Source organism: Spirosoma pomorum, assembly GCF_054776615.1.
In genome coordinates, this window is the sequence record NZ_BAAHBP010000024.1 from 173014 (window position 1) to 285816 (window position 112803).

General features: G+C 51.1%; 91 protein-coding genes and 1 pseudogene (1 of these 92 only partly in view). 56 read left to right on the forward strand and 36 right to left on the reverse strand.

Annotated elements, in window-relative coordinates; all coding sequences use genetic code 11:
* On the forward strand, positions 1-846 hold the 3' portion of the coding sequence (locus ACYVAD_RS14240) for a PVC-type heme-binding CxxCH protein (protein WP_461140171.1). Its footprint begins 2289 nt before the window's first position; the window shows 846 of its 3135 coding nt (coding positions 2290-3135); its start codon lies beyond the left edge, outside the window; it ends in the stop codon at positions 844-846.
* Positions 847-892: 46 nt separating this feature from the next.
* On the forward strand, positions 893-1828 hold the full coding sequence (locus ACYVAD_RS14245; RefSeq protein WP_461140172.1) for a hydroxypyruvate isomerase family protein: 936 nt from the start codon (positions 893-895) through the stop codon (positions 1826-1828).
* A gap of 68 nt (positions 1829-1896) precedes the next feature.
* Here the strand turns inward: ACYVAD_RS14245 and ACYVAD_RS14250 are convergent, their stop codons facing one another.
* The 3 genes from ACYVAD_RS14250 to pnuC form a co-directional block, all read right to left on the reverse strand.
* A complete protein-coding gene (locus tag ACYVAD_RS14250; RefSeq protein ID WP_461140173.1) occupies positions 1897-2205 on the reverse strand; it encodes an isoamylase early set domain-containing protein in 309 nt (102 codons plus the stop codon).
* A gap of 158 nt (positions 2206-2363) precedes the next feature.
* A complete protein-coding gene (locus tag ACYVAD_RS14255) occupies positions 2364-2903 on the reverse strand; it encodes an AAA family ATPase (RefSeq protein WP_461140174.1) in 540 nt (179 codons plus the stop codon).
* Positions 2900-3568, reverse strand: coding sequence for a nicotinamide riboside transporter PnuC (gene pnuC, locus ACYVAD_RS14260; RefSeq protein WP_461140175.1), 669 nt, complete (start codon positions 3566-3568; stop codon positions 2900-2902). Before pnuC ends, ACYVAD_RS14255 begins: the two co-directional genes overlap by 4 nt.
* A 103-nt stretch (positions 3569-3671) precedes the next feature.
* On the opposite strand from pnuC, the gene ACYVAD_RS14265 reads away from it, so the two are divergent.
* Positions 3672-4181 (forward strand): GNAT family N-acetyltransferase, encoded by a 510-nt coding sequence (locus ACYVAD_RS14265; protein WP_461140176.1) that lies wholly within the window; start codon positions 3672-3674, stop codon positions 4179-4181.
* A gap of 145 nt (positions 4182-4326) precedes the next feature.
* Here the strand turns inward: ACYVAD_RS14265 and ACYVAD_RS14270 are convergent, their stop codons facing one another.
* The gene (locus tag ACYVAD_RS14270; RefSeq protein WP_176564794.1) at positions 4327-4653 is read right to left on the reverse strand and encodes a HesB/IscA family protein; all 327 of its coding nucleotides are present in this window, start codon (positions 4651-4653) and stop codon (positions 4327-4329) included.
* A 156-nt stretch (positions 4654-4809) separates the two neighbouring features.
* On the opposite strand from ACYVAD_RS14270, the gene ACYVAD_RS14275 reads away from it, so the two are divergent.
* A complete protein-coding gene (locus ACYVAD_RS14275) occupies positions 4810-6459 on the forward strand; it encodes a M1 family metallopeptidase (protein WP_461140177.1) in 1650 nt (549 codons plus the stop codon).
* 29 nt (positions 6460-6488) lie between these two features.
* Here the strand turns inward: ACYVAD_RS14275 and ACYVAD_RS14280 are convergent, their stop codons facing one another.
* The 3 genes from ACYVAD_RS14280 to ACYVAD_RS14290 are packed head-to-tail and all read right to left on the reverse strand — an operon-like array spanning position 6489 to position 8860.
* Complete coding sequence (locus ACYVAD_RS14280) at positions 6489-7580, reverse strand: hypothetical protein (RefSeq protein ID WP_461140178.1); 1092 nt, start codon at positions 7578-7580, stop codon at positions 6489-6491.
* Positions 7581-7596: 16 nt separating this feature from the next.
* Entirely contained in the window at positions 7597-8331 is a 735-nt protein-coding gene (locus tag ACYVAD_RS14285; RefSeq protein WP_461140179.1) for a hypothetical protein, read from the reverse strand.
* Positions 8303-8860 (reverse strand): RNA polymerase sigma factor, encoded by a 558-nt coding sequence (locus ACYVAD_RS14290; protein ID WP_461140180.1) that lies wholly within the window; start codon positions 8858-8860, stop codon positions 8303-8305. The genes ACYVAD_RS14285 and ACYVAD_RS14290 overlap by 29 nt, the downstream gene beginning before the upstream one ends.
* 374 nt (positions 8861-9234) lie before the next feature.
* Here ACYVAD_RS14290 and ACYVAD_RS14295 point away from each other — a divergent pair, with 374 nt between their 5' ends.
* Complete coding sequence (locus ACYVAD_RS14295) at positions 9235-10611, forward strand: cystathionine beta-synthase (RefSeq protein WP_461140181.1); 1377 nt, start codon at positions 9235-9237, stop codon at positions 10609-10611.
* Positions 10612-10622: 11 nt separating this feature from the next.
* On the opposite strand, the gene rsgA is transcribed toward ACYVAD_RS14295, so the two are convergent.
* Together rsgA and ACYVAD_RS14305 are read right to left on the reverse strand one after the other, a co-directional pair.
* Positions 10623-11552 carry a ribosome small subunit-dependent GTPase A gene (gene rsgA, locus ACYVAD_RS14300; protein ID WP_461140182.1) on the reverse strand — a complete coding sequence of 310 codons (930 nt, stop codon included), beginning with the start codon at positions 11550-11552 and terminating at the stop codon, positions 10623-10625.
* Positions 11553-11615: 63 nt separating this feature from the next.
* Positions 11616-12884: a 3-deoxy-D-manno-octulosonic acid transferase gene (locus tag ACYVAD_RS14305; protein WP_461140183.1), complete on the reverse strand. Its 1269-nt coding sequence runs from the start codon at positions 12882-12884 to the stop codon at positions 11616-11618.
* Positions 12885-12942: 58 nt separating this feature from the next.
* Here ACYVAD_RS14305 and ACYVAD_RS14310 point away from each other — a divergent pair, with 58 nt between their 5' ends.
* Positions 12943-13251: a phosphoribosylpyrophosphate synthetase gene (locus tag ACYVAD_RS14310; RefSeq protein ID WP_461140184.1), complete on the forward strand. Its 309-nt coding sequence runs from the start codon at positions 12943-12945 to the stop codon at positions 13249-13251.
* Between the two features lie 55 nt (positions 13252-13306).
* Positions 13307-13636 carry a bacillithiol system redox-active protein YtxJ gene (gene ytxJ, locus ACYVAD_RS14315; protein ID WP_461140185.1) on the forward strand — a complete coding sequence of 110 codons (330 nt, stop codon included), beginning with the start codon at positions 13307-13309 and terminating at the stop codon, positions 13634-13636.
* Positions 13637-13743: 107 nt separating this feature from the next.
* Here the strand turns inward: ytxJ and folB are convergent, their stop codons facing one another.
* From folB to ACYVAD_RS14330, 3 genes are all read right to left on the reverse strand, one after another.
* Positions 13744-14094, reverse strand: coding sequence for a dihydroneopterin aldolase (gene folB, locus ACYVAD_RS14320; protein ID WP_461140186.1), 351 nt, complete (start codon positions 14092-14094; stop codon positions 13744-13746).
* 12 nt (positions 14095-14106) lie between these two features.
* Positions 14107-15009 carry a DivIVA domain-containing protein gene (locus ACYVAD_RS14325; protein WP_461140187.1) on the reverse strand — a complete coding sequence of 301 codons (903 nt, stop codon included), beginning with the start codon at positions 15007-15009 and terminating at the stop codon, positions 14107-14109.
* A gap of 118 nt (positions 15010-15127) precedes the next feature.
* Positions 15128-16027: a WD40 repeat domain-containing protein gene (locus tag ACYVAD_RS14330; RefSeq protein WP_461140188.1), complete on the reverse strand. Its 900-nt coding sequence runs from the start codon at positions 16025-16027 to the stop codon at positions 15128-15130.
* A gap of 95 nt (positions 16028-16122) precedes the next feature.
* Here ACYVAD_RS14330 and ACYVAD_RS14335 point away from each other — a divergent pair, with 95 nt between their 5' ends.
* Positions 16123-16776 carry a 4'-phosphopantetheinyl transferase family protein gene (locus ACYVAD_RS14335; protein ID WP_461140189.1) on the forward strand — a complete coding sequence of 218 codons (654 nt, stop codon included), beginning with the start codon at positions 16123-16125 and terminating at the stop codon, positions 16774-16776.
* Positions 16777-16811: 35 nt separating this feature from the next.
* On the opposite strand, the gene ACYVAD_RS14340 is transcribed toward ACYVAD_RS14335, so the two are convergent.
* Positions 16812-17687 carry a transglutaminase-like domain-containing protein gene (locus ACYVAD_RS14340; protein ID WP_461140190.1) on the reverse strand — a complete coding sequence of 292 codons (876 nt, stop codon included), beginning with the start codon at positions 17685-17687 and terminating at the stop codon, positions 16812-16814.
* 129 nt (positions 17688-17816) lie between these two features.
* On the opposite strand from ACYVAD_RS14340, the gene galE reads away from it, so the two are divergent.
* From galE to ACYVAD_RS14375, 7 genes are all read left to right on the forward strand, one after another.
* Entirely contained in the window at positions 17817-18863 is a 1047-nt protein-coding gene (gene galE / locus ACYVAD_RS14345; protein ID WP_461140191.1) for a UDP-glucose 4-epimerase GalE, read from the forward strand.
* 25 nt (positions 18864-18888) lie between these two features.
* A complete protein-coding gene (gene rfbB / locus ACYVAD_RS14350) occupies positions 18889-19965 on the forward strand; it encodes a dTDP-glucose 4,6-dehydratase (protein WP_461140192.1) in 1077 nt (358 codons plus the stop codon).
* A 124-nt stretch (positions 19966-20089) separates the two neighbouring features.
* A complete protein-coding gene (gene rfbA, locus ACYVAD_RS14355) occupies positions 20090-20950 on the forward strand; it encodes a glucose-1-phosphate thymidylyltransferase RfbA (RefSeq protein ID WP_461140193.1) in 861 nt (286 codons plus the stop codon).
* A 303-nt stretch (positions 20951-21253) separates the two neighbouring features.
* Entirely contained in the window at positions 21254-21664 is a 411-nt protein-coding gene (locus ACYVAD_RS14360; RefSeq protein ID WP_461140194.1) for a hypothetical protein, read from the forward strand.
* A 9-nt stretch (positions 21665-21673) separates the two neighbouring features.
* Positions 21674-22384 (forward strand): hypothetical protein, encoded by a 711-nt coding sequence (locus ACYVAD_RS14365; protein ID WP_461140195.1) that lies wholly within the window; start codon positions 21674-21676, stop codon positions 22382-22384.
* Between the two features lie 124 nt (positions 22385-22508).
* Positions 22509-23318, forward strand: a complete 810-nt coding sequence (locus ACYVAD_RS14370) for a sensor histidine kinase (RefSeq protein WP_461140196.1) — start codon at positions 22509-22511, stop codon at positions 23316-23318.
* A gap of 24 nt (positions 23319-23342) precedes the next feature.
* Positions 23343-24005, forward strand: a complete 663-nt coding sequence (locus ACYVAD_RS14375; protein WP_461140197.1) for a response regulator transcription factor — start codon at positions 23343-23345, stop codon at positions 24003-24005.
* A 3-nt stretch (positions 24006-24008) separates the two neighbouring features.
* On the opposite strand, the gene ACYVAD_RS14380 is transcribed toward ACYVAD_RS14375, so the two are convergent.
* On the reverse strand, positions 24009-24797 hold the full coding sequence (locus ACYVAD_RS14380) for an SDR family oxidoreductase (protein ID WP_461140198.1): 789 nt from the start codon (positions 24795-24797) through the stop codon (positions 24009-24011).
* 147 nt (positions 24798-24944) lie between these two features.
* On the opposite strand from ACYVAD_RS14380, the gene ACYVAD_RS14385 reads away from it, so the two are divergent.
* The 4 genes from ACYVAD_RS14385 to ACYVAD_RS14400 all read left to right on the forward strand — a co-directional run bounded on the left by ACYVAD_RS14385 (position 24945) and on the right by ACYVAD_RS14400 (position 28363).
* Complete coding sequence (locus tag ACYVAD_RS14385) at positions 24945-26396, forward strand: DASH family cryptochrome (protein ID WP_461140199.1); 1452 nt, start codon at positions 24945-24947, stop codon at positions 26394-26396.
* Positions 26397-26466: 70 nt separating this feature from the next.
* Positions 26467-27048 (forward strand): LemA family protein, encoded by a 582-nt coding sequence (locus tag ACYVAD_RS14390; protein ID WP_461140200.1) that lies wholly within the window; start codon positions 26467-26469, stop codon positions 27046-27048.
* A 60-nt stretch (positions 27049-27108) separates the two neighbouring features.
* Positions 27109-27543 carry a TPM domain-containing protein gene (locus ACYVAD_RS14395; RefSeq protein ID WP_461140201.1) on the forward strand — a complete coding sequence of 145 codons (435 nt, stop codon included), beginning with the start codon at positions 27109-27111 and terminating at the stop codon, positions 27541-27543.
* A 7-nt stretch (positions 27544-27550) separates the two neighbouring features.
* A complete protein-coding gene (locus ACYVAD_RS14400) occupies positions 27551-28363 on the forward strand; it encodes a TPM domain-containing protein (protein ID WP_461140202.1) in 813 nt (270 codons plus the stop codon).
* Positions 28364-28431: 68 nt separating this feature from the next.
* Here the strand turns inward: ACYVAD_RS14400 and lpcA are convergent, their stop codons facing one another.
* Both lpcA and ACYVAD_RS14410 read right to left on the reverse strand, forming a co-directional pair.
* Positions 28432-29007 carry a D-sedoheptulose 7-phosphate isomerase gene (gene lpcA / locus ACYVAD_RS14405; protein WP_461140203.1) on the reverse strand — a complete coding sequence of 192 codons (576 nt, stop codon included), beginning with the start codon at positions 29005-29007 and terminating at the stop codon, positions 28432-28434.
* Positions 29008-29115: 108 nt separating this feature from the next.
* Positions 29116-30135, reverse strand: a complete 1020-nt coding sequence (locus ACYVAD_RS14410) for an LLM class flavin-dependent oxidoreductase (RefSeq protein WP_461140204.1) — start codon at positions 30133-30135, stop codon at positions 29116-29118.
* A 249-nt stretch (positions 30136-30384) separates the two neighbouring features.
* Between ACYVAD_RS14410 and ACYVAD_RS14415 the strand changes: the two genes are divergently transcribed.
* The 6 genes from ACYVAD_RS14415 (at position 30385) to ACYVAD_RS14440 (ending at position 39721) form a co-directional block, all read left to right on the forward strand.
* Positions 30385-30942: an RNA polymerase sigma factor gene (locus tag ACYVAD_RS14415; RefSeq protein WP_461140205.1), complete on the forward strand. Its 558-nt coding sequence runs from the start codon at positions 30385-30387 to the stop codon at positions 30940-30942.
* 48 nt (positions 30943-30990) lie between these two features.
* The gene (locus ACYVAD_RS14420) at positions 30991-31998 is read left to right on the forward strand and encodes a FecR family protein (RefSeq protein WP_461140206.1); all 1008 of its coding nucleotides are present in this window, start codon (positions 30991-30993) and stop codon (positions 31996-31998) included.
* A 138-nt stretch (positions 31999-32136) separates the two neighbouring features.
* Positions 32137-35577 carry a SusC/RagA family TonB-linked outer membrane protein gene (locus tag ACYVAD_RS14425; protein ID WP_461140207.1) on the forward strand — a complete coding sequence of 1147 codons (3441 nt, stop codon included), beginning with the start codon at positions 32137-32139 and terminating at the stop codon, positions 35575-35577.
* Positions 35578-35599: 22 nt separating this feature from the next.
* On the forward strand, positions 35600-37141 hold the full coding sequence (locus ACYVAD_RS14430; protein WP_461140208.1) for a SusD/RagB family nutrient-binding outer membrane lipoprotein: 1542 nt from the start codon (positions 35600-35602) through the stop codon (positions 37139-37141).
* 144 nt (positions 37142-37285) lie between these two features.
* A complete protein-coding gene (locus tag ACYVAD_RS14435; protein WP_461140258.1) occupies positions 37286-38206 on the forward strand; it encodes an RraA family protein in 921 nt (306 codons plus the stop codon).
* Between the two features lie 30 nt (positions 38207-38236).
* The gene (locus tag ACYVAD_RS14440) at positions 38237-39721 is read left to right on the forward strand and encodes a mandelate racemase/muconate lactonizing enzyme family protein (RefSeq protein ID WP_461140209.1); all 1485 of its coding nucleotides are present in this window, start codon (positions 38237-38239) and stop codon (positions 39719-39721) included.
* A 62-nt stretch (positions 39722-39783) separates the two neighbouring features.
* Here the strand turns inward: ACYVAD_RS14440 and ACYVAD_RS14445 are convergent, their stop codons facing one another.
* Complete coding sequence (locus tag ACYVAD_RS14445; RefSeq protein ID WP_461140210.1) at positions 39784-41925, reverse strand: alpha-amylase family protein; 2142 nt, start codon at positions 41923-41925, stop codon at positions 39784-39786.
* A gap of 215 nt (positions 41926-42140) precedes the next feature.
* Here ACYVAD_RS14445 and ACYVAD_RS14450 point away from each other — a divergent pair, with 215 nt between their 5' ends.
* The 4 genes from ACYVAD_RS14450 to ACYVAD_RS14465 all read left to right on the forward strand — a co-directional run bounded on the left by ACYVAD_RS14450 (position 42141) and on the right by ACYVAD_RS14465 (position 49767).
* Entirely contained in the window at positions 42141-43205 is a 1065-nt protein-coding gene (locus tag ACYVAD_RS14450; protein WP_461140211.1) for a 6-bladed beta-propeller, read from the forward strand.
* 11 nt (positions 43206-43216) lie between these two features.
* A complete protein-coding gene (locus tag ACYVAD_RS14455) occupies positions 43217-44734 on the forward strand; it encodes a c-type cytochrome domain-containing protein (RefSeq protein WP_461140259.1) in 1518 nt (505 codons plus the stop codon).
* Positions 44735-44834: 100 nt separating this feature from the next.
* Positions 44835-48275: a DUF1553 domain-containing protein gene (locus ACYVAD_RS14460; RefSeq protein WP_461140212.1), complete on the forward strand. Its 3441-nt coding sequence runs from the start codon at positions 44835-44837 to the stop codon at positions 48273-48275.
* A gap of 40 nt (positions 48276-48315) precedes the next feature.
* A complete protein-coding gene (locus ACYVAD_RS14465; RefSeq protein WP_461140213.1) occupies positions 48316-49767 on the forward strand; it encodes a DUF1501 domain-containing protein in 1452 nt (483 codons plus the stop codon).
* A 75-nt stretch (positions 49768-49842) separates the two neighbouring features.
* Here the strand turns inward: ACYVAD_RS14465 and ACYVAD_RS14470 are convergent, their stop codons facing one another.
* A complete protein-coding gene (locus ACYVAD_RS14470; protein WP_461140214.1) occupies positions 49843-51006 on the reverse strand; it encodes a glycoside hydrolase family 18 protein in 1164 nt (387 codons plus the stop codon).
* A 199-nt stretch (positions 51007-51205) separates the two neighbouring features.
* Here ACYVAD_RS14470 and ACYVAD_RS14475 point away from each other — a divergent pair, with 199 nt between their 5' ends.
* From ACYVAD_RS14475 to ACYVAD_RS14530, 12 genes are all read left to right on the forward strand, one after another.
* Positions 51206-52864 carry a beta-N-acetylhexosaminidase gene (locus tag ACYVAD_RS14475; protein WP_461140215.1) on the forward strand — a complete coding sequence of 553 codons (1659 nt, stop codon included), beginning with the start codon at positions 51206-51208 and terminating at the stop codon, positions 52862-52864.
* A 23-nt stretch (positions 52865-52887) separates the two neighbouring features.
* The gene (locus ACYVAD_RS14480) at positions 52888-55341 is read left to right on the forward strand and encodes a carboxylesterase family protein (protein ID WP_461140216.1); all 2454 of its coding nucleotides are present in this window, start codon (positions 52888-52890) and stop codon (positions 55339-55341) included.
* A gap of 98 nt (positions 55342-55439) precedes the next feature.
* Positions 55440-56963 carry an FG-GAP repeat domain-containing protein gene (locus ACYVAD_RS14485; protein WP_461140217.1) on the forward strand — a complete coding sequence of 508 codons (1524 nt, stop codon included), beginning with the start codon at positions 55440-55442 and terminating at the stop codon, positions 56961-56963.
* Between the two features lie 641 nt (positions 56964-57604).
* The gene (locus ACYVAD_RS14490) at positions 57605-60625 is read left to right on the forward strand and encodes a SusC/RagA family TonB-linked outer membrane protein (RefSeq protein WP_461140218.1); all 3021 of its coding nucleotides are present in this window, start codon (positions 57605-57607) and stop codon (positions 60623-60625) included.
* Positions 60626-60649: 24 nt separating this feature from the next.
* Positions 60650-62236 (forward strand): SusD/RagB family nutrient-binding outer membrane lipoprotein, encoded by a 1587-nt coding sequence (locus ACYVAD_RS14495; protein WP_461140219.1) that lies wholly within the window; start codon positions 60650-60652, stop codon positions 62234-62236.
* Between the two features lie 79 nt (positions 62237-62315).
* Positions 62316-65663, forward strand: coding sequence for a VCBS repeat-containing protein (locus ACYVAD_RS14500; RefSeq protein WP_461140220.1), 3348 nt, complete (start codon positions 62316-62318; stop codon positions 65661-65663).
* An 8-nt stretch (positions 65664-65671) separates the two neighbouring features.
* Positions 65672-67027: a vanadium-dependent haloperoxidase gene (locus ACYVAD_RS14505; RefSeq protein WP_461140221.1), complete on the forward strand. Its 1356-nt coding sequence runs from the start codon at positions 65672-65674 to the stop codon at positions 67025-67027.
* 193 nt (positions 67028-67220) lie between these two features.
* Complete coding sequence (locus ACYVAD_RS14510) at positions 67221-68432, forward strand: ROK family protein (protein WP_461140222.1); 1212 nt, start codon at positions 67221-67223, stop codon at positions 68430-68432.
* A 36-nt stretch (positions 68433-68468) separates the two neighbouring features.
* Complete coding sequence (locus ACYVAD_RS14515) at positions 68469-70748, forward strand: GH92 family glycosyl hydrolase (RefSeq protein ID WP_461140260.1); 2280 nt, start codon at positions 68469-68471, stop codon at positions 70746-70748.
* A gap of 102 nt (positions 70749-70850) precedes the next feature.
* Entirely contained in the window at positions 70851-72281 is a 1431-nt protein-coding gene (locus tag ACYVAD_RS14520; protein ID WP_461140223.1) for an alpha-L-fucosidase, read from the forward strand.
* Positions 72282-72406: 125 nt separating this feature from the next.
* A complete protein-coding gene (locus ACYVAD_RS14525; RefSeq protein ID WP_461140224.1) occupies positions 72407-74686 on the forward strand; it encodes a GH92 family glycosyl hydrolase in 2280 nt (759 codons plus the stop codon).
* A gap of 120 nt (positions 74687-74806) precedes the next feature.
* Positions 74807-77440 (forward strand): glycoside hydrolase family 2 protein, encoded by a 2634-nt coding sequence (locus ACYVAD_RS14530; protein ID WP_461140225.1) that lies wholly within the window; start codon positions 74807-74809, stop codon positions 77438-77440.
* Positions 77441-77512: 72 nt separating this feature from the next.
* Here the strand turns inward: ACYVAD_RS14530 and ACYVAD_RS14535 are convergent, their stop codons facing one another.
* From ACYVAD_RS14535 to ACYVAD_RS14550, 4 genes are all read right to left on the reverse strand, one after another.
* Entirely contained in the window at positions 77513-77917 is a 405-nt protein-coding gene (locus ACYVAD_RS14535) for a GyrI-like domain-containing protein (RefSeq protein WP_461140226.1), read from the reverse strand.
* Between the two features lie 10 nt (positions 77918-77927).
* Positions 77928-78146, reverse strand: a complete 219-nt coding sequence (locus ACYVAD_RS14540; RefSeq protein ID WP_461140227.1) for a hypothetical protein — start codon at positions 78144-78146, stop codon at positions 77928-77930.
* 69 nt (positions 78147-78215) lie between these two features.
* Entirely contained in the window at positions 78216-79436 is a 1221-nt protein-coding gene (locus ACYVAD_RS14545; protein WP_461140228.1) for an MFS transporter, read from the reverse strand.
* Between the two features lie 168 nt (positions 79437-79604).
* The gene (locus ACYVAD_RS14550; protein ID WP_461140229.1) at positions 79605-79880 is read right to left on the reverse strand and encodes a hypothetical protein; all 276 of its coding nucleotides are present in this window, start codon (positions 79878-79880) and stop codon (positions 79605-79607) included.
* Positions 79881-80206: 326 nt separating this feature from the next.
* Between ACYVAD_RS14550 and ACYVAD_RS14555 the strand changes: the two genes are divergently transcribed.
* Positions 80207-80809 carry a hypothetical protein gene (locus tag ACYVAD_RS14555; RefSeq protein WP_461140230.1) on the forward strand — a complete coding sequence of 201 codons (603 nt, stop codon included), beginning with the start codon at positions 80207-80209 and terminating at the stop codon, positions 80807-80809.
* Positions 80810-81173: 364 nt separating this feature from the next.
* On the forward strand, positions 81174-81476 hold the full coding sequence (locus ACYVAD_RS14560; RefSeq protein WP_461140231.1) for a hypothetical protein: 303 nt from the start codon (positions 81174-81176) through the stop codon (positions 81474-81476).
* Positions 81477-82219: 743 nt separating this feature from the next.
* Here ACYVAD_RS14560 and ACYVAD_RS14565 read toward each other — a convergent pair.
* From ACYVAD_RS14565 to ACYVAD_RS14580, 4 genes and pseudogenes are all read right to left on the reverse strand, one after another.
* Positions 82220-82324, reverse strand: a pseudogene (locus ACYVAD_RS14565) (integrase core domain-containing protein); the annotation flags it as partial.
* Between the two features lie 288 nt (positions 82325-82612).
* Positions 82613-84457, reverse strand: coding sequence for a family 43 glycosylhydrolase (locus ACYVAD_RS14570; RefSeq protein ID WP_461140232.1), 1845 nt, complete (start codon positions 84455-84457; stop codon positions 82613-82615).
* A gap of 47 nt (positions 84458-84504) precedes the next feature.
* A complete protein-coding gene (locus ACYVAD_RS14575; RefSeq protein WP_461140233.1) occupies positions 84505-85086 on the reverse strand; it encodes an O-methyltransferase in 582 nt (193 codons plus the stop codon).
* 47 nt (positions 85087-85133) lie between these two features.
* Positions 85134-86069: an NAD(P)/FAD-dependent oxidoreductase gene (locus ACYVAD_RS14580; protein WP_461140234.1), complete on the reverse strand. Its 936-nt coding sequence runs from the start codon at positions 86067-86069 to the stop codon at positions 85134-85136.
* Positions 86070-86282: 213 nt separating this feature from the next.
* On the opposite strand from ACYVAD_RS14580, the gene ACYVAD_RS14585 reads away from it, so the two are divergent.
* On the forward strand, positions 86283-87059 hold the full coding sequence (locus ACYVAD_RS14585) for an SDR family oxidoreductase (RefSeq protein ID WP_461140235.1): 777 nt from the start codon (positions 86283-86285) through the stop codon (positions 87057-87059).
* A 115-nt stretch (positions 87060-87174) separates the two neighbouring features.
* On the opposite strand, the gene ACYVAD_RS14590 is transcribed toward ACYVAD_RS14585, so the two are convergent.
* The 5 genes from ACYVAD_RS14590 to ACYVAD_RS14610 all read right to left on the reverse strand — a co-directional run bounded on the left by ACYVAD_RS14590 (position 87175) and on the right by ACYVAD_RS14610 (position 91315).
* Positions 87175-88365, reverse strand: a complete 1191-nt coding sequence (locus ACYVAD_RS14590) for a DUF748 domain-containing protein (RefSeq protein WP_461140236.1) — start codon at positions 88363-88365, stop codon at positions 87175-87177.
* A gap of 129 nt (positions 88366-88494) precedes the next feature.
* Complete coding sequence (locus ACYVAD_RS14595; RefSeq protein WP_461140237.1) at positions 88495-89274, reverse strand: pentapeptide repeat-containing protein; 780 nt, start codon at positions 89272-89274, stop codon at positions 88495-88497.
* A gap of 153 nt (positions 89275-89427) precedes the next feature.
* Positions 89428-89775: a hypothetical protein gene (locus ACYVAD_RS14600; RefSeq protein WP_461140238.1), complete on the reverse strand. Its 348-nt coding sequence runs from the start codon at positions 89773-89775 to the stop codon at positions 89428-89430.
* A gap of 21 nt (positions 89776-89796) precedes the next feature.
* Positions 89797-90561 (reverse strand): PD-(D/E)XK nuclease-like domain-containing protein, encoded by a 765-nt coding sequence (locus ACYVAD_RS14605; protein ID WP_461140239.1) that lies wholly within the window; start codon positions 90559-90561, stop codon positions 89797-89799.
* A gap of 100 nt (positions 90562-90661) precedes the next feature.
* Positions 90662-91315: a hypothetical protein gene (locus ACYVAD_RS14610; RefSeq protein WP_461140240.1), complete on the reverse strand. Its 654-nt coding sequence runs from the start codon at positions 91313-91315 to the stop codon at positions 90662-90664.
* Positions 91316-91653: 338 nt separating this feature from the next.
* On the opposite strand from ACYVAD_RS14610, the gene ACYVAD_RS14615 reads away from it, so the two are divergent.
* The 4 genes from ACYVAD_RS14615 (at position 91654) to galU (ending at position 94695) form a co-directional block, all read left to right on the forward strand.
* On the forward strand, positions 91654-92034 hold the full coding sequence (locus ACYVAD_RS14615) for an XRE family transcriptional regulator (RefSeq protein ID WP_461140241.1): 381 nt from the start codon (positions 91654-91656) through the stop codon (positions 92032-92034).
* A gap of 58 nt (positions 92035-92092) precedes the next feature.
* Positions 92093-92566 (forward strand): hypothetical protein, encoded by a 474-nt coding sequence (locus tag ACYVAD_RS14620; RefSeq protein ID WP_461140242.1) that lies wholly within the window; start codon positions 92093-92095, stop codon positions 92564-92566.
* Positions 92567-92731: 165 nt separating this feature from the next.
* Entirely contained in the window at positions 92732-93727 is a 996-nt protein-coding gene (locus ACYVAD_RS14625) for a mevalonate kinase family protein (protein WP_461140261.1), read from the forward strand.
* Between the two features lie 101 nt (positions 93728-93828).
* Entirely contained in the window at positions 93829-94695 is an 867-nt protein-coding gene (galU, locus tag ACYVAD_RS14630; protein WP_461140243.1) for a UTP--glucose-1-phosphate uridylyltransferase GalU, read from the forward strand.
* A 30-nt stretch (positions 94696-94725) separates the two neighbouring features.
* Here galU and ACYVAD_RS14635 read toward each other — a convergent pair whose 3' ends face one another.
* From ACYVAD_RS14635 to ACYVAD_RS14650, 4 genes are all read right to left on the reverse strand, one after another.
* The gene (locus ACYVAD_RS14635) at positions 94726-97719 is read right to left on the reverse strand and encodes a sialate O-acetylesterase (RefSeq protein WP_461140244.1); all 2994 of its coding nucleotides are present in this window, start codon (positions 97717-97719) and stop codon (positions 94726-94728) included.
* Between the two features lie 306 nt (positions 97720-98025).
* Positions 98026-99783, reverse strand: coding sequence for an aspartate--tRNA ligase (gene aspS / locus ACYVAD_RS14640; protein ID WP_461140245.1), 1758 nt, complete (start codon positions 99781-99783; stop codon positions 98026-98028).
* A 166-nt stretch (positions 99784-99949) separates the two neighbouring features.
* Positions 99950-101452 (reverse strand): amidohydrolase, encoded by a 1503-nt coding sequence (locus tag ACYVAD_RS14645; protein ID WP_461140246.1) that lies wholly within the window; start codon positions 101450-101452, stop codon positions 99950-99952.
* A gap of 163 nt (positions 101453-101615) precedes the next feature.
* A complete protein-coding gene (locus ACYVAD_RS14650) occupies positions 101616-102617 on the reverse strand; it encodes a glycoside hydrolase family 43 protein (RefSeq protein WP_461140247.1) in 1002 nt (333 codons plus the stop codon).
* 463 nt (positions 102618-103080) lie between these two features.
* Here ACYVAD_RS14650 and dndC point away from each other — a divergent pair, with 463 nt between their 5' ends.
* The 8 genes from dndC to ACYVAD_RS14690 all read left to right on the forward strand — a co-directional run bounded on the left by dndC (position 103081) and on the right by ACYVAD_RS14690 (position 112298).
* On the forward strand, positions 103081-104421 hold the full coding sequence (dndC, locus tag ACYVAD_RS14655) for a DNA phosphorothioation system sulfurtransferase DndC (protein ID WP_461140248.1): 1341 nt from the start codon (positions 103081-103083) through the stop codon (positions 104419-104421).
* Positions 104363-105427, forward strand: coding sequence for an HNH endonuclease (locus tag ACYVAD_RS14660; protein WP_461140249.1), 1065 nt, complete (start codon positions 104363-104365; stop codon positions 105425-105427). Before dndC ends, ACYVAD_RS14660 begins: the two co-directional genes overlap by 59 nt.
* A gap of 74 nt (positions 105428-105501) precedes the next feature.
* Positions 105502-106656 carry an AAA family ATPase gene (locus ACYVAD_RS14665; protein ID WP_461140250.1) on the forward strand — a complete coding sequence of 385 codons (1155 nt, stop codon included), beginning with the start codon at positions 105502-105504 and terminating at the stop codon, positions 106654-106656.
* Complete coding sequence (locus ACYVAD_RS14670; protein ID WP_461140251.1) at positions 106646-108235, forward strand: DndE family protein; 1590 nt, start codon at positions 106646-106648, stop codon at positions 108233-108235. The genes ACYVAD_RS14665 and ACYVAD_RS14670 overlap by 11 nt, the downstream gene beginning before the upstream one ends.
* A 544-nt stretch (positions 108236-108779) precedes the next feature.
* On the forward strand, positions 108780-110048 hold the full coding sequence (locus tag ACYVAD_RS14675; protein WP_461140252.1) for a DNA sulfur modification protein DndB: 1269 nt from the start codon (positions 108780-108782) through the stop codon (positions 110046-110048).
* Positions 110049-110328: 280 nt separating this feature from the next.
* Complete coding sequence (locus tag ACYVAD_RS14680) at positions 110329-110562, forward strand: hypothetical protein (protein WP_461140253.1); 234 nt, start codon at positions 110329-110331, stop codon at positions 110560-110562.
* Complete coding sequence (locus ACYVAD_RS14685; RefSeq protein ID WP_461140254.1) at positions 110559-110948, forward strand: PIN domain-containing protein; 390 nt, start codon at positions 110559-110561, stop codon at positions 110946-110948. The genes ACYVAD_RS14680 and ACYVAD_RS14685 overlap by 4 nt, the downstream gene beginning before the upstream one ends.
* Before the next feature lie 255 nt (positions 110949-111203).
* Positions 111204-112298, forward strand: coding sequence for a Fic family protein (locus ACYVAD_RS14690; protein ID WP_461140255.1), 1095 nt, complete (start codon positions 111204-111206; stop codon positions 112296-112298).
* A 13-nt stretch (positions 112299-112311) separates the two neighbouring features.
* On the opposite strand, the gene ACYVAD_RS14695 is transcribed toward ACYVAD_RS14690, so the two are convergent.
* On the reverse strand, positions 112312-112803 hold a 492-nt coding region (locus ACYVAD_RS14695; RefSeq protein ID WP_461140256.1), incomplete at its 5' end, for an aminotransferase class V-fold PLP-dependent enzyme.

Consider the following 112803-nt stretch of genomic DNA (forward strand, 5'->3'; position numbering starts at 1 on the left):
ACCAAACCGCTGGAAGGAGTTGGTCGGGATGCCACGCGGCAACTCCTGAAACAAAAGGGTGCTTCGCTTGTCTGGGACGCTCTTAACAGCAGTGACACAAAACAGGCACAAACAATGATAACGGCGTTACGCCGGGTTGGTACGAAAGAATCCATCGAAATTCTGAAAACGGTGGCGCTGGATGAAAAACGACCCACTGACCTGCGCCGGGACGCAACCCGTGCGCTAGGTGGTAGCTACGACGGTGAAGATGTCGTGCTGGCACTACTCCGCTCGGGTGAGATCAAAGGGCAATACAAGACGGCAGCCGTTCAGGGGGTTAGTGGGGCGTGGCGGAAAATGATTCACCAGGAAGCAGCAACCTACCTCGACGCACCATCGACAACGAGTAAGAAACTACCGTCTACGCAGGACCTGATGGCCATGAACGGCGATGCCACCCGTGGTCTGACTGTATTTAAAACCAATTGCTCGATCTGCCACCAGGTCAATGGCGAGGGCATGGATTTTGGGCCGAAACTCTCCGAGATTGGCTCTAAGCTACCTAAAGAAGGACAGTACCTAGCTATTCTACACCCCGATGCAGGGATTAGCTTCGGTTACGAAGGCTACGAAATCAAATTCAAGGATGGCAGTACGGTAGCCGGGATCATTTCGAGCAAGACCGAAACGGACTTGCAGGTCAAGTTTCCAGGCGGTGTAGTTTCCAACTACAAAACTGCTGATGTGGTATCGATGAAGCAACTGGATTCGTCCATGATGCCTTCGGGATTACAGGAAGCGATGAGCACGCAGGAACTGGTCGATCTGGTCGACTATCTGGCCACCCTAAAAAAGAAACAATAATTGTCCAACAGTATGCCGCTTTGGCGGTAACCCTTCCATTTTACTTATGCAACGACGTAGTTTCGTAAAATCATCGCTAGGCGTAGCCGGGACGGCCATGTCAACGGGTTTGGTTAGTAGTGCAATGGCCGCTCCAAGCGCATCGGTGGCTAAACATACCTTTAAACTCAAATACGCCCCCCACTTTGGCATGTTTGAGAACAATGCCGGGAAAGACCTGATCGATCAACTAAAATACATGGCCGATCTGGGCTTCACAGCGCTGGAAGACAATGGAATGATGGGCCGTGATCCAGCCACGCAGGAGAAAATTGGCAAGGAAATGCAGCGTCTGGGAATGACGATGGGTGTGTTTGTGCTTGATAAAGGCGGCAACTCCCAGAACACACTAGCTGCTAATAAACCTGAACACGTCGAAATATTCCTGAACGGATGCCGGAAGGCGGTAGAAACCGCAAAGCGCTGTAATGCAAAATTCACAACTGTGGTACCCGGCGACTTTGACCGGAGTCTCCCGATTGGCGTGCAGACTGGGAACGTAATCGATGCGTTACGTCGGGGTACCGAAATTCTGGAACCAGCAGGGCTGACCATGGTACTGGAGCCGCTTAGCGACACGCCTAACCTGTTCCTGCGTACGTCCGATCAGACGTACGAAATCTGCCGGGCGGTGAATAGTCCATCGTGTAAGATTCTGTTCGACGTCTATCACATGCAGAAGAACGAAGGGCATATCATTCCGCACATCGACTGGACCTGGAAAGAGATTGGCTACTTCCAGATGGGAGACAACCCCGGTCGAAATGAACCAACAACCGGCGAAATCAACTACAAAAACATCTTCAAACACATCTACCAGAAAGCCAAAGCCGAAAACAAGGAGTTCATTTTCGGGATGGAGCACGGCAAATCAAAGCCCGGTAAAGAAGGCGAAGAAGCGCTGGTAAAAGCGTATGTGGAGGCAGACAGCTTTACGGTATAGAGGAGAGGGAGGACGGAGAAAAGGAGCGTAGTAGAACTCCTTTTCTCCGTCCTCCCTCTCCTCCTTTTTTACAGTACTACCACCGAGTTTTCTTCTCCCGAAACTCCGCTGGCTACGTATTTATCAGCTTCCCAGTCATTTTCCCAGGTGCTGCCGTCGAGGACATAACGGTATTGGTATTCATTCCCTACGGGCAGTTCGACGATAGCCTTGAACGAGCCATCCTTTTGCTTTTTCAATTCCTGGGCTGCTGTATCCCAGTTATTGAATTCACCGGCTACAAAGATTTTTTTTGCCCCATTAACCGCTTCTGCTGGTACTACAAACGTTACTTTACAAACAGGCTTACTTTTGAGGAATTGTTTGGCGACTGCCATATTGGTTGACATTTGGTTTGTTACTGCAAAATTATAGCACTAAATAAATAAAGTCATAACTATCAGGCTGTTGAGTGTAAATATTCTTAAAATAGTACTAAAGGCTATGTCTTGTATTATAGTTACAGGAAATATGACCCTATAATTATCCCGGAAATTTAGTGTTCTGACAGAAGTTCATCTGCAATTTTTCTGACCTGTTCGATTCGTTCTGAAAATGAACCGCTTACCAGCTCATAGGAGATTGAGCGTTGGTCGAGTTCATTCCGGAAGCGGTTCATCATCTCCTGCCGTCGGCCGCCGAGGTCACGTAGTCCGTCGGCTATCCAGGGAACATCGATGTTTAACAGTACGTACTGATCGTACTGAATTTGTTGCTCCAGCTCGAACAAAACTGGCGGTACTTCGTCCAGGTAGACGGACGAGTAAATCTGTGTTGTGATCAGATCCGTATCGCAGAATAGAATCTGATTTGCTTCCTGTTCGGCTGCTTGAACGGCCGCAGTCTGGGCGTAGCCGATCCGGATAATATCATCCCGCGAAAAGTCGTTCGTAAAAACCATATCCCGCGATACCTCGGGCACAAATATCGTTTGGTATTCTTCTGCCAACTGACGCGCCATGGTGGTCTTGCCAACGCTTTCGGGGCCGTACAGACAGATCTTGACGATACGGGATGACGTTCGTATGGGGCTCATGCGGTTTGGTTTGAGTAGGATCGGTATTCGCGGGTCCAGTACCAGGCCCCCTGGAAGGCAACCAGACAAAAAACGGCATATTCCAGACTGATGAACTTGACCCCCTTGATGTAGTAAATGTAGGTGCTGATGAGGTCGACCAGCAGCCAGACCCACCAGCATTCCAGCTTCTTTTGGATCATCATAAACGTACCGATAATGCTCATTACGGTCGTAAACGAGTCAAGGTAGGGGAATGCGCTCGGCTGGCTGAACGCGACCGGAAACCAGATGTGCAGGTTCTGCGCGAAGGTGCCCAGCGCCAGCGTAGCAACCAGCCCACCCAGTAGCGACAGGTACAACGGTCTACCCAGCAAACGGGTAATGCGTAATTCGTTCTGCGCGTCGGCTTCACCGGCTTTTGGGTGCGTCCAGCGCCACCAGCCCTGTAGGTTGGTAACCAGAAAAAACACCTGCAAGAACATATCCGGGTAGAGCTGAATCTGGTAGAAGAGGAAAAAGAACAACGTAACGCTGGCGGCTCCCACAGGCCAGCTCCAGACGTTGGCGCGGGCCGCGAGTAGGGTAGCCAGCGCTCCCAGCGTAGCTCCGGTGAACTCCAGGTAACTCATGGAGTAGCCCCAGATGGTAAAAAAAATGGTATTGATATCGAAAAAGTCGGTCATTCCGGAGCAGATCAGGCGGGCTTCATTTACCTTTAGCCTTGCAAGTATACAGCGCAATTCGCTTTCGAAAGACCCTTACATACAGTTCTACTGCGAACTCGTTATGACCGTTGATACCCCTCGACTGACGCTGATGACGCTCACACTTGAGCAATTGGCTTTGCACATTGCTAATGATCAACGACTGGAGCAGTCGCTGGGATTACGGAAGGGGCACCGGGCCGTGGTGGAACCCGTGCTTAGCGTCATCACGCACTTTACCATTCCCCGCCTGCGCGATCCTAAAAACGATCCGTTGTTCCACACCATGTGGATCGCCATCGATAAGCAAACTGAACAGATCGTAGCCGAAGCTAAATTTAAGGGAGAACCCGATGAAACAGGGACGGTTGAAATTGGTTACGGCACGTATCCGGCCTACCAGCGAAAAGGGTACATGACCGAAATGGTGAGCGCAATGGTTGAATGGGCTGGGCAACAGCCCGATGTATGGCGTGTCGTGGCCGATACTGAGGTCGAAAACGTAGCGTCGCAGAAAGTACTCGAAAAGAACAACTTTCAGCTATTCGACCGGATTGAAGAGATGCTCTGGTGGCAACGCCTGTTTGACTGATTCTTCAGTAGAAAGCTTAGAGAAAAGTTGATTCTGTCTTAGTAGCGGACTGGTTCTAGGAGCGGGGTTATTAAAACGTAAAAAAAAGGTCGATCAACAGATAATTGTCTGTTGATCGACCTTCGTATATCGAAAAGATAGCTGTTTAAACCGCGAAGCTTTCGCCACAGCCGCAGGTACGGGTAGCGTTCGGGTTCTTAAACTGGAATCCTTTACCGTTCAATCCGTCTGAGAAATCAAGTTCGGTACCAGCCAGGTACAGCAGACTTTTGCGATCTACCAGGATTTTAATCCCTTTATCCTCAACCAGGTGATCGGTTGGCTGCTGCGTGGCATCAAATTGCAGGTCGTACATCAGGCCCGAGCAACCACCACCTTCTACGGCTACGCGAATTGCAGTATCGTCAGCAAGACCGTCTTTATGACGCAGTTCAATTATCTTATTTTTGGCAATTTCTGAAACAGTGACCATGGGTAAACGGGGGTCTATATTGACGCGAATCAATGCTAATCCCTTAACTTTCCGCCAAAGGGAAAAGTTCTTTAACTACTCACGTCTGTCATCGGCAATCAATACGGACAGGGTAATCCGCTCGTTTACAGAATAGAGCGATCATGAATAGTACGAATGAGTAATCAAACAAGGGGGATTTTAGTAAGCCTATTGATGTGTCTGACGGTGGTAACCTACGGTCAGTTAGTTGTAGGATCAGCCCGATACACGCAACCTGGTGTTGACGTACTGAATTATAATTTCTCGCTCACGCTGAGCGATTCGACAAATCGGATTTTGGGTGAAACAACTATCCGATTTACTCGCGCCGATGATCGGCAAACGGTCTGGTTTGACCTGGTTGGGGGAAAAGACGAGTCGGCAACGGGCATGAAAGTACGTCAGGTCGTTACCACTGACAAAAAAACGATTCCCTTCACCCAGCGAAACGACAAGGTGTTCATCAACCTGCCCCCGGCCGCTAATCTGCCGACGGAGGTAACGATTACGTACGACGGGGTTCCGGTTCAGGGGCTTATCATCAGTAAAAACAAGTTTGGGGAACGGACGTTCTTCGGCGACAACTGGCCCAATAACGCCCGGCATTACCTCCCGGTAGTCGATCACCCATCTGATAAGGCAACCTGCTCGTTTAGTGTCAATGCTCCGGCTACGTACCGTGTTGTCTCAAACGGCAAATACATGGGCGAAAATGCGTTGCCCGGAAACCGGAAGCTGACGCGCTGGCAGGAAAGCACGCCCATTCCCACGAAAGTTATGGTGATCGGTGCGGCCCGCTTTGCTGTCGACGAGGTTGGTTCAGTAAATGGCATTCCAGTGCAAAGCTGGCTGTATCCACGCGACAGTCAGAAGGGCTTTATTGATTACCGGCCAGCCAAAGAGATTCTGCAATATTTCATCAGTAAGATTGGGCCGTATGCCTTCGAGAAACTGGCTAATGTCGAATCCACGACGGTGTTTGGCGGCATGGAAAACGCCAGTTGCATTTTCTACAACGAGAAAGCGATTGTCGGTAGCAAGGATTCGGATATGGAAGCATTGCTGGCTCATGAGATTGCGCACCAGTGGTTTGGCAACTCGGCTACCGAAACCGACTGGTCGCAACTCTGGATGAGCGAGGGCTTTGCCACGTATTTCTCGGCGCTTTACCTCGAACATGCCTATGGTCGTGATACGCTCAACGCCGTCCTGAACCAGAACAAAAATCAGATTTTCCGGTACACGGCGCTCAAACCCAAAGCTACCATCGTCGATTCGGCAACGACAAATTTGAACGAGCTGCTCAATCCGCTGAATTACCAGAAAGGTGGCTGGGTGCTGCACATGCTCCGGAACGAAGTGGGCGACGATACGTTCTGGAAGGGAATTCGGTCATATTGTGAGCAGTTTCGCCTACGTAACGCGCAGACCAGCGATCTACAGGTCGTGATGGAAAAAGCGTCGGGCAAAAAGCTGGGACGCTTTTTCGAGCAATGGCTTTACGAACCCGGCTACCCGGAAATCGTATGGGGTTCCAACTATGATGCCGACAAACAGGCGCTGGTTGTCGACGCTCGACAAGCACAGCGTACCGGAACTGTCTTCACCATTCCGCTGACGTTTAGCTTTCGCGACGCCAGCGGCCGAGAAATTCAGCGCTCCCCGCGCCTGACGATGGATCAGCAGAATCAGACGTTCACAATACCGTTGTCGGCCAAACCAACCTCGGTTGTGATCGACCCCGACAATACGGTGCTGATGCGCGCCACGCAGATGGGCAAATAGAGGTACTGGTTGTTAGCTGCGTTACGTCATCAAAACCCAACCACTAGACGAAGTCCTGGATTTACCTGTTTGAAAAACCCGTTCATGTACACATCGGCCTGTACTTTCAGCAACCCGTTCTGGTAGACGATAGCCCCAACATTAACGGTGTTAGGGGCGAAAAACGAACCCGACCGATGCACAGGTAACCCAACGTAAAACGAGGCAATATGCTTCGTAAAGTTCGTTGTACGACTGTCCCTGTCTTTCCGGTAAAACGATACCCCCGCACGAACGAAGTCGTTCCTGAAGGTCTGAAATGAGTTGTCGGCATTGGTTCGGAAAAAGAAGTTGGACGTGTATCCAACAAAATAACCCACCTGCTTAAAGCGAGTCGGTACGATTTCCAGGTCGAAGTTGAACGACGGTACCCACTGGTTACGAATCAGGCCAACGCCAATACCCGGACGAAAGCTTAGAAACGGATCGCCGATGAGGCCGGGTGTCTGAAACGTGGGTTTGCCGGTAAGCGGCTGGATCAGGTTGAAGGCGTAGCGCGGATTGGTCAGGTTATGGTGTTTGAAAACACGCACCGATTCGAGCGCTTGTTCCACTTTTGCGTTGACCCCACCCGCTTTGAGTATTCCCTCAAGGTCCCGAAGATTATTGACGAAAAAATAGACCGCAAAGTCAGTTGGTAGCTCCCGTGCCGAGGTCGACATCCAGACTGCTAACAGGGTATCCTGCTTCGTCTTCACTTCAACGGGGCTTTCGCCATCCCGAAACCGGAAATCTGTTGTCGATTGAGGGGCAGAGCGTACCGCCATATCGCGATTATCGGGGCGGAGTTTAAACAGGGTATGGACTGATCGCGTCGGGCTTTGGGCTGTATCGGCCACATTCCGGTAATCATCCAAAAACAGCCGGAGTACCGAGTCAACGTTTTTGTGCGCCTGTACCTGTTCGTACCGATCGAATCCAATCAGTAACGTATTACGCTGTCCCAGATCAATTTCGATGTGATTTAGGCCAATAAAATTCCGTTTGGCCCGCGGGTCGGCTAAGTGATTGCCAGCTGATTGGCACAATGATTCTCCAACTGTGCTCAGCAGGAGCACAGCAACAAAGCAGAATAAACGCATGATTTTGTTGGTTTGATTAGTTGTTTAAAGGCATGGTCAGAGCCGGTGGCCGATTCTCCGATCCAGTAGTGGTACGTTGTCCGTTCGTAGACGATTCATCATCACTACGACGACCAGCCCCTAACCGGACAAAATGGTTGATTCGGTAAATTTGAGGAGCTGATTCGTCTTCGGCCCGCAATTCGTTCTCGTGCATTACCCGAAACCGGCGCTTTGGTGTAACAACGGCTACGTTCGCTTTGCGGGATACGGGTACAGCTACCACCACGGACGTAGCCGTGGGCTCTGCTGCCTGAAAAACGGGCTCTGGTTCTGACGATATGGACGCAGTGGTTACGTCGTCAGGACTGAATTGGGGTTTATTAAGCGTGTTACGTTGCCGTTTTGATTGATGCGCTTCTGCAATTGCGGGGGCAGAGTCAGAGTGAGGAATAATTTCTGCCTGCTTTGGACTGGGTTTAGCGTTAGACTCAGTCTTTGGACGGTAGGTCGCCACCGACGTAGCCGAGCCTGTTTTCGGCTCTGTGCTCGAAAAAGGCCACACCAGCCAGCTAATCACCAGTCCGGCTACACAAGCGGCCGATAGCCACCACCCTGTTTGCCAACGAGCGGGTTTGGCCTGGAGTTCAGGACGTAGCTGCCCCCATAGGCGCTCCGAATCGAACGACGAACCGGGCGGTGGGGCGTCGGGAAGGCGGCTCAGCGTTTGCCGCACCCATTCGTCAGGTAGTTCGTCGTTTTTCTGTTTCATAGCCGTTCTGAAGTAACCAGGTTTGTAAAAGCGCCCGCGCCTTGCTCAACTGTGATTTGGATGTGTTTTCGGTGATGCGTAGCTGTTCGGCAATTTCTCGATGGGTGAAGCCTTCGATGGCGTATAAGTTGAACACCGTTCGATAGCCGGGCGGTAACTCACGGATAAGTGCATAAATTCGTTCGGCATCCAGTCCAGTATCGGGTAAGGGGACACTGTCGGCCACAATCTCGGCCTCATCCTCAGCCTGGAAAAGAGGCAGGTGCCGATTTGCTCGCAGATGCTGTAACGATTCATTCACTACAATACGTCGCAACCACGCTTCCAGCCCGTTGTCGTCGCGGTACGTAAAAGCGTCGATCCCCCGAAACGCTTTCAGAAAAGCCGTCATCAGCACCTCTTCGGCTTCCGGCTCACTGCGAACGTAACGTAAGCTGACGCGGAATAACCGGTTCGCATACTGATCGAACAGCCGTTTCTGGGCAAAGGCATTCCCGCGCTGGCACTGTTCAACCACTTGCTTCGACATGATATCAACCGATTACATTGACAGAAATGCCGCTTTCGCCAAAAGGGTTGCCTGGGTTGTTGAATAAATATTGCAGGCTAGTAGCAACGGCGGCAACCGTGGCGCGGACTGCCTAAAAGGTATTATTGTTGGAATTTTGCTCTGACCTCCCCCGCCCCCTCATAGAAAAATAGGAGGGGATAAAAGATGATTTCTGCGTGTTCCCCTCCTGTTTTAGGAGGGGTTAGGGGTGGTCAGTGCAAAACTCCAACAAGAACCTCTTCCAGGGATGAGTTGGGTTGAATGTAAATGTTCATAAGCTTAGTTTACGGTTTTAAACACTTCCACCAGCAGGTCGTTGACTTTCTAGGAAAGTACAACAAAGACGGACGATCATGAATTATTACAATTCAATCATTGATACCATTGGCAACACGCCCTTAATCAAGCTCAATAAAGTTACGAAAGGCATCCGGGGAACAGTGCTAGTAAAGGTGGAGTATTTCAATCCCGGCAACTCGGTGAAAGACCGAATTGCTGTACGTATGATCGAGGACGCTGAGGAACGGGGCGTCCTGAAACCGGGCGGGACGATTATCGAAGGCACCAGCGGTAATACCGGTATGGGCTTGGCGCTGGCAGCTATCGGGAAAGGCTACAAATGCATCTTCACGATGGCCGATAAGCAGTCGAAGGAGAAAATCGACATCCTGCGGGCGGTGGGAGCCGAGGTAGTTGTCTGCCCAACGAACGTATCGCCCGAAGACCCACGGTCCTATTATTCGGTCGCTCAGAAGCTGAACCGCGATATTCCCAACTCGTTTTACCCGAACCAGTACGATAACCCGTCCAATGCGGCTGCGCATTATGAAACGACTGGGCCCGAAATCTGGCGCGATACGGATGGGCGTGTAACACACTTCGCGGCTGGGGTTGGTACGGGCGGTACCATCAGCGGAACGTCCCGGTTCCTGAAGGAGCAAAATCCGAACCTGATCTCGATTGGGTTGGATACCTACGGCTCCGTGTTCAAGAAGTATAAAGAAACTGGCCAATTCGACGAGGGTGAAATTTACCCCTATATGACCGAGGGCATCGGCGAGGATATTCTGCCAAAAAACGTTGACTTCGACGCCATCGATTTGTTCGTCAAAGTAACCGATCGTGATGCAGCTATCATGACCCGGCGACTAGCCCGGGAAGAAGGATTATTTGTGGGTTGGTCGTGTGGAACGGCGGTGCATGGCGCGCTTGAGTGGGCAAAAGACCACCTGAAAGACGATGATATACTGGTTATTCTGCTGCCAGACCATGGTACGCGTTACCTAGCCAAAGTGTACAACGATACCTGGATGAAAGACCACGGATTTCTGGAAGACCGTGCGTTTAAAACCGCCCGGGACATTATTCGCCACAAGAACGGTTCCTCTCAGCTAACCACTATTGGATCGGGTGTCTCGGTTAACCAGGCCATTCACGTCCTGAACCGCTATGGTATTTCGCAGATTCCTATCACCGACGATGATGGCCATATTGTGGGTAGCCTGACTGACTCAACGGTACTGAATCGCCTGATTGAAGACCCTGCCGTGAAAGATCATCCCGTCAGCGAAGTCATGGACAAACCGTTCAAGTTTGTGGGACTGGATAATACGATTGATGCCTTGTCGTCATTAATTGACCGGGATAACAAAGCTCTGCTCGTCCGCGACGAGAAAGAACAAATTCATATTATTACCCAGGCTGATCTGCTGGCTGCTATGACGAACTGAGACGGGGAGGTCTACCGACGGTTATCCCCGCCTTCTACCATGCTGAGGTAGCTCATGTAGCGACTTTCGGCAATTTCGTCTTCGGCGACGGCATCCTTAATGGCACAGCCCGGTTCGTTGAGGTGCAGGCAGTTGTGAAAACGGCACTGATTCAGCCGGTCGCGCATCTCGGGGAAATAATGGCTGATTTCCTCTTTTGCTGTGTCCATCAGCCCTAGCTCCTTAATGCCGGGCGTATCGATAATGAACGTATTGGGAGCCAGCTCAAACATTTCGGCGAAGGTGGTCGTATGAACGCCTTTGTTCGCAAATGAAGATACTTCGTTCGTTCGTAGGTTCAGATCTGGAGCCACCGCGTTAACCAGTGATGACTTACCAACGCCCGAATGGCCTGACAACAACGTTACCTTTTGGTCAAGTAACTGCCGGAAATCTTCGACGCCTTCGCCCTCTGTGGCCGACGTGACCAGGCACTGGTAGCCAATCCGTTGGTAGATAGCAATAATTTCCTGCTGGTACGCCAGTCCATCCTCGCTGAGAATGTCGCTTTTGTTAAAAACGATGGTGGTAGGAATACGAAACGACTCGGCCGAGACCAGAAACCGGTCAATAAAGCCCAGTGACGTACGGGGCATAGCTAACGTAGCCAGCAAAACCGCTTGGTCGAGATTGGCTGCCAGAATGTGGCCGTGCGCCGTTTTGTGGACCGACTGCCGGATGATGTAGTTTTCGCGGGGGGCAATATCAGTTATGATAACGGTGTTCTCAATTTCGTCTTCGACCTCAAACGTTACGTGGTCGCCGACGGCAATCGGATTCGTCACCTTCAGGCCTTTGATTTTAAACTTGCCCTTGAGTCGTCCCTGAAAAATATGCCCGTCCGTATTACGAACGTCATACCAGGAGCCAGTCGAGCGGAGAATTAAACCAGTGTTTGACAAAAGATCAAAAGAATGAAAGAGTGAAAGAGCAGTATAACGTATGAAACAATAAAAGAGCGATTATCAATGTCTTTCGCTCTTTCGTCGTTTCATACGTTCACTCAACAGCAATGCCGCTACCTGCATAACCTTTGCCGTCGCACCAATGTTCCGCAGGACGTAATCGCGGCTGATGCGGGCTGCTTCGGTTTGGTCGCCATACTGTTTTTCAAAGGCTTGGGTAAATGTTTCGGTGTCTTTTACCGGAAAGGCAGCCCCCTCGGCGACCAGATCTACCGCTTCCTGAAATTTGGTGTAGTTAGGCCCAAAAAACAGCGGCATTCCGAACGTAGCGGCTTCCAGAATGTTATGCAGTCCCTTACCGAAGGCCCCCCCAATGTAAGCAAACTCACCGTACTGGTACAACGATGAAAGCATGCCCACGTTGTCGATGAACAGGACATGGGCAGCATCAACGCCTGATTCGTTAACCTGCGAAAAACGAACGGACGATTTTGTTAACTGACCACGCCAGCGCCCAATTTCGTCATCGTGAATATCATGTGGCGCAATGATTACCTTGAGTGGTTGATCAAACTGATTCAGGAACGGAATCAGTACGTCCATATCTGCCTGCCAGGCGCTACCAACAACTAATAAAGGTTGTTCTTGCTTGAACGCCTGAGCTGATGGAATCACTTTCTTGGCAGCCGCTACCTGTGCGACGCGGTCAAAGCGGGTGTCTCCTGCTAACGTTACGTTGTTGATCCCAATGCTGGCCAGCAAGTCGACTGATTCCTGGTTCTGCACTAATAAGTGATCAAAATAACCCAGCAAATTTCGGTAGAACGCGCCGTATGGCTTGAAAAAGAGTTGGTCCTGCCGGAAGATGGCCGAGAACGAAATTATCGGTGTTTGGGTCGCTTTTAATTCGCGCAGGTAGTTGTACCAAAACTCGTACTTAATGAAAAACGCAATCGTCGGTTTAACAAGTTGGATAAACTTACGGGCGTTAGCTGGGGTATCGGCAGGAAGGTACAGGATGAAATCGGCTCCGGCGTAGTTCTTTCTGACTTCATACCCGGAAGGCGAGAAGAACGTCAGCAGAATTTTGTAGTTCGGGTACTGCTGGCGAAAAGCTTCAATGACCGGGCGCCCCTGTTCGAATTCCCCCAGCGAGGCCGCATGAAACCAGGCAATCGGGGCGGTGTTCCCGGCTAGTTTCTGGGTCAACGTATCGACCCAATGCTGTCGCCCTGCCACCCATTGCCGGGCTTTGGGATTAAAGGGAGCAACCAGCCGGAGCAGGGTCTGGTACGCAAAGATGCCGGTGTTGTAGAAGCCCGAAAACAAGGCGATATGCGGTTGGTTATAGACAAAGCTACAAACTCACGGCTAAACCGCCCGCACTATGCAAAGCTATGATACGCTCACTGAAGCACTCGACGGCCTCCGCCAACAGGGCTTCCCCCACGATTACAACCTGAAAGAAGATCACTTAAAATGCCAGCAGAACGCCCTCGAACTGCACCCGGACGACTTTGACATTGTTGACGTATATCGCTTCGAAGGGATGACCGATCCGGAAGACGAAACGGTTTTATACGCCATAAAAGCGAAAGACGGGCAGTCCGGAACACTTGTTGATGCTTATGGCACGTACGCAGAAGCTGTTTCACCAGAAATGGCTGAAAAGCTATCCATGCGATCGAATCGGTAGCGAACTTTTTATCACCTGAAATGATTTAGTTAGTTGCAGATTGCGTGTATATACGATGAACTGGAATAAATTAAACAGCGATAGCCAACTCGCTGAAATCAAAGAAGAATCTGAGAACCAGCCCATCCTGATTTTTAAGCACAGTACAACCTGCTCGATTAGTGCAATGGCGCTGAGTCGGATGGAGCGGAACTGGAGCGATCAGCTTGGCGTGAAACCGTATTACCTTGATTTGCTGGCCAACCGGGCCATTTCGAATAAAATCGTAAATGAGTTCGGGATTGAACACGAATCCCCCCAGGTACTACTTATTCGCAACGGTGAATGCGTATACGACGCATCGCATATGGCCATCTCGTTTGCTGGTTTACAGCAGGCGGTGTAAAGGAAATAGGGTAGAAGAGGATTTTTTCAGGTCTACCTATCGTGGTGGAAGGGAGAAAAGAAGAAAGGTGCTCAAAAGGCACCTTTCTTCTTTTCTCCCTTCCACTTTTATCCTCTCAGCGTAATTCTCGCCCGGTGGCATACTCCACCAATGGGCGGATTGAACTTAGAGACGCCAACCTCGACGGATTGAAGAGCGGGATAAATCACTCGAATCTCTCGAATGATCCGATGAGCGACATGTTCCAGAAGCCGAGCGGGCTGTTTCATCACCCCGGCCGTTATCCGGTATAATTCTTCGTAATTGACCGTAGCACTCAGTCGATCCTGCTCGGCAGCCTCCAGAAAGTCGGCTGTGACCGTAATATCTACTGAGTATTTGTTGCCGATCTTCTGTTCTTCGTCGTAAAAGCCGTGGTAGGAGAAAAACTCCAGCCCCTCCAGACTAATCGTTCCCATAAAAAGCAAGCACTAAATCTGGTCGAAGAAAGAACCTCCACGCTGTGGAGCCGGCTCGTGTTCGGTTGGTGACTCCGGTTTAGTTTCGGCGGGTGCATCCGGCGTAGTAGCCTCAGCCAGCACAGATTCGGGTACTGGCTGGTCAACATGATTTTCGGATGTTGTTGACTCCGATTTTTCGTCCAGCGGCTCACTGCCATGAATGTCAGTTACTGGAATGGATTCAGGAATGGCTGTTTCCCGTTCGGTCAACGGGGGTAATTCATCCACTGAATCAGAAGCCGCCAGGGTTGCTGCAGGTAACTCGTAATCTGGCTTGTGTTGACTATCAGCTTGTTCGTTGTCAGCGGCAATCTGATCGACAACTTCGTCAATTTTGCCCTTCAGATCCTGCTGGGCAAACTTTTTCTCAAACCGGTCAACGCTATCGATAGCATTGTTGGCCATCTGCCGGATCTGCGTAGTCAGGCTTTCTTTATAACCTTCCAGCGCCTTGAAATCGCTTTCGATCACTTTCAGATCGTTTAGAATATTATCCTTCAAGAAGCGGGATTGGTTTTCGGCGTCCTGAATCATCAGGGCTGACCGTTTGCGGGCATCTGCCAGCAGGTCATCGGCTTTCTGACGAGCTTCACCCAGATATTGTTCAGCGGCTTTGTTAGCCTGGTCGGTAATCTGAGCGCTTGTATCTTCAGCCGTTTTTAGGGTTCGGAACAGCGTCATTTCTACCTCTTTCAGCTTGTTTAGCTCTTTTTCAGCCAGTTCAAGCTGCATTTTCAACATTTTATAATCATTCGTCACACGTTCCCATTCCTGAGAAAGCGAGATAAGAAATGAGTCAACATCTTCGGCCTTGTAACCGCGCAACCCTTTCTCGAACGTATGCTGCCGAATTTCAATGGGCGTAATTTTCATTGGTGCGCTTGGGAGTTTAATCTACTGACATTTATCTGACGGTGGTGAAATAACGCCCTTATTATGGATTTTACAAAAAAAAGCAAGGATACATACTATTTTCTGCGGGAACGGGGGATCAAGCTAACGCCCAGATTGAAATCGTACGGTCGTCGCTGGCAGAGAGTAATCGTTGGGGATTGTTGGTCCAAAGTAATTTGTTCACCGACGTGCCATGACCGGCGTGTCGGGCTCGATCGACCACCTTCAGCAACCGAAATGTATCGGCATCCCAGATCTTAACGGATTTATCCATACTAGCTGTTGCCAGCAAGGAACCATCCGGGCTGAATGCAAGGTGATTAATGGCAAACATGTGGGCTACGACATCCTGGTGCAAAGCGTAGGTTCGCTCAGCATCCCATACCTTCAGGTGGGCATCCCGACCCGCCGATAACAAAAACCGGAAATCGGGAGAGTAAGCCAGCGTAAAAACGGAGTTTGTATGACCAGTGATAACCTGCTTGAGGTCAAATGATTCGAGATCAAAGATACGAATCGTATGGTCGCTGTATCCAACCGCCAGCTCGCGCTCAATAGGGTTGACCGCTATACAGCGAGCCGACTGATTCGACGCTTTCAGGTGCCTGCGAACAGCTAGTTGATCTGCATCTAAAACGATGACTACCCCATCGGATAGGGCAATAAAAGCGGTCGTTTTGTGAAAAGCAATGTCGAAAATAGCCGCCGAGGTGAGCTTGACAGAGGCTACTTCCTGTTTGTTGCTGGGATTAATCAGGTGAATACCTTCGTAGTTTTGACCAACCCAGACCAGCCCTGAGGCCGGATGGTGAGCCAATGCATAGACCGACGCCGGAACACGGGCAATTAGTTCACCGAGATCTGGTCGGTTCAACTGCCAGCGAACAACCATTCCGTCGCCCCCCGCCGAGAAAAAATGATCGGGTTTCGAATCGCCCGCAAGCGTATAGACGCAATCAGTATGCCCCCCGAACGTATCAATTTTTTGAATAATCATACCGGTCTAACACGCAGAGACCGATTTCCGGCATTGTGTCCGTAAACTTCCTGCACGTATCTTGTGTTGTTGGCCCAAAATTACATTAAAACCCCATGTCGCAACTGACTACGCTACAGCTAAGCGATGACTGTACCGCCATACTGTTTGCCATTGGTGCGGACGCGACAGAGCAATCACTACGTGCCTGCCTGCCACTAACTGACCCTGAAATAGCCGACCTGACGGCTATTCGACATCCAGCACAGCGGTTGGAATGGCTGGGGTGTCGGGTCGCCGTTCAGCACCTGATTCAGGCGCAGGGGGTACCCTATGCAGGTTTATGGAAAGATGAGTACGGTAAACCACATCCAATTGGTCTGAACTGGCACATTTCGCTTTCGCATACCAGCGGCTGGGCATCGGCCGTTCTCCATAAGTCGCAGCCCGTGGGGATCGACATTGAGCCTATTCGGGAACAGTTTCGGCGAGTAGTTCCTCGCGTGCTGTCCGAAGCGGAGATTGCTCATGCTGCTGGACTGCCTCAACGTCTGGCCGTGTACTGGTGTGCTAAAGAAGCGTTGTACAAACTTTATGGTAAACGGCAGCTTACGTTCCGCGAGCACCTACTCGTTGAGCCTTTTGCTGATGAGGACGACCAGCTAACGGGGCACGTAATACTGCCTCAAGTACGCGAGCAACCCGGCCACGCGGCTGTTACGATCCGCTGCTTTCGAACAGGACCGGGGTTATTGGCCATAGCCTATTAACAGAGAAGTCCGGATGTATTATCCGGACTTCTCTGTTAGCGTTGGGTATAATCGGAGAGGGGGAGGCCATCGCCATCATCCCGAACCGCGTCCATAATCTGTTCCACTTCCTTTACTCGATCGGTATCACCGTTTTTCTCGAACGCCAGGGTTAGGTTACGTAACACCCGCCGAACAATGTCTGCATTCGTGCAGGGTTGATAGAACGTATCCAGCCGTTTTAGATTCAACTGATCAATGTACTGGTCAATATCCTTCTTCGTGAAGATCAATCCCCGGTTAAAAACGTTGATGTAGAACTGCACCCCGCTTTCGTTCTTGTATGTCAGTACGAATAGGTTGGGCAGATTCACACCGTAAACGGGTAAATTCAGACGCCGAGCAATCAACATGTACAGGACACAAAGCGTGATCGGGTTTCCACGGCGCGATTCCAGCACCTGGTTGATCATGGAGTTAACCGGTGAATGGAAATGCTTCGTGTTAGGTGAGAACTTAAGCTTAGTGAAAAATGCACTGTTCATTGCCTTGATCTGCTCGTCGGGATGCATATCCATCTTGAAGTCCACCCAGACATCATAGAACAGTTGTTCAACATCCAGCCGAAGTTTATCCAGCGATAGGTCTGGATATTGGTAGGTGGCTATAATCCACAGACCTTCAAGTAAGTCCATAGCTCCCCCGCTTTTCCATTCACGCATTCGGTCAAGAACCGATTCGTATTGAAGGTCATGAATAATTTCCTCAATGCGCTTTTGTAGTTTGGGGTTGAAACTGCCTTCCCATTCGGTTTCCAGAAGGGGGATCATTTGACCACCTAATTGGCGAATTTGCTGCTCTACATGCTCAACGACTTCGCGATCGTCGTCATCTAGCAGCGAAATAAGGGCTCTCAATTCATTTTCATTCATACGCTTCTACCTCGTTGTCAGTGCGCCCACGATAAAATTCACTTTCGGAAACCTACTGAATATACTACTTTTGTCGGGCTTAGCGAGCCGCTCGGCTAAAATACTAACAAAATTTTTATAAAAAACGGTTTGACTTCCACAGGTAGTTTACCCAAGATTCTGGTTACCGGCGGGGCTGGTTTTATCGGATCGCACACGGTTGTTTCGTTAGTTGAAGCTGGATTCGAACCGGTCATTGTCGACGATTTTTCTAACTCTGAACGGTTCGCTTTAGATGGTATCCGAACGATACTTGGCCGAAGTGTAGCATTCTACCAGGCTGATTGTAACGATTCGGCCGCTATGGAATCGATCTTTCAGAAGGAGCAACTCACAGGCGTCATTCATTTTGCCGCTTACAAAGCCGTTGGCGAATCGACCCGCGAACCGCTCAAATATTACCGGAACAACTTAGAGTCGCTCATGCTCTTATTGGAGCTGATGCCCAAGTACAACGTACCGAATTTGGTGTTTTCGTCATCCTGTACTGTCTATGGACAACCGGAGAAACTGCCGGTCACGGAAGAAACACCCAGACTACCCGCTCAATCGCCTTACGGAAATACGAAAGCGATTTGCGAAGACATCATTCGCGACGTAGTGCAGGCGCAAGCTCCATTGAAGGCCATTGCTTTGCGGTATTTCAATCCTGTTGGTGCGCATCCGTCGGCCGAAATCGGCGAATTGCCCCTGGGTGTTCCTGCAAACCTGATACCATTCATTACGCAGACGGCTGCTGGAATTCGGTCGAGTCTGACTGTGTACGGCGATGATTACAATACACCAGACGGAACCTGTATCCGGGATTACATTCACGTGATGGATCTGGCCGAAGCTCACGTACAAGCGCTGCGCAAGCTAAGCGAAAACACTGCGGAGTCCTTGTACGACGTCATAAATATCGGTACGGGACGTGGCGAAACAGTTCTGAACATTATCAAGACTTTTGAAGAAGTAACCGGCGTCAAACTGAATTACACAATTGGGCCACGTCGTTCGGGTGATGTGGAGCAGGTGTATGCCGACGTAACAAAAGCAAATACCGAGCTGGGGTGGACCGCTAGTCGATCACTAGCTGAGTCACTGACCGATGCATGGCGGTGGCAGCAGAAAATAAGTGCTAAAACCAATTCTTAGTAGTAGTAACGTATCGCATTTAATCATGAAAAAGATATTAATTACGGGTGGAGCCGGGTTTATTGGCTCTCACGTTGTTCGCCTGTTCGTAACGAAGTACCCCGAATACCAGATTTATAACCTCGATGCACTGACCTATGCCGGGAATCTGGCCAATCTGTCGGATATTGAGAACGCGCCAAATTACACGTTTATTAAAGGTGATATCACCGACGCGAAATTTCTGGAGGACATGTTCGCTGAGCTAGAACTCGACGGCGTCATTCACCTGGCGGCCGAGTCACACGTTGACCGGTCGATTACGGATCCCATGTCGTTCGTGATGACGAACGTTGTGGGCACGGTCAATCTACTAAATGCCGCTAAAAATAGCTGGCAGGCAAACGGGGCCGGGGGCACGTCTGCCTTTGAAGGAAAGCGGTTCTACCACGTGTCGACGGACGAAGTGTACGGTTCGTTGCACAATCCAGAAGACTTCTTTACCGAAGAAACAGCTTACGACCCACAATCGCCCTACTCGGCGTCGAAAGCCGCTTCGGACCATTTCGTTCGGGCCTACGGCAATACGTACAAAATGCCGATTGTCCTGTCTAACTGCTCGAATAACTACGGCCCGAATCATTTTCCCGAGAAATTGATTCCGTTGATGATTCACAACATCCAGACGAACAAACCACTTCCTGTTTATGGTAAGGGGGAAAACGTTCGGGACTGGTTGTTCGTTGTCGACCACGCTCGTGCCATTGACACAATTTTCCACACGGGTAAACTGGGAGAGACTTACAATATTGGCGGTTTCAACGAGTGGAAAAATATTGACTTGGTGAACTTGCTTTGTAGCATCATGGACCGCAAGCTAGGTCGTCCCGAAGGAACGTCAGCGCAGCTGATTACCTACGTAACGGACCGTGCCGGTCATGACCTGCGATACGCCATTGATGCCAAGAAAATCATGAACGAACTGGGTTGGCAGCCGTCGCTACAGTTCGAACAGGGCCTTGAAAAAACAGTCGACTGGTTTCTGGACAACCAGCAGTGGCTGGACAACGTTACGTCTGGTACCTACCAGAACTACTATCAGGGTATGTATGCAAACAGATAAAGAGTGAAAGGCCGGGCCGCCGGTGCGGTGAAAGAGTGAAAGAGCAACCTTTCCGGAAGCCGTCTTTCACTCTTTCACCGCACTGGCGGCCCGGCCTTTCACTCTTTCACTCTTTAAAAATAAGATGAAAGGAATTATTCTTGCCGGGGGATCCGGTACACGTTTGCACCCGCTTACGTTGGCAGTTAGCAAGCAGCTAATGCCGGTTTACGATAAGCCGATGATCTATTACCCGCTATCGATTCTGATGCTGGCGGGTATTCGGGAGATCCTGATTATTTCGACTCCCCACGATCTGCCGCATTTCGAGAAACTACTGGGTGACGGCTCCCGAATTGGCTGTCAGTTCAGCTATGCTGTACAACCAAGTCCGGATGGACTGGCGCAGGCGTTTATCATCGGCGAAGAGTTTATCGGCGATGATAAAGTAGCGCTGGTACTCGGCGACAATATCTTCTATGGATCCGGTTTGTCAAAATTGTTGCAGGCGAATAATGATCCAGATGGGGGCGTTGTCTACGCGTATCAGGTGCACGACCCTGAGCGGTACGGCGTTGTCGAGTTCGACGATGCGTTCAATGTACTGTCTATCGAAGAAAAACCCGAAAACCCCAAGTCACACTACGCGGTTCCTGGGCTTTATTTCTACGATAACGACGTTGTTGAAATCGCCAAAAATATTAAACCATCTCCCCGGGGCGAGCTGGAAATTACTGACATCAACCGGGTCTACTTAGAAAGAGGCAAGCTGAAAGTGGGCGTCCTGGATCGGGGAACGGCGTGGTTGGATACGGGCACGTTCGTATCGCTGATGCAGGCCGGTCAGTTTGTACAGGTTATCGAAGAACGACAGGGTCTAAAAATCGGTTGCATCGAAGAGATTGCCTACCGCATGAAGTTTATCAATGCTGAGCAGTTAGAGGCCGTAGCGAAACCTCTGGTAAAAAGTGGCTACGGTCAGTATCTGCTGGATTTACTACGATAAGCGAAACACGTTTTTACTGACAAAACGCCGGGACGATAGCTCCGGCGTTTTTTGTTTGTGTAGTAGTCCACAATGGCCAAAATAATCCTTATCCTGTTTCAAATGTCGACAAGCGTAATTCCTTATTCCGCTACGTAGAACTACGTATTATTTTTACGTAAGTAGCTGTTTATTAATATGTTTAGTCGGGGATGGGGTTTGGCCAGTACTGGACATGTTTGTCTAAACCTTATTTTTAGTGGCGCTTTCCGCTAACTATCCCATTAAAGAGAATTTATCTGTACCAACCAATCACTTTGTTTTATGAAATTAAATGTATTTACAAAAGATGCCGGACGTATTTTAAGTAGCCAAGAAGCCCAAGCCCTAAGGGACACGTATAAGGAGCGTAAACTGGCTGCTCAATTGAAAGAAGATGAGTATATTCGATCCGAATTCTTCGGTGCTGATCAGGTAATGCGTCTTCTATCACAGCCAGGTTGCGTCGGTTTACGTATCCATTATGCCAAACGCTGGGAGGACAAGGATGGCAAGCCAACAGAGACGGGTAAAGGTCAATTGATTCCGCGCGTTCTCCTGACGGGTGTCAATGATAAGGGCGACGATATGCCAGTTTACGCTGATATCGTTGGGCTGAAAGATATGCCAGCTGACGATGGTGGTGGAGGTGCCGTTGGCGATGGATGGACGTGCCCACAGCATTGCCGTAATTGAACCGGGCCTATGTGGGAACGGTTTCTGGATTTAAGCGCCCGGTATCCTCTCGATCTACTTGCTCACTTGAGTGGTCTACTACCCATACTGACCGGACTGATTCGGATTCGGCAACTGAATCGGGTCGGCCTCTGGATATGGCTCCTATTTATCTTTTTCTTTACCAAAGACAGTTATTCGTTGTGGCTGGTATTATTGACCAGGAGTACGACGTTCGTGCAGAACGTAGAAGCGTTCTTCCAGGTCATTTTTATTAGTCAGATTTTTTACTGGTCGTTTGAGTCGAAAAAATCAAGACAGATCATTATTGGCGTACTGCTACTATCACTTGCTGGAATTGCATACACGTATAGCAGCAGCAACGTATCGACAATGTCCATGACAATCGTTCGAGTCGTGTCCATCGGATTCGCACTGGCTTATTTCAATAAGGTGCTGGTGGATATGCGCATCAAGAATGTTCTGCTGCATTCCATGTTTTGGTTCTGCGCAGGGTTATTAGTATACGCGTCCGGTACTTTTTTTAGTATGTTATTCAGTGAATACTGGTATGGGGACATCGCAAAGGTTCCCGCCGAAATTTTTGATCGTTACTGGAATATCTGTCAAACCTTATTTATAGTATTCTGCTGCATTGCAGCAATTGGCCTTTGGGTAAGTAAGCGCGATCAAGAGAATTTTGTCGATACCACCCGGAAAAATCAGCAAGTATTTCTGTAAGTATTGATTCAATAGAGGACTGTATACCACCATTCACTCAATGCTACTTACAACTTATTGAAATTCAGCAGTTGATTGCCAATTTTGCTGCTGAAACAATTAATCTGGAAACTTCTACGCAGCCATGAGCTCTGGTTTTGTCATCGCAGTTGGGACGGCCGCGCTGTTAATGATGGCAGTGTTTATCATTGTCTTCGTTGCCTATTATCAGCAAAAGCAGGTGAGGCAGCAACTTGTGCTCAAGGAAATCCAGGAACAACATCGGCGGGAGTTGATGGCGGCAACGTTTCGGGGGCAGGAAGGGGAGCGTCGACGGCTGGCCGAAGATCTGCACGATAGTATTGGTACGATGCTGTCGGTAACAAAGATGAATCTGAATCAGATTGAGCGCTTCTCAACTGATAATAACGTTCGGCTCAGTTTACAAATTCAGAAAACCCGCGCGATTCTGGACGAAACAATGTTCAACGTCCGGCGTATCAGCCGCGATTTGGTACCGACGACACTCGAACGATTTGGTTTACTGGCTGCCTTGGAAGAACTGGCAGACCGGGCTACGAATGATGACCTACAGGTACAAATCGACTGTCCATTTATAACCGAACCGTGGCCGTCATCACTGAATCTGACGTTGTACCGTATTGCGCAGGAATTGATCAACAACGCTATCCGCCATGCAAGGGCTCAGCAGATCGTGGTGCAGCTCTATTGCTTTGATAATGACGTACGATTATCGGTGATGGACGATGGCGTTGGCTTCGATTTTGACGCTATTATGGAAAATAAACAGCGGGGAATTGGGTTGCGTAACGTCGAAAGTAGATTGAGTGTAATGAACGGTCACGTTACGGTCGATGCTGCTCCTGGGCGAGGGACTAAAGTTCATGCTCAGGTTAGTCTCCAGAATCTCCAGCCCGCCCTGATTCCCAGCTAACTAAACTCTTAACGCTTCGCCGATATGCGTAAAATCAGATTAGGTCTTTGCGACGACCACAATTTGTTTCGGGTAGGAATGAGCTCAATCCTGAATCAAGTCTATGACTTTGAGTTAATTCTGGAAGCTAGTAATGGGAAAGAATTAATTGATCGAATTTCGCGAAAAACGCCGGATGTTTTGTTGCTCGATCTGCAAATGCCCGTCATGGATGGAACGGCTACGGCAGATTACCTGCGGGACAATTTCCCGCTCGTGAAAATCATCGTACTCACGATGCACGACGAAGACCGGATGGTGCTTCACCTATTGGAAAAAGGTGTTAGTGGTTATCTGCTAAAAGACGCCGAAGAAGGCGAAGTTGAAAAGGCCATTCGTAAAGTGATGGACGAAGGAGTTTACCTGAACGAGTTTGTTTCCAAGGTGATGCTACGGAAGATGACCAATAAAAACAAGGTCAAACCCCTTGCATCGAATGGGCTTTATAATAGTAAAATCCTTTTGTCTGAACGCGAAAAGGAAGTATTAACCTTGCTCTGCGAAGGCTTATCGACTAACGAGATCAGTGAAAAAATATTCTTAAGTCCCCGTACGGTCGAAGGCCACCGCCTGCGAATTCTGGAAAAAACAGGTACCAAAAATACCGCAGGTATGGTCGCCTTCGCCTTTCGGAATAATCTGGTTTAGCTATTACAGGCTGCCCGTCCGGCCCCCGTCGACCGGTACATTGATCCCATTGATGGAGGCTGCAGCGGGCGTACACAGAAAAGCGACGGCCGCACCTACTTCTTCCGATTCGACAAAGCGTCCGGTTGGAATCTCCTGCTGCATCTGCGTAGCTACCTCTTCTTCAGTTTTTCCGGTTGATTGAGCACGCATCGACAACACTGAATCGAGTCGAGCGGTACGCGTGTAGCCTGGCAGGACGTTATTAACCGTAATGCCGAACTGCGCAATTTCTAAAGACAGTGTTTTAGCCCACTGCGCCACGGCTCCCCGAATGGTGTTTGATACGCCCAGACCCACAATGGGTTGCTTCACTGAGGTTGAAATGATGTTCACAATCCGGCCGTAGCCTACTTTTTTCATGGCTGGAACCACAGCCTGAACCAGCGCCTGATTGTTCAATAGATGGTTATGAAACGTCTGCACAAAGGCATCTGCCTGTGCATCGATTAGCGCCCCTCCGGCGGGACCACCCGTATTGTTAATCAGAATATGCACGGTTGGATACTGCGTTAAATGCTGGTTGATAGCTTCCGTGACAGCGTTGGCGTTGGCAAAATCGGCAACAATGTACCGGTGAGTCTGTCCCCGTGACGTATCCAGCGCATTAATTGTTTCCCGTAGTTTCTCTTCGTTACGTGCCATCGGAACAACAGTAGCCCCCAGTAATGCCAATTCAATGGCCGACGATCGACCAATGCCCTGTGTACTTCCGCAGACGATCGCGGTTTTTCCGGTCAAATCAAGATTCATAGTTTACGTTGGTTTTGAGCAACATGTCGCTGCTGTGCCTATGGTGAACACAAACAAAAGAAGATTTGATAAAAACGTGAGACAGCGTAGTCGGAACTAATCAGGTGCTACGGGGTTGTTTTGATACGTAATACCGATTATCTGTTTATGCCTAAACGTATTCTGTACTGGTTCCGTAACGACCTGCGGTTGCACGATAACGAAGGATTGGCCCGGGCCGTGGCCGACGCTGATGAAGTGGTGCCCGTTTTTGTGTTTAACCCTGACTGGTTTGCTACGCTATCTGATGTGAACATTCGAAAGACGGGAGCCTATCGAACGGCGTTTATGCTCGATAGTGTGGCCGATCTACAACGATCGCTGAAAGAAAAGGGCGTTGAGCTTCTTATTCGTACAGGAAATGCTTCCCAAATCCTGGCTGATCTGGCCGAAGAAGTGGACGCTGCTGCGGTTTACGCTAGTAAAGAAGTAACACAAGAGGAAACGGACGTTGAATCGGATCTGAGTAAGCTGCTCAAGCCACTTAATGTGGACCTGGAGTTCTTCTGGATGGCTACGCTTTATCACGTTCGCGATTTGCCCTTCAACATTTCCCGTTTGCCGGTTCAGTTCACGCAATTTCGGGAGCAGGTAGAGAAATCAGTAGCGGTACGTGAGCTGATGCCAACCCCTGATCGCATCGTGGGGGTTCCCAATCTACCCACGGAAGAGATGCCTACTCTGGAGACTTTTGGCTTCCCGGCGGAAGAGAGTCGACAGGATGAACGAACCGCTATTCAAGTTAAAGGTGGTGAATCGGTTGCTCTGGCCCGGTTGCATCGGTATCTATGGGAGCAGGATCTGGCGAAAACATACAAGGAGACTCGTAACGGAATGCTGGGCGAGGACTATTCGTCAAAATTCTCTGCCTGGCTCTCGATGGGTTGTTTGTCGCCCCGGCAGATTTACTGGGAACTACAGCGCTACGAAACCGAGCGGGTAAAGAATGAGTCAACCTACTGGCTGGTCTTCGAACTGCTTTGGCGTGATTTCTTCCGGTTCACGGCCCTTCGTTATGGTACGCGTCTGTTTAAGCCGAGCGGTATCAAATACGATTTCAGCAAACGGGGAAACCGTGATTTAGCCCTGTTTCAACGGTGGGCCGAAGGGCAGACGGGAATTCCATTTATCGATGCTAATATGCGCGAACTAAACCAGACGGGATACATGTCTAACCGGGGCCGCCAAAACGTAGCTAGCTTCCTGGTGAAAGATATGGGAATCGACTGGACCTGGGGGGCTATGTATTTCGAAAGTTTATTAGTCGATTACGACCCGTGCAGTAACTGGGGGAACTGGAATTACGTTGCCGGTGTAGGAAACGACCCGCGACAAAATCGCTATTTCAATATCTACAGCCAGGCTACGCGCTACGATGAGCAAGGAGACTATGTGAAACACTGGCTTCCCGAGTTGGCTGCGGTTCCTGCCGACCAGATTCATCTGGTGTCGAATTTAAGCGTCGAAGAACAAGCTGACTATAACGTAATTTTGGGTAGTACATATCCACAACCGATCATCAATCCAAACCAGTGGCTTACGGACGAAAAACACCGTTAACCTAAAAGTTGAAAACAAATCAATACTTCTGCGGAGTTTTGGTGTATAAAATCACTACAGAAACATAACCATGTCAAGAACCTTAATTATCGTTGTCGTTATTGCTATTGCGCTGGGCTTCTATGGCTGTAGCTCCTATAATGGTCTAGTCGAAAAAGATACACAGGTCGATCAGGCCTGGGCGCAGGTACAAACCCAGTACCAGCGCCGGTCTGATCTGATTCCAAATCTGGTCAATACCGTAAAGGGTGCTGCCAATTTTGAAAAAAGTACGCTGGAAGCCGTTATTAAGGCACGTGCCAGCGCAACGGGAATCAACCTGAGCGCCGATCAACTGACTCCGGAGAATATTCAGAAATTTCAGGCTGCTCAAGATCAGCTGAGCGGTTCGCTGTCGCGTCTGCTAGCGGTAGCCGAGAATTACCCGCAGTTGAAGGCCACGCAGAATTTCTCTGAACTACAGGCGCAACTGGAAGGAACTGAGAACCGAATTGCCGTAGCACGTAACGATTTTAACGGCGCGGCAACCAGTTATAACCAATCGGTCCGTTCGTTTCCGAACAACATATTTGCCGGTATCTTCGGATTCCAGCGTCGGGGCTTGTTTGAAGCTTCTAAGGCTGCCCAAAACGCACCAACGGTACAGTTTTAGCCATGAGTCAGGCCAGCGCTTCGCAAGTGGCGCTGGCCTGATTGCATAAAACCTTTCCGTATGAATCCTCATTTCACGCCCGACGAGCAGCAGCGTATCGTTGGTGCTATTCGCCAGGCCGAAAAAACAACATCGGGCGAAATCCGGGTGCACGTCGAACAGCACTGCCCGGACGGTGATCCCGTTCAGCGAGCCGTTGATGTTTTCAGCCGACTAGGTATGCATCAAACGAAAGAACGTAACGGCGTACTATTTTATCTGGCGCTTACGGATCGCAAGTTTGCTGTTATCGGCGATAAAGGAATTAACGCCAAAGTGCCCACTGATTTCTGGGCGAGTACGAAAGACTTAATGCGGACGTATTTTGCGGCCGGTGACTACGTAGGTGGCCTAAGTCAGGGTATCGAGCGAGCCGGGTTGCAGTTACGGCAATACTTTCCCCATGCCGGTGCGAACGATACCAATGAGCTTTCCGACGATATATCGTTTGACTAAAAACTCTGTGAATAAATCTGTTTCAACATTTCATGGGTTTCGACCAACAGCCTGGCTTTTGTCGCTATTGCTGCTGTTGTTTGCCTGTCAGGTACAGGCGCAGGTAAGCAGCGCCGATTCGGTAATTCCCAATCGACCCAATCCACCCCGGCTGGTCAACGATTTTGTGGGGATTCTGAGTAGTAGCGAACGGTCAAGTCTGGAGCAGAAGTTACGGTCCTACAACGACTCAACGTCTACGCAGATCACCATTGTCATTGTCAAAAGTACGGAGCCGTATCCTATTGGTGACTTTGCCTTTCAGGTTGGTCGGAAATGGGGGGTCGGGCAGAAAGGGAAAAATAACGGACTAGTGCTGGCCTGGGCAACGCAGACCCGGAAAATATTCATCGCGACGGGTTACGGTCTGGAAGGAGCTATCCCTGACGCTATTGCCAAGCGAATTATATCGAACAAGATTGTCCCGGCCTTCAAGCAGAAGCAGTATTACGAAGGACTGAATGCTGCCACGACGGAAATTGTCCAGCGTGCGCAAGGTGAATATAAAGCCGAACCCCGCGGTGAGTCGAGTGGTGGTGGCGCCGGTATCTTTTTCATCATCATTGTGGTCATGATCGTGGTCTTCTTTCTCTCCCGTCGAAACGGTGGTGGAGGACGTAATAACCGAAACCGGGGTGGGGGTTTCTTCCCGCCTGTTTTCTTTCCAACGTCAACATACTCCGGCTGGGGAAGCTCCGGCGGTGGAGGAGGTGGCGGAAGCGACTTTGGGGGCTTCGGGGGAGGTAGCTTCGGCGGTGGCGGAGCGGGGGGAGATTATTAAAGATTAGTATCCTAACGGAAAATAAATAAGAACGGCGTAGCTGAGAATCTCAGCTACGCCGTTCTTATTTACCCAATAACCTGCTTTTCAATGAGCAGAATAAACAGGTGAATAACCTTAATGTGAATCTCCTGAATCCGGTCGGCATAGCCGAAATGAGGAACGCGAATTTCGACATCGGCCTGTCCAGCCAGTTTGCCACCATCCTTCCCCGTTAGTAGCACGACTTTCATGCCTTTCTGGCGAGCTGCCTCAACGGCCCGGATAATGTTGCCCGAGTTACCGCTGGTACTTAGCCCGAGTAATACGTCACCTTCGTTGCCCAAACCCTCCAGAAAACGGGAGAATACGTATTCGTAACCGAAATCATTACTGACGCACGATAGGTGGCTTACGTCAGAAATGGCAATTGCGGCCAATGAACGCCGGTTATCCCGGTAACGCCCCGACAACTCTTCGGCAAAATGCATGGCATCGCAGTGGGAGCCACCGTTGCCGCAGGAAATGATCTTCTTACCGCTCTTCAACGCGTCAGCCATCAGCGTGGCCGCCTGTTCGATCGCAGTAAGATGATCGGGGTTATTTAAAAACGTATCCAGTACGGACTGGGCTTCGGTTAGTTCGTGACGAATCAGATCAAGCATGAAAATGCGTACTAATGTTGCAGATTAACAAAGCACAAAGGTTGCCCTTTCCCCGCAACTCTACAAGACTGACGCTGCTGCACAGACCTAGAATTAACGCCAGCGGACCTAGTTGTGGACGTCGGCCAGTTGCTCTTCTTCCACCAGTTCGTTACGTGCTTCCATCGCAATTTCGAACGAACGAAGCCGAGCCTGGTGATCGAAAATGGAGCCGGTCAGAATCAACTCATCAGCCTGCGTCTGGTCAATAAACCGCTTCAGCCAGTCCTTCACCGTGTCACGGGAGCCTACCGCTGAGTACCGTAATGTGTGATCGATGATCGCCTGCTCGGAACTGGACCAGGCTCTGTCTGGGGTATCCAGCGGGGGCGGCATTGGGCCGGGCATGCCAAAACGAATATTAATAAACTGCTGCTGGAGCGACGTATAAAGTCGCTGTGCTTCCCTGTCGGTATCAGCAGCAATAACATTGGCCGCTACCATGACGTAAGGCTTTTCCAACTGCTCCGATGGTTTGAACCGGCTGCGGTATACCTGAATAGCCCGCATCAGTTCGTTCGGCGAAAAATGCGATGCAAAGGCATAAGGGAGTCCCAGTAAGGCCGCTAGCTGAGCGCCGAATAGACTTGATCCTAGTATCCAGATTGGTACGTTCAGACCAGCACCGGGTACCGCCCGAACTTGTTGACCGGGCACGGCTTCCTGAAAATAGCGTTGTAATTCGACCACATCCTGCGGAAACGTATCAGGACCGGTTAAGTCACGACGCAAGGCGTAGGCCGTTGCACCGTCTGCACCAGGGGCCCGACCTAATCCTAGGTCAACCCGACCGGGGTACATGGATTCCAGCGTACCAAACTGTTCTGCAATAACCAGGGGCGAATGGTTCGGTAACATGATTCCGCCCGAGCCAACACGGATTTTCTGGGTGCCCGCGGCCACGTAGCCAACAACCACCGAGGTAGCAGCACTGGCTACGCCCGTCATATTATGATGCTCGGCCAGCCAGAATCGGTTGTAACCCCAGGCCTCGGCGTGTTGCGCCAGATCCAGCGAATTACGAAAAGACTGGGCTGCCGAACTGCCTGCCATAATCGGCGAAAGATCCAGCACAGAAAAGGGAATCATAGCGATGTTGTGTTTAATACATCGAAAACATTAAATGTATTGTAAAAGCTCCCTTTCTGCCTGAAAGTATTTCCCGACTACTTTTTGATAGAAGTACACTCTCAATTATCTGGTCGGCAAAGTTTTATGATATATGAGAAAATTTATATTTATTTCGCTATGACTGTACTATTAGAATTATTTTTAAAATCATTTAGGGATTTTATTCTTCTAGTTGACTATACACAAACTGCCCACCAACCACCTCGGATGAAGTACCAGTCGATTTCCGATAAGCAACTCGTACTGTTTCTCAAAGACGGCGACACTGTTGCCTTTGAAGAAATATACAATCGGTATTGGTACAAATTATTTGGACTGGCCTACCACCAGACCGGTACCAAAGAAGAAGCGGAAGAATTGGTGCATGATCTGTTCGAGAGCATCTGGAACCGGCGGCAGCAAGTTGTTATCAGCCATCTGGGGGCGTACCTGATGGTAGCCATGAAACACCTGGCCACGAATTATATCAAATCGCAGATTAACCATCGCAAACTGCGGGAATACCTGATTTTCCACCAGATGCAGCAATCATTCTCCACGGAGGAACTGGTCAATTACGAAGATTTGTCCGACGCACTCAAGGAGGTTATGAAAAAGCTACCCGAGAAGACCAGCGAGATTTTTAAGCTGAGTCGGTTCGAAAATCAGTCTGTGAAGGACATTGCCAGTTTATTGAATCTGTCGGAAAAAGCCGTTGAATACCATATTACTAAATCCACCAAACTACTGAAGGAAAACCTGAGAGCCTACCACAACTATAACTAGGCCGTTTTCTACGACTGCCTCCTTTTTACAACCTGAAATAACCTTTCCATGTCACAGTACGAGTTTGACCAGCTACTTCAGAAGTACCTTGCCGGCGGCTGTGAACCTGCTGAGGAAAAAATAGTCATTGACTGGTTCGAACGTATCGGTAATCAACCGTTACCACCGCTCGATATTGACGAACAGCATATTATTCGTCAGCGATTGTGGAAACGAGTCTTGACGACAATTAAGGGGAAGCCACGGCTGAGGCCGCTGTTTTTCCGAAAGCCGTGGATAGCTGTTGCCTGTGGGATGATTGTTTTGCTTGGCATCGGTTGGGTATTACGTAACGGAAGTACGCAGGAAAGGACCCAATTGGTGCAGCTTTCGTCGCCTAGCGAAAACCGCGAAGTGCGTAATACGGGTAGTGGACCACAGACAATTCGATTGGAAGAGGGGACTATAATTCGGTTGCAGCCCAACGCTGTCTTGAGCTACCCAGTCCATTTTGCCCGGCATCACCGGACCGTATCGATGAAAGGAGAAGCCTTTTTTAACGTAAAGCGAAACCCGGCCAAACCCTTTATTGTCCATACCGGCGAGCTGGTAACCGAAGTGTTGGGAACGAGCTTCACGATCAAAGCCAGCGCCGACGAAAAAGAAGTCGAAGTAGCCGTTCTGACTGGTCGGGTAGCGGTTTATCAGACTGCCGACCGGGGGATGAAGCAGCGGAAAGAGGTGATCCTGAAGCCAAACCAGAAAATTGACTTCAGTGTCCACCGAAAGCAGCTGATTCCGAGTCTGGTTGACCGTCCGGCCAGATTGACTACCAGACGCCAGCCCCCGCAATTAATCTTCGAGGGGGTCCCGCTACAGGACGTATTGACCCAACTGCAGGCGATTTATGGGATTGATATTTTCCTGGAAAATGATGCCCTTAGTGCCTGCGTATTAACGGCAGATTTAACCGATCTGCCGCTCTACAGTCAGCTTGAACTGATCTGTAAATCGCTCAACGCCGAATACGAAACCCGAGGCACCAGCATTTCTATTCATGGTCTGGGATGCCAATAGTAGCACTGATCTAACTTCATCAATCTTAGAAAACTAGTCTGAGATCAAGACGATTGAGTCGATCTCGGTCTGGTGCATAAATCCTTATTGGTTCAGACAGCCAATACAATCTGCATATTCTTAAACCCCTGTATCTATATGAAAAATAGGTTCTACGTATCATTCCCGTGGCGGAATGTACTGCATTGGTGCGCTGCGTATGTACTGCTGCTTAGTATTGGCAGTGGTGCCGTGAGCGCCCATTCCGCCCGCGCGCAGGAAATTCTGAATCGGACCCTGTCCATCAAACTGGAATCCGTGGACGTAAAGAATGCGTTGTCTCAGATTGAGAAGCAGGCCAACGTCCGGTTTGTCTACAGTCTGCAAACCATTCAGACAACAAAGAAGGTATCCTTGCGCGCTGAAAATCAGAAGTTGTCCGCGATACTAAACGAGCTATTGACGCCTATCGGGGTAATCTACGAGGAAGTTAGCTCACGTATCGTTCTACGGAAAGTTGATCCAAGAGCGGACGTCAGTCCATCTATCAGTACGCATGAATCGTCACTGGCAACCGTTACCGGACTGGTAACGGATGAGCGGGGAAAACCCATTCCGGGCGTAACGATTCTGGTTGAAGAAACCCAGCTAGGCACCACGACCGACGCGAATGGCAAATACACCATCAACCCGCCGGATAATGCCGTACTGGTGTTCAGCGCTATTGGTTTCGAGGGGAAGAAAGTAACGGTTGGAAACCAGACACAGATTGATGTCGTGCTTAAAGAATCGTTGCAAAACCTGAACGAGGTAGTTGTGACGGCCTTGGGTATCAAGAAGGAAGCCAAAAAGCTAGGGTACGCCACGGCCATTGTTAACACCGAGCAGATCACCACAAACCGGACGGTCAACCTGGGGAACAGCTTGCAGGGCAAAGTGGCTGGGGTAAACGTAACGGCACCCACGGGCGGACCGGGCGGTACGTCGAAAATCCGGATTCGGGGTCAATCGTCGTTCAAGGGCGACAACTCGCCTTTGATCATCGTCAACGGTGTCCCCATCAACAACTCGAACTTCTCCAGTCGTCAGGGCGATACCGATGGCACAACGAACCGCAGCGGATCGGCGGCTGATGCGGGGGATGGCTTGCAGAGTATCAACCAGGACGATATTGAGACGTTAACAGTGCTGAAAGGGTCGACGGCGGCAGCGCTGTATGGCTTTCGGGCTAAAGACGGCGCTATTGTTATTACGACCAAAACTGGCCGTCGGAACGCGGGGATTGGTGTAGAGGTCAACTCAAACTTTACGGCCGATCAGGCATTGGATTACACCGATTTCCAGTATGAGTACGGGCAAGGGGAATACGGCAAGCGTCCAACAACGGTAGGAGAAGCTCAAAGTTCGGGCGTATTTAGCTTCGGTGAAAAAATCGATGGTAAGCCAACGTTCCAGTTTGATGGCGTTCAGCGCCCTTACTTAGCTAACCGCAATCGTATCCGGGAGTTTTACCGGACGGGTACGACCTGGACGAACACGGTGGCGCTATCGGGCGGGAGTGATAAAGGGGGCTTCCGGATTTCGTTCTCCAACACCGATGCCAAGGCGATTATTCCCAACTCGGATTTTCACAAGCAAATCCTTAACCTGGGCCTGACGTATCAGTTTACGCCCAAATTTTCGACGCATATCAACGCCAATTACTCCAACGAATTCAACCACAATCCACCGCAGGTTGGATTGCAGGATCTGAACGCGAACACAACGGTGTATACCACTGCCACAACGGTTGACATGGCGACCCTACGCGATAACCGGTATGACGCCAATGGGTACGAGCTGGCTACATCGCGGTTTACGAATCGTAACAACCCGTACTGGGTGGCCTATGACCGTTTCGAGAACGTACGTCGCGACCGGCTATTTGGCAACGCGTCCTTACGGTATCAGTTCACCGACTGGCTGTACGTACAGGGGCGGATTGGGCAAGATTACTACGCTCGTCCCTACGATTTCAACAGACCTACCGGAACTCGGTCCTTATCAGCCGCTGCGACTGGTTTCAACGGTTATTACTACCAGGAGATCATTACGTTCCGGGAGCGCAACCTGGACTTCCTACTGGGTGCTAACCGCAACTTTGGCCCTTTCGGTATCGACGTAACGCTGGGAGGTAACCAGTTGGATCAGACGTACACGAACAACAACGCATCGGCTACGAACTTCTACATTCGCGGACTGTACACCATCCAGAACGGGCAGGCCAAAGACCCGCAGTATGCTTACAGCCGCAAGCAGGTTAATTCGTTGTATGGCGCGGCCGAGTTCTCCTTCAAGAATTATGCGTTTATCAACGTAACGGCGCGTAACGACTGGTTCTCGACCCTGGCCCAGCCCAGCTATCTTTACCCATCCATCAGCGGTAGCTTGGTACTGAGCGATGCGCTTTCCGTGCGGCCATCCTGGCTGAACTATGCTAAAGTTCGGGCGGCTTATGCCGTGGCGGGGGGCGATACGGACCCGTACCAGAACAACCTCTACTACGGGCTGAATGCCAACACGATTCAGGGGCAGGCGCTGGGCTTTATCACCAGCAACGTTAGCCCCAACTCATCCCTGCGGCCGCTGAAAATTAAAGAAGCTGAAGTTGGTCTGGAACTACGGGCGCTCAATAGCCGGGTCAATCTGGACCTGACGCTCTATCGGAAAAATACGGTCGATGAAATTCTGAACGTCGACGTATCGACGGCGTCGGGCTATGATAAAACGAAGGTAAACGTCGGACGACTCCGCAACCAGGGGGTTGAAATGTTGCTGACATTGGTACCGGTTAAGCAGGCATTTAACTGGGAAACAACGCTTAATTTGACGTACAACGAGAGCCAGGTACTGGCGCTGGCCAATGGACAGCAAAGACTGAAGGTTGGTCAGGGTGATTTTTTCGGCGAGGTGTGGCACGAGGTAGGATTGCCGATGGCGTCGTTACGTGGTATTGCCTACAAACGCGACGCGCAGGGAAACATTATCCTGTCGGGTGGCAAACCCGTAGCGGGGGACATTACCACTTTTGGTAGCGCAATCCCGAAATGGACGGGCGGTTGGCTCAATACGTTCACCTACAAAGGCATTCGGGTATTTGCTCAAATCGACTTTAAGAGCGGGCATAAGCTGATTTCCAACTCGAACCTGAACTTCCTGCGCCACGGTCTGTCGAAAGCGTCCCTGGTTGGCCGCGAAGGTGGGGTGGTATTTAACGGCGTTAACGCGGACGGATCCCGCAACACACGGGCCGTCGAAGCTGAAGATTTCTACTCCAGCTACCGCAGTACCAACATGGCTGAGCCATTTGTCTATAACGCTAGCTTCATTCGGTGGCGGGCACTATCGGTGGGGTACGACTTCTCCCGATTTGTCAATAAAACATTCATCAAAGGGCTGACGCTGTCGCTGGTTTGCAACAACGTCCTGATGATCAAAAAATACGTGGATAACCTCGATCCGGAAGCCGTTGCGGGGGCGTCTGATAATATTCAGGGGATTGAAACGCACTCCCTGCCAACAACCCGTAGCTACGGCGCTAACCTAAATTTCAAGTTCTGACCCATTCTGTCCTCTTCCGACGATGAAAAAGACATACATTCTATTGACCACGGCGTTGCTGTGGGCAGGGCTGAGCAGTTGCGACAAAGGATTTGAAGAAATCAACCGCAATCCGGTTCAGTCGACTTCGATCGATCCAATCTATCTGTTTACCAACGCGGAGTTTTCAACAACGATGTCCGCGCAGACAATCATTTACGAAGAAGCTATTGTCCAGCAGATCATTACCCCTTATGGTGGGGTCAACAACGGCGGTAACTACAACCAGGATAACCGCGCCAACACGACGGTAAACTGGAACTTCATGTATAGCGGGACGGGGAACAGTGGTAGTGGCCCGGTGAAACTGTTGAGTGACGTCCTGAACCAGACGAAGAGCGACGCGAACCGGAGTAACCTCTACAACATGTCCCGAATCTGGAAGGCGTATGTGTTTCAGGTGCTGGTCGATACGTATGGCGATGTGCCCTACAGCCAGGCCGGGCAAGCGTACTTGCAGGGAGTCAATCTGCCGAAATACGATAACCAGCAGGACATCTATAATGACCTGCTAAACGAACTGGAGCAGGCTACGGCCGCGCTGGATGCGAACAAGCGAATTGAAACCGGCGATTTGTTTTTCCGGGGGAACATCGCTCAATGGAAACGGCTGGGCTACTCGCTGATGCTGCGGGTGGCTATGCGTCTATCAAAAGTAGATGCGGCAAAAGCGCAGTCGTACGTGCAGAAGGCCGTGGCGGGCGGGGTCATGCAATCGAATGATGACAATGTCAAAATTCAGTACTCCAGCATTTTCAACAATCCGCTCAGTAACCTGTGGAACGGTACGGAAAAAGCCAGTTTCTACCTGGCTGAGCCCTTCGTTACGTACTTAAAACGGACCAACGATCCTCGCCTGGGTGTTTTTGCGGCCAAGTATAGTGAGCCGTCGAAAGATGTAAGCGTTATAACGGCTGACGTAACACCGGCTAATCAGATTGGCTTCCCGATTGGCTACGACAACGGTAGTATCGTTAATGCGCCCAACTACGCGGGCAGCATTGGGTCGGGCGGATGGAAATACTCGCAGGTGAACCGGCGGACGGTGGGTAAAGTGGACGCGGTGCAGCATTTCATCACCCACGGACAAACCCAGCTGCTGTTGGCCGAAGCGGCTCAGCGGGGCTGGACGACGGGAAGTGCGGCTACGTACTACACGAACGGGGTAACGGCGAGCCTGAACCAGACGAAAGAGTACGACGCGTCGGCGACGATAGCAACTTCCGATATTACGGCCTACCTGACGGCTAACCCCTTCGATGCCAGTAAGGCGCTGGAACAAATCAACAACCAGTATTGGGTAGCATCGTTTTTGAACGGACCCGAGGCCTGGGCAAACTTCCGGCGTAGCGGTTACCCCGTGTTGACGCCTAATGCCTATCCTGGCAAAACAATTACCGGAAATTTCATCCGGCGGCTAACGTACCCGCTAAACGAAAAATCGGTGAATGCCGACAACTACAATGCTGCCGTGAGCCGACAGGGGGCCGACGATCTGGACACGCGTGTCTTTTGGGATAAGTAAATCGCCTTGAAAATTAGCTTGTGCGAAAAGAGAACAGGATGGTTTGTCGGGTAAAAGCGACTAGAACCAAAAAGCTGCCTGCGAATCACGAATCGCAGGGCTGGTTTCATAGGACGATAATCAATTTATGACCGAATGAATACGATGAAAAGTACCTTGTTACTAGCCACTGCGTTGCTCGGTTTGTGCGCCAAAATACAGGCTCAGCAGATCGGCGCGACCAAAGACGCCATCATGGCTTATTCGCAGGAATGGAAGGGCGAACGCTACCCCGACGGTCGCCCGAAAGTGCCGGATGACCTGGTCGAACGGCTGAAAAACATTTCCATTGAGGAGGCCTGGGGCGTGATGAAAAATGAAGGGTATAACAACCAGTTCGAAGCGGGCTGGCAAATTATTCACCCGGACAAAGTCCTGGCGGGGCGCGTCGTGACGGCGCAGTACATGCCGTCGCGCCCGGATATGGAAAAGCCGATCAAGGAAAAGGGTAAAGCCGAAAAACGATCCGGTTCACCCAATTCCTGGCCAATTGATGTGCTGCAAACCAACGACGTGTACGTAGCGGATGGCTTCGGGAAAATCATTGACGGTACGTTGATCGGCGACAATCTGGGTAACTCCATCTACGCCAAATCCAAAACCGGCGTGGTGTTCGACGGTGGGGTGCGCGATCTCGAAGGGCTTGAAGAAATTGATGGGTTTGTAGGCTACGTGCGGGGTGTCGATCCGTCGTACATCAAGGAAATGATCATGACGGGCATCAACTGCCCCATCCGCATTGGCCGCACAACAGTGCTGCCGGGCGATCTGGTGCTGGGCAAGAAAGAAGGCGTCATTTTCATTCCGGCGCACTTGGCCGAAAAGGTCATTACCAGCTCGGAATGGGTATCGCTGCAGGACGATTTTGGGCATCAGATGCTGCGGGAGGGTAAATACACCCCGGGTGAAATTGATATGAAATGGAGCGCTGCTATCATCACGACGTTCCGGTCCTGGCTCAAGGCGCACCCGGACAAAGTGAAGATGTCGGCGCAGGAACTCGAGAAACGTATTGCCACGCTGTAAATCGATACCAATTCCTAACTCTTAGTCCCTATGAAAAACCTTCTGGATCGTTTTGCCTACACCCGGCCCGCTCCGGTACCGTCTACTCCCCAGTCGTTTCCCGCTGCAACGCCCTCCCCGGCGGACCGGCGCAATTTTTTAAAAAAATCGGCGCTGGGTGGTCTGGCGCTGGGTATGCTGTTCGACCACGACGCCCATGCTGAAGTCGAATACATCAGCCAAAAAGTCAATCGCAGTTCCAAACCCTCCGATCTACGCATTACGGATATGCGGGTGGCGGTGCTGACGGGCGTTCCGTTCACGAGTCCCATCATCCGGATTGACACCAACCAGGGTATTTCGGGCTACGGTGAGGTGCGTGACGGAGCTAGCGCCAAATACGCGCTCTTTCTGAAAAGCCGGATTCTAGGCAAAAACCCCTGCAATGTCGAACAATTGTTCAAGGTCATCAAAGAGTTCGGGCAGCACGGCCGGGCGGCAGGTGGTGTTTGCGGGGTCGAAATGGCGCTCTGGGATCTGGCCGGTAAGGCGTACGGGGTTCCCGTCTATCAGATGCTGGGCGGCAAATACCGTGATGAGGTACGTTTGTATGCCGATACGCCTGAAGAAAAAGATCCGACCGCGTTTGCCAAGAAGATGAAAGCGGAGCGGATTGACAAAGGCTTTACGTTTCTGAAAATGGATTTTGGTATTGAGCTGCTGGCCGATACGCCCGGTACCCTCATTGGCGCGGGCGTTTGGGACGTAAAACGCCAGTTTGGCAACGCCCCCGTCGGTCCCCGGCAGGTAGGGAGCTACAGCATGACGAAACACCCGTTCACGCGTGTGCAGGTGACCGACAAAGGCCTGGATATTCTGGCCGATTACGTCGAGAAGGTGCGTAATGCTATTGGCTACGACATGCCGCTGGCCGCCGATCACTTTGGCCACTTCGACGTTAATACGGCGATCCGGCTGGGCAAGCGGTTGGAGCGGTACCAGCTAGCCTGGCTGGAAGACATGGTGCCCTGGTTCTACCACGACCAGTGGCGGCAGATCACCGAAGCGATCGAAACTCCAACGCTGACGGGCGAAGATATCTATCTGAAAGAGGAGTTTATTAAACTCGTTGATGCGAAAGCTGTTGACCTGATCCAGCCTGATCTGGCATCGTCGGGCGGGATTCTGGAAACCAAAAAGATTGGTGACTACGCCGAAGAGAAAGGGATTCCGATGGCGATGCACTTTGCTGGATCGCCCATTTCGATGATGGCCAACGTGCACTGCGCGGCCGCTACGCAGAACTTCGTTGCACTGGAGCATCACGGGGTCGACGTGCCTTTCTGGGAGGATCTAGTGACGGGTATCGAAAAACCCATCGTGAATAAGGGGTTCATTCGGGTGCCGGACAAACCGGGCCTGGGTGTGGAACTGAATGAGGCCGTTGCTAAACAGCACATGATGAAAGACGAACAATATTTCGCCCCGTCCGACAGCTGGAACAAAGTCGAATCCTGGGATCGGACCTGGAGTTAGACGGCCAGATGTATTAAGCTAATGGGTTGATTCAGGAAAGTTGTCTTTCCTGAATCAACCCATTAGTTGTTAATCAGAATGCCATCAAACTGCTCGAGTTTATCCAGCGTAAAATTGACGTAGCCGTCCTGCCATGTGAACGGAATGGCTTTGTCGGTAGCCATCGACAGGAGGGAAGCTGGTTTCTTATCGGCTTTGACGCGGAACGTAAGGTTATAAATCGGCAGTGGCTTGAAATACGTATTGCCGCTGAAACCGGTCAGGTTAACCAGGTGTACGATCAGACCATCGTCGGTTTCGCGGGCTGGATTTCCTGGTTCGTTACGTCCGTACTGCTGCACAATCACTTCGACTCGCTCCGGCGCATTCGTTTGTAGTAGTTGTCCCGCGTTGGGGAAAACGTGGTCGATGGCATCGAGGAGAAGGTTTTTGTGTTCTTGGTAACCATGCATGTAGTATAACCGGCCGAGGTTGATGGGTAAAATCACGTTCGTACTCCGTCCGTACTTTTTCGTCGCCATGCCGTAGTAGCCCGTTGGATCATGCCCGCCGATAATTTCTGGTGGTCCGGGACGTCCTTTAGCGAGAATGGGCAGGAATCGGGCGTCAGCTCCACTCAGGTCGTACAAGCCCAGGTTGAACTTCCAGAACAGCATCGTCTGTCCGGACAAGCGCTTAAACAGCTCCTTATTGTCCGGTCGGAGGTAGAAGCCACTGCCTTCATGGTCGCGGTTCACGATTTTAGCGCCGAACAGGTCCTGCAAACTTGTCGTATTGTCGAACATTGTCGTGTTGGTCGCAATCAAGTTGGTACCCTGTTGGGAAGCATCGCGTAATGCCTGCACGGCCGCCGGACTGAGGTACGTAATGTCCGGCAAGATGAGAAGTTGGTACTGCTTAAGTTTGCTAGCCTGTTTGTCCAGTTGCGAATCCTCGATAATATCGAACGGCAGGTGGGCCTCCTTCAACATCAGCTGAATCCCCCGGTATTCCTGCATGGGACCGCCACTCGGCCAGGAACCCGGTGCGATAACGGCAATCTTGGCGACGGATTTGTAGTTGCCGAAGTATAGCTCAAACTTCTTATGGTGCGCGTAAATCTGCTTGATCACTCCAAAGTTACGTTCGTCCTCATAACCCCGCATATCGCCCATCATGCTGATGTCGAGACCCGAACCATTGGCGATGTTCTCGTAAAGCCGAATGGCGACCTCTTCCGGTTCGACCGCGTTGTAGCGCGACTGAAACGAAATCTGCTGAATGCTGCTGTTGCTGATGATGTGATCCGGGTAGGAGTGGATGGCATTGTTTACGTTGTCCGACGCCGAGTAGGGCCAGTACGGTAGACTATTTGTCTGCGATTCGTGCCGAATAATATCGACGTACTGGTCCATGTAGGTACAGACGGCAATCTGATCATTCTTCGACTTGATAAGCGTATGAAGCCGCTTGGTCCAGTCGTCGGTCGTGAATTTCTTGAAGGCTTGGTACGTCTGAAAAACGGGATCGGCTTTGTTTTCTTCCGTCGGTAGTTTTAACCCCCTGCTGTAATCGGCGAAGCGCTTTTTGTCGTATTCGTTCTGGTCGATGCCGTGGTACTTCCCCTCGTAGGGATTGTTGATCTGATAACCCGGCATGTTCAGGAAAATGCCGTCGATGGGGTAGCGGTCGATGACCTCTTCGATGATCCGGAATGCTTTGTCCTGCACGTAGGGCGCGTTGATCGACACGACATACATGTCCGTGTTAATGATCCGCTCGCCTTTCGGTGATACGTAACACCAGTCCGGGTGGGCCTTGAAAATGCTTTCATGGACCCGACTGAAATCAAACCGTACCATCACCCGAATGCCGTGCTGGTGGCACTTCTCGACGACTTCGCCCAGCATGTTTGTTTTCATGTAGGGGTTCGTGTAGTGGAAATCGAGTTGCGTCGGGTAAAACGCCATGATACCGCCCGCGTTGATTAGCAGCGTATTGGCCGAATAAGCCAATAAGTCTTTCACGAGCGAATCAGGATTGAGTGTAGCCGCTTCATAGGCGGGTAGGTTGGTTTGAATAACCCGCAGGTTATTCTGTTTCCACCAGGAGGCTGAGGCTGGTTTCGGAACGTTTTTGGGCGTAACGCGGGTAGCTTTTTGCGCTGGACTGATCGTATAAGTCAGTGACAGAGTAACAAGAAAAAAAAGACGTAGTAAAGTCATGCAGCAGGCTGATTGTGGAGCTGGAGGCAATACGTATAACAGGCGCAAAGGGCTGGTTTTTACTGATATTGGCGCGAAAGAATTACTGCCTGGCTTGTGTATGAAGCGGGCGCTTGATTAGATAAGTATACGCTATTGCGCCGTTCAGTATAGATCCCGTACCATCTGCTTTAGATACTACCCGTAGTCAAGAAACGATAACAGTCAGTATCTATATGGCTTTTTCATCCCGTCGTGATTTCATTCGGCAGACCGTGCTGGCAACGGTCGCTGGTAGTAGCGCAGCTGCCTGGGTGCCGGCATCAGCAACACCATCTAAGAGCGAACCGATTATTCTGGGACACAATGACTTCCGGTACCGGGTCGTGCCGGGCTGGGGCGTTCTGGATGCGGGGAAGAACCCGGTTAACGACTGCCACGAGATGGTGCAGGACGCCAAAGGGCGGATTATTCTGCTGACCAACGAGACAAAAAATAACGTACTGATGTACGATAAATCGGGCAAGTTGCTTGGGACCTGGGGACACGATTACCCTGGCGGGCATGGCCTGACCATTGGTGGAGAAGGCAACGACCAGTATCTGATTATCTGCGATACCGACCGGCATCAGGTGATCAAAACGGACCTGAATGGGCGGGAGCTGATGAAGATTGATTACCCGCGCGAAACGGGTACCTACGCCTATCCAACGCAGTTCAAACCAACCGAATCGGCCATCAATCCGGCCAATGGCGACATTTATGTGGTCGATGGGTACGGCCTGAACTACGTTACGCAGTACGATAGCAATGGTAAACTTATTCGGCAGTTTGGGGGCGGGGGCCAAGGTGACGCCAACTTTGATTGTTGTCATGGGATCGTTGTCGACCGACGGCAGGCAACGCCCACGCTGATCATCACCGACCGGCGACGTAACGCCCTTAAACGCTTCACCCTCGACGGAAAATACCTGTCGACCATTGCGTTACCGGGTTCGTTTATCTGCCGCCCGGTCATTCACGGCGATCATCTGTACGGCGCTGTTTACCGGAGCACATCTGAACAGTACGCCGAGTCGGGTTATGTGCAGATTCTGGACAAGAATGATAAAGTTGTTTCCACGCCGGGCGGATCAGTACCGGTTTATCAGGCGGGAAAACTCTTGGAGCAACGTAAAGAATTCGCGGGCTCACCCTTTCTGCACCCACACGACGTGCTGGTTGACGGCGACGAAAACCTATACGTAGCACAGTGGAGTTCGAAGAAGACGTACCCCGTCAAACTGGAACGGATTGGTTAAGCGGATCAGGCATGAACGTATCAATTTTGCTCTTAGCCGATTCGACGCAGGTGGCTGACTGGATGTTGTTTCTCGGGCATTTTCACCCGCTTATCGTCCACCTACCCATCGGCTTCTTCCTGATCGCCGGGCTGCTCGAACTGGACCGGATCACGCGCCGGAATACCGTTAGTCCACATACGATTACCCTAATTCTATTCTGGTCGGCGGTTAGTGCGACACTAGCCTGCGTATTGGGTTACCTGCTCTCACTAGGTGGTGGCTACGAGGCCGACACGCTGTCGAGTCATCAGTGGCTGGGGATTGGGGTGGCCGGCTTTGTCTGGCTGGCCTGGGCGGCTAAACGGGAAAATCTGGGCCAAATTCTGCCCGTCGTAAAGCGATTGTACCTGCCCATATTAAGCGTAGCGATTGTACTGCTGCTGGCTACCGGGCACCAGGGCGGAAATCTCACCCACGGTTCTGATTATCTGATCCAGTACGCACCCGGACCCATCCGGACATTAGCTGGTCTGTCGCCCGCCGAGTCAGTACCACCGGCGAAACCGATTACGGACGTGAATCAGGCGATAGTGTATGAACAGATCATCAGCCCGATTCTGCAAAGCCGGTGCGTGCAATGCCATAGTGCCGACAAATCGAAGGGCGGCCTGCGCCTGGACAATCCGGAACAGATTAAGAAAGGAGACAAAGAGGGACCCGTGCTGGTTGCTGGAAGTGGGGCACGAAGTACGTTGGTAAAAGTATGTCTGTTGCCCGAAGACGATAAACACCACATGCCGCCAAAGGGAAAACCTCAATTAACGGATAGCCAGGTGGCTTTGCTAACCTGGTGGATTGATGAGGGAGCACCCTTCAATAAAAAAGTAGCCGAACTGAAGGTTAGTGAGACGGTACGTCCGGCGCTGGCATCGCTGGGAAAAGGACAGTTTAATTCCACTACCGATACGCCCGGCGTCCCGGCGGCAGAATCGCCGGTCTTAACCAAGAACGTGCCAGCCGCCAATCCGAACGTAGTGGCCGGATTACGGAAAATGGGTTTACTGGTGCTGCCTTTGTCCGAAACCAACAATCAACTGGAAGTGAGTACTGTCAATGCCCGGTCGTTTAGTGATGCGCAGGCGGCAGAACTGACGAAACTGAGCGAGCAGATCGTCTGGCTGAAGCTGGGCGAAACCAACCTGTCTAACGCCGGACTGGCTCAGGTAGGGAAACTCAAAAACCTGCAAAAGCTACATCTGGAACAGACGAAGGTGACCGATGCTGGTCTGAAATACCTGACCGGTCTGACCAACCTAGAATACCTGAACTTATACGGTACGTCCATTACCGACGTCGGGCTGGCTCAACTGGCCGGGTTGAAAAGTCTGAAAACGGTCTATATGTGGCAGACAAAAGCGACCCAGTCGGGTATTGCCAGCTTACAGAAAGCCCGTCCACAGTTGACCATAGTTGGGGGGCTCACTGAGCAGGAAGTGGAAGACTTTGTAAAAACAACCTTATCCGAAGAGGAGAAAGAAAAGGACTGATTAAGTCAGTAATCCGCTCTTTACAACGATATTATTGAATTTTTATCGGGTAGATTTGTGTTTTATGGTGCCTGGTTGGCAATAGCAAGCTGTAACGTATATGATGAATTGGTCTGACATACGATATAAGCATATCCTGAGTAGCGCTGCGGTGACGTTATTCGTGGCGTCGGTGTGGTTGACGGCCTGCCAGTCGTCGGTGAAAAAACCGGAGGACGTCCTCGTGGCCGAAGCGAAACTTCCCGAGAAAATCGATTACAATCTGCACGTCAAACCTATTCTGTCGGACCGCTGCTTTGCCTGCCACGGTCCCGACAAGGCCAAACAGCAGGCGGGTTTACGGCTGGACACGCCCGAAGGTGCCTACGAAACCCTGACCGAATCGGGAAAACGAGCTATCGTACCAGGTGACCTGGCGGAAAGCGAAATCTTTCATCGTATCGTCAGTAATGACCCGGAGGTAATGATGCCCACGCCGGAGTCTCATCTGAGTTTGAGTTCAGAGGAGAAAGCTGTTTTGCTGCGCTGGGTCGAGCAGGGAGCGGAGTACAAAAAACACTGGTCGCTGATTGCGCCAACGCGCCCCGAACTGCCGACGGTTAAGGACAACGCGTGGGTACGTAACGAAATCGACCGCTTTGTGCGGGCTAAACAGGAAGCGGGTCAGCTGCTCCACAATCCCGAAGCCGATAAATCGACTTTACTACGTCGGGTGAGCCTGGATCTGACGGGCCTGCCGCCCACCCCAGCCGAAGTCGATGCCTTTTTGGCCGACACATCGCCCAGCGCCTACGAAAAAGTGGTGGACCGACTGCTGAAAAGCCCGCACTATGGCGAACGGCAGGCGGCCGAATGGCTCGACGTAGCGCGCTATGCCGATACGCACGGTTACCAGGACGATGGCATGCGAACGGTCTGGCCCTACCGCGACTGGGTTATTCGGGCCTATAACCACAACCTGTCGTTCGACCGGTTCGTGACCTGGCAGCTGGCCGGTGATTTACTGCCCAACCCCAACAAATACCAGCTCATCGCTACGGCCTTCAATCGTAATCACCAGCAGAGTCAGGAGGGGGGCATTGTGGACGAAGAATACCGGGTCGAGTACGTAGCCGACCGGGTCAATACGTTCGGGAAGGCATTTCTGGGTCTGACGACGGAGTGCGCCCGGTGTCATGATCACAAATACGATCCCATTAGCCAGAAAGATTACTTTTCGCTGTTTGCCTTCTTCAACAGCAACAACGAGCGGGGGCAGATTCCATACAACGGTGAGGCATCGCCCACGCTGACGCTGACAACCCCCGAGGTTGATGCACAACTGGCTTACATTCGCGAGAAACTAACGCCCCTGCGCCGGCAGCTCAACAGCAACCGGCCCGACTACCAGCAGCGGTTTAGCCAGTGGCTGGCTAAAAAACCGGTTGCGAATCCTGACTTAGGACTCATTGCGCACTACACCTTCGACGAAGCCGACCGGGGCGACATCCGGGCCTTTGTGAAAGCGCAGACCGAGCAGCGAAAACGGGAGGAAGATGCCAAAAAAATGGCCGCGTCGAAGAAGCCAAAATCAGATAAGCCTGAGTCCAAAAAGAAAGAAGTTGCCAAACGGAAGTCAAAGGAAGAGCTGCTGAAAGATCCACGTAACGCTTTTATGAATCAGGTCAACGATACCATCCCTGCCTGGCTGGGGGGCGATTCGGATAACCTGCCGTACAGCGTAGCGGGTCGGTTCGGCAAGGCACGTTTCCTGCCCGGCGACAGTTATATCAGCCTGCCATCTACGTTTGCGGTCTTTGAGCAGAACCAGCCGTTTACCATCAGCAGCTGGTTCAAACTGACGAAGTCTGGTACAGCCGCGACCTTACTGGGGCGCACAACGGGGCCAATGGATGGCCAACGTGGCTACCAACTGGATTTGTTGGCCGATGGTCGTCTGAAAGCTACGCTAAGTCATGTCTGGCCAGCCAATGCGATCGATATAGAGTCGGTTGGAAAGGTGCCCATTAATCAGTGGTTTCAGGTGGCATTTACCTATGATGGTAGCGGACAGGCAAAGGGTCTGACGCTGTATTTGAACGGCAAACCGACGCTAACCCGGATCATTACGGACAACCTGCAACACAGCATCGTTTACGGCAAAGACAAGACCCACTGGGCACAGCATCCGTTTTACGTTGGTCGTATGCACGATTATTTTTACAAAGACTTTGCCGTTGATGAGCTTCGCATTTATAACCGTTGCCTGACGCCCCTCGAACTCCCTCGTTTGGCGGGAGGACCTGATGCGCTGGCTGCGGCCCGGCAGAATCCCGCGCGTAGCCCGGCGCAACGGGCTGGTTTGTACCAATATTACGTCAGTACGCAGGATTCGACACACCGGCAGGCCTTCACGGCTGCCATGAAACTGCGTGGTGAACAGCTGATGCTGTATACCAATGCTAATCAGGTCATGATCATGCACGAGCGTAGCCAACCCCGCCAAACACATTTGCTGAACCGGGGTGTGTATGATGCCCCCGGCGAGGTGGTGCAACCGGCCGTGCTGCATAGCCTGCCACAAGTACTCGCTAAAGAAAAGGGACAACTTAACCGACTTGATCTGGCGCGCTGGTTACTGACGCCCGAAAATCCGTTGTTTAGCCGGGTGATGGTCAACCGTTTCTGGCAGCAGTACTTTGGGCAGGGGCTGGCCAAAAACAGCGATGATTTTGGGAATCAGGGCGCCCTACCGAGTCATCCCGAACTGTTGGATTATCTGGCGGTGCGATTCCGGGAGTCGGGCTGGAATACGAAAGCCATGCATAAGCTGATTGTCATGTCCGCTACGTACCGGCAGTCGTCGGTAGCGTCGGAAAAGCGACACGAGGCCGATCCGGATAACATCTTTTTGACGCGGGGACCCAGTTACCGGCTCTCGGCGGAACAGGTGCGCGACAATGCTCTGGTTGCCAGTGGTTTGATCAACCGGCACATTGGCGGACCCAGTGTCCGACCGTATCAGCCCGATGGAATCTGGGAGGCCCTGGCTACGCGAAATGCCGTCAAATACGTGCAGAACCACAACGATAGTCTTTACCGGCGGTCGATGTATACGGTCTGGAAACGGAGTTCACCCCCGCCGATGATGCTCAATTTCGATGCAGCCGAACGCCATACCTGCATTGTGAAACGTCAGAAAACCAGTACGCCTTTACAGGCGCTGGTTACGCTGAACGATCCGCAGTTTGTGGAGGCCGCCCGGGTGCTGGTCCAGAAACGACTGGCGGCTAAGCCGGAAAAACAGGATGAGCAAACTCTGATCAATCAGTTCTTCAAGGCCATCATCAGTCGGCCCGCGCGGGCGGAGGAGGTTAGACTGATGCAGCAATTCCATACCGAAGAACTGGCCGATTTTAGACGGAATCCAAAACGAGCGCAGGCACTGCTTCGGGTTGGGGAGTACCCACTCGATCCGAAGCTCGACCCGACGGAGCTGGCAGCCTGGACGGTGGTGGCCAGTACGCTTATGAACTTTGACGAAGCCATTATCAAGCGATAAACATTTCTGGCCGCTTACGGTCAACTCAAACAGCAGCGTTATGGACATTCAGGATCAGATTCACGATCAGTTGAGCCGCCGGACATTTCTGGGCCAAACCAGTGCCGGCCTGGGCGCGATTGCGCTGGCGTCGCTGCTGAATCCATCCAATCTGTTTGGTGGTACTACACCGGGAGATAATCCTGCCGTGGGGAAACCTCATTTCCCGCCCAAAGTCAAACGGGTTATTTACCTGTTCCAGAGCGGAGCACCCTCGCAGCTGGAGTTGTTCGATTACAAACCCCGGCTCGAAACCATGTGGGGGCAGGATTTACCGGAGTCGGTGCGGAAAGGACAGCGGCTAACGGGCATGACGGCCGGACAGAGCCGGTTTCCGCTGGCGGCCTCACGCTACAAATTTGCGCAGTACGGACCGGGGCGGATGTGGATGAGCGAACTCCTGCCGCATACCCAACGTATCGTCAGCGACCTGACTTTCGTGCGGTCCATGCATACTGAAGCCATCAATCATGATCCGGCCGTTACGTTCTTCCAGACGGGCAGTCAGCAGGCGGGGCGGCCTAGTTTCGGCTCGTGGATCAGCTATGGACTGGGCAGCGATAACCAGAATCTACCGGCGTTTGTGGTGCTGCTGTCCAAAGGGCGCGACGGTGACCAGCCGCTGTATGCCAAGCTGTGGAGTAACGGCTTTCTGTCGTCGGTGCATCAGGGCGTCGTATTCCGGTCGGGGCCAGACCCGGTCTACTACCTGAATAATCCACCGGGCATCGACAAAACCAGCCGTCGGCGCATGCTGGATTACCTGACCAAACTGCACCAGGAGCAGTACAAACACGTACTGGACCCGGAAATAAACAACCGGATGGCGCAGTACGAAATGGCGTACCGGATGCAGACCTCCGTGCCCGAAACACTCGACATCTCGAGGGAGCCCGACTATATTTTTGATTTGTACGGCCCCGACAGCCGGAAGCCTGGTACGTTCGCGGCCAACTGCCTGCTGGCCCGGAAACTGATCGAGAAAGACGTCAAGTTCGTACAACTCTACCACCAGGGCTGGGATCAGCATGGTGACTTGCCAAAGGATATCAAGACCCAGGCGAAAAGCGTTGATCAGCCATCGGCCGCGTTGATCATGGATTTGAAACAGCGCGGTCTGCTCGACGATACGCTCGTGATCTGGGGCGGTGAATTCGGCCGGGGGCCTTACTCGCAGGGCAAACTCACCCGCGATAACTACGGTCGGGATCACCACCCCCGCGCCTTCTCGATCTGGATGGCTGGCGCTGGTGTCAAGAAAGGACTGGTATACGGCGAAACGGACGAATTCGGCTACAATGTTGTGAAAGACCCCGTCCACGTGCACGATTTTCAGGCGACGGTATTGCATCTGTTGGGTCTTGATCACGAAAAACTGACCTTCAAAAGCCAGGGCCGTCGGTACCGCCTGACCGATGTGCACGGTAAGGTGATAAAGCCGCTGTTGGCCTAGAAACGAGAACTGCCCCAACACTAGGTAGTGTTGGGGCAGTTCTCGTTTCTACTGTATTGATTGCTCAGAAAGAGCTTATTTCCGCACTTCGCTAACTAGTTTGTTGAACAGCTTCTGCTGCTGTTTCAAATCGTAGATGTATTCCCAGAACATCACGCCCGCTAACCCTTTTTCTTTAACGTAAGCCACTTTGGGCTCGAATGACGCTTCGTCTGCGTAGGAAATGAACGTGCGCGTTGTTGGATTCCAGAGATAAGGGGCTTTGGCATCGGCGTCCCAATAACGGGTAAAGCCGTTTTTATTGATGTATTTCTCCACCAGTTCATCGTACCCAATGAACATGTGTTTGCCAGTCGAAGGCTGATACAACCCTTTCGCCTGCGTAGCGGCTTCGGTATTGACTATGTCATTCCAGCCGCGACCGTAGAAGGGGATACCCAGCACGATTTTGTTCGCTGGAACACCCGCTTTGATGTGTCCCTCTACCGCCGAAATTGAGTTTGTCCGCGACTGACCGCCCATTTTCGACTGCGCCAATGGGCTGTGGTGACCCGACACTTTGTCGTTGCCATGATACAGATCATACGTCATGATATTGACGTAATCCAGATATTTCTGCGCGTTGGCGAGTTCAGTATTGTTCACGAAAGCAGTGTCGCCACCGGTTGCCGCCGTCAGCAGGTAATGGTTTGACACCGGGCGTTTGTCGACCTTACCCTGTTCATCCAGGCGGTCGCGAAGGGCTTTCAGGAACAAGGTAAACGTCTGTTTGTCTTCGGGCCGGTAGATATTACCCGCCCCAATCTGCGCCGGGTATTCCCAGTCGATGTCTAGTCCGTCGAGCTTATGTTTTTTCAGCAGAGCTACGGCGGCATCGGCAAACTTCTTCCGGGACGCATCGGTTAGCGCTGCGTCAGAAAAATACTTGCAGCCGCCCCAACCGCCAATCGACAAGAGGATTTTTAGGTCCTTGTTCACTGACCGGAGTGAGGTCAAATTGGCCATGTTCACTGAGTCGCGGGCGTTCATGGGGTCAAGTTTCCCATCGGCAGAAGGGACCGCGAAAGCGTAGTTGATATGGGTGAGCTTATTGGCCTGAATCTGGTCTTTAGTCCAGCCGTTGCCCGTTACGTAGCCAATAATGACCAGCTTCGATTTTTGGGCCACCACGGTTGCCGTCAGGCTTGTGGCCAGTAAGCTGGCAGCCGTAAGAAATAGGGATAAAACGGGTTTAAGCATAGGTATAGAAAGAAAAGCTGTTGGCGATTAAAAAAGATGAAACAGCGCAGAATCGCTGTCAGCGGCTAGTCGATCGCCAATAAGTTTGGTTCTGCTACCAAAAGTAGCCCAAAAACGATTGTCTAGCAGGTATTATTAAAAAAATTTAAAAATTAACTCGTACCTTTTGACTTTGAAACCAGATGCCCTTTAAAAACGCATGAAAAAACTAATCCTTGGCTGTCTGTTGCTGCTAGCTCAACTGGCGCATGCTCAGACTGCGACCTACGCAATTCTGCCTAAACCGGCCAAACTGGTCGAACAAAAAGGCACCTTTAAACTCGCCAGTGACGTAACTCTGGTTCTTGATAAAGAAAACGCCGACGTTCGGCGGGTAGCGACGCAACTCGCTGATCGGATTGCTGCCGCTACGGGTACTCGTCCACAAATCAAGACGGGAAAAGCGTCAGGGCAATCCATTTATTTCACCTCGGCGAAAAGCGAAAAGCTGGGAGCAGAAGGATACGGTCTGAAGGTAACGCCCAAGCAGATTACCATTACGTTCGCTCAGCCTAAAGGCGCTTTCTACGGCGTACAGTCGCTGCTGCAACTGATGCCGGCCGAAATCTTCAGCCCTACGGCGGTTGCGGGCGTGGATTGGTCGGTGCCCTGCTGCACGGTTGAAGACCAGCCTCGCTACGCGTATCGGGGACTGCACCTGGACGTGGGTCGGCACTTCTTCCCCGTTAGCTTTATCAAAAAATACATTGATCTGATTGCGCTGCACAAGCAGAACACCTTTCACTGGCACCTGACCGAAGACCAGGGCTGGCGGATTGAGATCAAGAAATACCCTCTGCTGACCCAGGTCGGTTCGCAGCGGAAAGAAACAATGGCTGGCCGGTACAAAGACAACAAGTACGACGGCAAACCGTATGGCGGTTTCTACACCCAGGATGAAGTTCGCGAGGTGGTTAAATACGCGCAGGACCATTTTGTAACGGTTATTCCCGAAATCGAAATGCCGGGCCACTCGATGGCGATTCTAGCGGGTTACCCACAGTTTGGTAGCAACACGGATAAGATTGTTCCAGTAGCGACGAAATGGGGTGTGTTCGAGGACGTCCTGTTCCCCCGCGAAGAGACATTCGCGTTTTTGCAGGATGTTCTGACGGAAGTGATGGAGTTGTTCCCCAGCCAGTACATTCACATTGGTGGTGATGAGTGCCCCAAAGTGCAGTGGAAAGAAAGCCGTTTCTGCCAGGACCTGATGAAAAAGAACGGTCTGAAAGACGAGCACGAACTACAGAGCTATTTCATCCAGCGCATCGATAAGTTTATCACCGGCAAAGGCCGTAAGATGATCGGCTGGGACGAGATTCTGGAAGGCGGTCTATCGCCAAACGCGACGGTGATGAGCTGGCGCGGTACTGAGGGGGGCATTGCGGCTGCCCGTCAGAAGCATGATGCCATTATGACGCCGGGCAACTTCTGCTACCTGGATCACTACCAGACTGATCCAAAAGGGCAACCAATTGCCATCGGTGGACTGACCCCAGTCGAAGAGTCATACTCCTACGAACCAACGCCCGATAGTCTGAGTGCTGAAGAAGCCAAACACATCATTGGTGTGCAGGGTAACGTCTGGACCGAATACATGCGGACACCCGAGTATGTTGAGTACATGGTATGGCCACGGGCTATTGCGCTGGCCGAGGTGGGCTGGACGCCAAAAGAACGCAAGAACGTAGACGACTTCAAAAAGCGGCTCGACGTACACAAAAAGCGGCTCGATCTACTGAAAGTCAACTACTTTGGCGCGCCTATCAACGGTAACTTTCAGTACCAGATGCCGACGGAAGCTACGGCATCGAAATAAGCCTGTTATTTGCTTACGTAGGAATGAAAAAACAATTCGTATGGCTGATCGCGCTGCTGTGCTGGACAATGCAAGTCCGGGCGCAGCAGCGCCATTCGTTTACGCAGGGGCTGGTAGCCGGTCCCTGCCATCAATACGGTCGGGAAGCGTTGTATACGGACCAACTCGCCTATTCCCTAATTCAAAACCAACTACCCAAACCCGTAGCCGGTAAATCCGTTGCGCCGGGTGAACTGACCAAACTAACCTGGACGCCTGTGGCCGCCAGCGAAAAGGGGCAGTTTAAAGAAGGGATGCTAGGAAACGGCTATCTGTACCTGACGTATCAGTCATCGAAGGATCAGGTTGCTCTGCTACACGCTACCGGTCATACCATGGCTTACGTTAATGGAGTGCCGCACTTCGGTGATCCATACGCCAGTGGCTGGCTATACATTCCTGTCAAGCTGCGTAAAGGGGAAAACGAATTACTGGTTCGTACGTCGGCTTCGGTGCGATATCAAGGGATCAATGCCGAGCTGATTTTTCCTGACAAACCTGTTACGCTTAATACCGAAGACCCAACGCTGCCCAGTATCGTGCCGGGTCAGACGACCGAATCGATCTGGGGGGCTGTCGTCGTGATCAATACGTCAACCAAACCACTGGCTAACCTTCAAATACGGAGCCAACTAGCCGGAAAAACGGTGGTGACGGACTTACCTACGGTACCCGCCATGACGACACGCAAGGTTGGTTTCCGGCTGGACGCGTCGGGAGTGCAACAGGTAGACAAAGTGGCGGCTCAGCTTCAGCTGATGCAGGCTGGGAAAATGCTGGATGCCGGTGAAGTAAGCCTGTCCGTTGGGCGGCCGGAACAGCAGTATAGTCAGACGTTCATCAGTGATATTGATGGGAGCGTCCAGTATTTCTCCGTAGCGCCCCAACGTAACGCCGATGGCAAAGCACCCGCTCTCTTTCTGTCGGTACACGGTGCCGGTGTCGAAGCCATCAACCAGGCGCGGGCCTACAAACCCAAAGACTGGGGTGTTGTCGTGACGCCCACCAACCGGCGGCCACGCGGCTTCAACTGGGAGGACTGGGGACGGCTGGATGCGCTGGAAGTATTCGGTCTGGCGAAAAAGCAGTTCAAACCCGACCCGGAGCGAGTCTATTTGACCGGGCATTCAATGGGTGGCCATGGTACCTGGTACCTGGGTGCTACGTTTCCCGGCAACTGGGCGGCTATTGCGCCCTGTGCGGGTTATCCAAGTCTGGCGGCCTATGGCTCCCACGACGGCAAAATTCCGGAAACGGGCGGCACCGATATGGAGCGCTTACTGCTCCGGGCCAGCAATCCAAGCAACGTATTGGCGTTAGCGTCCAACTACAAACCGCTGGGCGTCTACATCCTGCACGGTGATGCCGATCGGACAGTGTCCGTCGAATACGCCCGGCAGATGCGGCAGCTGCTCGGTACGTTTCACCCTGACTTTACGCATTACGAGTATCCCGGAGGTTCACACTGGTACGGTGATCACAGCGTGGACTGGCAACCTATCTTCGATTACTTCCGGTGGCACAAAATTCCCCGCGATAGCGCTGTCAGTACTATTGACTTCAAAACGGCGAACCCCGCTATTTCGGCCACGATGCGCTGGGCTACAATTGAGCAGCAGCAGCATCCGCTGCAATTCAGTCGGATACAGCTCAAACGAGACAAGGCTAATCGAGTAATCACGGGGAAAACCGAAAACGTTGGCTTGTTATCACTGGACCTGAGCGATTTTGAGCCTGGCGAAACGGTCACTATTACGCTCGACAGTCTGAAAGCTGTTCAATACCCGGTGAAAGCTTCGAACGAAACTATTTATCTGACACGTGACGCTCAGTGGGAACCTGGAACAAAGCCGACTCCAGGGCAAAAGGGGAAACACCGGAATGGAACGTTTAAGGAGCCATTCAACAAGCGGATGGTGTTTGTGTATGCAACGTCCGGCAATGCTGACGAAAATGACTGGGCGGAGAATAAAGCCCGGTACGATGCCGAAACCTGGTACTATCGGGGAAACGGCGCTGTCGACATAATTAGCGACAGAGCGTTTGATCCAAAGAAGTATACGGATCGGGGTGTTGTGCTCTACGGAAACGCAACGACCAATAAAGCCTGGAATTATTTGCTGGCAACCTGTCCGATTCAGGTCCGACGTGGAGAAGTCGTTATGGGAAAAGAACGTCATTCGGGCGATGACCTGGGCGCCTATTTCGTCTGGCCCCGCCCCGATAGTCAAACGGCGTCGGTCGCGGTGATTACGGGGACGGGTCTTTCGGGTATGAAAGCCGCCGACGCGAATCAATACTTTGCGGGTGGTAGCGGTTTCCCCGATTTTATGCTTTTCCGAACGGATATGCTACAAAAAGGCATTGATGGCGTGCTTACAGCCGGCTTTTTTGATAATAGCTGGTCACTGTCGACTCAGGATTCAGTGAAAAAATAAAGTAGTTAGTAAAACAGACCAGTGGGTACGGCCTGTTCGCAGCGACAACCAACGCTGCTAACAAAGCTGTACCCACTGCTATTTTCGGTAGAGGGGATATGAAACGAGGTAAATATTTGATCTGGCTGGCATTCGTGCTGGTCGGTTCTCTGTCTTTTACGAGCGGTACCGTAGATGATGGTCAACAACTGGCGAACCAGTACTGTAGTACCTGTCATTTAACGCCCGACCCGAAAAGTCTGACTAAATACATCTGGCAGCTAAACGTACTGCCTATTATGGGACGCTACCTGGGCGTATCGTACATGGGGTATGATCCATACAATAAACTGAACCCGCAGGAGGTCGCTTCACTTAAAGAGCAACACATCTATCCGGAAGAGCCAGTTATTGATGAGCAGGCCTGGGAAAGGCTGGTTAATTATTACCTGAAGAATGCGCCGACCAGCCTACCGATAGATTCAGCCCGGCAAAACCGGGATCGCTCGCTTAATCAGTTTAACGTAAAGCTGGTGGCATTTGGTAATCAAGTAGGTTCATCCGTTACGGCTATCGCTTACGATACAACGCACCGGCAGTTGTGGGTCGCGGAGCCGGAAAGGATGTACCAATGGAACTGGAAGCAGGGTTTGACACAAACGCTTACTATGCCAGGTACTGTTGTTGATATAAAGCCCGGCTCAACAGGTACCTTACTAACGGATGTTGGTACGTTGCTACCATCTGATTCATCAAAGGGAAACTTGTCTTTTCTGAAAGCCGCTACACTGCTACCCGTTCGAAAGCAGCTTCATCGCCCCGTTTATTCCTTGCAGTCAGATTTGAATGATGACGGCAGGCCGGAGCTAATCATGGCCAATTACGGACACCGGTCGGGATCGCTATCGTTCTATACGAAGCAGGAGGGGGCAGATTCGGCTTATACCGAGACGATTCTGCTCAACGTGCCGGGAGCCGTTAAGTTTTACGTGCGGGACATGAACGGCGACAATCTAAAGGATATTGTTGCGCTGTTCGCCCAGAATCTGGAAGCTGTCTACGTTTTTTACCAGACTGGAAACCTGCAATTCACGCCGAAGAAAGTACTTCAATTCGAGCCCCAGTACGGTACCAGTGATTTTATCGTACTGGATTATAATCATGATGGAATTGATGACATCGCTGTTGTTCACGGAGATAATGCGGATTACTCCTACTGTTTGAAGCCATATCATGGCTTACACCTGTTTCTAGGGAGCAAAAATCAGACGTACAAGGACGTGTTCTTTTACCCAATCTATGGAGCAACCCGGCTCCAGGCTGATGATTTTGATCAGGACGGCGATATTGACTTTGCGGTTTCGGCATTCTTTCCAGAGCTGACTACGTTAGCTGCCGAGAGTTTTGTGTATCTGGAGAACAAAAACGAAAAGAAGTTTCGCTTTATCGCACACGTTGCCAAAACGGCGGTTCCTATCAAGTCGCTGACGCTGGAGAAAGCCGATGTGGATAACGACGGCGATATGGATCTGATCTTGGGTCAGTTTTCGTATTCCCCCGTTCCAGTTCCGCCAACCCTTCAGCAACTCTGGAATAGCGTCGATTACAAACTTGTACTCTTATTAAATCAGCACGCTAAGTAATTTTACTAAGCAGAACTTTCTTGTTTTATCGCTTCTTATCGGGCTGGTGGCTTGTAGTAATATTACTTACATGTTTCTCCATTAATCCATACAGATTATAGCCTTTCTACCATTTCTATAGTCAGTCGTTTCAGGCTGCATTCAAACGCATTATAATTAATAATTAATTAACAGTACTATTCCTGGAAAATGAAAAAAAACGATCCAGATCGATTCGATTTTAAAATTTTTTAAGAACAAAGAATATATTTGCTTTAACATTTAGCTAAACCAAAGAATATCGAATTATTTCATTTAATAATTCTTGCATATTCAAGCTAAAGAGCGTATAGGCGAAATAAAAGCTATATAGATACAATTAGACTACTCAACGATTGAAATATTAGTCTTAATAGGCTAAAAGCTCAAGGCAGAAATAGTGAGTAATTTAACTCATTTGTTGACTCAGCGGTAGAGGAATAAGTAAACACAAAAGACAAGTCATCGACTAACGATACGCCGGGAGGCAAAAGAGTGTGTACTGGGCCAATTGGCTTTGTACCGTGCGTTGTATATCTAACATAACCTAAAGAACAATGAGACAATGTAGAAACAAGTTTACCTTGTTTGTTGCCTTCTTCTGTTTGAGTTGCTGCGTTGCCATGGCACAGCAGGTAACCATTCAGGGTAAGGTTTCGGAAAACGCTAATGCACCGATTCCGGGTGCTAACGTATTGATCAAAGGAACCAATAAAGGTACCGTAACCGATGCCGATGGTCAATACTCAATCAGTGCCGATAAAGGCAGCGTATTAGTTATCCAGTCGTTGGGCTTCACGTCCAAAGAAGTTACCGTGGGTGATCAAACCACCATCAACGTAACCCTGGCGGTTAGCGATAAAACGCTGGACGAAGTCGTCGTGACGGCGCTTGGTATTGCCAAAGATAAAAAGGCGTTGGGTTACGCCGTATCAGAAGTTAAAGGGAGCGACCTGATCAAAGCTCGGGAAATCAACCTGGGTAACGCGTTATCAGGCCGGGTTGCTGGTTTGAACGCAACCAGCACCGCAACGGGACCTGGCGGTTCGAGCCGGGTTATCATCCGGGGTAACGGTTCGTTGAGCGGTAACAACCAACCGCTGTACGTTGTGAATGGAGTACCCATCGACAATACCAACGTGAACTCGGCGGGTATGTGGGGCGGAACCGACTCCGGTGACGGTCTGAATAGTATCAACCCAGACGATATCGAAACGATGTCGGTACTGAAAGGTGGTACGGCTGCTGCTCTGTACGGTTCGCGCGCGTCGAACGGGGTTATTCTGATCACGACCAAATCGGGTAAAGGACAGAAAGGTATTGGCGTTGAATACAACGGTACCTATACGATGGACCAGCCTTTCTCACTGAACGACTGGCAGTATGAATACGGCCAGGGTACGCAGGGAGCTAAGCCAACAACGCAGGCCGAAGCGATCCAGACGGGTGCTCAGTCGTGGGGTGCCAAAATTGATGGTACTAATGTTATTCAGTTTGACGGGGTGTCTCGTCCATACGTAGCGCAGCGCAACAACATTAAAAACTTCTACAACGTAGGTAGCACGTTTACTAACACGGTTGCTGTATCGGGTGGTAATGAGTCGGCAGCGTTCCGTTTCTCGGCGTCGGATCTGAACTCGAAGAGCGTCGTGCCAAACTCTGGTTTTAACCGGAAGTCGTTTAACCTGAGCGCTAACGCAACACTGGCGAAGAAAGTCGTATTCGAAGGCGTTGCTCAGTACAACGTTGAAACAGGTACAAACCGGACTTTCCTGTCGGATACGCCGAAAAACCCAAACTATGGTGCCCAGCTGATCGCCAATACGGTCGATATCCGGACGCTGGATCCAGGTTATGATAGCCGTGGTTACGAAGTACTGTGGAACAGTAACCAGTACTCGCAGAACCCATATTTCGTCATCAACAAAGTACAGAATAGTGACGTGCGGAACCGTTTCATCGGTCAGTTCTCGCTGCGCTACAACATCACGGACTTCCTGTACCTGCGCGGTCGGATTGGTACGGACTACAACTACACGAAGTTCCTGAACATTGAACCAACGGGTCTGGCGTACAACACGCGGGGATCGATGGGCCGGTCAAATACGCAGATCGGTGAAACCAACTCAGAACTGATTCTTGGTTTCAACAAAGATTTCGGTCCGATTTCGGTAAACGCCCTGGTTGGCGGTAACCAGATGCGTCGTGCTACGGAAAATATGGGTTACAATGGTCAGTATTTCGTTGTACCATTCAACTACTACCTGGATAACACGGTAACGAAAACACCAAGCTACGGCTATAACTCGCTAGGTATCAACTCGGTATTTGGATCGGCTGATATTGGTTATAAAAACGTGCTGTTCCTGACGCTGACCGGTCGCCAGGATTGGTTCTCGACGCTGGCTAAAGCAAACAATAGCCTGTTCTATCCATCAGCTGGTTTGAGCTTCGTGTTCTCTGACGTATTAGACAGCCGTCCTAACTGGTTTAACTACGGTAAAGTACGGGCTTCGGTTGCTCAGGTAGGTGGTGGTTATCCAAACCCATACGCCCTGAACCTGACGTACAACCTGCAGACCAACAACTACGTTGGCGATATCGCGCTGATGTCGATCAACGGTGGTACGATTCCGAACTCGCTGCTGCAACCCAATACGTCGACAACGACGGAGGTTGGTTTCGAAACGAAACTGTTCAACAACAAACTGGGTGTTGACCTGACGTTGTACAACCGGACAACAACGAATGATGCTGTTACCGCGTCGACTTCGTCGGCAAGTAGCTATGGCAGCGTACTGCTGAACGTTGGTAAAGTAGTAAACAAAGGTATTGAGCTGTTGCTGACGGGCACGCCCATCAAGAAAGCGAACGGCTTTACCTGGGATGTTGCTTACAACATGGCTTACAACGACAACCGGGTGGTTAGAATCACGGACGACCTGACAACTTTCCAGGTTGACGAATCACGTACCCGGAGTGCGTATATCTATCACTATACCGGTCAGCCTTATGGTATGATCACGGGTTACCGCGCGCTGCGCGATGCCAACGGCAACGTCGTGTACAACTCGGCAACGGGTCTGCCAATTCAGAGTGCGTTGCAGCCGCTGGGCCGTGGTGTTCCACCGCTCACGATGGGTCTGACGAACACACTGAACTACAAGAATTTTTCGTTTAGTTTCTTGTTAGACGGCAAATTCGGGTCGAAACTATACAGTGCTACCAACTACTACGCAACAGCTAATGGTCTGACTAAACTGACGCTGGACGGACGGGAAAATGGCGTAACAGTAACCGGCGTAACACAGAACGGCGACGCGTTCACCCGCACCCTGACGGCACAGAACTACTACGGTTCGAGCGCTTACCGGAACATCACCGAAAACTTCGTATATGATGGTAGCTTCGTGAAACTGCGTCAGTTCACACTGGGTTACAATCTGCCCCGGTCAATCCTGGGTAAAACGCCAATCCAGGCTGCCAGCCTGTCGCTGGTGGCACGTAACCTGCTGATTCTGTACAGCAAAGTGCCAAACGTTGATCCAGAATCGAACTTCAACAGTGGTAATGCACAGGGTTTAGAAATGTTTGGTGTCCCACCAGCTCGTAGCTACGGTCTGAACCTGAATATTCGTTTCTAACTCACCGCTTTTAACGACTTAACTATGTTACGTTTCTTTAAGAAAAATAGACTTCCTGCACTGGCAACCGTCCTGACGGCCGGGCTGATGCTGTCGTCCTGCGACAAGGGGTTTGAAGAACTCAATACGAACCCTAACGCGTTGACGGCACCTGTCATTCCAAACCTGCTATCGTACAGTATCGTGAAAACGGCGGGTACGGGGTATGAGAATCACCGGGGTAACCTGATTTATGCTGGGGCTATGGTACAGCACTTCGCGTCGCTGCAGACCTATTGGTCAGGCGATAAGTACCTGTACAACTCAGAGTATTCGAACGCGTATTTCGAAACAGCGTATGGCGAACACGTGAAAAACGTAGAGCAGATTATTGCGCTGACGAAAGACGATGCTACGCAATCGAACCTGTATAACGTAGCTCGTATCTGGCGGGTGTTCGTGTACCACCGGATTACGGATCTGTACGGAGATGTTCCTTATTCGGAAGCTGGCAAAGGCTACCTGAATAATGTCTACACGCCGAAATACGATAAGCAGCAAGATATCTACGCTGACATGCTGAATGAGCTGGATCTGGCAGCTGCGGCACTGGATGCGAACAAAACCGGCTACGGTACGGCTGATGTTATCTACGCGGGAGATCTGACCAAGTGGAAGAAGTTTGCGTACTCGATGATGCTGCGGTTGGGCATGCGCCTGACGAAAGTAGATGCGGCTAAGGCGCAAACCTACGTGAAGAAAGCCATTGCTGGTGGCGTGATGACGAGCAACTCGGATATCGCGAAGATCGTACACGCTGAAGGGAACGACAACACCCGGAACCTGGACGGTAATACGTTACGTACGCAGGAATACGACGCGGCCAACCTGAAAGGTAAGGCTAACAGCAAACTGAGCCGGACGTTCGTTAACTTCCTGAAGAGCAACAACGACCCACGGATGCCGTACATCGCTACGCTGTGGCAGGGAAATGCTAACCCAGCACAGGAGTCATCGGCTACAGATCCTTCGAAACAGAAAGGTCTGCCGAACGGCTACGACGCGCAAACCATCCGTACGGCTGTCTCTGGCTGGGGAACAACAGATTCACTGTCGCTGTACTCTGAGGCTAACCTGAATAAAATTGCCAGCAATTCGGCACCGACGGTTTTCCAGAGCTACGCTGAAGTTGAGTACCTGTTAGCCGAAGCCGCGCTACGTGGCTGGGGTGATGGTCAGGCCGCTTCGCACTACAATAAGGGCGTAACGGCTGCTATGGACATGATGTCATTGTTTGGCGGATCAATCACTTCTGCTGCGATTACCACATACCTGACGGCTCATCCTTACCTGTCTACGGGTACGATGGCTCAGCAGATGGAGCAAATTGGGACGCAATACTGGGCGGTTAACTTCCTGAACTCGTACGAAGCGTATGCCAACTGGCGCCGGACAGGATATCCTGTCCTGACCCCAACGAACTACGTGGGTAACGAAACAGGTGGTGTTATTCCTCGTCGGTTACGGTATCCGTCAACGGAAGGTAGCAAGAACGCAAATCAGTATAATGCGGCTGTTGCTCAGCAGGGTCCTGATCTGTTCACGACTCGCATCTGGTGGGATAAGCAGTAAGGTCCATAGTTAATCTACGTAAATTACGGGTTAATGAACGGTTCTCTACAACGGTTCATTAACCCGTAACTCTTTATTGATGCGTATCGTCAATTATTCACATCATCCGCTTCGAAGCCTGATCTGGCTATTGGGCCTGACGGTCTGCCTGGTACCGATTGGAGCAGCGGCTCAATTTACACGGCTCACTACTGAGCAGACGGGAATTCTGTTTACCAACAAACTGGTCGAAACAGAGGAGCAGAACGTATTGGCGTACGAGTATTTTTACAATGGTGGTGGAGTGGCCGTTGGGGATCTGAATAACGACGGAAAGCCTGACCTCTACTTTACGGGCAATATGATGCCTGACCGGCTGTATCTCAATGACGGTAATCTGCACTTTACGGACGTATCATCTTCGTCAGGTGTTGGCAGAGGGCCTGGCTGGAAAACTGGCGTAACGCTGGTCGACATCAATCGTGACGGGTGGCTCGATATTTACGTTTGCTACTCCGGGAATGGTGAAACCAACATTCGTCGGAATCGGCTGTACATTAATAATCATCTCAATAAAAAAGGGCAACTGACCTTTAGTGAACAAGCGGCTCAGTACGGGTTAGATTCGCCCGCCTACAGCACCCAGGCAGTCTTTTTCGATTATGACAAAGATGGCGATCTGGACTGCTTTCTCCTGAATCACAACATCAAAGACTTTAAACGATTCGACGCGGCTCTGACAAAAGCGATGCGCGATGAATTTGCCGGCGATAAACTTTTCCGCAACGACAACAACAAGTTTGTCGATGTGAGCGAAGCCGCTGGAATAAAAGGTAATCCAATTGGCTTTGGTCTGGGCGTGGCCGTGGCCGACATTAACCGCGATGGATGGCCGGATCTTTACGTCTCAAACGATTACATCGAACAGGATTATCTCTACCTGAACGATGGCAAAGGACACTTCATCGACCAGCTCGACAAGGCTGTTGGGCATCTAAGCTACTTCTCCATGGGGAACGAAGTAGTCGATATGAATAACGATGGCTGGCCCGATATTTTTACGCTCGACATGCTGCCGGAGGATAACCGACGGCAGAAACTGCTTTACGGTCCCGAGAACTACGAAACGTATCAGAACATGCTGCGGAACGGTTTTTCGCATCAGCTGATGCGGAATATGCTACAGCTAAATAACGGGAACACGGGGCAACGGACTGGTAGCCTTAACGTACCGACGTTCAGTGAAATCGGGCAGTTGGCGGGTATCTCTAACACCGACTGGAGCTGGACACCACTCGTGGCCGATTTCGATAATGATGGCTGGAAAGACCTGTTTGTCACGAATGGCTACCTCCGCGATTATACAAACATGGATTTCATGAAGTATTACGCGGACGCCCGGCTCAAAGAATCGCAGGGGAATCCAACGGCCATGATGGATATTCTGAAACAGATGCCATCAACGGCTACAAAGAATTACATCTTCCGCAATTCGGGTAAACTGACCTTCGACAATAAAGTAAAGGATTGGGGATTTGATCAGGCGGTGCTTTCGAATGGAGCCGTTGCTGCCGATTTGGATGGCGATGGCGATCTGGAAATTATCACCAACAACATTAACGTTCCGGTCTCCATCTATCGTAACGATAATCCAAAACAGCACTACCTGGCGGTCCAGTTGGGCGAAAGCTCCGCAACGTCGGCTACCAACGCAAAGGTCTGGGTTTATGCGGGGGGCATGCAGCAATATCAGGAGTTTGTGCCTTCGCGTGGGTTTCAGTCGGGTACATACGTGCCTCTGCATTTCGGTCTGGGTAAGCAGACGACTATTGACAGCGTACGCGTGGTCTGGTCCGATAACAAAACGCAACTGCTACGAAATGTGAACGTTGACCAGCCGCTAATCTTACGGTCCAAGGATGCCAAAGAAACGTATAGATATATAAGTGATCCCACTCCGCTCTTTGCTGAGATTGAAAAAGACTCCGTTTTATATCGACACAAAGAGGACGTATACAACGATTTCAAACGACAGCCCCTGATGCCGAATATGCTTTCCAACCAGGGACCGCATATGGCGCAGGCTGACGTAAATGGCGACGGGTTTGTCGACCTGTATGTGCCTGGGGCGAAAGGTCAAGTGGGATCGCTGCTTTTAGGTCAGGCTAACGGAAGCTGGAAGCCTAATGAACAGGCTACGTTTACCGCAGACAAAATGAGCGAAGATACGGACGCGTTATTCTTCGACGCTGATGGTGACGGTGATCAGGATCTGTACGTAGTGAGTGGCGGTTACGCTTACCTGCCCGACGATCTGCTACTACAGGACCGACTCTACCTGAATGACGGCAAAGGTAACTTTTCCCGCTCGGCTGAGGGGCTGCCCGCCGACCGAAGCAGCGATGCCTGTATTGTTGCTCTCGACGTCGACAAAGATGGTGATAAAGACCTGTTTATCGGTGGACGTGTAATCCCCGGTCGTTACCCGGAACCTGTCAGTAGCCGTCTTCTGCTCAATGACGGCAAAGGCAAATTCACGGATGCTACTACGCAATGGGCACCGTTCCTAAACAAGATTGGGATGGTTACCGACGCTGTAGCGCTGGACATGGACAAAGACAGCTGGGAAGACCTCGTCCTCGTCGGCGAGTGGATGCCCGTAACCCTACTCAAGAATAGTAACGGAAAAGGATTCGCTCGTTCAACGTCCGTTGCGGCACCCATTCACTCGTTCTGTCAGGCTGGCTGGTGGAATCGGATTGAAAAAGCTGACTTGGACGGTGACGGTGATGAGGATCTGGTATTGGGCAATTTTGGTAAAAACTGCCAGATGAAACCCTCCGAAAAGGAGCCTATTCGAGTAACCTACGGCGATTTTGATCAGAATGAGTCTATCGATCCATTCGTAACCTACTACATTCAGGGTAAAGATTATCCATTAGCTACCCGGGATGAAGCGTTGAATCAGATGTATTCCCTACGCCGGAAGTTTACCTCGTATCAGGCGTACTCGGAAGCTAGTTTAAGTCAAATATTGACCCCGGAACAATTTAAGCTGGCCGATACACTACAGGCAACACAGTTCGCATCCGGAATCCTGGAAAACAAAGGCAACCGCAATTTTGACTGGCACGAATTACCCGTAGAGGCTCAGTTCGCACCCGTCTACGCCATTGGCTTCCTGGACGTGGACGGTGATGGTAAGAAAGACCTGCTGCTGGGAGGAAATCAATTAAGTACTCGCATTAAGATTGGGAAAATGGATGCCAATTACGGCCAGGTTTTCCATAATGATGGTCAATGTCAGTTTAGCTACGTACCTCAGGCCCAGTCTGGATTTACGGTGAAGGGCGACGTACGCGATGTTCTAATCATTGGAGAAGGGGCTAAGCAACAGATTTTGTTTGGTCGGAACAACGCAACTATTCAGGTTTACCGGCGCAACTAAACTATACGATGAAACAGTACTGGCTGCTTTTTCTACTTCATTGCCTGGCGCTCCAGGGGTTTGCCAACCCACCAGAAGAACCGTCGGCAACGGTGGGCTATACTAAAGCGTTAAAGCACCTGACCGACGTTATGGTAACCGATGTGACCGGTCCCTGCGGGGCCGCTCGTTACTACGCTTATGCTAACCTGGCCGCATACGAACTGATGTATCGCCAGCAGAAACCGGCAGGCTACGTACCACTGACAGGTCTACTGCATGGTTATACGATCCCGGCGCCGACAAATGCTGACCCTAAAATCGATGTTGAGTTTGGAGCGCAGTATATCCTGCTGCGAATGGGCGAGGAGCTACTACCGTCGGGTTACATCCTGGAAGAATACCGTAACCAACTGATCAGCGATAGTCGTGAAAAACGGCATCTAAGCCCCGCCTTGCTCGATCAGTCCCGCGCCTACGCCGATAGTCTGGTCAAGAAACTAGTGAAATACGCAGCAAAAGACGGCTACGTAAAAACCAGTGGCTACGTTAGATACACACCATCCGAGAAACCAGGTTCGTGGCAGCCAACACCTCCGGCCTATTCCGAAGCTTACGAGCCCTATTGGGCGGTTGTACGGCCGTTTCTGCTTGACAGTGCCAAACAGTTTCGGCCAGCCCGCCCCGTAGCGTACAGCGAAGACAAAGGATCGCCGTTTCATCGCCTGGCGAAAGAGGTATACGATACCAGTCTGTCGCTGACAGCAGATCAACGCCACATCGCTAACTTCTGGGACTGCAATCCCTTTTTCCTGAATCAGAAAGGGCATGTCAGTTTCGGGACAAAAAAGATATCCCCCAGTGGACACTGGATGGGAATCACGAGCCTGATCAGCGTGCAGCAAAAACTGTCGTTAGCCGAAACCATCCGCTGGCACGCACTGGTAGGGCTAACGATGGCTGACGCGTTTATTTCCTGCTGGGACGAAAAATACAACAGTGACCGAATTCGGCCGGAAACTTACATCAACCAGCACATCGACCGGGCCTGGCGTCCAATGCTACAAACTCCGCCGTTTCCTGAATATACGAGCGGACATAGCGTCATGTCACAGGCAGTGGCTACTATACTGACGGCGCTAGCGAGTGAACCCATCGGCTACACAGATACAATTGAAGTAGAGTTTGGCGTACCGGCCCGAACCTACCGATCGTTCACCCACGCAGCTCGAGAAGCCGCCATTTCGCGGCTGTACGGCGGCATTCACTTTCGGGATTCTATTGATCAAGGTGTTTGGCAGGGAGAACAGGTAGGCCAGTTCGTTCTGAAAAAATTAGGCTTGTCCGCCAAAGCGAGTCCGGTTGCAAAGAAAAATAAGAATTGACAGCGTATCGGATAGTAAGCTGCTCATTCAATGTCTTTTAAAAGATGTACTTGACCTAATACGAGTAGGCAACAGTTCATAAACTGATCCTGCGAATGAATTGAAGTGAGTTATAACCAAGAACCTGGCCCTTTTCACTATACCCCGCACACAGATCATGGCGATTTGAGCAGTGGGGAGCAAACTAATTGCTATGCAGGATAATGTTGTCATCTCCGTCATTGACACGAAGAAGAACAAACTTAAACGGAATATTATTGCCGAACTCTACCGATCCGAATCGCGCACAATTGCTCAGTTGGCGAGTATGCTGCATAGTAGCGTGCCGTCCATTACGGGTCTGATCGAAGAGTTGAATGTGTCGAAGTGGGCTCGGGGAATCGGTACAGGAACGGCTCAGTTTGGGCGGAAACCCTCCCTGTTTGCGCTCAATCCCAACTGTTACGTTTCTATCGTTATCGATGTAAACGTACACGATACCAAATTGATGGTATTCAACCTGAAAAATCAGGTTGTTCACCGAATTGACCTGAATTTGCAGTTGGGCGAATCCCCGCAGCTAATCGATAATCTGCGCGTACCTCTAATGGAACTGGCAGACTATATCAACCAGGAAGATCGGGTGGTTATCGGCATTGGGGCAACCATGCCGGGGCTGGTCAATCCAATGCTTAGTCTGAACCACACATATCCGGAGTTGAGCCAGCCTGGTCAGTCGTTGAGTATGCTCATTGCCTCGCTGTTCGACGCGCCGATCTATTTTATCAACGATACAAAAGCGACGATTCTGGGGGAACACCATTTTGGGCTGGCCCAGGGCAAAAAGCACGTATTGTCCATCAATATCGATTGGGGAATTGGCCTGGGCGTCATCATCAACGGTGAAATCTTGCAGGGAACGGCGGGCTTCGCTGGGGAGCTGGGGCACATTCAGATGAAGACCGACGGCGACCTGTGCTTTTGTGGTAAAGTAGGCTGTCTGGAAACGCTGGCGTCAGCGTCGTCGCTGATTCGGCGGGCCAAAGCGGGGCTCGCCGAGGGGCGGGTCTCGCTGCTGGCCGAGGAAGGGCCTGAGAAAGTGACTATCGAAATGATTATCGCCAAGGCCAATGTTGGCGATGCGTTCTGCATTGATCTACTGAGCGACGTCGGTAGTGAACTGGGACGCGGCCTGGCAACGGCTGTGCATTTATTCAACCCAGAGCTGATCATCGTAAATGGCGTGCTGGCCCGAGCGGCAAAAGCCATCACGCGGCCTATCGAGCAGGCTCTGGACAAGTATTGTCTACTCAACTACCGCGACAACCTGACTATTGAATTATCTGAACTGGGCGAAATGGCAAAACTCTACGGTACGCAGGCTTACGTCCTGCAAAACCTGCTTGAATACGAACAAATCCCCTAATTTATCTAACAAGTGAAGATTTCATTTCTCAACGCTATGACACTGGCCGCGGGCCTGCTGGCTTCCGTGTCTCAAACGAAGGCGCAACAGGTCGACCGGGTCGATGATCCGGTTGAATGGGTGAACCCGCTGATGGGTAGTGATTCAAAACCCAGTCTGTCGAACGGTAACACGTATCCGGCCATTACGATGCCGTGGGGCATGAACACCTGGATGCCCCAGACTGGTAAGATGGGAAGCGGCTGGGCCTATACCTACGCGGCCGATAAGATTCGCGGTTTCAAACAAACGCACCAGCCATCGCCCTGGATGAACGACTACGGTCAGTTCTCCATTATGCCGATTACGGGAAAACTGCGCCCGAAAGAAGACGACCGGGCCAGCTGGTTTTCGCACAAGGCCGAAGTGGCCAAGCCGTATTACTACAGCGTGTATCTGGCCGATCACGACGTAACGACCGAGATCGCTCCTACCGAACGGGCGGCCCGATTCCGGTTTACCTTTCCGCAAACGGATAGCGCGTTTGTCATCATCGACGCCTTTGATAAGGGGTCGTTCGTGAAGATCGTTCCGGGTCAGAACAAAATCGTTGGCTACACGACCCGTAACAGTGGTGGCGTACCCCAGAATTTCAAAAATTACTTCGTCATTCAGTTCGACCGGCCGTTTGCCCGAACGGCTGTCTGGAGTGATTCGCTGATCACCAGTCAGCAAATGGAGCTAACCCACAACCACGCCGGAGCCATCGTTGGTTTCAAGACCCGCAAGGGTGAGCAGGTGCAGGCTCGGGTGGCTTCATCGTTCATTAGTCTGGAGCAAGCCGAGCGGAACCTGGGTGAAATAGGTAACGATAACTTCGAAACCGTCAAGGAAAAAGCGAAACAGGCCTGGAACACCGAGCTGAAGCGGGTGGCCGTTGAAGGCGGCTCGGTCGAGCAGATGCAGACATTCTATTCCTGCCTGTATCGTTCGTTACAGTTTCCGCGTAAGTTCTACGAGATGGACGCCAACAACAAGGTTGTCCACTACAGCCCGTTCAATGGGCAGACCCTGCCGGGATATATGTTCACGGATACGGGTTTTTGGGATACGTTCCGGGCACTGTTCCCCTTCCTGAACATGATGTACCCAACGTTGAACAGCCACATTCAGGAAGGTTTGGTCAATACGTACAAAGAAAGCGGCTGGCTGCCGGAGTGGGCGAGTCCGGGTCACCGGCCGGTTATGATCGGGTCGAACTCGGCATCGATCGTGGCCGATGCGTACCTGAAAGGCGCTCGGGGATATGATATCAACACGCTCTACGAAGCAGTGTTGAAAAACTCCGAAAACGCGGGCCCCATATCCACGCTGGGCCGGGCGGGTGTTGACTACTACAACAAACTGGGTTACGTTCCCTACGACGTAAAAATCAACGAGAACGCAGCCCGCACGCTGGAATACGCCTACGACGACTTCACCATCTATCAACTCGCCAAAGCGCTGAAACGTCCGCAAGCTGAGATTGATCGTTTTGCCAAGCGCAGCCAGAACTACCGCAATCTGTTCGATCCCGAGCACAAACTGATGCGTGGCAAGAACCAGGACGGTCAGTTCCAGAAACCGTTCAATCCCTTCAAGTGGGGTGATGCGTTTACGGAAGGCAACAGCTGGCACTACACCTGGTCGGTTTTTCACGACGTCGAGGGCCTGATTGGACTGATGGGTGGCCGCAAGGCATTCGTGGGTATGCTGGATTCGGTCTTTGTTGTGCCGCCAATTTTTGATGATTCCTACTACGGGTCGGTGATTCACGAAATCCGTGAGATGCAGATCATGAACATGGGGAACTACGCCCACGGCAACCAGCCAATCCAGCACATGACTTACCTGTACAACTTCGCGGGTGAGCCCTGGAAAAGCCAATACTGGGTACGCGATGTCATGGATCGGCTGTACAAACCCACGCCCGACGGTTATTGTGGCGATGAAGACAACGGCCAGACATCCGTTTGGTACGTGTTCTCGGCCCTGGGTTTTTATCCCGTCTGTCCGGCAACGGATCAGTACGTTGTAGGAACACCCTTGTTCAAGAAAGCCACGTTGAGCCTGGAAAATGGCAAAAAGCTGGTGATCAACGCGCCGGATAACAGCGCCCAGAATCGTTACGTTGGGAAGCTGAAACTGAACGGCAAGAATTACGAAAAAAACTGGTTGAGCCACGCTGAACTGATGCAGGGTGGTAAACTGGAGTTTAAAATGGTTGATGAACCGAACAAACAACGGGGCACGCAACCTGCTGATTTCCCGTACTCCTTCTCGACGGAGAAGCGGTAACCGCTGGCTATACTAGTATCGCCGTTGGTTGTGCTGCGCTCCTGAAGGAAGCCGGACACAACCAACGGCGATTGTTTTTGAGATCTATTTTCCCATAATTCTATGAAGCGTACCTACCTACCGTTACTGGCGGCCCTGACACTGGCCCTACCTAGCCTCGGTCAGCAACACTCCGAACAGAATCACAGCAAATACGTCTGGCCGAAAGATGCCCAGGTGAAGGATAAACTCGACCAGTGGCAGGATAAGAAATTTGGTCTGCTCATGCACTGGGGTACATACAGCCAGTGGGGCATCGTTGAATCCTGGTCGCTCTGTCCCGAAGACGAGGGCTGGTGCGAACGCCGGGGGCCCTACTCCGCCAACTACAACGACTACAAACGGGCCTACGAGAATATCCGTACCGAATTTAACCCGGTAAAATTCAATCCCGAACGTTGGGCCGAAGCCGCGAAAAAGGGGGGTATGAAATACATGGTCTTCACGACCAAGCACCACGACGGATTTTGCATGTTCGACACGAAGCTGACGGATTACAAAATTACCGATCCGAAAACGGCCTTCGCCAAGAACCCGCGTAGTAACGTGACGAAGGAAGTGCTGGATGCCTTCCGGAAGCAGGATTTCATGGTTGGTACGTATTTCTCGAAACCCGACTGGCACATCGACAGCTACTGGAAACCGTACTGGCCCGCCAAAGACCGGAACGTCAACTACGACCCGAAGAAATACCCCGAAGAATGGAAGAAATTCGCTGATTTCACCAACGGCCAGATTCAGGAGCTGATGAGCGATTACGGTAAGGTCGACATCCTCTGGCTCGATGGTGGCTGGGTGCGTCCGTTCAATACCATCGATTCGACGATCAGCTGGCAGCGGTCAATTCCGTTCAATCAGGACATCGACATGGCCCGGATTGCGCGCGAAGCCCGGCAGAAGCAACCGGGTCTGCTGGTGGTGGACCGGACCGTAACCGGAGAGTTTGAAAACTATGTAACCCCCGAGCACCAGATTCCGGACCATTATATGTCCATCCCCTGGGAGACGTGCATGACGATGGGCGACAGCTGGTCGTACATCCCGAAAGAGAACTTTAAATCGTCGCGCAAGCTGGTCCAGATTCTGGTCGACATCGTGGCCAAAAACGGTAACCTGCTGCTGAACGTAGCGCCCAGCCCCGAGGGAGACTGGCACGATGAAGCATACAGCCGTCTGGCCGAAATTGGAAAGTGGATCGACGTGAATGGCGAGTCGATTTACGGAACCAAGCCGCTGGCACCCTACCGCCAGGATAAATGGGCGTTCACCAAAAAAGGGAACGTAAAGTACGTGTCGTACCTGCCCGCCGAAGGGGAAAACCAATTGCCTGCCAACGTAACGCTGCCGATAGCACCGGGAAAAAGCCTGACGCTGCTGGGCGCCAAACCCGTCCTGAAATGGAAGAAGTCGGGTGCTGGCGCTAGCGTATCCATTCCTGAAGCCGTCCGGAAACAGCTCACCAATCAGCCTGTGTGGGTCTTCAAACTGAGCTAATATATGTCGCGCTGCCCGTACCGGCAGGAGCCGACAAGCGCGCAAGTTCAGCTACTTTCTACATAGACGATCACCAGTTAAGATCCAACTGGTGATCGCGGCAAACAGGCTTCATATCAACTAGTATGCATTTATCGTTAATCAAATTGTCCATTCGCGGGCTGCTCATCGGGTGTAGTATTGCACTGCTGCAACCGCTGGTCAGTACGGCCCAGGTGCGTAAACCGTCCGGTCTGACGCGCTACATTGATCCGTATATTGGAACGGGCTTTCACGGCCACGTTTTCATGGGCGCCAACGTACCCTTCGGCGCCGTCCAGCTTGGTCCAACGCAGATGTCGACGGGCTGGGACTGGTGTTCGGGCTATCACTATTCGGATTCGCTGATTGTGGGCTTTGCGCATACCCACCTGAACGGAACGGGCATCGGCGATCTGGGGGACGTGCAGATTATGCCCACCACGGGGCCGGTCAAACTAACCCGCGGTACGAGTAAAGATAGCAAGAGCGGTTACGCGTCCCGCTTCTCACACACGGACGAGACGGCGCAACCGGGTTATTATCGAGTGAAGCTACAGCGCTATAATATTGACGCAGCGCTAACCACCACCCAGCGCGTTGGACTGCATCAGTACATCTTCCCTCAGTCCAGCGATGCGCATATCATTATCGATCTGGGGGAAGGCGTGGGCGACCGACCAACCGAAACGTACCTGGAAAAACTTAACGATTCGACAGTCGTCGGTTATCGTTTTTCAAAGGGCTGGGCTACCGATCAGCGCTTGTACTTCGCGGCTGTTTTCGCTAAACCGATTGGTAAGCTGGATCTTTATAACGACCAGAGTTTGGTTGCTGCTACATCGGTAAAAGGCGTTCGGGTGAAAGGTGTAGTGAGCTTTGAGACCAAGGCCAACGAAAAAGTGCTGGTGAAGGTAGGTATATCGCCCGTCAGTTCAGCCAATGCGCTGGCGAACATCCGGGCCGAATTGCCGCACTGGAACTTTGCAAAAGTAGCTGCCGACGCAGATGCCGCCTGGAGTAAAGAATTGAGCAAAGTGACGGTAAAAACCACGAGTCAGGACCGGCTCAAGATTTTTTATACAGCCCTGTTTCATACGTTGGTAGCGCCCTCGCTCTTTAACGATCACAACGGCGACTACCGGGGGACCGATAAACAGGTCTACGCTAAAGCGCCGTTCAACAACCTGACGACGTTTTCGCTCTGGGATACGTACCGGGGGGCTAACCCGCTCTTTACGCTGACTCAGCCGGAGCGTGTGAGCGATATGGTCAACTCCATGCTGGCTATCTACGATCAGCAGGGGAAGCTGCCCATCTGGCATCTGGTTGGTAACGAAACGAATACCATGCCGGGAAATAGCTCATTCCCGATTATCGCCGATGCAATCCAGAAAGGTATTGGTGAGTTCGATGTGAACCGGGCGTTTGACGCTATGAAAAAGAGCGCCATGCTTGACGTACGTGGCTTAAAGTTCGTAAAAGAGCGGGGGTATATTCCGGGTGATAGCCTGGTTGAGAGCGTGGCGCAGGGGCTGGAATACGCCATTGATGATTGGGCCGTGGCGCAAGTCGCGAAGAAACTGGGTAAACAGGCTGACTACGAGTACTTCAGTAAACGTGGCAAGGCGTATCAATACTATTTCGATCCGGAAACCCGCTTCGTGCGCGGTCGCCTGTCGGATACCGAACGTCGAACTCCGTTTAGCCCTTTTGTATCGCGGCACATGAAAGACGACTTTGCTGAAGGGAACGCCTGGCAGTATACTTGGCTGGTGCCGCAGGACGTCGAAGGACTCATTGGCCTGATGGGGGGCGAGAAGGCCTTTACGCAGAAACTTGATTCGCTCTTTACGGCCAAAGGCGACATGGGTACCGAAGCGTCCAATGACATTACAGGACTGATCGGTCAGTATGCTCACGGCAACGAGCCAAGTCACCACATTACGTACCTGTACGGTTACGTAGGGCAACCTTGGAAAACAGCCGAAAAAGTGCGGTTCATTCTGGATAGCATGTACACTACCCGCCCTGATGGCCTGATTGGTAACGAAGACGTTGGGCAGATGTCGGCCTGGTACGTGCTCTCCTCACTGGGTTTCTATCCGGTCAACCCAGCTAACGGCGCGTACGTATTTGGTAGCCCGGTATTTGACGACGTAACACTGAGTTTACCGGCTGGTAAGACGTTCCGAATGCGCACCAAAGGGAACAGCGCCAAAAATCGCTACATCAAGAGCATGACGCTGAACGGTAAACTTTACACCAAATCGTACCTGCTCCACCAGACCATCCAGAACGGGGGTGACCTGGTCATCGAGATGACCGACAAACCCAGCACGACCTGGGGCACCGCCCCATCAGATCGGGCGAAGTCGGTTTATTAATAAGGGATAAGAGACGTAAGAAGAAAGATGACAAAAAAAGCATCTCAAAAGGTCTTTAGTCTTACGTCTTGTCTCTTGCCTCGCTCCAAATCCAACTAGAACATTACAACCTGAATAGTTATGAATCGTCTCACTTTCCGGCTGGCAGCACTGCTGCTGGCTCTGTCGTCTTGGGCGTATGGACAAAAGGAATATGAACTCAACACCGGTTGGCAATGCAACCCAATCGGCAAAACGAACGAGCAGGGAACGGCTATTTCGGTGCCGACGTATGCCCTAACGGGCTGGCAGCCCGCCGTCGTGCCTGGTACCGTGCTGACTACCATGCTCACTAACAAGCAGGTGCCGGACCCGTTCTACGGAATGAACAACAACAAGATTCCGGATATCTACAACACGGGGCGGGATTATTACACCTACTGGTTCGTCAAGGATTTTCAGGAAACTGCCCGCAACGCTGGCGAACAGGTGTGGCTGAACTTCCGGGGCATCAACTACAGCTGCGACGTATTCCTGAACGGGCATAAGCTGAACAGCAAGCCGTACACGGGCATGTTCCTGCGGCAGTCATTCAATATTACGCCCTTTCTCCAGAAAGATGGTAAGAATCGATTGGCCGTTATTGTGTACCCACCCGATCCGGTGGGGAATCCCAATGGTGGGCAGGGGGGCGATGGTACCATTGCCCGTAACGTAGCACACCAGTACGTAGCGGGCTGGGACTGGATTCAACCGATTCGCGACCGGAATACGGGAATCTGGGACAAAGTGACCATCGAGAAAACGGGGGCCGTGAACGTAAAGAACCCGCACGTGATCACTAACGTACCGGGTAAACGGCAACCTGACGGCGCTCAGCAACCAGCCACCGTCAAGGTGTCGGCCGAGCTGGAAAACGCTTCGACGAACCGGCAGGAGGGAACGCTTACGTACACCATGAACGGCCAGACCGTAACGAAAAAAGTAAGCCTGGCGCCACGTACGACAACTACGGTTGAGTTACCTGCGCTGACTGTAGCCAACCCGAAACTCTGGTGGCCGAGCGGCTACGGCGAACAGTATCTGTATCCGGCTACGGTGAAATTTGAGACGGGCGCGAAGGCCGTTTCTGACGAAGAAAAGCTGAATGTGGGCGTGCGCGAAATTCAGACCGAATGGAACACCACCACCCGCAGTCGGCAGATTCTGGTTAACGGACAAAAGGTATTCATTAAAGGCGCCAACTGGATTATTTCTGACGCTATGCTCCGGTTCACACCCGAGCGGTACGATGCCGAGATGCGCTACCACCGCGACATGAATCTGAACCTGATTCGGATCTGGGGCGGTGCTCTGACGGAGCGTCCGGAGTTCTACCAGGCCTGCGATAAATACGGCCTACTGGTGATGCAGGATTTCTGGGGCTCGGGCGACTGTAACGGGCGCTGGGTCGATCCAATGAAGAAAGATGATCAGTGGACGCGCCGGAAATACCCGGACGATCATTCCCTGTTCCTGACCTCGGCCGCCGATCAGATCAAGATGATCCGGAATTACGCGTCGCTGGCGATGTGGTGCGGTGGCAACGAGATTACGTTACCGCAGGACATTATGAACCCCCTGCGCGATTCGATCCTGCCCAAACTCGACGGTACCCGCTGGTTTATCGATTACTCGAACTCCGACGAAATGTCATACAATTTCCTGGGCGGCAACGGCGATGGTCCCTACGGTATTCAGCCGCTGAAAACGTTCTGGTCGTACCGGACCTGGCCGTTCAATTCCGAAGTTGGCTCGGTGGGCGTAGGCGATTATACGTCGCTGGAGCGATTCATCCCGAAAGAAAACATGGGCGTCCCGGTCTATAAAAATAACCGGAGTCAGGTTGATTCGGTCTGGGATTACCACAAGTACATTGGTTACGACGCGTCGATTGATCCTTACGGGAAAGCCAAAGACGTGCGGGATTTTGCGAAAAAAGCCCAGCTTGTGAACTACGACCAGTACCGGGCGCTGATGGAAGGATTCAGCGCACACATGTGGGACTGGTATACCGGCACGATCATCTGGAAAACGCAGAATCCGTGGACCTCACTGCGGGGCCAGATGTACGACTACTACCTCGACCCCAACGCTGGGCTGTACGGTTTACACAGTGGCAGCGAACCGCTTCACATCATGTATAATCCCGTCGATAGCATGGTGATGGTGGTGAACAATACGTTCAAGTTTCACCGCGACATGATGATGGTCGTGAAATTGTACGACATGGATGGCAAGGAAACGGTACTGACGCAGGTGTTTTCGGAAATCGGCCCGTCGCTGGTTCGGCCATACGTACCCATCGGACGGGCGTTGCAGAATTTGACGAAAGACAAAGGTGGATTCCTGGTGTTGCAACTGCTCGATCTCGACAAAAAGCCGCTCAGTGAAAACACGTACTGGCTACCCGACGCGAAAGGTGACTATTCGGGATTGCAAACCATGACAAAAGCCCCCCTGCAACTGAAAGCCCGGCCAGTTAGTAAGGGCAAAGTAGAGGTGACGCTGACGAATCCCGCCGGTAGTCCCGTGGCGTTCTTCAACCGGCTCTCGCTGGTGGATAGCCAGACCAAAACGCGGTTGCTGCCTGTCTTCTACAGCGACAATTACGTATCGGTAGCCCCCGGCCAGCAGAAGACCATCACGATGGAGTATACGCCGACCAACAGCGGTTCGACGATGGTGTCGCTGGAAGGTTGGAACGTTGACGACCAGTTCGTTCCGGTGAACTAAGCTGCAATTTATGTAGAAGTAAACAGCCGGACCGCTCTGACTACCCAGAGCGGTCCGGCTGTTTTTATGGGTTTAAAGACGGGGCTTGACCGGCTCGCGCAAGATCGTTTTCAACGCTTCGGGTTTCGTTCTCCGGAAGTCAGACAGGTAGATTTCGTGATGCAGCCCTGCTTTATCCAGCTTATTGGCCTGACAAAAATCCATAATCTGTTGCAACGTAACGTGCTCGTTGGAAAAAGGACCGAGGTGCAGCATTTGCACAACTAATCCTTCTTCGTACTGTAAAAACGCCACCTCGTCGGCAAAGGAAATTTGTTTCTTCGCTCTTTTGGCCGCCTTCGCGGTTTCGACCAGATCGGCTGGGATCGACTCTGGAATCCGAATCAGCATACGCCAGTACCAGTCTGATCGGGGGATAGCCGTTGGCGTATCAGCCATAGCAACGGCACTGTACTTGTCCACATCGAACCACCACAAGCCTTCCAGCTTAGCGACGACGAAGTCCTGCTGCTGGGCCCTTCGCCAGAAATTTAAGTCCGTAAGCCACGCTATAGAGCGCCTGAAGTTTCTGCCCGTATTCGTCTGATTCGGGGGCACCCTGTCCGCTGATCGCGAGGTAATTGGCAGGAGGCAGGGTGATGAGTTCGGGTTTTGTGGTCGCTTTGTAGTACGACGGGAATTGTTTAGCCAGATCGAGCTTATCCATATTCGTTGTCAGAATGAACCGGACCCAAAACTGGCTACCCATACTGACAACCCTATGACAGCAGCGTGATTACGCTTTCTGCGGTTGCCGTTCAAACCGCCATGCCTGCCAGGCTACAGCGGCCATGCACATACCGAACCAGAGGTAAGGTAACCGCAGGTCGACCAGCGACAGCAGACCGAAAACAAGTGTTGTAACGAAGCTGGCAAATCCCTGCATCGCCTGATTGATACCGAACACTTCACCCCGGTCGTCGTCCGTCGTGCGCTGCGCCATCAACCCTTCGATGAGGCCCTGAATCAGCGAGAGCGTAACGCAGTCAATGGCTACCACAACGTAAAGCGCCACGACCGACGTTCCCACCAGACCGTAGGCAAGCAGGGTAGGCACGCCTAGCAGGGCAAACCAGAAAATGGTGCGAACCTGGTTGATGTGGTCGGCAATACGGGCGTAAAAGACGTAGCTGATAACGATACTCAGCGCCCCGAAAAACATGAAGAAGTAGGAGATCCCTTTGGCGTCCAGATGCAGTTCGCCCAGGCTAATGAACGCAATCATGTAGTTGTAATACCCGATACTGAGCGTGAGAGCCAGTTGCATCAGCACGAGTTGTCGCAGACCGGGATGCTGTCTGTCTTTATCAACCAGGCGAGCCCAGAGCGTATGAACATTGAGCGCCTGGACCAGTTCGGTTTTCAAAACGGCTGTTTCAACGCCCGGCGGATTGGCGTGCGTTTCGCGAAGAAGCCAGCTCAGCAGAATGTTGACGCTTGAGAGCAGAACGGCCATGAACGCAACCGTTTTAGCCTGATCCCCTTCGACAACATCAAAAGTTGTCAGCAACAGCCCCGAAGCCGCCGGCCCGATCACGAATCCTAGCGATATAATTGCCCCCTCGATCCCCAGATTGCGAAACAGCTGGTCCTTCGGAGAAATGTCCGTGATGGCCGAACGTACCGTGGCATACATACCGTTGGTGCTGCCGTCGCTCAGTCGGTTCGCAAAGTAAAAGCCAACGCGTACTGGCAGCAGAAAGCAGCCGGCGAGGAACGTACCAATGGCGGAGATGATGAAAATAGGTCGTCGCCCGTACCCGTCCGATAACTTACCTAGCAGCGGGGCCGAGAAAAGCTGCATCCCCAGAAACAGCGCAGTACCTGCCGCCAGCCACAACTGGGGGCGCTCCATCCCTTTGACAAACTCGGGTAAGATAGGACCAACCGCCGACCCAACAATGACATCAATGAGGATAATGGCGTAAATAAGCAGCAGACGGCGATCGCGGAACATGAACAATAGAGGGGTACCCTGTGTAACACCCGAACGTATGCTCAATGTTCAGCGGGCGGTTGCTTTTCGGGTAACTTGTTTCGCTGTCATTCGTAAAAGGTCATTCCCTAATACCGACAGTAGCTACTATGCACTATATCCCCGTAATCGTCTGTAAAATCAGTACACTTAGAAAGCCACCGGATAATCTGTAGCCGGTTCATGCCGACGTAACAGCGGACGGAGCTGAGCCAGGCTATAGAATCTGCTTTTAAGAATATACCCCTGAGTACTACAGTTGATGACCCGTTTGTTACGGCGGATGCTTCCCCGGGAGTCGAACCGATACAACTGCTTGTCGCGGCCAAAGAAGTAACCAGGAAATCCTTCTATATCCCAGATACGTTCAACAAGTTCGGTTACGGGTAGTTGTCTTGCCACAATTTTTGCAATAAATCCGATCATTATGTAAACTTACGCAGACGTTGAGTAACGAATTTTGGTGTCAGCAAAAGTACACATAATAACTCAAGCGCTAAATGGCAACCATCTGATTGTTAGTAGTTTACCATTTAGTGATTTTACGTATAATAATATATTGGGTGAACCGGCCATAAAGTACTTGTTCGGCGGGGCCCGTGCGACACTTTGAACGCCCCGGTTAGGCAAGTTTTGGGGTTCCATTTCCAGCTTTCGGATGACAAGCCAAACGCCCTGCATGGCAATCTGGACTTACATTTTTGGGTTTCTTGCGACAAAGTAGCCCCCACTAACAATAGACCGCTAATACAGTGACCAAACTGTTGATTTTTAACCCACAAAAACCGGAATCTTTAAATGCTACCAGCTTCGCCGGGTTGCCTATTCAACAGATAGGTTCGCCCCTCAAATGGCCGATTTGCCAAACCTGCGAAAGTGAAATGCAGTATCAAGGTAAGATCAAGACCGACGCTGGGTTAGAATTGATTTTTATGTGCAACAACGATCCGGGTATGTGTGATGAGTGGGACGCTAACGGCGGGGGCAATAAAGTAATGCTTGTTGAAGGTTTACAGTTAGAACCTTTCTATCCTACAGAGGGAGAGCTATCTATACGAGACACATCAGAGTATAGTACCGATATTATAGAAATTGCGGCTGAGGAGTATTATGATGCCAAAGAAAGTTGGGGAGGGGAAGACGAAAAGGTTTTGGGCCAATTGTACGGTGCGCCAAGCTGGCTACAATCAGATGAAACGCCTACTTGTGACACATGCCGCCAACCAATGCGCTTTGTTGCACAACTTGAAGAAGGGCCATCTACAATTGAACTCATGAATTTTGGCGGGGGAGGTATCGGCTATCTATTTGATTGTGTGGAGCACAAGTCTGCTAAGTTTTTGTGGCAATGTTAGTGTGCCGTTGCTCCTGCGACAGGTAGCACGTCCCGAAGGAAAGTTAACAGCCCAACCGGCAGGGGGTGTAAAGGTTCCAATTTGTTGCCGTTCAAGTTAGTTTTGGCATCATCCATCAGCCCCCTGGGTTGTTGGGTGCAAGCCAAAAGCTGGGAGTGCATTTCCAGCTTGTGGGCGACAAACCAACCAGCTCGACAAGGCAGCTTTGGGCTTCCATTTTCGGGTTCCGTGTGACAACACAAACGCCCCGGTTGAGGAGCTAAGGTTTTCATTTCTGGGCCTCCTGCGACAGCAGAAACGCCCCAACTCGGCAGGCTTTTTACTCGTTAGGTAGGTTTCGGCTGACAAGCAAACTTTGAATGAAATGGAGTACGTTTTTTTAGAACCTTGGCTTGCCGCCGACAATAGCCCGACAGTAATAGCCGAGCTACAAAAAGAGATTAATCAGCAGCATCCTCTTTCTGGAAAGTCGGTTGAATTAATCGGGCGGAGTTTACAGGCCGATGACTACTTGTTCAAAGTTGCCAATAGTATTTATAAGTATTGCGTTGTCCATCTGACATGGACAGGACGCAAGGAGACAAGTTCGAGTTTGCCGACAGTTGCTTTCTATAAAAGTTGGGAAGCCTTTACTGAAGAAGTGATGAAGCCTTTACTGAAGAAGTGATGAAGCCTTTGCACCAAGACTATTTGGAATGATTTGGTTGTCGTGCTTCACCTGTCTGGCGACAGGGTGCACGTCCCGAGGGAAGATTTTCAGCCCAACCAAATGAGGGTGTAAAGGTTGCAGCATCGGTTGTTCAGGGACGTAGCGTCATCATCCATCAGCCCTCATGGTCGTTGGGTGCTTTATCTGAGCAGTGCGCGTTTGGCGGCTCCCGTCGGCAGATCGCACGTCTCGATAGGTATGCTTTAGGCTCGTTTGACGTGTGTACTCAATAGATTCGCCCATCGGCGCACCAAAAAAGGCATTATATGTTTGTAAGAAAGGATTACTCTAAAATGACATCTGACGAACTCGTGTCAGAAGCGAAAAAGATGAACTCGCGAAAAATTCCATTCGCGCTGTTCATGGGTGCATTAGTTGGTATTGCTATTTGATCGGCTGCACACAATGGAGGTTTTGTAGTGACCGTTATTTTGCTCATTAGTGCTATTGCATCTGGCAACGTCTATTCAAAAAACGTGAAGAGTATTCAAGCAGAAATGAGCCGTAGGGATACTCTTCGTTGATTTGCTCCGCCTGGTTGGGCTTCCGGCGGCAGGTAGCACGTCCCGCAGGCCAGCTTTCAGCGCAGCTAAATGAGTGAAGGTTCTGGGACGTAATAGTCAGTAGAGTAAAGCGACTTCTATCAACCCCACTGAGTCGTTGGGCGGTTATACCTGGTGTGCTTGGCGACACAATTATGTTCAGTTCCACCGTTCGGCGCACTTGCCCAGATTCTTAAGCGTATTAGCGGTTAGTACTCCTCGTAGAAGTGTGCCATTGAACCGCTCGGTGTAACCATTCTGAGTCGGCTTGCCTGGCTACAGTCAATGGATCATCACCTCCTTATCCGCACACTAATCCGGCGAAGCTTGACTTATAAACTCAGGCCGCGGTGACGGACCACTCATCATCGCTCCACAGTCGGACAGATGTACCGTGCTGCTCGACCAGCAGGTCCAATAGCCAAATAACCCGCTGAGTGGGTAGTAGATAATCCACTTCGATGCCCAAAGTTTCCCGATTGCAGTCATCTCGTGCGTTAAGCGTCCGAAATTTACGGCCGTCGATCAATGAATTAGGGGGCCTATTACGCCTTATCTTTTACCAAACTCCGATCCGTCGTCAATCACGTTACTCAGCGCCGAAACCCCGTTCTCGTCGAAGGCTTCAATGGCGAAATAGTAGGGGACACCAACGTTTAGCGCCCGTAGCTCGAACGTGCGGGCCAGGCCGACGCTTCGGTCATCGTTCCAGAACTGATACGTCTGGTAGAGCTTGTCGGGTGCAATCCCCCAGCGAATATTGTAGCCAACGGCGCCAGGAACTTTGGACCAGCGTAAGTCCGCGTTGCGCTGATCTTTCTGCCGTTTTACGGTCAGCGATGCTGGGGGCGCAGGTACTTTACCCAGTCCGTTGCCGAAGATACGGAACGCATTGATGGCCAGCGTCGGTCCGGCTACGTAAACGTGCTCGTAGCGAACGTAACGCGCCCGGGTCGATTGCGAAAGTTCTACATAGGCGCAGGCCCGGTCGCGTTTGGGTTCGTTGGTGAGGTCGGCGGCTACGTGCCACGTTCGGTTGTCCGTCGAGGTGAGAATTTTGAACTGCGTATACACGGTCGAGTCCGATTCGAAGATCGTTTGCTTGTAGTCGATGTAGTCGACCTGCACCGCTTTTACGTCGCGCTCTGTGCCCAGATCAATGGTTAATGTTTCGCCCGGTTTATTCTGCCCCGCCACCCAGAACGTGCGCGGGTTTTCGTCCGTCACCTTGTCGGCGGATAACGAATCAACGACGGAAGCTTTATACGTCGAAGAGGCAACGGCCGGTTTTCGATAGGAAAGCAGCATCCAGCCGGTGAATAATTCGTCCCGTTGCTGAGCTGCCGGTCCTGCCGGGCCGTCCAGTTTTTTCGTGGGGAGGTAGTGCGGAAAATCACCGAACCGGGTATTGGCGTAGAGTTGGTCATCCTTATCGAAACCGGCCGGGTTCATCACGATCCGGCGTTCCATACCCCAGTTGAAGCCAATCCAGGTGGTCCCGGTATTCCAATAATTGCCAAAATTATCCTGGAACGTATTGCCGTGGCCGCAGCCGGTAGCAAAACCGCCGGGCTTGTAAGCAATAGGGTTGTAAGGCGCGTACTCAAACGGGCCGAGTGGCGTCTTTCCTATGTACGTTCCGTTGCCGTAGACGTTGTACTCTGTACCCGGTGCGCCGTATTGCAGGTAGTATTTGCCGTTGTATTTAGTCATCCAGGCTCCTTCGGTGAAGGGTTTGAAGGGGTCGGAATGGTTTGGGCCGAAGCGCTCCCAGCCGTGGGCGTACGGGTCGAGCCAGAGCATGGCTTTGTACGACTCGGCCGGATTGTTCCCTGCGTAGGTCAGCTTACGGTTCTTGTCCAGCTCGGCTCCGAAAATGGGGTAAACGTTCGACGAGCCCCAGTACATGTACCACTTGTCGGTATCGTCGTCATGGAACAAGGCCGGGTCCCAGGGGCCAATGTCTTTTGGTAGTCGGGGCAGCCAGCGATTGAAAAACTTGAGCTTACCTTTCTCTGGCTCGGTCGAGTAGAATATGGGGCGTTGCTCGAATGTCGACTGGAACAGGTATAACGTATCGCGCACCGACAGGGCCGCCGGGGCACACATGTCTTCCATCGGCCACTTGTCGGGGACAACGTAACGCCAGTTGATCAGATCGGTCGAGTGCCACCAGCCGCCCTGAATCGTGACAAACAAGTAGTACTCGTTCTTGTGATTGATAATCACCGGATCGGCTCCCGACCGATACGAGATTTTCTCGTTCAACTGCTCAAAGTTGTACCGATAGCTGATATCCATCGGGTTGCAGTAGGTTTTCTGCCTGCTCGCGGGCGTCTGCCCAAAGCTGCATCCTACGAACAGGCAGAAAAAGAAAAAGAAGAGAAAACGAATCATATCGGCCAGACGCTTAACTAAAATCGAAAGGCAGGAGCAGACCTGAGCTACTTTTTCACGGCAATGATGATGCCCGTCGACCAGTTGAATTTGGTTAGCGTGAGCGTATCGTCGGCTTCCAGCGTGTCGACCAGCCGGTCGGCTTTGTCGCTGTGTCCTTCGGGCCAGTTAGGCTGGGGCAACATATCGTCGATCAGGTAAATACCGCCTGGTTTGAGTAAGGCCAGCGTTTCGGCCAGGTGGTTGTATTTGCCCGGCCAAGAGTCCGCAAAAATCAGATCGACGCTGGCGGGGGTAAATTGACCGATGATGTTTTCGCCCTGATCGCAATAGATAGTCAGACGCGGGTCGTTGCCCAGGTACGTACGCGCAACGGACAGCGGCTTCTCGTCGTTGTCGACCGTAATGAGCCGGGCATCGGCGTCCATCCCGTCCAGCATCCAGCAGGCTGACATTCCGGTACCGGTGCCTAATTCCAGAAAGAGCCCACCAGGTTTGGTCGAAACCAGCGTACGTAGCAGCGAACCGGTCTGTTTGTCGGATGGCTGGCCAAACTGCTGCGCGAGGGTGTCGGCCCATATGGCCTCAAATTGGGTGGGCTCGCTGAAATTGATCTGATCGTTTAACATCGAAGTAGATGGTTTGAGCGCCAAACTACGTATTTCGCCAAACGTTTCTAAGCGCGATAGGATGGAATGGCCCTCTGATCTTCCTCAATCATTTCCCGGTTCAGCATCGCGCCTGCCATACTGCCACTGGCTACTGCGGCCGCTACCTGGCGCATGGGAGAACTACTGTCACCGGCTGCATAAACGCCCGGCACGCTGGTTTGCCCGAACGGCGAGACTTTAATCAATCCCGTGTCGGTCAACGTGCAGCCGAGCTGATCAGCCACGTTGGTATGCTGCCGATTCGGAACGTGACTGAAAATGGCGGTTAGCTCATGCCGACTACCAGACTGGAATCGGAGCGCTCGTAGCTGTCCCTGCTCGTGCTCAATAGCGGCTACGGGTTCTTCCACGATAGGAACGCCAAGTTGAGTGATGAAACTCCGCTGTTCTTCAGTGAGGTCGGCAGGACCGTTGGTAAACAAGGTCAGATCTTTACTCCAGTGATAAATGAGCCGGACCAGGTGATTGGCGGTGTCGCCCCTGGCCAGAATCCCCAACGGCTGGCTGTGTACTTCGTAGCCGTGGCAGTAGGGACAATGCAGAATCGAGCGACCCCAGCATTCGGTAAAACCGTCGATAGCCGGCATACTATCGTAGACACCGGTTGCCAGCACGAGTTTCCGGGCGATAAAGTGTTGCCCACTGGCCGTTTGAACTCGAAAACCGTCGGTTGTCTGCGAAGCTGTCGTGACCAGATCCGTCTGGAACGTAACGGTTGGATAGGCCAGTACCTGCTCCTTAGCGACCGCCGAAATCTGGGTGGGTGTTTCACCGTCGCGGGTCAAAAAATTATGCGAGTGGGGTGTCTGCCGGTTGCAGGGCTTACCGCCGTCGATGATCAGTACGTTGCAGAGCGATCGGCCCAGTGACATTGCCGCACTGAGTCCGGCGAAGCTGCCTCCCACGATAATGACGTCGAATGAGCTGAGTGGTTGATCCATGAACTAGTAGACTTGTTGAACAGAGAAAGTACAGTAAATTTGATTATGCAACTATGTTGCAAAAATTATAGTTCACTGGGCTTCCATCCAAGAGACGCTGTCGATTGGCTTTTAGGACTAACAAAATGGGCGTTACAGGGTTGGTCAAGTAGCTATTTGCTATAAATCAACTGGTCGTATAGCATCCCGCATAGGGATAACTTAACAGAACGTATGGAAAAAAAAGTAGCTGTCATCACGGGTGCAGGCTCTGGGATCGGTAAAGCCACAGCCCTACTACTGGCCCAGGAAGGAATACGCGTTGTGGCTGTCAGCCATACCGACGAAGAAATCAACCAGACGGTTGACGAAATCAAACAGGCGGGTGGGGAAGCAATCGCTGTTACCGCTGATATATCCGTTCCCGAGCAGATGGAGCAGTTGTACGCCAAAACCGAATCAGAATTTGGTCGACTGGACATTGTGTTCGCTAACGCTGGGATCAATGGGGTATGGGCCCCAATCGAGGATCTAACGCCCGACGAATGGAGCAAAACAGTCAACGTCAATCTGAACGGTACATTCCTGACGGTCAAATACGCCCTACCCCTGCTAAAACGGCAGGGTGGTGCTATCATCATTACGGCTTCGGTGAATGGCACCCGGATTTTTAGTAATACGGGGGCATCGGCGTACTCATCGACCAAAGCGGCCCAGGTTGCTTTCGCGAAGATGGCTGCGCTGGAGTTGGCCAAGCACCGTATCCGAGTGAATGTCGTCTGTCCGGGCGCGATCGATACGGCTATTAATGACAACACGAAAAAGCGGAATCTGGAAGCAGCAAAAGAACCCGTCGAGTTTCCGGAGGGGGTCATCCCACTGACCGACGGCGAACCCGGTCAAAGCAAACAGGTGGCCGATCTGGTTTCATTCCTGGCATCCGACCGGGCCAGCCACATCACCGGCACGCCCATCTGGATCGACGGGGCTGAGTCGCTGTTGATGGGGTAGAGATTAGGAGATAGACAAAAGACGTAAGACGGTCAGACAAAAGACGTTAGATGCAAGATGGACTGTCTCCGTTCTTGTTTCTAACGTCTTTCTTCTTTTATCTATTCTCTGCTGTCTAATCGTTCTTCTTGCGTTCAGCCTTTTTTTCTTCGCGCTTTTCTTTGCGCTCGGCTCGTCGCTCTTCCCGTTTCTCCTTCCGTTCTGCTTTGCGCTCAGCGCGCTTGGCTTTATAGTCTTCTTTGAAACTTTTGAGCGCATCTTTGATGGTAATGCTGTTATCGAACTCACCTCTGAACGCTTTGATATAGGCGTTACGTAATACGCCAAAAATAGTTGGCCAGGTAGCGGTCTCGATATCGTCAATAGTGCCGTTGAGTGGAATACGGGTGGCCACTTGGTCGTGGCGCTGGTTTTTGAGAATAGCCGTGCCGCCCTGCGCCAGCAGCTCGGTGAAGAATTGACCAACAGATCGGCCTCTGTGCTCATTCAGCTTAAAAATCTTCATGCCTTTGGTAAGCGGCTTCAAATAACCATTCAGCTTACCGTCCAGCATCGCCATTTCGCTGTAAACGCTCATCGTACCGCGTTCAAAGTCGAGGTTGGCGTATTCACGGGCAAGGGGGTTGAGTTTTGTCAGCTGTAGCTCCGTAAACTCCATGTTGTAGTCGAAGTCCGGAAAGACCTTGAACAGGTTCATGTTCGCGGAGAAATTCAGCGCTCCGCCATAACCCGGCACGTTTCCCGTAGCCACTACCGGCGATGGTAATTTGTTCGTCTTGTCCTCTACGTTGCGGATATTCTTGATTTCACCCTGAAAATTCTTCAGCGATACATCCGCGCGGGGCTGGGTAATCAGGCTGGTCAGGTTAACGGTACCGTTGATAACCGCAAATCGGTTGATGTCGATGGGAAGCAGTTCCTTCAAATAGGATGTCCAGTCCACCTCGGCCCCCGTCTGACTAGTGGCTTCGTCGTCGCTGAAGGCAAAATTAAGCTCAGGCTCGTAGGCTTCGACCTCACTGACCAGCTTCCCCTTGAACAGGGATTCCCACTCGATGGACAGATCGGTTTTGGGAACGTACAGAAACGGCTCTTTGATCTTACCGTTTACCTTCCGAATACGTAGATCATCGATCTGGTACGCCCCCCGAATTAGTTGAATATCGACATCTTCGATATGGCCGGTATAGTCACCCATATCGGCCAGTTGTTTATTAATGTAGCGCAGTACGAAGTACGGCAACAGGAGCCTGGCGACGACCAGCAGGACAACAAAAGCAATGAGAAATTTTGTGGTGCGTTTCAAAACGTTGCGTTAATTGGTGTATGAGATAAATAACGCAAAAACGATAACAGAGGTTAATAAAACAGGTTGGCAGTCAACTACCTTGTGGGAATTGACTGCCAACCTGTTTCTATCTGCAAGAACTAAAAATTAACGACTATTAGGGGAGAATTTCCGGCCAGCGAGCGTGGTATATTTAAAATCGGTAGGACCGTCGAAACGCGTATCGTCGAAGGTGCTGCCATTCGGAAATTTGGTGTATTTGAAGTCGGTGTATCCCGCAAACCGAGCCTGCCGGAAATCGACACCTTCGCCAAATTTGGTGTATTTGAAATCGGCCGAACGAGTAAAAGTTACCCCTTGAAAAGCCGAGGCCTCGTCGAACTTCGTGTATTTGAAGTCAGCGCTCCCGTTGAAAGTGCTGCCGTTGAACGTAACGTCATCCTTAAACTTGGCGTATTTAAACAGGGCTTCTTTGCGGAACGTATTGCCAGCGAGTTGTGCCCGCTGGTCGAAAACAGAGTATTTGAAAGCAGCATCATCCTCGAATTCGCAGTTTTCCAGCGTAATCGCTTCATTAAAATTGGCGTTATACACCGTGTTCGTTCGGTTGAGCAGCCGCTTGCCGTCCTGTTCATCGACGTGGTAAGCCAGGACTTTGCCCGTGAAGCGGCAATTTTTGAACGTGAGCGGTACCTCAACGACGCTCAGAAACTCCCGCGACTGGTTACCCCAGTTGCCTTCGCTTACTTCTCGCCGGTTGTTCAGATTCGTCAGATCCAGATCGCCCGTAATCGTTACGTTCTGGTACGAAACGGCTTCCTTTCGATTGATTTTCGCGATGATGTCTTTGGCGTCGATCGTTTTTTGCGCCAATGCAGGAACAACAGCGATGAGAGTGGACAGTAGGAATGTAACAAACGTTTTCATGGGATTACAAAAGTAGGTTTGTTCCAAAGATGCGAACTAAGGGCTCAAGGTTGCACGAGTGATCCCTATTCGATAAAAATCAACTCGTTAATACGCCAAGGCCGAACCTGTAGAAGGTTCGGCCTTGGCGTATCAGAAAATTATAACACAGAATTAGTCAATCCACATCACCTTCTCGTAGGCAATCTCGTAGTCCAGCTCCTGCAGGGGAGTCAGACCGGCGAAGTGACCGGTTTCGTCCGTCTGCACGGCGTTCCAGCAACCCGACGCATCGCGCAGTAACAGCCGGTAGCCATAAAGCGGATGCAGGGTTTTGCCGTCCGTACGATGGTCCCATCCGGTTTGTAATTCAATGGCAAACGCAATCCGGTCCAGCACTTCGTCCATCTGGTTCGCCAGACTGCCGAGGCCGTCCAGTTCTTCGATCCAGAGAACCAGCCCGTCGGTGCCCCAGTCGAAATGGAGCTGATCGGGCGTCAGGGTTATGATTGAAGCATTCATGCGTATCTATTCGTTTAGTAATCAGGCCATCAGACGAAGGCCAGTTGCCACGGCTGGTAATGACGCTGGTTGCATTTCTTCGCGCCACTTACGCAGCCAGAAGCGGTATTTCTTCCGGCCGTAATCCACAAAACCTGGGATGGACGTAGCGTCTACCGCAAACAGTCGATGGGGGCTTTGTTTCATAATACCCACAAAGACAAATCGGAACTGGCGGGTATCCGACCATTCCTTACTGTCGGCATTCCGCAGACTATCGAGGTAAAAAGCGGCCTGCCGATCGTAGTCGTACGTATAGCACGAATCCAGAAATTGGGCCTGCGTCCGGGCCGATGTCGTTTTAATGTCGATGATCAGGGCGTTACGGCGTTTGGGGCTGTTGTAGAGCATATCCATCCGCGCTTTGCACGCCAGGCCCGTCGTTGGGTCGGTGGAGAGAACCACCCGCTCACGGTCCGACAAGCGCATGTAGCGCCGACAAAAGGTATCCTGCCGGATTGTTTCCATCAGCTTCTCCAACTGCTTGCTCTGGGCTGGGGCCAGTAAATCGGGACCAGCCAGCATATCGGGCAGCAGTTGCTGCATGACTGTGCCAATACTCTCCGGTTCGAGCAAATGCTGGTGAAACGTCCGGCCAAACACTTTGGCCCGTTCCATGCGCTGCTGCACTACGGGTAGTGTCCCACCGTAGCCCAGGTGTTCTTCCTTAAGCCGCGTCAGATCCGAATTCGATATACGTGGTAACGCCCGATACATATCATCGGGTAAATGAGTTGATGGAAGCATAGAATGAAGGAGGAAAGGGAGGAAAGGAGGAGGGGATGAAAGGAGCGTGGAACGTTAAATTCCTTTTCTCCTATTCGTCCCACTCCTCCTTCCTCCTTTTTTAAATTTCTCCCGCGGGGAGCAGGACCTGCGCGGCATCTTCTTCGGCCAGGTTGGCGAAGGGGTTGTAGTAGTTCATCGCCGTTTTGATATTGACAATGTCCGTTAACGTTTCCTGGCGGAAGATTTTATTTTCCTGCGCAAATTGCTTCAGTTCAGCCGTTTTGGTTTCGTCACCCATTTTGTAGGTGAAGTTGGCGATGTAATACACGCCTTTGGGCTGAATTTTCGTATTTTCTTTCTTTTCTGCCGTTGCTGTGATTACGACATCGGCCAAAGTCAGGTCGTCGTAGTAAAGCGGTTCAATCAGCCGGAAGATATTGTCGACCGAATAACCGTGGAAGAGTAGGGCTGAGACACAGTTCTTCTCGTCGATGAAAAAGATCTCCGCCCAGTTCTTGGTACCCATGTTCAGGATATTGTCCGTGAAAATGCGCCAGGCAATTGGCTGAAACGTGAGGGTACGGCCCAGCTTCTCGGCACCATTAATGTTGAACACACCTTCCTTGGCATCGAACCGGTATTGACGCGGGTGGCCCTCCAAATACTTGTACCTACTGACCACTTCTCCCGTCAACTCGTGAATCTTTTGATACGGTTTCAAGGCGTTGTCGCTTTGAATTGTCGAAAGTTGGCTTTTGTTTTGTGTGTTCATTAGTATTTGTTGTTTACTGTTCAAGCAGGGGACCCGTTTTGCGGTCCCTTTTGCCTTTTTAAAGGGTCGTGTTTACTGACTTAAAATTACACAGTTTTGTGTAAAAAGCAAACCCATTCAGCAACTAATTAGGGTTGTTTTTACGTAGTAAGATGTAAAATAAAGGAGAAAGGGGAGGAGAGGGAGTAAGGAGGAAAGGAAAAGCGCAGGAATAAGAAGAAAGGAATTCTGTATTAGCCTCCTTGTTCTTTATTCCATTTTCTTCCTATCCCCGTTTATCCTTTCCTCCCTCTCCTCCTTCCCGCTACGGCGGACCGTTCCCTTTCCTCCTTTGAAATATGATCGAAGACCGGCTTCAGCAACTTATTGACGCGCTTAACATCAGCGTTCTTGAATTTGCCCGGCAGCTCGGCGAGCGTCGGGGCGAGAAGGTGTATCATATTCTGCATGGCCGACTGAAACCACGGTACGATACACTCGAGAAAATTCTGGCGGTTTATCCGCAGATCAACGGCGACTGGTTACTACGGGGTGAGGGGCTGATGTTTAAGACGCTGAATTCTCCGTCGGCAGCCATCACGACTGAAGAGCGACTCCAGAATATGGAGTTTTTACTCTTTCAGCTGACGCAGCGGATGGAACTGTTGCAGCAGACAAACGATCAGTTGCTGACAGAGCTGTCTGCCCTGCGAGAAGCGGCTCAGCGGCAGAAAGGCTGATTCGCCAAAAACAACCCTTGCTTCTCACAAGTTATAGTCTGAAAAACCACTTAACGCTATGGCGACTACATCACCATTTGATCCAGATAAAGTTGACGCCGAGTTTTACTCTAAAGACCCGCAGCAACATGGCGATTCCGATTATGGCCGTGTTTCGGAAGGTGTAGGTACCAACGAGGCAGTAACGTCCGGTATGGACATGGACGCAAATCAGCAAAAAGATATAAAAGACACGCGTGAGAGCCACATTGGCGAAGGGAACCCCGAAGAACCGCGCGGTGAAAAGTACGGCACGACCGAAGCCTGGGACGTTGACGCCGATTCAATTGCCGATCAGGACATTCCGAAAGGTAAAATGATGAGCGACGAAGCAAACGCCAAGCTGGAACAGATCGCCGACAACCCATCGGACGACGCTCTGTTTCACCGGGCAAACGCTACCTACCTGGAAGAGGGTGACAACCCGAACGAAGGCTATGACCCGCACCACAAAGGGTACGACGCGGGCGATTCAGAAGATAAGAGCAAATAAACCGCTCACTCTTTTTCGTTTACCGAAAGCGACTGGATTACGTGTCCAGTCGCTTTTTTGGTAGTAGGTCAACAGATTTCTTTACTTTTGGCCATGACTCTGCTCCTCGGTATCGCGCCGAGAGTAGTCAACGAATCAAATCAGGACGTATTTCCAGGTAGTATTTTGCTTATTGAAACTCGCGCCTACGCCCGGGCTGGCCTGTTTGGCAACCCCTCCGATGGCTTTTTCGGAAAAACGATCGCAATCTCCGTGCGTAATTTTGGGGCGTCTGTCACGCTCTACCAATCGCCCGAGCTGAATATCGAGCCCCAACCACAGGATACGAATACCTTTCGGAGCCTTTATCATCTGCGTGATTCGGTCGCTACGCTGGGGTATCATGGGGGCGTACCGTTGCTGAAAGCCGCCATCAAAAAATTCGCGGAGTACTGCGAAACGGAACAGATCCGTTTGCCTAACCGAAATTTCTCAATTCGGTATAGTACGTCGATTCCCCGTCAGGTAGGTTTATCTGGTTCCAGCGCTATCATCGTAGCGACCTTCCGGGCGATGATGCAATTTTATAACATTGAGATTCCGCAGCCGATATTGCCGAACCTGGTGCTGGCCACCGAAGCCGAAGAACTGGGAATCACGGCTGGATTGCAGGACCGGGTTATTCAATGCTACGAAGGCTGCGTGTATATGGACTTTGACCGTGACATCATGGAGCGCCAGGGCTATGGCCAATACGAGCCGCTCGACGCCCGGCTGCTGCCAAAGCTCTACATTGCGTACAACACTGATTTGGGTAAACAGTCCGGGCGAGTGCACAACGACGTTCGCGGACGCTGGCTAAAAGGCGAGCCCGTGGTGATCGACACAATGAATGCCATTGCCGACGTAGCCCGGCAGGGGCGGGAGGCTCTGGCGCAACAGAATACCCACCGGCTTAATGAACTGGTGAACCGGAACTATGACCTGCGCACCCAGATCTATACCATCAGCGACCGTAATCAGAGCCTGATCGATGCCGCACGGGCCTGTGGTGCATCAGCGTCCTTCACCGGCTCGGGCGGGTCCATCATCGGGCTTTACCGCGACGATGCCATGCTCAACCGACTCTACGTCGAACTCAAGAAAATCAACGCCCGCGTAATAAAGCCATACGTGGTTTAATTGTGAATGAGTGAATGAGCGATTGAGTGAATAATTGCTGACGCAAAACTAACTATTCACTCATTCACTCATTCACTCATTCACTCATTCACTCATTGGATATGATAAAGAAAGCCGTTATTCCTGCTGCCGGGCTTGGTACCCGGTTTCTGCCTGCTACTAAGGCGCAACCCAAAGAGATGCTGCCGATCATCGACCGACCAACGATCCAGTACGTTGTGCAGGAGGCTGTTGATTCAGGTATTGAAGATATTCTGATCATTACCGGTAAGGGCAAGCGCGCCATCGAAGACCATTTCGACCGGAACTTCGAGCTGGAAACCCGGCTGGAAGACAAGCAGGACCAATTGCTGCTGGACGAGATGCGCCGGTTATCGGACATGGCCAACCTGCATTACGTTCGTCAGCGCGAGCTGAACGGACTGGGCGATGCCATCCGGTACGCGCGCCATCATGTCGGCAACGAGCCCTTTGCGGTGCTACTGGGTGATACCGTCATGGATTCCGTTATTCCCGTAACGCAACAACTGATCGATACGTACCAGCAGTATGGCTGCTCCGTAATTGCCGTTGAGGAGGTTCCACAGGACAAAGTGAACCGTTATGGCATTGTCGGTGGAAAGTCGCTGAGCGACCGAATTATGGAGCTTACTACGCTGGTAGAAAAGCCTGCCCTGAACGAAGCGCCGTCTAATCTGGCGATTGCGGGTCGGTACATCCTGACGCCCGAAATCTTTTCGATGCTTGAGCAGACGCCTATGGGCAAGAACAACGAAATCCAGCTGACGGACGCCATGTTGTTACTGCTCAAACGCGAAAACCTCTACGCGCACCGCATTGAAGGTAAGCGGCACGACATCGGCAACAAGCTCGACTTTTTGAAAACGACCGTCGAATTTGCGCTTAAACGACCCGAATTCGCGGAGAAATTTCGCGCCTTTCTGGAAGAAACCCTACGTAACGAATAACGAAAAAGCGGGCTCCTAGAGCCCGCTTTTTTATTGTCGTATTCGAATCGTGATGCTGGTTTCGTCGTCCTCTCCGTTCTGATAGCCATTGCCGGGCGTTGAATCGGAATCGGATGGCGAAGCCGTGAAAATCTGCGTAAGAAGCGTGCCGGTCGCGCCAATTCGAACGGGAATTGTTAACGTGCTGGAACCACCCGCTGGTATTGGTATGAGAGGACCTGTTACGGTTTGCCCGTCAATGGTTAGTCCAGACGGATTTACAACCTGCCAGCCGTTGGGTAGAAGTACCTGCGCTGATATGTTGTTAGCGGTAGCTCCTCCTCGGTTTCGTACGGTAAGGGTCAGCGTTGCTACGTCCTGCGCGTTGAGCGTTAGTTTGTCGCTGGCGATGGACAGGCTCAGATCAACCGTTGCCGGATCAGCTGTGGGCTGGTTGGATTGAACGGCTGGGAGCGCTGTCTGATTCGGGTTTGGCGATACCGACAGGGTTTCGGCACCGGTACCGGTCCGAATATCAACCTGAGCCATGTCATCCTGCCCGTCACCAGTACCGGAATTGGGTTGTGAGTCCGGATCGGGGCGGCTACTGGCGGTTACCTGAGCCGTCAATACGAAAGCACCCGCCTGGGATGGTTTGGCCCGGAAGACAAACGGTAAATTTTTCTCACTGTTGAGCGAGCCAGCATTAACGGTGATAACTCGGTTGGTGACGCTGATACCCGACGAGAGTGCATCGACAAAATCCAGACCGGCGGGCAGGCGGCTCTGGAGCGTAATCCCTTCGGCCGTCAACGGGCCTTCGTTGCTTAGTACAAGTGTGAAGGTGGCCGGTTGATTGACGGCTACAATCCGGTTATTTACCTGTAAGGCCAGCGAAAGATCGGCTCCACTCCCGCAGGCAGGCAAGGCGATGGGTGGGCTGACGATGGCTGGGCTACTGGCCGTCACCCGGATCCGGTAGCCACTGCTGATGGTCTGCCCGGCTGGGAATGTTGCTACCAGTGGACTGTTGTTGCCACTGCCGATGGTCGTTTCATTGGCGAAGGAGCCCGTCGCGTCCGATAATTTGACTGAATAGACATTGTCTGCGTTCAGATTGCCACCGGAGATGGAGATCGCCACTTCAAACTGCCTGCTCTGGCAGAACGTTGATGTAGGCACGGCCTGAATGTCCAGTACGGGTGGTACGTTACTCACCGACTCCATAGGGTAATAGACAACATTGCGGCCGGTAAGAAGCGTTGTTTCAATCCAGAGGCCGTCACCCGATGAACCCGGCCGCCGGACCGACAGCCGATACCGACCGGGGGCAATGCCACCAACGCCGAAAGCCAGTGGCTGGTAGAAGCGGACGTAATTGAAATCCGCAAATTCAGCGTAATCGGGTGCTTCAGAACGGGGTGTCGTCAGATACCAGTTGCTGTCAACGGTCTGCCCGTCAAGCCGTTGCATGCGCACTTCCATGGGACCATCGGCACTAATCATCGTAAAATAGCCGTGGCTGTAGGGCTCAAAACGGTAACCGATTCGGTAAATTCCCGGATCAGCCGTACCTCCGACGACCGGAGGTTGAATAACCGGAGGCAACGGAAGAACTGGCGCCGACGGACTAACCAGGAACGGTTCGCCTGCGGTTCCCAGAATGGCGGGATGCGTGGATCGGATTCTCAGTCGGTACTGACCAGCAGTGAGATTGGCTGGGATTGTTAGTGGGATCGGATCAGCCACGCTTGGCGACGACTCTGCAATGACGGACTCGTTGTCCGCATGGATTAACTGAGCAACGTATTGATTATCACTCTCCGCCGGGTCATTGTGAAGGTAAGTAACCAGCACGGTTTCGCCCGGCCGCCGAGCCAATGGAACGGAATAGCCGTCGGTGATCAGGGGTGGTTCGCCCGTTGGCAGAAAAGGAACGGCATTGGCAAAAAAGCTTTGGTTCAGCGCCTGATCCCAGGTATTAGTGAACTTGACCAGACCCTGCCCCAGGAAGTGCAGATTGTCGGGTCGATTGTCGAGCCCCACAATGCTATCGGTAGCCGGACCCGGAAATACGGCGGGAATCGTGTTGATCAGTTGATTCTGTGCGGCAATAACGGCGGGGCTGGTGTTCCCACGAATGTAACTCACCCGCGACACGACCCAAGGCAACTGGCCTGAGCCAAGCTGTTGCCGGCTTTTCTGAATAACATACTGAAGATTATTGACGTATGTCTGCGTGGTGGTACCGTTCTCCGTGTCTTTTTCGCCCTGATGCCACAGGACCGCCCGTGCGCCCGTCCGGGCTACGTAGTGCCGGAGCGCTGTTCCTAATTGTCGGTATACGTTATCGAGCGGGTCCGTACTGGCAACCGGCGTACCATCCGCAGAAATATACCAGTTCCTGCTACTTGTTCCCCCCAGGGCGGCTCCCAGAAAAAGAACCGGAACATTCAGGCGGCTAACCAGACGGTCGCCCAGCATGCCCCAAAGATGAGGGGGCTGGCTGGGACCAATACTCGTTCCGGCGCTGACGTGACTAAACTGAAGCGGAAGTAACTGATCATTGAGCGTATCCTGCCGGAAATCGACGCAAGAAACCCGATCGTCGCTGGCGGCCGGGGTTTTCTCGAAACCACCGTATACATTCGATTGACCAGCTATGACAAACACTTCGCCAACACCGACTCGGTTGACAGCGGTGGTTGCATTAATGGCCATGCCCGACATGGCTCGCACGTCGAGCCGGTACCACCCGGCGGGTACGGTTACCTGCCCCCGAAAGGACGATGAGCCGGTGAGCATGGGTACCGAAGTCCAGGAGGTAGGAGCACCCTGGCCTGCCTGCAGCGGAACAAAGCGCACCTCGACACTCGACGTACCCGAAGGAGCCAACCCGGCTACTGCTACCGAGGCTTCATTTCGTTGATTACGCTGAAATACCATGCGAGGAACCGGACTGGTTACTCGTAGCTGAGCATATGAGCAGGTTGCAAGCCCAGCCAGTAAGACCAATAAGAACAACTGCCGTAAACAGTCTCGCATAAAAAGTAAATAAACTGTAAAGAATAAAACGAGTAACTGTTTACTGAATTCTAGATAAATAGCTGGGATAGAGCACAGTAAAGATTGCTTAAATAAGTAAATTAACTGTGCACAGAATACAAATTTAGGTATAAAGTAAATCCGTACCCTGCTAAATGGTAGACCATGTCGGTAACCTGGCTATACTAACGCCTGAAGTAATGATCCGGATTGAAGAAAAGTGGTCAAGGAAGAACAAAGCTGCCCTGCTAAATCGGCTTTTGTCGGTTTAACAGGGCAGTTTATAAATTAATAAAAAAGCAAAGATTACTTACTCGAAACCGTTGTTGCGATGCTTAATTCCTGCATCTGTGCCGGCGAAATAGTTGAGGGCGAGTCGATCATGACGTCGCGACCCGAGTTGTTTTTCGGGAAGGCAATGAAATCACGGATCGAGTCGGCCCCGCCGAAAATCGAGCATAGTCGGTCGAAACCAAATGCAATTCCACCGTGTGGGGGAGCGCCGTATTCGAACGCGTCCAGCAGGAAGCCGAACTGAGCTTTGGCCTCTTCATCGGAGAAGCCCAGCAGGCTGAACATGCGGGCCTGTAGTTCGCGGTTGAAGATCCGGATCGAGCCACCGCCTACTTCCGTTCCGTTAATGACCAGGTCGTAGGCGTTGGCGCGAGCAGCCCCCGGATCGGTGTCGAGCAGCGCAATGTCTTCCGGCTTCGGCGACGTAAAGGGATGGTGCATGGCAAACCAGCGTTTTTCTTCTTCGCCGTATTCAAATAGCGGAAAATCAAGCACCCAGAGTGCACTGAATACGTTCGGATCGCGTAGCCCGAGTCGGCTGCCCATTTCCAGACGAAGCTCGTTCAGTTGCTTGCGGGCTTTGTTCGCATCGCCCGAGATGATCAGAATCAGATCACCAGGTTTTGTATTGAGCCGTTCCGACCAGCTCTTCAGGTCTTCTTCTGAGTAGAACTTATCGACCGATGATTTGAGCGTTCCGTCTTCGTTATGGCGAACGTAAATAAGACCTTTTGCACCAATCTGTGGTCGTTTTACCCAGTCCGTCAGCTCGTCGATCTGCTTCCGGGTGTAGGATGCACAACCCGTCGCGTTGATACCCACCACCAGTTCGGCGGAGTCGAACACGCTAAACCCTCTACCCTGTGCCAGATCGGTCAGTTCGACAAACTCCATTCCGAAGCGGGTATCAGGCTTGTCAGAACCGTAAAGCCGCATGGCATCGGCGTAGGTCATGCGAGGCACTTCGGCCAGATCATACCCTTTGACGGCTTTGAACAGGTGACGGATCAGCCCCTCGAACAGTTGTAGAATATCTTCCTGCTCCACGAATGACATCTCACAGTCGATCTGCGTAAACTCCGGTTGCCGGTCGGCGCGCAGGTCTTCATCGCGGAAGCATTTCACAATCTGGTAGTACCGGTCAAAGCCCGATACCATCAGCAGCTGCTTGAACGTCTGGGGCGACTGGGGCAGGGCGTAAAATTCGCCCGGGTTCATCCGGCTAGGCACCACGAAATCACGCGCGCCTTCGGGTGTTGATTTGATTAGGACTGGCGTTTCAACTTCGATGAAGTTCTGGCCGTCCATGTACAACCGGGTTTGCTGCGCCATGCGGTGCCGCAGTTCCAGATTCCGGCGAACGGGATTCCGACGCAGGTCAAGGTAGCGGTATTTTAGCCGCAGGTCATCACCCCCGTCGGTTTCGTCATCGATCAGGAAGGGAGGTAACTTGGCTGGGTTCAGTACCTCCAGCGCCGTTACTTTCAGTTCGATATCGCCTGTTGGCAGGTTTGGGTTTTTCGACTTCCGTTCGATCACCGTTCCCGTCGCTTTCAGGACGAACTCGCGACCCAGTGAACGGGCAATGGTAAAGAGCTCAGGTGCCGTCTGGCCGTCTTCCAGCAGCAACTGCGTAATACCGTAGCGATCCCGGAGGTCAATCCAGAGTACTCCACCCTTATCACGAATGGTCTGGACCCAGCCGGTCAGCGTAGCGGTTGTATTGGCATCAGCCAGGCGGAGTTCCCCGCAGGTATGTGTACGAAGCATAGCAAAGAGTGAAAGAGTGAAAGAGTGAAAGAGCGAAAGTCACTGGTCGCTTCATTCCTCTTGCGCTCAATTTGAATTCTTGCGCAAAGGTAGGGAGTTTGCCTAAACAGACGTATCTACATGACTCGTCCTTATTCACTCTTTCGCGCTTTCAGTCTCTCGCTCTTTATTTCCGATAGTCCAGCGCGGGCTTCCGGTTGCCGAGGAGGGCTTCGTATTTGAAGTCGGCACCGCGCTTGGCGGTCCACTCGGTGCGGGCCTGCTGGATGAGGGTTGGGGTTTTGTACAGGTCAAGGGCGGTCATAGCCAACGTTTTGGCGGCAACGATCATCCCTTTCTGCCCGATGCTCATGCCGCTGGTGGCCGTCGACTGCCAGCTATGGGCGGCACAACCTGGTACCCAGGTCGCCGTTGACAAGCCAACGGTGGGTACCACCCAACTGACGTCGCCCACGTCGGTAGACGCGCTGCTGGTCGTTGTTTCCGACGCTTCGCGGAAATCTTTTACTTTGGCGGCATCTTCGATGGATGGACGATTATCGCCGAACGTTTCGCTGATCTTTTTGGCAAAAGCGGTTTCTTCCGGGGTGTAGTTAACACCGCCAACGGTTTGCAGATTCTTGTGCATGACGTCAGCCAGCGTAGTGTTAGGCAGCAAGTTATAGACACCACCCAGGACTTCCCATTCGACTTTTGTGCCGGTGCCTTTAGCGGCTCCTTCGGCCGCGTTTTCAATACGTTTCCAGACGCTTTGCAGAATATCCCGGTCTTTGTGGCGGGCGTAGTAGTACACTTCGGCGAAGGCAGGCACTACGTTCGGTGCTTCGCCCCCTTTGGTGATGACGTAATGAATCCGGGTGTCCGACGGGATGTGTTCGCGCATCATGTTGACCATGTAGTTCATAGCTTCGACACCGTCCAGCGCTGACCGGCCTTTCTCCGGCGACGCAGCAGCGTGGGCCGCAATTCCCCGGAAGCGGAATTTGGCGTTCTTGTTCGCCAGCGACGTACTGGCGTCAGCAGCATTCTGATTGCCGGGGTGCCAGTGAAGTACGACGTCTACGTCGTTGAACAGGCCTTCCCGGACCATGTATACCTTCCCGGAACCGCCTTCTTCGGCCGGGCAGCCATAGATTTTGATTGTACCGCCGTGTCCTGATTTTTTCAGCCAGTCTTTTACTTCGACCGCAGCCGCTACGGAAGCCGTGCCGAACAGGTTATGGCCGCAGCCGTGACCACCTTTTTGACCAGCGATAGGCGTAAAATCAGGTTTGGCTTCCGTAGCCAGACCTGGCAAAGCATCGTACTCACCCAGGATACCAATAACGGGCTTGCCCGACCCGTACGTAGCGACAAACGCAGTGGGAATACCCGCTACGCCAGCCTGGACGTCGAAGCCTTCTTTCTTCAACTGCTCCTGTAACAGCAGCGAGCTTTTTTCTTCCTGGTAGCCAAGCTCGGCGAAATTCCAGATCTGCTTCGATAGGTCAGCGTATTCGGCAGAACGTTTGTCAAGATCAGTGATGATCGTTTGTTTGTCCCTATCAGCAGCGGTTGCTGACGATCTCGATGATTTTTTGGTTAAGGCCACATTAGGCTGGGCCGTACTGGGCTGTACAATGGATAGCGCCGGGAGCAGCAGCGCCGTAAACAGGAATTGTTTTTTCATGGAGTTATTGGTTGTATTGGTTGGGTGACTTCTAAAAATAGGAAAAATGTAGCCGTCTGCTACCCAATGGACGATTTGTTGGTGCTGGTTAACGCCAAAAGTCCGCTGTAATACGTCTGAATGCGTGTTACAGCGGACTTTTGGATAGGCTAAAGTTCTGTTATTAACGGGTACTGCCCTTCTCCGATACACCCGAGGGAAGCTTCTGGGGCGACATGGTTGGGCCCTCAATGGTGATTCGGCCGTCTTTCATCCGCATCCGGTCGATGAAAACGACCCGCTCATCACCGGTTTTGGCGGTGCGACCGTGGTAGACGCAAAACATTTCCTTGCCGTCGGGTGAGTACGTAATGCTATTATGTCCGGTGCCCGTCACCGAACCGCCTTTGTCGCTGTTCTTCTCCAGGATCGGGTTGTTGGCCGCCTTCCGGAACGGTCCCAGCGGAGACGTAGCCGTAGCGTAACCAATAGCGTAATACTGACCACCGAAATGATTGGCCGAGTACATGATATAATACAGATTATCTTTCTTGAATGTCACGGAGCCCTCCGTCCAGCGCCGATTCACTTCGCGGGCCGTCACTGACCGGCTTTCCCAGCCAGCCTGTTTGTCGCTCAGCTTAACGGGAGGACGTAACAACAGCACCGGCTTCCCGATCACACCCGAGAAGTCAGGCTTCAACTCGACGCCATACACCCAGCTTTCTTCAATCTCCTGAAACCAGCCTTTTTGCCGGGCTAACTGGGCGACCTCGCTGTCGACAGGATGTTTATAGCAGCACCGGGAATAATACAGGTACGCTTTGCCGTTGCTGTCCATAAATACGTTAGCGTCGATGATGGGGTAACCGGGATCAAAGAGCGGTTTGTCGGTCAGGTCGACGAACGGGCCGGTGGGCTTATCAGCGACGGCCACCCCGATGCGGAAGTTTTCGACTTCGTTGGTGGGATTGACCCGCCATTGAGCGCTGTAAAAAAGGTAATACTTACCCTTTACCTCGTATACTTCAGGCGCCCAGTAGGCCCCGCCCCATTTGGCTTTTGGGTCGCTCCAGCCATTTTTATTGTCGTGAAAATAAACCTGTCCTTCCGCTTTCCAGTGGACCATGTCTTTGGACGAATAAGCGGCAAAGCCTTGTTTTGCCCCACCACCCGTGCCGTACATGTAGTAAGTGCCCTGGGTAAATAAGACGTAAGGATCGCCGAATTCGACGGGTAATAGTATTGCGTGAGACCGTCGTCGGGGTAATCTGCGCTACAGAAGACGACAGCTTCATCATAGCCAGGAGAAGACCCAGCGCCCATAGTTTATTCATACGGATAAGTGAGTTTAGGAAAACAAAGGTAGGTATATTGTTGCCAGAGGGTCCGTTGTCAATCTATTCAAGTGGTTTGAAAAAGAGGGTGACACCGTGATTACAGCATGATTAGTCAATCATGAGAGATCAGCTTAGTAAAAATTAAACTGTTGCTAGTGTTGTAAATCAGCCTAATATAAGTTGTAAACGTAAATGGTGCCTTTGCCGCGTCCGCCCGCACCGTAAATTGTGTCATCTTCGTAGATTGGTTGGCTCGTAAAAATTCACTTTTCAAGCTATAACACTAATTTCGCTAATACCGCCACCGTTATGTCGCTCAAACTCCCATTTATTGAAGCCGAAGTCACCGATCAGTATTTATACGACGATAACCCGCGTCCTTGGATCATCGGATTTAGTGGTGGTAAAGACAGTACAATGCTACTTCAGGTAGTTTGGCGCGCCTTGATGAAAATGCCGGCTGACTTACGTACGCGCAAAATCTATGTGGTCTGTAACGATACGCTGGTCGAAAATCCCAAGATCGTTTCGTTCATAAATCGCACGCTGACTCTGCTGCAAAAAGCAGCTACCGAGCAGGGGATGCCCATCAGTGTTCACCGAACCACGCCCCGGCTGGAAGATACATTCTGGGTTAACCTGATCGGTAAAGGATACCCCGCCCCGACGAACTCGTTTCGGTGGTGTACAGAACGACTGAAGATCAATCCGACGACGCGGTTTATTCAGGAGAAGATTAGCGAGGAGGGCGAAGCTATCATTCTACTAGGTACGCGGTCCGATGAAAGCCAAAGCCGGGCGCGGTCGATGAAGCGGCACGAACTGAAAGGGCAGCGGCTGCGGAAGCATCTGTTGCCAAATGCGTTCGTATATGCGCCTATCAAAGACATAGAGACTACCGAACTGTGGCAATACATGATGCAGGTGTCGCCCCCCTGGGGTGGTACACACAAGGAACTAGTAACGCTGTACCGTAATGCCAACTCCGGCGACTGTCCGCTGGTGATCGACGAAACGACGCCTTCCTGCGGCAACAGCCGGTTTGGGTGCTGGGTCTGTACAGTGGTTAGCCGTGATAAGAGCATGGAAGGACTCATCGGTAACGGCGACGACTGGATGGAACCGCTGGTTGAACTACGCAACAAAATGCTGGTTGAACGCTCGAACCGTGACTCACGGGAAAAGCGTCGACGGACCGACAGTGCTTACAAGGAGGAGGACGAAAATACCTGGGGACCATACACGCCTAAAATTCGGGCGGAGTTTCTGACGATGCTGCTACAAGCGCAAAAAGAAATTCAGGATACACAGGGCGAAATGATGGAATTGATTACGCATCAGGAACTGGTTGCTATTCAGCTTACGTGGTTTCGCGATAGTGTATTTACGCCGAAAGTCGCCGATATTTATAACCGCATCTACGACACCGAAATTGATATGAGTAAGCACGTTGAGAAACTACGGCGCGAAGAAGAGTTACTGCGGGAAGCCTGCAAAAACGAGCCTGAACATGTTGAACTGATTCAGGAACTACTGACGCTTCAAAAAAATAAAGCCCTGAAACTCAACAAACGCGGCCTTCAGCAGGACCTTGAAAAACGGCTGGAAAATTTCTTGGCGGAGAAAACACGAAGCAGAGTATATGCCTAATAAGCCGCTTGCTTACTATTTAGATGCTTTTACGTCATTACAACAAGATCGGGCAAGCGTAAAAAAATACGGGTTCGGAGCACCTCACAAACCTATACTGGTTATTAGCCTGATACAGGCATTCTATAAGGGTATTATCACCGACCGAACGGTTTATCTATCTCCTCAATTAGTTTCACTATTTACTAGCAACTGGACATATTTCGTTCCGGGAGAAGGCTATCAGCCTTTCATCGCACAACCGTTCTATCACCTGACAAATGAACATCGTAACTGGTGGCATTTATTGCCAAATCCGGGTTGCGAAACATGGCTCGAAAATGCAGGTTCGATGAAATCGTTTCGTAATCTGACGAGCGCAGTGGCTTACGCCGAAATAGACGATGATTTAGTGAAGTTTCTATCGGACTCACAAAATCGGGATTTGCTATTCTACGCCGTTGTTGATAAATATTTTCCGCATCGGAGCGGTACTCACGTCAGTCAGCTTGCTGATAGTTTCGAGCAGTTGAGCCGGGATATAATTGAGAAGTCACCGGAGGAATATCGTGCTGACGTAGAACGGGAACGTGCCGAAGCTGCTGCCGACCCGAAATACAAAGATTTATTTGAGCAGAAAGTATTTGCACGAAGTGGCGCGTTTCAGAAAGGCATACCATACTACTATGGACAAACCTGCTGTATATCTGGTATTCAGATCAGTGCTACGTTCAGTATGTCGATGATCGACGCTTGTCATATCATTGACTTCGCCAAAAGTTATAACGATACAATTACGAACGGAATCGCCCTTTGCCCGAATCTGCATCGCGCTTTCGACCGGGGTATGATTAGTGTGGATGATGATTTTAAAGTGATTGTCAGCAAACGATTTACAGAAAATCCGAGTGCTAAATACCTATTCGGTGAATTAGCAGGTACGTCGTTGTTGCTACCACTCGAACCGAAATTCCATCCACTGGCTGAGAACTTTGCGTGGCATCGGAGACATAGATTCAAGCAGTAAGCATACTCGAACTGCTGCAAAATGACTTTCGTGATTCGTTTGAAAAGATCCCGTTTATCATAGCGGGTGGGCGAATGCTGGAAGTCGTTGAGCAGGTCGCTGATGAAACTAATTACAAAAACGCATTACAGAGGCAGGAGAAAGTTGAGCAACGAACCGATCAGGTATTGACGGATTTGCTGTCGGCTGAGCGTACCTTGAAGGAAGTAGTGCCGGCTTCCGTACACCGCTTTTACCACGATACGGTAAAAGACCTGATTAAACGGCACTTTTTCGCCGAAACACCTGATTTACCCGATGACTTCAAGCTGTTGCACGATTTCTCGTCATCGGAAACGCAGCAACTGAACGGTTTCTTGGCCGATCTGAAACAGGACTTTCGGGCTTCGTTTCGCACGCTCAACGAGCGACGCACTCAACTGCAAAACCAACTGACAGCGGCAAAAAAACGACTGGCAGCGGCCGACTCCAATCAGGAAGACCCAATGCTGGCGGCCGACCGGCTCAAGCGCGATGATCTGAACCTGCGCGTTGTCAAGATTGACGACCAGATTGCTGAGTTCTACAAGTCCATCGGTAAGTGCGACGACCGGAAAGCGAACGCTGAGAAACAGATCAGCGAGATCACGAAAAAGATTAAGGTCGGCGAGGAACACCGGGGCAAATACGAAGAGTCGGAAAAGCTGATTACTGAGTTACAGCAATTTATTACTCGCTTCAAGACCGATAAGAAGAAGTCGCTTGAGTCCCAGATTTTGCAGGGATTGACTCAGTTGATGCACAAAAAAGAGTTCATCAGCCGGGTCGACGTCAACATCTACGGGGAAGACATTGAGATCGACCTGTACAACAAAGCCGATCTGAAAATTCGGAAGGATTCACTCTCGAAGGGCGAGCAGCAGATGTATGCAACAGCACTACTGCGTGGCCTGGTTGAAGAATCGCAGATTGAGTTCCCGGTATTCATCGACTCGCCGATGCAGAAGTTTGATGAGCAGCACGCCGAGAACATTATCCGGTTCTTCTACCCCAACATCGCCGATCAGGTCATTCTATTCCCGCTCATCAACAAGGAAATGACCAAGCGCGAGTACAAGCTATTGCTTCCCCGCGTGGCGCAGGCCTACCTGATTCACAACGTTCACCCCGACAAATCGGAGTTCCGCGCTTGTGCCCCCAATGCCCTTATCGACACCTATACCGAATTGTACGCCGTTAATGCAGATTAATATTAAAACGTCGGAGGCTAACCGCCAGCGCGTTACTGACCTGACGAACCGAATTGGCGGTTCTACTCGCCTGAGCGAAAACGTAGTAGCCCGGATTGCGCTCGCGTATTCGATCTCGAAAGGTAACCGGCTCAGTCTTGAAACCGACTATCAGGATAGTAAAGGCAAGGAATACACTGATCAGATTCTGCTGGGCAAATACCGGCAGTTCTACATTGCGCTGGTATGTCAGCACTATCAGATCCCCGGCACCGACGGTAACCTGGGCAAGTATATCAAGATGCACCTCGACAACGGGCTGGAGATGATGGATAAGCTGTTCCAGCAAAACAAGACCTACACCGGTCTCGATTTTCTGTTCGATGAGGTAGAAACGGGTATCGAAGCCATCGAAGATGCCGACGTACCGCTGACTTCCGTCTCGAATAACAATCAGGCCATCCGCAAAGGTTATTTCACCGGGCGGCTGGGCATAACTATCGGCTACGATATCGAGACCGGCGAACAGTTGACGGCGATACTGAATGACGTAGACCTGCACGCTAACGCGCACATTGCGGTGGCGGGGGAGTCGGGCAGCGGCAAAACGCAGTTTGCCCTCAGCCTGTTGCAACAGATTGTGACTGCATCTAACGGCGGGGTGAATTTTATCTACTTCGATTTCAAGGGGATGCAGCCCGGTGACCGACCCCGTCGGCAACCGTTTTTCGATGCTACGAAAGCTCACTACGTCGACATACCTCAGACGCCGTTTCCGTTCAACCCATTGTCGTTTATCGACAATGTGAACAGCAAGAACAAAACGCTGGGTATCAGCAAGTTTGTCGACATCGTGATGAAATACGCATCGCGCATGGGGCCGGTGCAACAGCAACAACTGAAGGAAGCTACAAAAGCCGCGTTCGATGCAAAAAAGAACGGTGAGTACCCATCTCTAAGTGACGTAAACGAGCAGTTGCGCGAGGTTACCGGGGGGCGGCCGGGTACGCTGACGCAGATTATGGACAGCCTGACCGAGCTGGATATGTTTGCCCCCACCACCGACGCGAAGAACAGTTTCCTCAATCAGAACTATTACATCAGCTTAGGTTTCGGGCTGGATGATGCCGTCCGGTTTACGGCTACGTTTCTGATGATTAACTACATCCACAATACGTTCATGAACCTGGACGATGCCCCTGTGGAGACCGACGAGTTCGGTAACCGGCTACAGGCCATCCGATATGTCTTCCTGATCGACGAAGCGCACAACATTTTCAAGGAACCCAAGTCCCGCGCTATTCTGGATACGATGCTCCGCGAAATTCGCTCAAAGGGGGTGATGGTGGTTCTCGTCTCGCAACAAATCGACGAGTTCATCCAAACCGACATCGATTTCTCCGCCAATTGCGCCAACGTTTTCTTGCTGAATATCAAGAACCGGAACCTCAAGATGATGACCCGCTTTCTAGGCTACAGCGAAAAAGAAGGGCTGTCGCTCGCTCGCAACATGGAAAAAATCGACTCCGGCCAAGCCGCGACGAGTCTAAAAGAATTCAAACGTGGAGAGTTGATTAAGTTAGAACGGTTTAATAAATAGATGACAAAAGCTGTTATATATGCCAGTACTAAGCCAGATGGAACTCGTTTCTCTTAACCCAGATAAGATTTACAAGCTTCCATTTCTATTGCATTTTGGATTATGGCCTAAGTTAGACACTACTTTGTTGTCAAATTTGGTGAGTCCCGTGAAGATTCAGTTCGATGAAAACATACGGAGTAATCTTGGTACTTTGAAAAATAAGAAGGGTATATACTTCTTCTTTGTAGAGACAGAGTGCCCATTCATACCTAATGTGAACTATTTTGTATACGTTGGCCGCGTAACTGAGGATAATACGTTTTTTAAACGCTTCTACGACTATGAGACAGCTATAGGAAATAAGAATAAACGTAGAAATATTCAACTACTAACGAACTTGTGGCCTGGTAAGACTTGGGTTTATTTTTTTGACCTAAACCTGACAGACTCTGAAATAGACGCAATAGAGTCTAATATATATGATAATGTCGTACCACCACTCAATAATAAGTTCAAAGCGAAAAAAGCTCAAAATAGCCGAAGCTTGTACAATTAAACATATATGAAAACGATTCATCTTCCTTGCCTTCGAGGCAGCTTCGGCGAGTGGACATATTTCTCAACTGTGATGAAAGTTAAGGATGTCGTAGAATACAATCGCGTTATTACCGTTCCAGAATCCCAAGAATTATACTCTAGGAAATTGAACGAGATACTTCAACGTGAATATGATAAAAAAAGAATCGAAAAAATAAAGAACTATATTTTAACTATGCCAGAGCGATTCTTTAGCTCATTGGTAGTAGCCATACATAAGGGAGATCCGATTTGGTCTGATTTTGACCTTGAAACTCATTTCAGAGTTGAAAATGAAATTTTAGATGATGAGAGTTTTGAATTTATTGAAAATAAGCTAGGAGTATTAACCCTTTCAGGTTCAGAAGAAATTTTTGTACTAGATGGTCAACATCGTTTATTAGGATTACGATCTGCTTACGAAACTAATCAGGAAATAGGCAATGATGAGATTGCACTACTATTTATAGTTCATTCTGAAAAACTTAAGGAAAGAACAAGGCGGTTATTCACTGTTTTAAATAGATACGCTGTTAAAATTAAACCCGCAGAGCAGATTATACTTGAAGAGGATGATGCTGCTGCAATTCTAACTAGACGCCTTGTTGAAAATTATGAAATATTCGGCAAAGAGAAAGCATTATCAACTACAGCTAAAAGTGAAAAAAAAGATCTTAATAAGGGCTTTAATTTGCCAACTACGGATGTGACTAGTTTTACTACACTTGTCTGTTTGAACAAGATTAGCGAAGTAGTGGTGAATTCCAAAGATTTATATAAAGGTGGAGTAATCAAAAGGCCAAGTGACGATACTCTAGATAATCTTTGGCTGGATCTAAAAAGCTACTGGGATGAATTCTTTGAGATGTTTCCGTATATATCTTCATTTATTAAGGGCGAGCAGGTTCCAGAAGACATTAGAAGAAATCATGATTCAGGTGGAACTGTACTTTTACGTCCAGAGGGCCAACTCTTATTTGCGCAAGTCTATAAGAAGTACAAGGATGATGGCCAGTTGCAATTTTTCAAGATAAATGCGCCAAAAATTGACTTCAATTTAAATGGTCCGATATGGCGTTATGTGTTTTGGATCGGGTCAACTATTGAGACTAAAAATAAAAGACTTAAAAAATCTCTATTTTTCTATCTACTAGGTGATTTATCAAAGAAGCATGCAGTTGAAAGCGAGTTGACAAAAGTGTATAAAGATCATGGTTTAGAATATGACAAGCATATAAAACCTGTCACTACTTAACAGTACGAGTGATAAACAGGCTGCTTTTAACCCCTCTGAAAGGCATAAGCGAACATTTGTACATTGAGTGTGTGTTTCAGGTAGGTGGCTAATTTAGTCACATACATCCAGTGTTAGGCTATGGAAAAGCAGTTGTACGATGTAGAACGCATTCAATACGAGTTAAGTCTGCGAGATGCTTATTAGCGGCAACACCTTGAAGACGAGTTTGCAAACTCTGGCCAAACAACTGACAAGCCTCAGATTTCGTTATCTTGCTGATAGTTAACCGAACAGCGCAATGAACACAGCACCCAATTTTGAGCAACCAATCGTAGAGGGTATCAAAGGACTGCCTCAGCAATACCTTAGTGAGGTGGCCGATTTTGTGCTGTTTCTTCGTCGCCGGGTGATAGAGCAGCAATCTTACGACGTAGATAGCATACGGCAGGAGTTGAGTATGTTGAACGCTCATGAACAGCAACACCTTGAAGACGAGTTTGCGGACTTTTATCAGCGATACCCTAAAGAATGAGTCAGTATGTCACTGATACAATGGCCATCGTGTTGTATCTGAGTAAGCGAAAGCTGCCTCTGCGAGTTAAGCAACTTTTCCAGTCTGCCGACCTTGGCCTTTCGTCGATAATGATCCTGGCCTTCGTTGCTGTTGAGATAAGCTTTCTGTCGGCAAAAGGGCGCATTGACGTATCCCTGTCCGATTTACAGCAACACATCGATAAGTACCCTTCGTACCGGTTTGAACCACTCACGATGGACGTTATTGAGGCAAGCCTTCCGATGGCTGACATCCCAGAATTACACGACCGGCTTATCGCGGCCACTGGCAGGTTATTTAGTATTCCTGTTATTACCAATGATCCTGACATTACGGCCTCTGCTTTCGTGGATGTTGTTTGGTAGACATTCCTAGGGAGAGAACACTTAATTAGTCGCCAGCTCTACGTACCCCTGATGAAGTTGCGAGATAGGGAAAATCAGATCCCAGTCTTTGCCCCATACCATGTTACTCCGCTCGATGCGGAACCGTTTAAAATTGGTGATACGCCGGTACTTGTCGTGCTGAAGGTTCTGTATACGTCGTGAAAATTTGAACTGTCATGTACATGAAATGTACACGAACGATTTATCATGTACAAAAAAGGCGTATTTTTGTACATGATAAATCTGCGACTTGATCAGCCCTGTAACCAACTCCCACTATTACCACCCTCGCGTGAGCAAATTGAGAGTTTGCCTATTCTTCGGCAGGAAAGTCGGGCCGTTCGGGCGTTGGCCGAGCTGAAAGGGTTGACGCGTCTGCTACCTAATCCGGCTATATTGGTTGATGCGTTGGTGCTTAAAGAAGCCAAAGCCAGTTCGGAAATTGAAAATATTATCACCACCAGCGACCGATTGTACCAGGCCCTAACAACCGAAGGGCGACTGGTGGATAATGCCACCAAAGAAGTGCTGCGCTATCGTCAGGCCCTATATACCGGGTTTCGCTTTGTTCGTGAACGCGGTTTTCTGAGTACTAACGCAGTCATAGCTATCCAGCAGAAATTGGAAGCCAATCAAGCGGGCATTCGACGGTTGCCCGGTACGGCGCTACGTAATGACCGCACTAACGAAGTGATCTACACACCACCCGATGACCCAGACGTGCTTCAGACATTGATGCGTAATCTGGAGCTATATCTGAATTCGGATGAAGAAGATGACGTTTCTCCTCTAATCAAATTAGCGATTCAGCATTACCAGTTCGAGAGCATTCACCCATTCTACGACGGCAACGGCCGCACGGGACGTATTATCAACGTATTGTATTTAATCTTACAGGACCTGTTGACCGAACCGATTCTTTATATAAGTGGCTACATCATTAGCCATAAGGCTGACTACTACCGGCTGTTACAGGAAGTACGTACGCATCAGAATTGGACGGATTGGATCTTGTTTATGTTGCGGGCAGTCGAAGAAACCGCCCAACAGACAATAGAACAGATTCTGAGCATCCAGGCGCTGTTTGACCGGACAGCTGAAGAGATACGACGCGAGGCTCCTAATGTATACAGCAAAGAACTAGTTGAGGTACTGTTTCTATATCCCTATAGCAAGATTGAATACGTTGTTGAACGGTTAGCGGTTGACCGGCGAACAGCCTCTAAATACCTGCGTACGGTCGAAAAGCTTGGTTTGTTACGCTCCGAACAGAAGTGGAAGGAAACGTTGTTTATTAACACCCGTTTGTTCGACCTGTTGAGGGAATAGTTAAACATCATGGCTAAACCAACGCCCTAAGTTCTTCCACGCTCCCCTTTACCGAATTCACCGTAGCTATTACGTCGGCTTCCGTATTGAACCGGCCTAGGCTGAAGCGCAGACAAGAGAATGCCTCCTGCTCGGTCAGGCTCATCGCTAGCAATACGTGCGACGGGTCGATGCTGGCGGCTGTGCAGGCTGACCCGTTCGAGACGGCAATGCCCTCCAAACCCATAATCAGCGCGTCAGAGTCGCAGTTTTCAAAACAGATATTAGTCGTGTTGTAAAGCCGCTGTTCCTGATCGCCATTTATGGACGTACCCGGAATTTGTAGCAGTTCGCTTTCCAATTGGTCTCGAAGAGACGTAATTCTCTGGATTTCCTGCCCGTCAGTGATTGGAGCCAGCTCGGCCGCTTTGCCCATGCCGACGATGCCCGGTACGTTTAGAGCGTGTTTTGGAATTAGATTTGGCTTGATGGCTGTATTCGTTGTAACATAATCTGAATGTTGGCC

Bases quoted from the DNA above. Each gene is read 5' to 3' on its own strand.
- ACYVAD_RS14245 (WP_461140172.1), top strand. From the start codon at position 893: ATGCAACGACGTAGTTTCGTAAAATCATCGCTAGGCGTAGCCGGGACG.
- ACYVAD_RS14250 (WP_461140173.1), bottom strand. From the start codon at position 2,205: ATGGCAGTCGCCAAACAATTCCTCAAAAGTAAGCCTGTTTGTAAAGTA.
- ACYVAD_RS14255 (WP_461140174.1), bottom strand. From the start codon at position 2,903: ATGAGCCCCATACGAACGTCATCCCGTATCGTCAAGATCTGTCTGTAC.
- pnuC (WP_461140175.1), bottom strand. From the start codon at position 3,568: ATGACCGACTTTTTCGATATCAATACCATTTTTTTTACCATCTGGGGC.
- ACYVAD_RS14265 (WP_461140176.1), top strand. From the start codon at position 3,672: ATGACCGTTGATACCCCTCGACTGACGCTGATGACGCTCACACTTGAG.
- ACYVAD_RS14270 (WP_176564794.1), bottom strand. From the start codon at position 4,653: ATGGTCACTGTTTCAGAAATTGCCAAAAATAAGATAATTGAACTGCGT.
- ACYVAD_RS14275 (WP_461140177.1), top strand. From the start codon at position 4,810: ATGAGTAATCAAACAAGGGGGATTTTAGTAAGCCTATTGATGTGTCTG.
- ACYVAD_RS14280 (WP_461140178.1), bottom strand. From the start codon at position 7,580: ATGCGTTTATTCTGCTTTGTTGCTGTGCTCCTGCTGAGCACAGTTGGA.
- ACYVAD_RS14285 (WP_461140179.1), bottom strand. From the start codon at position 8,331: ATGAAACAGAAAAACGACGAACTACCTGACGAATGGGTGCGGCAAACG.
- ACYVAD_RS14290 (WP_461140180.1), bottom strand. From the start codon at position 8,860: ATGTCGAAGCAAGTGGTTGAACAGTGCCAGCGCGGGAATGCCTTTGCC.
- ACYVAD_RS14295 (WP_461140181.1), top strand. From the start codon at position 9,235: ATGAATTATTACAATTCAATCATTGATACCATTGGCAACACGCCCTTA.
- ACYVAD_RS14310 (WP_461140184.1), top strand. From the start codon at position 12,943: ATGCAAAGCTATGATACGCTCACTGAAGCACTCGACGGCCTCCGCCAA.
- ytxJ (WP_461140185.1), top strand. From the start codon at position 13,307: ATGAACTGGAATAAATTAAACAGCGATAGCCAACTCGCTGAAATCAAA.
- folB (WP_461140186.1), bottom strand. From the start codon at position 14,094: ATGGGAACGATTAGTCTGGAGGGGCTGGAGTTTTTCTCCTACCACGGC.
- ACYVAD_RS14325 (WP_461140187.1), bottom strand. From the start codon at position 15,009: ATGAAAATTACGCCCATTGAAATTCGGCAGCATACGTTCGAGAAAGGG.
- ACYVAD_RS14330 (WP_461140188.1), bottom strand. From the start codon at position 16,027: ATGATTATTCAAAAAATTGATACGTTCGGGGGGCATACTGATTGCGTC.
- ACYVAD_RS14335 (WP_461140189.1), top strand. From the start codon at position 16,123: ATGTCGCAACTGACTACGCTACAGCTAAGCGATGACTGTACCGCCATA.
- ACYVAD_RS14340 (WP_461140190.1), bottom strand. From the start codon at position 17,687: ATGAATGAAAATGAATTGAGAGCCCTTATTTCGCTGCTAGATGACGAC.
- rfbB (WP_461140192.1), top strand. From the start codon at position 18,889: ATGAAAAAGATATTAATTACGGGTGGAGCCGGGTTTATTGGCTCTCAC.
- rfbA (WP_461140193.1), top strand. From the start codon at position 20,090: ATGAAAGGAATTATTCTTGCCGGGGGATCCGGTACACGTTTGCACCCG.
- ACYVAD_RS14360 (WP_461140194.1), top strand. From the start codon at position 21,254: ATGAAATTAAATGTATTTACAAAAGATGCCGGACGTATTTTAAGTAGC.
- ACYVAD_RS14365 (WP_461140195.1), top strand. From the start codon at position 21,674: ATGTGGGAACGGTTTCTGGATTTAAGCGCCCGGTATCCTCTCGATCTA.
- ACYVAD_RS14370 (WP_461140196.1), top strand. From the start codon at position 22,509: ATGAGCTCTGGTTTTGTCATCGCAGTTGGGACGGCCGCGCTGTTAATG.
- ACYVAD_RS14375 (WP_461140197.1), top strand. From the start codon at position 23,343: ATGCGTAAAATCAGATTAGGTCTTTGCGACGACCACAATTTGTTTCGG.
- ACYVAD_RS14380 (WP_461140198.1), bottom strand. From the start codon at position 24,797: ATGAATCTTGATTTGACCGGAAAAACCGCGATCGTCTGCGGAAGTACA.
- ACYVAD_RS14385 (WP_461140199.1), top strand. From the start codon at position 24,945: ATGCCTAAACGTATTCTGTACTGGTTCCGTAACGACCTGCGGTTGCAC.
- ACYVAD_RS14390 (WP_461140200.1), top strand. From the start codon at position 26,467: ATGTCAAGAACCTTAATTATCGTTGTCGTTATTGCTATTGCGCTGGGC.
- ACYVAD_RS14395 (WP_461140201.1), top strand. From the start codon at position 27,109: ATGAATCCTCATTTCACGCCCGACGAGCAGCAGCGTATCGTTGGTGCT.
- lpcA (WP_461140203.1), bottom strand. From the start codon at position 29,007: ATGCTTGATCTGATTCGTCACGAACTAACCGAAGCCCAGTCCGTACTG.
- ACYVAD_RS14410 (WP_461140204.1), bottom strand. From the start codon at position 30,135: ATGATTCCCTTTTCTGTGCTGGATCTTTCGCCGATTATGGCAGGCAGT.
- ACYVAD_RS14415 (WP_461140205.1), top strand. From the start codon at position 30,385: ATGAAGTACCAGTCGATTTCCGATAAGCAACTCGTACTGTTTCTCAAA.
- ACYVAD_RS14420 (WP_461140206.1), top strand. From the start codon at position 30,991: ATGTCACAGTACGAGTTTGACCAGCTACTTCAGAAGTACCTTGCCGGC.
- ACYVAD_RS14425 (WP_461140207.1), top strand. From the start codon at position 32,137: ATGAAAAATAGGTTCTACGTATCATTCCCGTGGCGGAATGTACTGCAT.
- ACYVAD_RS14430 (WP_461140208.1), top strand. From the start codon at position 35,600: ATGAAAAAGACATACATTCTATTGACCACGGCGTTGCTGTGGGCAGGG.
- ACYVAD_RS14435 (WP_461140258.1), top strand. From the start codon at position 37,286: ATGAAAAGTACCTTGTTACTAGCCACTGCGTTGCTCGGTTTGTGCGCC.
- ACYVAD_RS14440 (WP_461140209.1), top strand. From the start codon at position 38,237: ATGAAAAACCTTCTGGATCGTTTTGCCTACACCCGGCCCGCTCCGGTA.
- ACYVAD_RS14445 (WP_461140210.1), bottom strand. From the start codon at position 41,925: ATGACTTTACTACGTCTTTTTTTTCTTGTTACTCTGTCACTGACTTAT.
- ACYVAD_RS14450 (WP_461140211.1), top strand. From the start codon at position 42,141: ATGGCTTTTTCATCCCGTCGTGATTTCATTCGGCAGACCGTGCTGGCA.
- ACYVAD_RS14455 (WP_461140259.1), top strand. From the start codon at position 43,217: ATGAACGTATCAATTTTGCTCTTAGCCGATTCGACGCAGGTGGCTGAC.
- ACYVAD_RS14460 (WP_461140212.1), top strand. From the start codon at position 44,835: ATGATGAATTGGTCTGACATACGATATAAGCATATCCTGAGTAGCGCT.
- ACYVAD_RS14465 (WP_461140213.1), top strand. From the start codon at position 48,316: ATGGACATTCAGGATCAGATTCACGATCAGTTGAGCCGCCGGACATTT.
- ACYVAD_RS14470 (WP_461140214.1), bottom strand. From the start codon at position 51,006: ATGCTTAAACCCGTTTTATCCCTATTTCTTACGGCTGCCAGCTTACTG.
- ACYVAD_RS14475 (WP_461140215.1), top strand. From the start codon at position 51,206: ATGAAAAAACTAATCCTTGGCTGTCTGTTGCTGCTAGCTCAACTGGCG.
- ACYVAD_RS14480 (WP_461140216.1), top strand. From the start codon at position 52,888: ATGAAAAAACAATTCGTATGGCTGATCGCGCTGCTGTGCTGGACAATG.
- ACYVAD_RS14485 (WP_461140217.1), top strand. From the start codon at position 55,440: ATGAAACGAGGTAAATATTTGATCTGGCTGGCATTCGTGCTGGTCGGT.
- ACYVAD_RS14490 (WP_461140218.1), top strand. From the start codon at position 57,605: ATGGCACAGCAGGTAACCATTCAGGGTAAGGTTTCGGAAAACGCTAAT.
- ACYVAD_RS14495 (WP_461140219.1), top strand. From the start codon at position 60,650: ATGTTACGTTTCTTTAAGAAAAATAGACTTCCTGCACTGGCAACCGTC.
- ACYVAD_RS14500 (WP_461140220.1), top strand. From the start codon at position 62,316: ATGCGTATCGTCAATTATTCACATCATCCGCTTCGAAGCCTGATCTGG.
- ACYVAD_RS14505 (WP_461140221.1), top strand. From the start codon at position 65,672: ATGAAACAGTACTGGCTGCTTTTTCTACTTCATTGCCTGGCGCTCCAG.
- ACYVAD_RS14510 (WP_461140222.1), top strand. From the start codon at position 67,221: ATGCAGGATAATGTTGTCATCTCCGTCATTGACACGAAGAAGAACAAA.
- ACYVAD_RS14515 (WP_461140260.1), top strand. From the start codon at position 68,469: ATGACACTGGCCGCGGGCCTGCTGGCTTCCGTGTCTCAAACGAAGGCG.
- ACYVAD_RS14520 (WP_461140223.1), top strand. From the start codon at position 70,851: ATGAAGCGTACCTACCTACCGTTACTGGCGGCCCTGACACTGGCCCTA.
- ACYVAD_RS14525 (WP_461140224.1), top strand. From the start codon at position 72,407: ATGCATTTATCGTTAATCAAATTGTCCATTCGCGGGCTGCTCATCGGG.
- ACYVAD_RS14530 (WP_461140225.1), top strand. From the start codon at position 74,807: ATGAATCGTCTCACTTTCCGGCTGGCAGCACTGCTGCTGGCTCTGTCG.
- ACYVAD_RS14540 (WP_461140227.1), bottom strand. From the start codon at position 78,146: ATGGATAAGCTCGATCTGGCTAAACAATTCCCGTCGTACTACAAAGCG.
- ACYVAD_RS14545 (WP_461140228.1), bottom strand. From the start codon at position 79,436: ATGTTCCGCGATCGCCGTCTGCTGCTTATTTACGCCATTATCCTCATT.
- ACYVAD_RS14550 (WP_461140229.1), bottom strand. From the start codon at position 79,880: ATGATCGGATTTATTGCAAAAATTGTGGCAAGACAACTACCCGTAACC.
- ACYVAD_RS14560 (WP_461140231.1), top strand. From the start codon at position 81,174: ATGGAGTACGTTTTTTTAGAACCTTGGCTTGCCGCCGACAATAGCCCG.
- ACYVAD_RS14570 (WP_461140232.1), bottom strand. From the start codon at position 84,457: ATGATTCGTTTTCTCTTCTTTTTCTTTTTCTGCCTGTTCGTAGGATGC.
- ACYVAD_RS14575 (WP_461140233.1), bottom strand. From the start codon at position 85,086: ATGTTAAACGATCAGATCAATTTCAGCGAGCCCACCCAATTTGAGGCC.
- ACYVAD_RS14580 (WP_461140234.1), bottom strand. From the start codon at position 86,069: ATGGATCAACCACTCAGCTCATTCGACGTCATTATCGTGGGAGGCAGC.
- ACYVAD_RS14585 (WP_461140235.1), top strand. From the start codon at position 86,283: ATGGAAAAAAAAGTAGCTGTCATCACGGGTGCAGGCTCTGGGATCGGT.
- ACYVAD_RS14595 (WP_461140237.1), bottom strand. From the start codon at position 89,274: ATGAAAACGTTTGTTACATTCCTACTGTCCACTCTCATCGCTGTTGTT.
- ACYVAD_RS14600 (WP_461140238.1), bottom strand. From the start codon at position 89,775: ATGAATGCTTCAATCATAACCCTGACGCCCGATCAGCTCCATTTCGAC.
- ACYVAD_RS14605 (WP_461140239.1), bottom strand. From the start codon at position 90,561: ATGCTTCCATCAACTCATTTACCCGATGATATGTATCGGGCGTTACCA.
- ACYVAD_RS14610 (WP_461140240.1), bottom strand. From the start codon at position 91,315: ATGAACACACAAAACAAAAGCCAACTTTCGACAATTCAAAGCGACAAC.
- ACYVAD_RS14615 (WP_461140241.1), top strand. From the start codon at position 91,654: ATGATCGAAGACCGGCTTCAGCAACTTATTGACGCGCTTAACATCAGC.
- ACYVAD_RS14620 (WP_461140242.1), top strand. From the start codon at position 92,093: ATGGCGACTACATCACCATTTGATCCAGATAAAGTTGACGCCGAGTTT.
- galU (WP_461140243.1), top strand. From the start codon at position 93,829: ATGATAAAGAAAGCCGTTATTCCTGCTGCCGGGCTTGGTACCCGGTTT.
- ACYVAD_RS14635 (WP_461140244.1), bottom strand. From the start codon at position 97,719: ATGCGAGACTGTTTACGGCAGTTGTTCTTATTGGTCTTACTGGCTGGG.
- aspS (WP_461140245.1), bottom strand. From the start codon at position 99,783: ATGCTTCGTACACATACCTGCGGGGAACTCCGCCTGGCTGATGCCAAT.
- ACYVAD_RS14645 (WP_461140246.1), bottom strand. From the start codon at position 101,452: ATGAAAAAACAATTCCTGTTTACGGCGCTGCTGCTCCCGGCGCTATCC.
- ACYVAD_RS14650 (WP_461140247.1), bottom strand. From the start codon at position 102,617: ATGTACGGCACGGGTGGTGGGGCAAAACAAGGCTTTGCCGCTTATTCG.
- dndC (WP_461140248.1), top strand. From the start codon at position 103,081: ATGTCGCTCAAACTCCCATTTATTGAAGCCGAAGTCACCGATCAGTAT.
- ACYVAD_RS14665 (WP_461140250.1), top strand. From the start codon at position 105,502: ATGCTGGAAGTCGTTGAGCAGGTCGCTGATGAAACTAATTACAAAAAC.
- ACYVAD_RS14670 (WP_461140251.1), top strand. From the start codon at position 106,646: ATGCAGATTAATATTAAAACGTCGGAGGCTAACCGCCAGCGCGTTACT.
- ACYVAD_RS14675 (WP_461140252.1), top strand. From the start codon at position 108,780: ATGAAAACGATTCATCTTCCTTGCCTTCGAGGCAGCTTCGGCGAGTGG.
- ACYVAD_RS14680 (WP_461140253.1), top strand. From the start codon at position 110,329: ATGAACACAGCACCCAATTTTGAGCAACCAATCGTAGAGGGTATCAAA.
- ACYVAD_RS14685 (WP_461140254.1), top strand. From the start codon at position 110,559: ATGAGTCAGTATGTCACTGATACAATGGCCATCGTGTTGTATCTGAGT.
- ACYVAD_RS14690 (WP_461140255.1), top strand. From the start codon at position 111,204: ATGATAAATCTGCGACTTGATCAGCCCTGTAACCAACTCCCACTATTA.